At 60.7% G+C, this 115343-nt stretch carries 77 protein-coding genes and 3 pseudogenes (2 of these 80 cut by a window edge); 31 read left to right on the top strand and 49 right to left on the bottom strand.

Features of this window, described 5'->3' with window-relative positions; all coding sequences use genetic code 11:
* Together L8I05_RS29500 and L8I05_RS06680 are read right to left on the bottom strand one after the other, a co-directional pair.
* Positions 1-584 carry the 5' portion of a PAS domain-containing methyl-accepting chemotaxis protein gene (locus L8I05_RS29500; protein WP_277931673.1) on the bottom strand. It extends 730 nt beyond the left edge of the window, so 584 of the gene's 1314 nt are visible here — the first part of the coding sequence; its start codon is at positions 582-584; its stop codon lies beyond the left edge, outside the window.
* A 254-nt stretch (positions 585-838) separates the two neighbouring features.
* Entirely contained in the window at positions 839-2479 is a 1641-nt protein-coding gene (locus L8I05_RS06680; RefSeq protein ID WP_242167692.1) for a methyl-accepting chemotaxis protein, read from the bottom strand.
* Positions 2480-3800: 1321 nt separating this feature from the next.
* Here L8I05_RS06680 and L8I05_RS06685 point away from each other — a divergent pair.
* Positions 3801-4008: pseudogene (locus L8I05_RS06685) on the top strand (IS3 family transposase); the annotation flags it as partial.
* An 88-nt stretch (positions 4009-4096) separates the two neighbouring features.
* Here the strand turns inward: L8I05_RS06685 and L8I05_RS06690 are convergent.
* Together L8I05_RS06690 and L8I05_RS06695 are read right to left on the bottom strand one after the other, a co-directional pair.
* On the bottom strand, positions 4097-4555 hold the full coding sequence (locus L8I05_RS06690) for an Hsp20 family protein (RefSeq protein WP_242167694.1): 459 nt from the start codon (positions 4553-4555) through the stop codon (positions 4097-4099).
* A 214-nt stretch (positions 4556-4769) separates the two neighbouring features.
* The gene (locus L8I05_RS06695; protein WP_106580017.1) at positions 4770-5180 is read right to left on the bottom strand and encodes a phosphate-starvation-inducible PsiE family protein; all 411 of its coding nucleotides are present in this window, start codon (positions 5178-5180) and stop codon (positions 4770-4772) included.
* A gap of 170 nt (positions 5181-5350) precedes the next feature.
* Here L8I05_RS06695 and L8I05_RS06700 point away from each other — a divergent pair, with 170 nt between their 5' ends.
* Together L8I05_RS06700 and L8I05_RS06705 are read left to right on the top strand one after the other, a co-directional pair.
* Positions 5351-5491: a DUF2256 domain-containing protein gene (locus L8I05_RS06700; protein WP_159956543.1), complete on the top strand. Its 141-nt coding sequence runs from the start codon at positions 5351-5353 to the stop codon at positions 5489-5491.
* 145 nt (positions 5492-5636) lie between these two features.
* The gene (locus L8I05_RS06705; RefSeq protein WP_242167696.1) at positions 5637-5963 is read left to right on the top strand and encodes a hypothetical protein; all 327 of its coding nucleotides are present in this window, start codon (positions 5637-5639) and stop codon (positions 5961-5963) included.
* Between the two features lie 253 nt (positions 5964-6216).
* Here L8I05_RS06705 and L8I05_RS06710 read toward each other — a convergent pair whose 3' ends face one another.
* The 5 genes from L8I05_RS06710 to L8I05_RS06730 form a co-directional block, all read right to left on the bottom strand.
* Complete coding sequence (locus L8I05_RS06710; RefSeq protein WP_242167698.1) at positions 6217-7449, bottom strand: phosphopentomutase; 1233 nt, start codon at positions 7447-7449, stop codon at positions 6217-6219.
* Entirely contained in the window at positions 7446-8753 is a 1308-nt protein-coding gene (gene deoA, locus L8I05_RS06715) for a thymidine phosphorylase (protein WP_242167700.1), read from the bottom strand. Before deoA ends, L8I05_RS06710 begins: the two co-directional genes overlap by 4 nt.
* A 10-nt stretch (positions 8754-8763) precedes the next feature.
* On the bottom strand, positions 8764-10029 hold the full coding sequence (locus L8I05_RS06720) for a NupC/NupG family nucleoside CNT transporter (RefSeq protein ID WP_159956535.1): 1266 nt from the start codon (positions 10027-10029) through the stop codon (positions 8764-8766).
* A gap of 54 nt (positions 10030-10083) precedes the next feature.
* Positions 10084-10482 carry a cytidine deaminase gene (locus L8I05_RS06725; protein WP_159956534.1) on the bottom strand — a complete coding sequence of 133 codons (399 nt, stop codon included), beginning with the start codon at positions 10480-10482 and terminating at the stop codon, positions 10084-10086.
* A gap of 223 nt (positions 10483-10705) precedes the next feature.
* Positions 10706-11314 (bottom strand): dTMP kinase, encoded by a 609-nt coding sequence (locus tag L8I05_RS06730; RefSeq protein WP_242167702.1) that lies wholly within the window; start codon positions 11312-11314, stop codon positions 10706-10708.
* Between the two features lie 241 nt (positions 11315-11555).
* Between L8I05_RS06730 and L8I05_RS06735 the strand changes: the two genes are divergently transcribed.
* The gene (locus L8I05_RS06735; protein WP_242167704.1) at positions 11556-12758 is read left to right on the top strand and encodes a M48 family metalloprotease; all 1203 of its coding nucleotides are present in this window, start codon (positions 11556-11558) and stop codon (positions 12756-12758) included.
* Positions 12746-18202: a WGR domain-containing protein gene (locus L8I05_RS06740; protein WP_242167706.1), complete on the top strand. Its 5457-nt coding sequence runs from the start codon at positions 12746-12748 to the stop codon at positions 18200-18202. The genes L8I05_RS06735 and L8I05_RS06740 overlap by 13 nt, the downstream gene beginning before the upstream one ends.
* 220 nt (positions 18203-18422) lie before the next feature.
* Here L8I05_RS06740 and L8I05_RS06745 read toward each other — a convergent pair whose 3' ends face one another.
* Positions 18423-19244, bottom strand: coding sequence for a hypothetical protein (locus L8I05_RS06745; protein ID WP_242167708.1), 822 nt, complete (start codon positions 19242-19244; stop codon positions 18423-18425).
* 578 nt (positions 19245-19822) lie between these two features.
* Between L8I05_RS06745 and L8I05_RS06750 the strand changes: the two genes are divergently transcribed.
* Positions 19823-20665 carry a hypothetical protein gene (locus L8I05_RS06750; RefSeq protein WP_242167709.1) on the top strand — a complete coding sequence of 281 codons (843 nt, stop codon included), beginning with the start codon at positions 19823-19825 and terminating at the stop codon, positions 20663-20665.
* A gap of 116 nt (positions 20666-20781) precedes the next feature.
* Here L8I05_RS06750 and L8I05_RS06755 read toward each other — a convergent pair whose 3' ends face one another.
* Together L8I05_RS06755 and L8I05_RS06760 are read right to left on the bottom strand one after the other, a co-directional pair.
* Positions 20782-22107: an LLM class flavin-dependent oxidoreductase gene (locus L8I05_RS06755; protein WP_242167711.1), complete on the bottom strand. Its 1326-nt coding sequence runs from the start codon at positions 22105-22107 to the stop codon at positions 20782-20784.
* A 23-nt stretch (positions 22108-22130) separates the two neighbouring features.
* Complete coding sequence (locus L8I05_RS06760) at positions 22131-23087, bottom strand: ABC transporter substrate-binding protein (RefSeq protein WP_242167713.1); 957 nt, start codon at positions 23085-23087, stop codon at positions 22131-22133.
* 316 nt (positions 23088-23403) lie between these two features.
* On the opposite strand from L8I05_RS06760, the gene L8I05_RS06765 reads away from it, so the two are divergent.
* Genes L8I05_RS06765 through L8I05_RS06780 form a run of 4 tightly spaced genes read left to right on the top strand, consistent with a single transcriptional unit; the run spans position 23404 to position 30224 of the window.
* On the top strand, positions 23404-25011 hold the full coding sequence (locus tag L8I05_RS06765) for an efflux transporter outer membrane subunit (RefSeq protein ID WP_242167715.1): 1608 nt from the start codon (positions 23404-23406) through the stop codon (positions 25009-25011).
* A 16-nt stretch (positions 25012-25027) separates the two neighbouring features.
* Positions 25028-26215: an efflux RND transporter periplasmic adaptor subunit gene (locus L8I05_RS06770; RefSeq protein ID WP_242167717.1), complete on the top strand. Its 1188-nt coding sequence runs from the start codon at positions 25028-25030 to the stop codon at positions 26213-26215.
* A 9-nt stretch (positions 26216-26224) separates the two neighbouring features.
* Positions 26225-29290 carry an efflux RND transporter permease subunit gene (locus tag L8I05_RS06775; protein ID WP_242167719.1) on the top strand — a complete coding sequence of 1022 codons (3066 nt, stop codon included), beginning with the start codon at positions 26225-26227 and terminating at the stop codon, positions 29288-29290.
* A gap of 25 nt (positions 29291-29315) precedes the next feature.
* The gene (locus L8I05_RS06780) at positions 29316-30224 is read left to right on the top strand and encodes a LysR family transcriptional regulator (RefSeq protein ID WP_242167721.1); all 909 of its coding nucleotides are present in this window, start codon (positions 29316-29318) and stop codon (positions 30222-30224) included.
* Positions 30225-30233: 9 nt separating this feature from the next.
* Here L8I05_RS06780 and L8I05_RS06785 read toward each other — a convergent pair whose 3' ends face one another.
* From L8I05_RS06785 to L8I05_RS06805, 5 genes and pseudogenes are all read right to left on the bottom strand, one after another.
* On the bottom strand, positions 30234-31175 hold the full coding sequence (locus L8I05_RS06785; RefSeq protein ID WP_242167723.1) for a cupin: 942 nt from the start codon (positions 31173-31175) through the stop codon (positions 30234-30236).
* 382 nt (positions 31176-31557) lie between these two features.
* The gene (locus L8I05_RS06790; protein WP_242167725.1) at positions 31558-31782 is read right to left on the bottom strand and encodes a hypothetical protein; all 225 of its coding nucleotides are present in this window, start codon (positions 31780-31782) and stop codon (positions 31558-31560) included.
* 1398 nt (positions 31783-33180) lie between these two features.
* Positions 33181-33819: a T6SS immunity protein Tdi1 domain-containing protein gene (locus L8I05_RS06795; protein ID WP_242167727.1), complete on the bottom strand. Its 639-nt coding sequence runs from the start codon at positions 33817-33819 to the stop codon at positions 33181-33183.
* A 3-nt stretch (positions 33820-33822) separates the two neighbouring features.
* Positions 33823-46086 carry a filamentous hemagglutinin N-terminal domain-containing protein gene (locus L8I05_RS06800; protein WP_242167729.1) on the bottom strand — a complete coding sequence of 4088 codons (12264 nt, stop codon included), beginning with the start codon at positions 46084-46086 and terminating at the stop codon, positions 33823-33825.
* A 30-nt stretch (positions 46087-46116) separates the two neighbouring features.
* Positions 46117-47763 (bottom strand): annotated as a pseudogene (locus tag L8I05_RS06805) (ShlB/FhaC/HecB family hemolysin secretion/activation protein).
* A gap of 383 nt (positions 47764-48146) precedes the next feature.
* Here L8I05_RS06805 and L8I05_RS06810 point away from each other — a divergent pair.
* On the top strand, positions 48147-49016 hold the full coding sequence (locus tag L8I05_RS06810) for an oxaloacetate decarboxylase (RefSeq protein ID WP_197628188.1): 870 nt from the start codon (positions 48147-48149) through the stop codon (positions 49014-49016).
* A gap of 45 nt (positions 49017-49061) precedes the next feature.
* Here the strand turns inward: L8I05_RS06810 and L8I05_RS06815 are convergent, their stop codons facing one another.
* On the bottom strand, positions 49062-51671 hold the full coding sequence (locus L8I05_RS06815; protein WP_242167731.1) for a hypothetical protein: 2610 nt from the start codon (positions 51669-51671) through the stop codon (positions 49062-49064).
* A gap of 461 nt (positions 51672-52132) precedes the next feature.
* On the opposite strand from L8I05_RS06815, the gene L8I05_RS06820 reads away from it, so the two are divergent.
* On the top strand, positions 52133-53455 hold the full coding sequence (locus L8I05_RS06820; protein ID WP_242167733.1) for an OprD family porin: 1323 nt from the start codon (positions 52133-52135) through the stop codon (positions 53453-53455).
* On the opposite strand, the gene L8I05_RS06825 is transcribed toward L8I05_RS06820, so the two are convergent.
* The gene (locus tag L8I05_RS06825; protein ID WP_159956490.1) at positions 53456-53932 is read right to left on the bottom strand and encodes a helix-turn-helix domain-containing protein; all 477 of its coding nucleotides are present in this window, start codon (positions 53930-53932) and stop codon (positions 53456-53458) included.
* A 106-nt stretch (positions 53933-54038) separates the two neighbouring features.
* Between L8I05_RS06825 and fabF the strand changes: the two genes are divergently transcribed.
* The 3 genes from fabF to L8I05_RS06840 all read left to right on the top strand — a co-directional run bounded on the left by fabF (position 54039) and on the right by L8I05_RS06840 (position 57933).
* Positions 54039-55307, top strand: a complete 1269-nt coding sequence (gene fabF / locus L8I05_RS06830; RefSeq protein ID WP_242167735.1) for a beta-ketoacyl-ACP synthase II — start codon at positions 54039-54041, stop codon at positions 55305-55307.
* A gap of 71 nt (positions 55308-55378) precedes the next feature.
* Complete coding sequence (locus L8I05_RS06835) at positions 55379-55759, top strand: RidA family protein (protein ID WP_242167737.1); 381 nt, start codon at positions 55379-55381, stop codon at positions 55757-55759.
* A 194-nt stretch (positions 55760-55953) separates the two neighbouring features.
* Positions 55954-57933 (top strand): U32 family peptidase, encoded by a 1980-nt coding sequence (locus L8I05_RS06840; protein WP_242167739.1) that lies wholly within the window; start codon positions 55954-55956, stop codon positions 57931-57933.
* Here L8I05_RS06840 and L8I05_RS06845 read toward each other — a convergent pair.
* A complete protein-coding gene (locus L8I05_RS06845; RefSeq protein ID WP_242167741.1) occupies positions 57911-58816 on the bottom strand; it encodes a DMT family transporter in 906 nt (301 codons plus the stop codon). The genes L8I05_RS06840 and L8I05_RS06845 overlap by 23 nt on opposite strands.
* 109 nt (positions 58817-58925) lie before the next feature.
* Between L8I05_RS06845 and L8I05_RS06850 the strand changes: the two genes are divergently transcribed.
* The 3 genes from L8I05_RS06850 (at position 58926) to L8I05_RS06860 (ending at position 61135) form a co-directional block, all read left to right on the top strand.
* A complete protein-coding gene (locus L8I05_RS06850; RefSeq protein WP_242167743.1) occupies positions 58926-59369 on the top strand; it encodes an Lrp/AsnC family transcriptional regulator in 444 nt (147 codons plus the stop codon).
* A 98-nt stretch (positions 59370-59467) separates the two neighbouring features.
* Positions 59468-60316: an NmrA family NAD(P)-binding protein gene (locus L8I05_RS06855; protein ID WP_242167745.1), complete on the top strand. Its 849-nt coding sequence runs from the start codon at positions 59468-59470 to the stop codon at positions 60314-60316.
* A gap of 360 nt (positions 60317-60676) precedes the next feature.
* Positions 60677-61135: a transposase gene (locus tag L8I05_RS06860; RefSeq protein WP_242167747.1), complete on the top strand. Its 459-nt coding sequence runs from the start codon at positions 60677-60679 to the stop codon at positions 61133-61135.
* A gap of 272 nt (positions 61136-61407) precedes the next feature.
* Here L8I05_RS06860 and xylB read toward each other — a convergent pair whose 3' ends face one another.
* Genes xylB through L8I05_RS06885 form a run of 5 tightly spaced genes read right to left on the bottom strand, consistent with a single transcriptional unit; the run spans position 61408 to position 67392 of the window.
* Complete coding sequence (gene xylB / locus L8I05_RS06865; RefSeq protein ID WP_242167749.1) at positions 61408-62877, bottom strand: xylulokinase; 1470 nt, start codon at positions 62875-62877, stop codon at positions 61408-61410.
* Positions 62878-62893: 16 nt separating this feature from the next.
* Positions 62894-63886, bottom strand: coding sequence for a LacI family DNA-binding transcriptional regulator (locus L8I05_RS06870; RefSeq protein WP_242167751.1), 993 nt, complete (start codon positions 63884-63886; stop codon positions 62894-62896).
* A gap of 21 nt (positions 63887-63907) precedes the next feature.
* Positions 63908-64840 carry an ABC transporter substrate-binding protein gene (locus tag L8I05_RS06875; protein ID WP_159956472.1) on the bottom strand — a complete coding sequence of 311 codons (933 nt, stop codon included), beginning with the start codon at positions 64838-64840 and terminating at the stop codon, positions 63908-63910.
* Between the two features lie 34 nt (positions 64841-64874).
* Positions 64875-65867: a ribose ABC transporter permease gene (locus L8I05_RS06880; RefSeq protein ID WP_159956471.1), complete on the bottom strand. Its 993-nt coding sequence runs from the start codon at positions 65865-65867 to the stop codon at positions 64875-64877.
* Complete coding sequence (locus L8I05_RS06885) at positions 65860-67392, bottom strand: sugar ABC transporter ATP-binding protein (protein WP_242167753.1); 1533 nt, start codon at positions 67390-67392, stop codon at positions 65860-65862. The genes L8I05_RS06880 and L8I05_RS06885 overlap by 8 nt, the downstream gene beginning before the upstream one ends.
* A 409-nt stretch (positions 67393-67801) precedes the next feature.
* Here L8I05_RS06885 and L8I05_RS06890 point away from each other — a divergent pair, with 409 nt between their 5' ends.
* From L8I05_RS06890 to L8I05_RS06900, 3 genes are read left to right on the top strand one after another with little or no spacing between them, the layout of a single operon-like run.
* Positions 67802-69151, top strand: coding sequence for a PAS domain-containing sensor histidine kinase (locus L8I05_RS06890; protein ID WP_242167754.1), 1350 nt, complete (start codon positions 67802-67804; stop codon positions 69149-69151).
* Positions 69136-69519, top strand: a complete 384-nt coding sequence (locus tag L8I05_RS06895; RefSeq protein ID WP_242167756.1) for a response regulator — start codon at positions 69136-69138, stop codon at positions 69517-69519. Before L8I05_RS06890 ends, L8I05_RS06895 begins: the two co-directional genes overlap by 16 nt.
* 9 nt (positions 69520-69528) lie before the next feature.
* Positions 69529-70782: an EAL domain-containing response regulator gene (locus L8I05_RS06900; RefSeq protein WP_242167758.1), complete on the top strand. Its 1254-nt coding sequence runs from the start codon at positions 69529-69531 to the stop codon at positions 70780-70782.
* 442 nt (positions 70783-71224) lie between these two features.
* Here L8I05_RS06900 and L8I05_RS06905 read toward each other — a convergent pair whose 3' ends face one another.
* The gene (locus L8I05_RS06905) at positions 71225-72223 is read right to left on the bottom strand and encodes a succinylglutamate desuccinylase/aspartoacylase family protein (RefSeq protein WP_242167759.1); all 999 of its coding nucleotides are present in this window, start codon (positions 72221-72223) and stop codon (positions 71225-71227) included.
* Between the two features lie 90 nt (positions 72224-72313).
* Between L8I05_RS06905 and L8I05_RS06910 the strand changes: the two are divergent.
* Positions 72314-72853: pseudogene (locus L8I05_RS06910) on the top strand (TetR family transcriptional regulator C-terminal domain-containing protein); the annotation flags it as partial.
* On the opposite strand, the gene L8I05_RS06915 reads toward L8I05_RS06910, so the two are convergent.
* The 6 genes from L8I05_RS06915 to L8I05_RS06945 all read right to left on the bottom strand — a co-directional run bounded on the left by L8I05_RS06915 (position 72809) and on the right by L8I05_RS06945 (position 79600).
* Positions 72809-73807: a DMT family transporter gene (locus tag L8I05_RS06915; protein WP_242167761.1), complete on the bottom strand. Its 999-nt coding sequence runs from the start codon at positions 73805-73807 to the stop codon at positions 72809-72811. The pseudogene L8I05_RS06910 and the gene L8I05_RS06915 overlap by 45 nt on opposite strands.
* Positions 73804-74502: an ABC transporter permease subunit gene (locus tag L8I05_RS06920; protein ID WP_159956445.1), complete on the bottom strand. Its 699-nt coding sequence runs from the start codon at positions 74500-74502 to the stop codon at positions 73804-73806. Before L8I05_RS06920 ends, L8I05_RS06915 begins: the two co-directional genes overlap by 4 nt.
* Before the next feature lie 6 nt (positions 74503-74508).
* Positions 74509-75213, bottom strand: a complete 705-nt coding sequence (locus L8I05_RS06925; RefSeq protein ID WP_242167763.1) for an ABC transporter permease subunit — start codon at positions 75211-75213, stop codon at positions 74509-74511.
* 1 nt (position 75214) lies between these two features.
* Entirely contained in the window at positions 75215-76069 is an 855-nt protein-coding gene (locus tag L8I05_RS06930; protein WP_242167765.1) for a transporter substrate-binding domain-containing protein, read from the bottom strand.
* 24 nt (positions 76070-76093) lie between these two features.
* Positions 76094-78088 carry an aminotransferase class I/II-fold pyridoxal phosphate-dependent enzyme gene (locus L8I05_RS29505; RefSeq protein ID WP_277931675.1) on the bottom strand — a complete coding sequence of 665 codons (1995 nt, stop codon included), beginning with the start codon at positions 78086-78088 and terminating at the stop codon, positions 76094-76096.
* A 528-nt stretch (positions 78089-78616) separates the two neighbouring features.
* On the bottom strand, positions 78617-79600 hold the full coding sequence (locus tag L8I05_RS06945) for an aldo/keto reductase (protein WP_242167767.1): 984 nt from the start codon (positions 79598-79600) through the stop codon (positions 78617-78619).
* A 113-nt stretch (positions 79601-79713) separates the two neighbouring features.
* Here L8I05_RS06945 and L8I05_RS06950 point away from each other — a divergent pair, with 113 nt between their 5' ends.
* The 3 genes from L8I05_RS06950 to L8I05_RS06960 all read left to right on the top strand — a co-directional run bounded on the left by L8I05_RS06950 (position 79714) and on the right by L8I05_RS06960 (position 87220).
* Positions 79714-80640 carry a LysR family transcriptional regulator gene (locus L8I05_RS06950; protein WP_242167769.1) on the top strand — a complete coding sequence of 309 codons (927 nt, stop codon included), beginning with the start codon at positions 79714-79716 and terminating at the stop codon, positions 80638-80640.
* Between the two features lie 158 nt (positions 80641-80798).
* Entirely contained in the window at positions 80799-85796 is a 4998-nt protein-coding gene (locus L8I05_RS06955; RefSeq protein WP_242167771.1) for a glycosyltransferase, read from the top strand.
* A gap of 71 nt (positions 85797-85867) precedes the next feature.
* Positions 85868-87220 carry a sodium:proton antiporter gene (locus tag L8I05_RS06960; protein ID WP_242167772.1) on the top strand — a complete coding sequence of 451 codons (1353 nt, stop codon included), beginning with the start codon at positions 85868-85870 and terminating at the stop codon, positions 87218-87220.
* Here L8I05_RS06960 and L8I05_RS29510 read toward each other — a convergent pair.
* The 3 genes from L8I05_RS29510 to L8I05_RS06970 all read right to left on the bottom strand — a co-directional run bounded on the left by L8I05_RS29510 (position 87211) and on the right by L8I05_RS06970 (position 88195).
* Positions 87211-87345: a hypothetical protein gene (locus L8I05_RS29510; RefSeq protein WP_277931676.1), complete on the bottom strand. Its 135-nt coding sequence runs from the start codon at positions 87343-87345 to the stop codon at positions 87211-87213. The two genes, L8I05_RS06960 and L8I05_RS29510, sit on opposite strands and share 10 nt — an antisense overlap.
* An 11-nt stretch (positions 87346-87356) precedes the next feature.
* Complete coding sequence (locus L8I05_RS06965; protein WP_159956433.1) at positions 87357-87569, bottom strand: hypothetical protein; 213 nt, start codon at positions 87567-87569, stop codon at positions 87357-87359.
* A gap of 80 nt (positions 87570-87649) precedes the next feature.
* A complete protein-coding gene (locus tag L8I05_RS06970) occupies positions 87650-88195 on the bottom strand; it encodes a hypothetical protein (protein ID WP_242167774.1) in 546 nt (181 codons plus the stop codon).
* A gap of 441 nt (positions 88196-88636) precedes the next feature.
* Here L8I05_RS06970 and L8I05_RS06975 point away from each other — a divergent pair, with 441 nt between their 5' ends.
* Together L8I05_RS06975 and L8I05_RS06980 are read left to right on the top strand one after the other, a co-directional pair.
* Complete coding sequence (locus tag L8I05_RS06975) at positions 88637-90046, top strand: circularly permuted type 2 ATP-grasp protein (protein ID WP_159956431.1); 1410 nt, start codon at positions 88637-88639, stop codon at positions 90044-90046.
* A 2-nt stretch (positions 90047-90048) separates the two neighbouring features.
* On the top strand, positions 90049-90999 hold the full coding sequence (locus tag L8I05_RS06980) for an alpha-E domain-containing protein (protein WP_078742360.1): 951 nt from the start codon (positions 90049-90051) through the stop codon (positions 90997-90999).
* Positions 91000-91243: 244 nt separating this feature from the next.
* Here the strand turns inward: L8I05_RS06980 and msrA are convergent, their stop codons facing one another.
* From msrA to msrB, 3 genes are all read right to left on the bottom strand, one after another.
* Positions 91244-91939, bottom strand: coding sequence for a peptide-methionine (S)-S-oxide reductase MsrA (gene msrA, locus L8I05_RS06985; protein WP_242167776.1), 696 nt, complete (start codon positions 91937-91939; stop codon positions 91244-91246).
* 146 nt (positions 91940-92085) lie between these two features.
* A complete protein-coding gene (locus tag L8I05_RS06990; RefSeq protein ID WP_242167778.1) occupies positions 92086-93846 on the bottom strand; it encodes a cytochrome c biogenesis protein DipZ in 1761 nt (586 codons plus the stop codon).
* 35 nt (positions 93847-93881) lie between these two features.
* Positions 93882-94382 carry a peptide-methionine (R)-S-oxide reductase MsrB gene (msrB, locus tag L8I05_RS06995; RefSeq protein ID WP_242167780.1) on the bottom strand — a complete coding sequence of 167 codons (501 nt, stop codon included), beginning with the start codon at positions 94380-94382 and terminating at the stop codon, positions 93882-93884.
* Positions 94383-94665: 283 nt separating this feature from the next.
* Between msrB and L8I05_RS07000 the strand changes: the two genes are divergently transcribed.
* Together L8I05_RS07000 and L8I05_RS07005 are read left to right on the top strand one after the other, a co-directional pair.
* Positions 94666-95376, top strand: a complete 711-nt coding sequence (locus tag L8I05_RS07000) for a response regulator transcription factor (protein WP_242167782.1) — start codon at positions 94666-94668, stop codon at positions 95374-95376.
* Entirely contained in the window at positions 95373-96839 is a 1467-nt protein-coding gene (locus L8I05_RS07005) for a HAMP domain-containing sensor histidine kinase (RefSeq protein WP_242167785.1), read from the top strand. Before L8I05_RS07000 ends, L8I05_RS07005 begins: the two co-directional genes overlap by 4 nt.
* On the opposite strand, the gene L8I05_RS07010 is transcribed toward L8I05_RS07005, so the two are convergent.
* The 4 genes from L8I05_RS07010 to L8I05_RS07025 form a co-directional block, all read right to left on the bottom strand.
* Positions 96802-97743, bottom strand: coding sequence for an alpha/beta hydrolase (locus tag L8I05_RS07010; protein WP_242167786.1), 942 nt, complete (start codon positions 97741-97743; stop codon positions 96802-96804). The genes L8I05_RS07005 and L8I05_RS07010 overlap by 38 nt on opposite strands.
* Positions 97700-98674 carry an AraC family transcriptional regulator gene (locus L8I05_RS07015; RefSeq protein WP_242167788.1) on the bottom strand — a complete coding sequence of 325 codons (975 nt, stop codon included), beginning with the start codon at positions 98672-98674 and terminating at the stop codon, positions 97700-97702. The genes L8I05_RS07010 and L8I05_RS07015 overlap by 44 nt, the downstream gene beginning before the upstream one ends.
* 186 nt (positions 98675-98860) lie before the next feature.
* A complete protein-coding gene (locus tag L8I05_RS07020; RefSeq protein ID WP_242167789.1) occupies positions 98861-101119 on the bottom strand; it encodes an ATP-dependent DNA helicase in 2259 nt (752 codons plus the stop codon).
* Entirely contained in the window at positions 101116-102762 is a 1647-nt protein-coding gene (locus L8I05_RS07025) for a VRR-NUC domain-containing protein (RefSeq protein WP_242167792.1), read from the bottom strand. Before L8I05_RS07025 ends, L8I05_RS07020 begins: the two co-directional genes overlap by 4 nt.
* 187 nt (positions 102763-102949) lie before the next feature.
* Here L8I05_RS07025 and L8I05_RS07030 point away from each other — a divergent pair, with 187 nt between their 5' ends.
* The gene (locus L8I05_RS07030; RefSeq protein WP_159956412.1) at positions 102950-103174 is read left to right on the top strand and encodes a YgdI/YgdR family lipoprotein; all 225 of its coding nucleotides are present in this window, start codon (positions 102950-102952) and stop codon (positions 103172-103174) included.
* Positions 103175-103216: 42 nt separating this feature from the next.
* Here the strand turns inward: L8I05_RS07030 and L8I05_RS07035 are convergent, their stop codons facing one another.
* Positions 103217-103381, bottom strand: a complete 165-nt coding sequence (locus tag L8I05_RS07035; protein WP_164487936.1) for a hypothetical protein — start codon at positions 103379-103381, stop codon at positions 103217-103219.
* A gap of 198 nt (positions 103382-103579) precedes the next feature.
* Here L8I05_RS07035 and L8I05_RS07040 point away from each other — a divergent pair, with 198 nt between their 5' ends.
* Entirely contained in the window at positions 103580-103843 is a 264-nt protein-coding gene (locus tag L8I05_RS07040; protein ID WP_232109244.1) for a hypothetical protein, read from the top strand.
* Here L8I05_RS07040 and L8I05_RS07045 read toward each other — a convergent pair whose 3' ends face one another.
* The 6 genes from L8I05_RS07045 to L8I05_RS07070 form a co-directional block, all read right to left on the bottom strand.
* Complete coding sequence (locus L8I05_RS07045; protein WP_242167794.1) at positions 103844-105274, bottom strand: lipase; 1431 nt, start codon at positions 105272-105274, stop codon at positions 103844-103846.
* 240 nt (positions 105275-105514) lie between these two features.
* Complete coding sequence (locus L8I05_RS07050) at positions 105515-108625, bottom strand: autotransporter serine protease (protein WP_242167796.1); 3111 nt, start codon at positions 108623-108625, stop codon at positions 105515-105517.
* Between the two features lie 178 nt (positions 108626-108803).
* Positions 108804-111761, bottom strand: coding sequence for an autotransporter serine protease (locus L8I05_RS07055; RefSeq protein WP_242167798.1), 2958 nt, complete (start codon positions 111759-111761; stop codon positions 108804-108806).
* 30 nt (positions 111762-111791) lie between these two features.
* A complete protein-coding gene (locus L8I05_RS07060) occupies positions 111792-113126 on the bottom strand; it encodes a TolC family outer membrane protein (protein WP_159956407.1) in 1335 nt (444 codons plus the stop codon).
* Between the two features lie 2 nt (positions 113127-113128).
* The gene (locus L8I05_RS07065; RefSeq protein WP_242167800.1) at positions 113129-114442 is read right to left on the bottom strand and encodes an HlyD family type I secretion periplasmic adaptor subunit; all 1314 of its coding nucleotides are present in this window, start codon (positions 114440-114442) and stop codon (positions 113129-113131) included.
* Positions 114439-115343: the 3' portion of a type I secretion system permease/ATPase gene (locus L8I05_RS07070; RefSeq protein ID WP_242167802.1), read on the bottom strand. It continues 847 nt past the right edge of the window; the window shows 905 of its 1752 coding nt (coding positions 848-1752); the start codon falls outside the window, past its right edge; the stop codon is at positions 114439-114441. The genes L8I05_RS07065 and L8I05_RS07070 overlap by 4 nt, the downstream gene beginning before the upstream one ends.

The following is a 115343-nucleotide window of genomic DNA, read 5'->3' on the forward strand; positions in this document are numbered from 1 at the left end:
TCTTCTGGCTTGCAGAAAATACGGTGATGACTGCCTTTAACTTGGCCCAGGCTATAGCCCATTGCTTTTAAAAACTGATCATTCGCCGCAAGTACATGCCCGGAGAGATCGAACTCAATTACCGCCGTCGAACGAACTAATGCGTCAATGAACGAGGCGTTTTCAGATGCTTTTTCCACTCGAGAGGTAATGTTCGTCGCATAGCAGGTGATATGACTCAAACGGCCAGTCACATCCGTTATGGGCTGCCAGTGCGCATGAAGCCACACCAATGAACCGTCAGCATGCAGGTACCTGTATTCGTCGGAGATGGACTTACCTGCGGCTACTGCTGCTCGAAAGTTGTGAAAGCACGGTAGCTTGGATACGTACTGCGGAACGATATCGGCCATGGCACGACCTACAAGCTGATTCTGGGTGTAGCCCAAAGCCTGCGCAAAATTTTCGTTGCATGTGGTAATTTTAAATGCCGAATCGATACTCAGCGTCAACATTTCACAGTTTAGGCCATCGCGCATTTGGCGCAGCTCCAACAGCTCAGCTGTCTGAGATTGAAGCTGGTTCTTGATTTTGGTATTGAACATGGGAAACCGCCTGTAGGGTCATAATAAGTCTATCGGCACGGCCAGCAACGTGTTGAGGCCACCAGACGGGCGGAAAGCCACGTAGAAAAAATCTACCTACGTCGTCGCTGAGTTGCCATGTCACACCGTATTTACTCGCGTCAGGGTTAGACGTTCAGTATTTCGGCGGGCCGATCATTCGTAGCGGACGCGCCCCTCTTTATCAGCCGGTCTCCATGCGCAATAGACGCAATTCCGAGCCCGAACCGCATCTCCTAAGCCGCACTGAAGAAGGCCACTTTCGCGGTAAGGCGATCCGCCAACTGCGAGAGCTCCATGCTAGCCGTTGCCACTTGACGTGAGCCGGTGGCTGACTGCACCGTAGATCCGTGGATGCGGTTTATGTTTTGAGCGACATCATCGGCCACGCTACTCTGCTGCACGGACGCACTTGCGATCTGAGTGTTCATATGACTTATGGCGCCAACCTGCTCGCTGATCCTTGACAATGCAATCTGCGCACTGCGGGTTTGTGTGACCGTTTGGCTGACCAGCTCGCAACTATTGCGCATTGTTCGCGATGCGTTTTCAGTACCCACTTGCAGCGTGCTGATCATCTCCCGAATTTCCTCGGTCGACCGCTGTGTACGATTGGCCAGCGAGCGTACCTCGTCAGCTACCACGGCAAACCCTCGCCCATGCTCTCCTGCCCTAGCAGCCTCAATAGCAGCGTTTAGGGCCAACAAATTAGTTTGCGAGGCGATGGAGTTGATCACGTCGATCACTGACTCGATATTTTCACTGTGTTTGGATACCTGGTTCACGGTATCCGTAGTTTGCTCAAGAGTTAGCGCAAGCTGTTCGATGGCAAGAGTGGTGCTTGCAACTAATTGATTGCCACTTTCCACTTCTATATCGGCCAAACGGGACGCATCAGCCGCCTGCGCGGCATACCCGGACACTTCATTTACAGTCGCAGCCATTTGCGTGATGGCTGTGGCCACCTGCTCGGCTTCGCGGGTTTGCAGGCTGATATGCTCATTGTTAGCCGATGATGTGGCAGACAATTGGGTGGACGAGTGATCGACCTCTTGGGCCGCTCTCCGCACCTGCTGAATAGTCTCTGCCAAGTGGCCAAGCGCGTCTTTCAATACACCCATCACGCTGTCAGGGTAATCTGTGGAAATGGTCTGATTAAGATCACCTGCAGCCAGCCGCCGAATGGCTAATGCAACCTCGGTGGGCTCCGCGCCCAACGTTGATTTAACGAAACGAATAATCACAGCCGATAACATGATGCTTAGCAGCAGGGCAATAACAGTTGCGATCAGCATCAGCGTACTGAACTGGCTGGCTGTTGCCTGAACCGCGCCAAGCTTCGCCTTGATTGACGCCTCCTCGTAGTCGATCAGCGCATTCACGCGCTTCAACCACTCGCTGTAATCCATAGACGTCTGACGCATCAATAGTGCCTGCGCTCCTGGAATGTCACCAGCCCGGCGCAGTGCCAGTACCACCTGGGTAGATTGCAGGGTTTGTCGCTCGATTTCCTTAATAGCGCTGAGTAATCGAATCTCATCGGCAGTCACGCTTGCGCCCTTGAACAGTTGATCCATAGGGGCCGCCGAGTCGGAGTAGGCCTTTTCTAAGGTTATAACCTCCGACAAGTGTTTTTCCAGATCCAAATCGGTCGTCACCAGCACCGCATCTCGGATAGCAATGGCGCGGTTATGCACGCTCCCACGGAAATTGATGGCATAGCGCTGCACCTTCGCCGCGTTTTCGCTAACGTCGACCAGGGTGGAATCAATGAATGCAACGCGCTGAATGCCGATGGCAGTGATGAGTAACAGAAGCGCTAGGACTGCTGCGAAGCTGAGCCCTATACGTGTGGCCAGCGAAAGCGTTTTCTTCATGGTTAGCTCGAAAATATGCCCTGTCTAGGACTGGATTGATGCGGATGACGCGAGTGGTGCTATTAGCCAATCACGGTTGATGCGTTGACGATACGTCGATGCCGAATTGCCCATCCAGCTATTAATACGCATCGCCCTGATAGCCTATCGCAATCAAAAGAGCGGCGGATCGGCAATGGGCATAGCTAGCTGTCCATGGGATTTCAGGATGGCTCTGGCAGGCGGATCTGTTGAGGAATGTTGCCGAACGCCAAAGATTCTGACGGCGCCAAAGGGCATCAAAAAAACCAATTTCATCGCGTAATTGAGCCGCCACTGTCAGTTCGCTCGCCTGAGCATATATCGTAAAAATACTTATACAAGTGGTTTATCTATGTACAAGAAAAATAGTGGCCATTGACTATCTATTTTGATGGCTGCCACCCACCGTGCGCTTGAGGAATCAGACACTACGCGCACGGGTTGTACCGCATCGCATCCTGTTTATCGACACTCGCGATGATGCGTTTGACGCAGAATCTTTGGTATCCACTCATGAGCATAAGGGGTCGTCACTGCACCCCAGGGTGTGCGATGGAACATGAGGCACGGGTCTTGACGCTACTCTTACGACTTGCAAAGCGGCGCTCTTCGTGTTTGTGCAACACCTTTTCACGGCGATTTGTTAGCCCGCTATTTAACGTCAGATATCTTGTTATACGCCGTTCGTGCCCTTATTTGGCAGGGCTGCCTCATCCTGAGGGTAGCCGTCATTATCGCGACGACAACTGTGAAGCTTCAGAAACCAAAACCTGCAAACGCAGCAGGAGGAATCACGGGTTAGATAGAAGGCCTAGGATAAATGCTTGGTTCAGAGCTGGAGTGCAGCCAATTCGGTAGTCGCAGGGCGACGATGTAATTGTGTAAGGGGAACTGACCTCAAGCAGCAAAATCGCTTATGTGGTAGAGGCTTGCTGGCAGCACAAAACACTGACGTCGCCCATCAAACGGTCAAGAAATTATCTATACGCTCACATTCACCTGTATAAGATTTATTGCTCGTTGACGAATTCATTGGATTCTGTTTGATGAACACGACTCGCCACCTACTCATCGTCCTATATGACTAGATATCTCTCAGTCTCAGCTCTTTGTATAGGATGGAAACCAAAAGCGATACGCGACTCTTGGCCGAGGTAATGGAGGAAGTCAGTCAAGCGTGTCAACGACTCAGCTGAAAGCGTGAGCTACGAGCTGATATCACTGTGATTTTCGCCTGCTGAATCGCCCCGGATTCTATAGACACCTCCATGCCTCAAACTGAGACCAATCAGGAGGTGCCGTGAGCAAGCCACGTTATCCCGAAGAATTCAAAATCCAAGCGGTCAATCAAGTGACCGAAAAGAAGCCGAACGGCAGCAAGACGATGATCAGCACGCTGAACTGCGTGGTCTGCGAGCCGAACTCACGCGGGTCACCGAAGAGCGAAACATCTTAAAAAACGCCGCCGCGTACTTTGTCAAGGAGTGCGGTTGAAGTACGCCTTTATCGTGCTAAAGACGAGACGATCTGCGCGAGGTCGCTGAGGTTGATTAAAGCAGAAGAAAAAAGGCGCTCCGGAGAGCGCCTTGAACAAAGTTATTGCAGGCTTACCTGACGCTGGTCTGGCTTGGCGGCCGTACCGATCTGGATGCGTTTTGGCTTGGCTTCTTCGGGAATAACTCGAAGCAACTCGATTGCCAACAGGCCATGGGTGAGTGATGCACCTTGCACCTCGATGTGGTCAGCCAGCCGGAAAGACAAGCGGAAGGCTCGCTGAGCTATGCCTTGGTGAAGGTAAGTCACCTTCTCATCGTTTTCGCGTTTTCCACCAGAAACGTTCAGTACGCCATTCTCTACCTGAATGTCTATGTCCTCCTCTGTGAGACCCGCCACTGCAATCACGATGCGGTATTGATCATCACCATGTTTCTCGACGTTATGAGGTGGGTAGGTATTACCAGCCTCACTACGAAGCGCCGATTCAAACAAGTCGTTGAAGCGATCAAAACCCACGGACTGACGAAACAGAGGGGCCAAAGAAAGAGTAGTAGCCATAGCAAAATCTCCTGAGTTTTCTCCAAGTGATTTAAGACGCGACCCGTTTTCGGCATCGCGTAAAACCGAAAATAGGTACTCCCAAAACATTTTCAAGGGCACCTCGAAAAAAATTTTCCAACCCGATTTCTTGGCTTGAAGCTATGGGCACACCGTGCCGCACAGGCAACGCGCCTGCAGCGAACGAATTCGTCAGCTGCTGGAGGGTAGCTTGCTATTCAGACAGGTCGCGGTGCCGCAAGAGCCAGCAAAGCAGGCCGAGTACCAACGTCGCGAAACCTAGTGCCGCGATGGTCGAAGCCGGAGTGACGGCCGAATCCAGGATGACAAACTTTCGGCTCAGGGCCAGCAATGCAATCATCAGTACGGTTCTTACCTGCACGACGCTGTTGCGCCTGAGGGCGGGTCGCACTATCGAATGCTTGAATTCCAAGGCAATCAATACCGTGAAAATGGAGCCGAATAGCGCTTGGAATGCATTGTGATCAAGCGGATCAATGGCGCCTCCTATCAGAAGGGGCACTACATTCCTGCACAGTTGCAACACGGCGATAACGATCACCAGCGCTATGATCAGGCTCAGCGCCAGTACCACCAGTTGCTCGAAGCGCTCATAGGCGCTCATCAAAGCCCATTGGATTTTAAAATTTTTGAATGTCGAGTTACTCTCACGATTTTCTGGATGACGCTTAGACACGACCTCTCTCCTCTTATCCTGGAGGACTTATTTAAGATGCGCCCCGTTTCGCGGTTTGACCAAGTATGGGCATACGAACTTGATATCAAGGACGTCTATTGAAAAAGTCAGAGCTTCCAGTCAAAACCTGTGCAACCTGTGGGCTTCCTTTCACATGGCGAAAGAAATGGGCCCGTTGCTGGGACGAAGTACGCTATTGCTCGGAGCGCTGCAGACGCAGCAAGTCACTCAAAACCTGAATAAAAAAGCGCTGTTTAAGCCCTTTTGTGCTCGGGCGAAGATTACTTCGTCAGCCAGGACTCAACCGTGATTGAATTCCACACCGAGGGGCATGGTCATCTATAAGGAAAATAGAAGACGACAACGAGCCCTTTGGAGCCCTGGATGTATCCGACAACACCCGATGGCCGTTATTTTTTAGTTAACGGCAAACTCTGGCGCTGCAGTAACCCGTCACTACCCGCAGACGCTCGGCAGAAGTGGGTTAACGCACTTATGAACGCACGTCGTGAAGTAAAGAACGCTAAAGCGTCAGGTGATCAGACGCAGCTGAACGGTGCGAGGGCGCGGGTTCAGAAGGCCAAGGTCGAGCTGGGTGAGCGCGGGCCGGTATGGTGGGATGATGGTTCCCCTGACTTTAATCAGTGCCAGGTAAAAAACACGCCCTATTCGCAATGGCATAAATCTCTCGCGGCTACACAAGCGAAGTAAAGCTCGCACTTAAAGCCAGTTCGCAAGACACGCTCCACTGCCTCAGCGGCAGCTTCGTCACAGGCTCATTCCACGTGACGTACCTTCAATCTGCCCTGCATCGCGCCGTAAGCCCATGTCGCAGCGACTCGGCGGGCGCCAGGTTGGCGCCGAAGCAGGCAGATTAAAGGCCGTAATGAATCACCTGTAGGCGGCATCCGAGACTAAGATTTATTCCGGAGGGGAATGCTGCCTACACGGTAGATCTGTTTCTTTAGCGATGCTCCCTCAACAAAAACGACTCGCCCCACACCAACGGCCCCAACCCCAAATGCGCCGCCAACGTCTGGCCAATATCAGCAAAGCTGCCCCGCTCGCCCAGCCAGCCTGCTTTCACCCCCGCACCATAAGCCAACACAGGCACATGCTCACGGGTGTGATCACTGCCCGGCCGCGACGGGTCGCAACCGTGGTCGGCACTGATCATCAGCAACGTGTGCGGGTCCATCAACGCGAGTAATTCCGGCAGCCTGCGGTCGAAAGCCTCCAGCGCCGCGGCGTAGCCCGCCAGGTCGCGGCGGTGGCCGTAGAGCATGTCGAAGTCGACGAAGTTGGCGAACACCAGGCTGTTGTCTGGCGCTTCCTGGTAGGCCTTGAGCGTGGCATCGAACAGCGCGTCGTTGCCGTCGGCCTTATACAGCCGACTGATGCCTCGGTGAGCGAAGATATCGCCGATTTTGCCGACCGCATGCACGCTGCCGCCGGCTTCGCAGAGGCGATCAAGCAGCGTCGCCGACGGCGGTGGCACGGTGTAGTCGCGGCGATTGCCGGTGCGGCGGAACGCGCCCGCGTGCTCACCGGTAAACGGTCGGGCAATGACCCTGCCGACGGTGTATTCATCACATAACTCACGCGCGATTTCACACACTCGATACAGCGCATCGAGCCCGAAGTGGCTTTCATGGGCGGCGATCTGCATCACGCTGTCGGCTGAGGTGTAGCAAATCGGCTGTTTGCTGTGGATGTGCGCCTCACCCAAGTCGTCCAGTACCGTGGTGCCCGAGGCGTGGCAGTTGCCCAGGATGCCCGGCAACCCTGCCCGCTCAATCAGGTCGGCGAGCAACTGTGGCGGAAAGGAGTCGACCGGCTGCTCGAAATACCCCCAGTCGAACAACACCGGCACGCCCATCATTTCCCAATGCCCCGACGGCGTATCTTTGCCGGAGGATTGCTCCCGCGCGTGGCCGTAGGCACCGATCGGCGCAGCGTCGCCCCAGTGGCCCGGCAACGGGCCGTCACCACTGGCCGCCGCGGCAGCCCCCAAGCCCAATCGGCCCAGGTTCGGTAACGACAAAGCTCCCTTTCGAAACGGCCCATCGGCTTCGCCACGGGCGCACGCCTCGGCAATATGGCGCAAGGTGTCGGCGCCGGTATCGCCAAAAAGAGCAGCGTCGGCACTGGCGCCGATGCCCAACGAGTCGAGGACTAACACAATGGCCTTGCTCATAGCTTTTCCTGAATCAAATCACGTGCGGCCAGGCCTGTTCCGCCTAACCGATAGGCTGCGCGCAAAGCGGATGCGCCCTGCCCGGCCTGCTCCAGGTTGCGCGCGTGCACCCAACCCAGCGGCCGTTGCGCGTTGACCTGCTCACCGACGAAGGCCAAATCGCTGAAACCCACGGACAGGTCCAGCACGTCGTCCGGGTGACTGCGCCCGCCGCCCAAGGCCACCACCGCCAAGCCCACCGCGCGGGTGTCGATTTCGCTGACGCAGCCTTTTTCCTCGGCCCACACCGGCACCGACACGGCGGCCTTGGGTAAATGCGCTTCGGGGTCGCGGGTAAAACCCTGCGGGCCGCCCAGTGCATCGACCATTTGCTCGAAGCGCTGCAAAGCCGCCCCGCTCTGCCAGGCCTGCAGCAATTGATCGCGGGCCTGAGCGTCATCGTTTGCCAAACCGGCCATTGTCAGCACCTCGCTGGCCAGCGCCAACGTCACCGCCCACAGGCGTTCACTGCGCACCTCGCCCTTGAGCAGCGCGACGGCTTCGGCCACCTCCAGGGCATTGCCGGCACTGCGCGCCAGCGGCTGGTTCATGTCGGTGATCAGCGCGCGGGTGTTGACCCCGGCACCGTTGGCCACCGCGACGATGCTGGCGGCCAGCGCACGCGCCTGTTCCGGCTCGGCCATGAAGGCGCCGTTGCCAGTCTTCACGTCCATGATCAAGACGTCGAGGCCGGCGGCGAGTTTCTTGCCGAGGATCGACGCGGTGATCAGATCAATCGACTCCACCGACCCGGTCACATCGCGGATCACATACAAGCGCTTGTCCGCCGGTGCCAGGTTGGCGGTCTGGCCGATGATGGCGCAACCGACTTCGGCCACCACCGCGTGCAAACGTTGGGGGCTGGGTTGGCAGTCGTAGCCGGGGATGCTTTCGAGCTTATCCAGGGTGCCGCCGGTATGCCCGAGGCCGCGCCCGGAAATCATCGGCACGTAACAGCCACAGGCCGCCAGCAATGGCGCGAGCAGCAGGCTGATCATGTCGCCGACGCCACCGGTGGAATGCTTGTCGACGACCGGCCCAGGCAGGTCCCACTTCAGCACTTGGCCGGAGTCACGCATGGCCTCGGTCAAGGCCAGACGCTCACCCACGTCCATGCCCTTGATGAACACCGCCATGGCGAACGCGGCCACCTGCCCATCGCTGAGGCTGCCGTCGGCAATGCCGGCGACAAAGCGTTGAATGTCGATCGCGGCCAGGGCGTGCCCGTCGCGTTTACGCCGAATCACTTCTTGTGGCAACCACATACCGTACTCCTTACAGCGAAATGAAAAAGCCGACAATCGCCGCACTCATCAGGTTGGAAAGCGTGCCCCCGATCATGGCGCGCAAGCCCAGCCGCGCCAGCTCCTGGCGCCGTTGCGGGGCGATACCGGTGAGTCCGCCCAGCTGGATGGCAATCGAAGAAAGGTTGGCAAAGCCACACAGGGCAAAGGTCACGATCACCTGGGTGTGCACCGACAACAGCGGCACACCGGCTTCGGCGGCCTTGGCCGGGGTCAGGTAGTTAGCCAGATCGGCATAGGCGACAAACTCGTTGAGCACCAGTTTTTCACCGATAAAACCACCGGCCAGCACCGCCTCATGCCACGGCACCCCGAGCAGAAAAGCGATGGGCGCCAGCACGTGCCCGAGGACCAGTTGCAAGGTCAATTGCGGGTAGCCAAACCAATTGCCGGCCCAGCCCAATAGCCCGTTGAACAGCGCGATCAATGCGATAAACGCCAGCAACATGGCACCGACGGACAAGGCCAGGCGCAAGCCGACCTGGGCGCCCTCGGCGGCGGCGTCGATGATATTGGTCGGGCGATTCTCAGCCTGCCCCAGCTCCTCGATGACCTGTTCGGTGCGCGCTGGTTCGGTTTCCGGTTCCATCAGCTTGGCCATCAACAAGGCCCCCGGCGCCGACATGAAACACGCGGCGATCAGGTACTTGAGTTCCACCCCAAGCCCGGCATAGCCCAGCAGCACCGAGCCTGCCACCGCCGCGAAACCGCCGACCATCACCGCGAACAACTCAGAGCGTGTCAGCTTGGCAATGAACGGCCGCACCACCAGCGGCACCTCCGACTGGCCGATGAAAATCGCCGACGTCACCACCATCGATTCGATACGACTGGTGCCCAGCAACAGGCGCAAGGCGCCGCCCACCAGCCGGATGATCCAGCCCATCACGCCGATGTAATACAGCACCGAGATAAAGCTGCCGAAGAACACGATCATCGGCAACACTCGAATGGCGAATACAAACCCGCCACTGCCAAACACTTCAAACATGTGCGGCGAACTCAGGCCGCCGAACAGAAACTCGATGCCTTTGTTCGCGTACAACTGCAGCGAGGCCACCGCCCCCGACAGCGAAGCCAGCACCGTCTGGCCCCAAGGCACGTAAAGCGCAAAAGCACCGATCAACACCTGGATCACAAACGCCACCGAAACGGTGCGCCAATTGATCGAGCGACGCTGATGGGATAAAGCAATGGCAATGACAATAAGGGTCGCTATTCCGACAAGACTGATCATGCAGACGTCTCAACAATGGACCGAGCGGACGCAGACCCGAAGGCCTGCCCAGGATTAGAAAGCGTCGAAGGCGCCCGGCAGCAATTGCGCCAGGGTCCAGGTACGCGTGGCGGCCGGGTCACTGCCCTGGCAAATCACCACTGCATCCTTGGCCATCAACTCCAGCATCACCTGGCGGCAGGCACCGCAAGGGCTTATCAGTGAAACGTTGGGTGCATAAACCGCCATCGCCGTGAAGCTGCCGGGCGCATGGCCCTGGCTGATGGCGCTGAACAGGGCGCTGCGCTCGGCACAGTTGGTCAGCCCGTAAGAGATGTTCTCCACGTTGCAACCCTGTACCACTTCACCGTCGGCGGTCAGCAACGCCGCGCCAACCGGAAAGTGCGAGTAAGGCGAGTACGTGCTCTGGGCGGCACGCTTTGCCTGTTCCATCAAACGCTCTTCAATTGTCATTCACAGGGTCATCCCATTTTGTTGCGAGCACGTCCGGGGCGGGCGTGACGCTATTATCCTGTTATTTAAATAACATTTGATGTGATTTCTCAACCTTTTTCTGAGGACGAACACAGGAAATGAATGCAGGGGTGGTGAGAAGGGTTTGGGATTGGGCTTGGAGCGCCTTACCGGCACGGGTCACGGCAGCGGCGTTGCACCGCTCCGGCCTGGACCCGCAGCTTTAAAGCAGGCTATAAATCTCAGCAACCACCTGCAGTGTTGCGTCGTCGATCGCGCCTTCATTTCGGCATAAAACCCAGCCTTGCTCTGCAACCGCTCGCTCGAACGCCTGCGTACACGCGACCTGTTCCTCCAGCGTATGGATCACCGTACTGCTCAACCCACGCCGTCGTGCCGCTGCCCTTGCCCACGAAATATCCGGGGCGGTGACAACCCCGACATGCAAGTCAGGCACGCGCACGTTCCGATCAATGTTCAGCTGTAGAATTTCTGCAAACGGGACGATTCGGCGAAACGCGGCATCCGAGGGGTACCAGCGATCAATCAGCACGATGCTGCCCGGTGGCTGTTTATCGAGCACATGTTCGGACATCCAGGCACGGCTATCAGCAAAGCGCTCGCACACCTGGAGTTCCAGATCCCGGGTGGGCTTCCTGACGAATTGGTTAACGAGGGCCATTGTTTCACCCCGATAAGGATCGCTTTTTCTCTCGCAAAGCCGGATCACCTTGTTATTGCCTGCCCTCAGGGCTTTCGTAACGGCTTCCAACAGCGTGGTTTTGCCGGTGCCCTTGGGCCCATCCAGGGAAACAAACAGCGAACGATTCATTCTTCAACTAATGATTGATAGAGGCGTCGACAGACTCTATCTGAATTTATGCCAGAGGGTTCTCAAAACCCAGGGTTGCAGCTGTTTATAAACACCCGCCATTGTCCCTATTTAAATGACGTATCTGCCCGTCCTAGGTATGCTCCGCGTTTATTGCCGATCACTGACACCGGGATGCCAGCCCAAACCTCTGCTGCCCAGGCGCAGCTTATGGAGCCGTATCCTCAAGGACGTTTGAACGATGAGTACCCCCGCGCTGGACATCAGCAGCCTGACACCACTGCCCTACCACCAGCAGGTGGTCGACTACCTGAAAACCAGTGAACCCGCCGTGTGGAGCTGGGCCTCGTCCCTGGGCGTGCAGCAGGAACATGCCCAGGACGTGCGCGCACAATTGCTGCGCGACACCTATCGCCTGAGCCCCGAGACGCACCCGCAGGCCTATCAGGCCTGTGAGGCGGCGTTGCAGACCTTGCAGATCCAGGCGCCGGCAACGCTCTACCAGGCCGGCGACGGCGCGATGAATGCGAGCCTGTATTACCTGGCCGGTGAAGTGCATGTGGTGTTTTACGGACCGATTCTTGAACGGCTCGACGCCCAGGAGTTGCTGGCGTTGCTGGGGCATGAGCTGGCCCATTACCGTTTATGGTCGGAGCACGACGGCGACTACCTCACTGCCGAACGCATTCTCAACCACGCGATGGCCGACGTGTATACGCCGCCCAGCCTGGAACAGACCGCACGTTTATATAGCCTGCACACCGAAATCTACGCCGACCGTGGCGCAGCCATGGTGGCCGGCGGCCCCGAAGCGTCCATCACCTCGCTGGTGAAGATCCACACCGGCATTGTCAGCGTCGATGCCGCGAGCTATTTGCAGCAGGCCCGCGAGCTGGATGGCAAGGACGCGCAACTGTCCCAGGGCGTATCGCACCCGGAAACGTTCCTGCGCTCCCAAGCGGTCGACAACTGGTGGCAGCAGCTGCCGGAAACGGACGCCTGGCTGCACCGACGGCTGCGCGGGCCGCTGTCACTGGGTCGCCTGGATGTGACCGACCAGGTGGAGCTGACCGCCCTCACCCGCGGCTTTATCGCCAACTTTATCGGCGCAGCGGTGTTGCAGTCGGAGGCCGTGCTTAATCAGGTGCGCGGTTTCTTTCCCGATTGGAACACTACTGAAACGCCGCTGGACCTGGCCACGCTGAGTGCTGAACGCATCGACGCGAGCATCCACGAATACCTGCACTTCATCATGCTCGACCTGAGTTTGATCGACCGTGACCTGCGTGATGAGGCCTTGCTGCATGCCGCGCGCACGGCGAAGAAGCTTGGCAGTGCCGACGACTTTATCAGCGTGCTCAAGCGCGATATCAAACTACCCAAACGTGAGCTCGATCCGATCGTTCGCGCGCTCAAAGCGGAGGTCGACACATGGACCCAGTAACCCAACCCGTCACCTTCACGCAGTTGCTGCAGAGCCACGATGGCGCCGCCGTGCCCATCGACGATGTGTTGTTCCTGGCGTTGCCGTTGTTGCGCCAAGTGGCGCAGCTGCATGAACTCGGGCGTGTCGCCCAGCTCAGCTACCTTGACGTGCTGCAAGGCCCAGAGCGCACCTTGCAACTGCGCAACCCCGAGGGCGTAGCGCCGCGCCTGGCGCTGGACGCGATCAAGCAGGTACAACCGAACCCCGAGTCGGCGCTGAACATCGTCGGCAAGGTCCGCCTAACCCGTGATTCGGAAACGGGCGTGGCGTTTACCGACCTGCAAGTGCAGGAAGACCCGCACCAAGCTATCGATCACCCGGTGTTCCTGACGGACCTGCACAGTTGGGAACATCGCCTCGGGCATCACGACGAAATCACCGATATTTTCCAACTCGGGCAGTTGCTGGCGTGCCTGGCCTGCGGGTTGGATTTTGCCGATATCAACGACCTCAAGACCTTTGCCCGGCACCGGCGCAACTTGTTCCAGCTCAATGGCCGGCTCAACCCGGTGCTGGCCAACCTGATCGTCGAGATGACTGAGCTTAACCGCCATGAGCGCGCCACCGATGTCGGCTCGCTGGCGCGGCGCCTGGAATCCTGGCGCGAACAGCCGGCGAGTCTGGATGTGGAACGCGTGCTGGCCCAGGCTGAAGGCCCGGCGTCGCGGCGCACCGTGGTGTTGGAGCATCTGCGCAACCGGCTGTTCGACCTGTCGCGACGCAATCGCCTGCTGTACTTCCGGCCGACCCAGGCCAACGTCAACTTGACCGTGGCCAGCGTGCCGCTGGTGATGCAGATTGAAAGCATCCGGCCCGAGGCGTTGTGCACCTGGCAGCCGACCTTCGGTGGTTTTTCCGAGCAAGTATTGAGCGGCAAGCAGGTTGGCTTGCAGCAATGGCTGCGGTTTGAAGACCAGACCTGGTTGCAGGCCTCCCTGGAACGCCTGATCCAGGAAACCCGCCGTGACCGCGCCGAGTTCGGCTTCAGCAACCTGCGCCTTGTTGTCGCCTTTATGCGCTGGCACAACCTCAAGGACACGCCGCAAGAGCGCATCGTCACCCCGCTGCTGTGGCTGCCGGTGGAGCTGAGTCGCAAAAAAGGTGTGCGCGACCAGTTCATGTTGCAGTGCGATGAAACCGAGGCGCAATTCAACCCGGTTCTGCGCCATCAATTGCGCCAGCTCTACGACATCCAGCTGCCGGAAACCGTCGACCTGCAAAAGACCTCGCTGGAAGACATCCACGCCGATATTGCGCGGCAGATCAAACTGACCGAGCCCGGCGTAGAGCTGCGCCTGCAAAGCAAGCCGCAAATCGAACTGATCCACCAGAAGGCGGTGCAGCACCTGCACCACTTCCAGCGCCGCCGCGCGCGTCAGCGCTCGACCCTGCCGTTGGTGAAACCGGACTTCAGCTACGACCGCGAAGATTACCGCCCGCTGGGCCTGCAACTGTTCCAGCAAAAAGTGCTGCCGAGCCAGTTGCCGCTGCGCATGGCAGTAGGCGGCAAACCTTCGCTGCGCGACCAGCATCCGCAAATGGTCGCCCGCAGCACCGAAAACAGCACCTACTCGCTGCCCGAAAATCAGGGGCACCGCTACGCCTGGGACATCGACCTGACCCAAGTGACCCTGGCCAACTTCAATTATCGCAAGATGTCGCTGGTGCGCGACTACGCGCAGTTGATCGACGAACCGGCGCAAAACGAAGCGTTTGACCGCATGTTCTCCATCGAGCCGCGCGAGGTGGAAGTCCAGGCCCCGGACCCGATCCCGCTGCCGGAACAATGGAACGTGGTGGCCGGCGACGCGACGCAGAATGCCGCCGTCAGCCTGGCCCGCACCGGACGCAACTTCATCATTCAGGGGCCGCCGGGCACCGGCAAGTCGCAGACCATCACCAACCTGATCGCCGACTATGCCGGTCGCGGTCTGCGGGTGCTGTTCGTGTGCGAAAAACGCGCGGCCCTGGACGTGGTGTTCCATCGCCTGCAACAGAGTGAACTGGGCGAATTGTGCTGCCTGATTCACGACTCCCAGACCGACAAGAAAGCCTTCGTCGGCAACCTGCGCGAATGTTATGAACGCTGGATTGCCGGCGACGCCCAAGCACCGCAACTGCGAGCCCGACGCAGCGCCACGCTGGCGACCCTTGAGCAACAGCTGGGCCTGATCGAGCGCTTCGAGCAGGCCATGGCCGGAGTGCCGGAGACGTTGGCGTGCTCGGTGCGCGAGCTGGTACGACATCTGATCGAATTGCCTGCCGTGTCGGCAAAGCTGCCGCCTGAAGCCCTGGAACGCTTGCCCGAGTGGCGTCACTGGCACGCGCAACGTGAGCTTACCGGTCGCGTGTATCAGGCAATCAACGAGCGCTTCGGCCTCGACAGTTTTGCCCGTCACCCCTTCAGCCATTTGGCTTCGAGCCTCATCACCCACGAGCATGCCTATGGCCAGCTCAAGGCGTTCCTCGATGAAGCCAGCGGTTTGATGGACAGTGTCGAGCAACTTCTGGAGTCATCTTCGGGCCTGCTGTCGAGTGACACCCGCCTGGCGGATGCGCGCGTGCTGACCGAGGCCGCCGAGCAATTGACCAGCGCCAACCTGGCGGCGCACCTGGACCTGCTGGAACCGGGCTCAGCGGGCTCCCAGGCGCTGCAGGCCGAACAGACGGCGTTGCAAACGCTGACCGTGCAACACCACAACGCCAGCGAAACCACCCGCCACTGGCGCGACAAACTCGCGCCGCAAGACACCCAGGCCGCCCTGGATCTGGTGAAACGCCTGGAAGGATCGTTGCTGCGTTGGCTGCAACCGTCCTGGTGGCGGTTGCGGGGCGAGTTGCAAAGGCGCTACGACTTCAGCCAGCACGCCATCCGCCCAAGTTACCGCAGCGTGCTCGACAACCTGGCGAGCGAACAGCGCGCCACCGCCCAATTGCAGATCGAGCAGCAACGCTTGCAAGGTCAATATGGCGTGCAGGATATCAACCTGTTCGTGCACAACCTGCAGGCCCTGCTCCAGCAACTGAGTGCATCACCGTTATTGCGCCAGTGGGTCGAAGGCTTGCGCGACAACCCGGACGTCCTGCCCCGTGTACGCCAGGAGGCCAGCCTGCGCCAGCCGGTTGAACGCCTGAGCGAATTGGTGGCGCAACACTGTGTGTTCGAACCGGCGCCAAGCCTGGGCGCGCTGGCCGAATACCTGCGTGACCTGCGTGAAGAACTCGACGAGTTGCCCGATACCTTGCCGCTGCTCAATGAGCTGCACCAGGGCGATCCCGTTTGCCTGTTGGCCGTGCAACAGCATGCCCTGGCGCAGCCGGCGCTGGATGGGCTGATTGCCCAGGAAAACCTGACTCGCCTGTATCGCACCAACCCGCAATTGGCGCGCTTTGACGGCGCGGCCCTGAGCCTGGCGGCACGTCAAGTCAGTCAGGCGGAAAGCAGCCTGCTCAAGCACAACGCCCATGTGCTCAGCGCCACGCTGCACCAGCGCTTCCTGGAGCACGTGAAGCACTCGGCAATGTCGGTGACCCAACTGGACGCCCAGGCCCGCGAGTTCAAAAAAACCTATGCCAAGGGCCGCCGCGAACTGGAACATGAGCTGGGCAAGACCATGCGCTATCGCTCCATCCGCGAAATGGCGAGTGGCGACAGCGGCCGCGTGATCAACGACCTCAAGCCCATCTGGCTGATGAGCCCGCTGTCGGTGTCCGACACCCTGCCGTTGACCCCGGACCTGTTCGACGTGGTGATTTTCGACGAAGCCAGCCAGATCCCCAGCGAAGAAGCCGTGCCGGCCTTGAGCCGCGCGCAGCAGGTGATTGTGGTGGGTGACGAAATGCAGCTGCCGCCGACCAACTTCTTCTCCAGCGCCGGCGACCAGGACGATAACGAACTGGTCGCCATGGAAGACGGCGAACAGATCGCAATCAACCTCGATGCCGACAGCCTGCTCAGCCAGGCCGCGCGCAATTTGCCGGCGACCCTGCTGGCCTGGCACTACCGCAGCCGGCATGAAGCGTTGATCAGTTTCTCCAACGCGGCGTTCTACGAAGGCCGGTTGATCACAATTCCGGACCGACGCATCGAGCGCCCTGCCCCCGCCCATGCTGCGCTGGAGTCCACGGACGCCCAGGCAGTGGTCCAAGGTGCCGACACCCTGCTCGACAGCCCGATCAGCTTCTTGAAGATGAGCGATGGCGTCTACCTCAGCCGCAGTAACCTGGCAGAAGCACGGTACATCGCCAACCTGGTGCGTGAACTGCTGCAACGCGAGACCGGCCTGAGCCTGGGCATCGTGGCGTTCTCCGAAGCCCAGCAAGGCGCCATTGAACAGGCCCTGGAAGACTTGGCCGCCAGCGACTCGGCCTTTGCCACCCGCCTTCAGCGCGAGTACGTGCGTGAAGACGCCGGGCAGTTCAATGGCCTCTTCGTCAAGAACCTGGAAAACGTCCAGGGTGATGAACGCGACGTGATCATCCTGAGCATCTGCTACGCGCCGGGGCCGAACGGCAAGATGCTGATGAACTTCGGCCCGATCAACCAGCGTGGCGGGGAAAAACGCCTGAATGTGATTTTCAGCCGCGCGCGCAAGCGCATGGCCATCGTCTCCAGCATCGAAGCGGATGCCATCACCAATACCCACAACGACGGTGCTGCGGCACTGCGCGCCTTCCTGCAATTCGCCCAGGCCAGCGCCAGCGGGGATGCGCCGCGCTCCCAAGGCATCCTCGCCAACCTCAACCCAGGCGCCAAGCAATCTTTTGCCGTCAGCCTACCCAAAGACAGCCTGCGCAGCGCCCTCGCCGCCGCATTGCGCAAACGCGGGCATGCCGTGCAGGAATATGTCGGGCGTTCACAGTTCCGCTGCGACCTGGCAATCAGCGACGCCAGCGGCGAACACTTCAGTCTCGGCGTGCTGCTCGACAGCGATACCGCAGCTGCGGCCAACGTGCGCGAGCGTTACATCTTCCGCCCGACCGTGCTGCGCAGTTTCGGCTGGAAGATCATCGACGTGCTCAGCCATGACTGGCTGCACGCCCCGGAAGACGTGCTCAACCGTATCGAAGCACTGCTTCGCGGCGAAGAGGCAACTGCGCTGCCGGAGCCTGAACAGTCAGTGGCGGCGGAACCGGTCGAGGTCGAACCGACGCCAGCGCCTGAAGCAGCAACGCCGATGCGTGAGTTCACCTTTGGTGAAGGTAACTCCAACAAGTTCTGGCGCATTGGTGTGACGGAAGCGGACGTGGTGGTGAATTTTGGTCGTATCGGCACCAAGGGGCAGACGCTGATCAAGTCGCTTGAAAGCCCCGAGCGGGCGTTGCGTGAGGCGGAGAAACTGATCGCGGAGAAGCTGCGTAAGGGCTATCAAGAGCAGGTGGGTTTAATCACGCCGGGATAAGCTGGGCTGATCCAGCAGCGCGATCAATCTGAACGCGCTGCCGCGTCTGGCAAAAGGGGTGGATCAAGCTTACGCAATCATCAAGCTTTTAATTGCGCAGATTACCGCAGCGTTACAGATACAGCTATGTGATGATCCTTGAATGACATTAATGTTTTTCTCTCCTACTGAGCGCGTCTCCCTCCACCATGTTTTGGAACAAACAGAAAAGCCTGCAACTCTAAAGATTCATCTCTGCATCGATCGAATCAACCCTTACCTGGCCTCCTTCCACGTGAATGATGTCCAAGGGATGCACATGACGCCAAGGAAAACCATAGCAGCCTCGTATTTGGCAGGTTGGCGTAAAAAACGTGATATCTTCATCAATTTGATAAGTATATGATGTAAGGCCGAGGCCATACAAACCATCTTTACCCATGGGGTAAGCTTGATATTTAATAGTGTTGTATTCGGATTGTAAAATTTTTACAAATGCTTTCTCTGCGTCGGCCGCTAGGATTTTTTTATCTATAAAACCTGGTAGCTCGCTGTCGTTTTCAGTCAGTTCTTTGATGGCAAAATCGTCAACATCGAAAAGAAATATATAAATTTCATTCGTCAACCTAGCAGCTGGCGAGTATTGAGATTCATTTGAAAGTATTTTGGATCTGTTCTTGTGCCCATTACTGAATAGTCTCGAAAAGCTGTCGCCCTCCTTAGATATCCCCACATAATAAAGTTTAAACGCGGTGAATTGTAAAATGCTATCCAAACCATTCACATCAACTTTACATCGCCAAAAATCATAAAGCATTTTGTCGGCAGTTGCCCAGTAAAGCACCTCATCCGCATCACCAGCACTATTCTCGCTGGATATTTTTATCGCATGCTCCTCCCAGTCTATAATTACATCCTCTTGGTAATCGCCTATTAAACTGACAAGATGTACGCTCAGGTTTTTCTTTTCGATCTCGCCACATACCAAATCAAAACACAAACGACCTTGCTCACTCTCCGCCCTCCAATTTTTAAATCTCACCTCGTGGCGCTGTGCAAGCATGTACAACTTGCTCCTCTTAACAAACTCTCTAACCTCCTCGTCCTCCCACAGTCTTTGCGCAAATTGATTAGAGATGGGAGGATACACCAGCTTCAATAAATTATTTGATATGTACATAAACTTTCAGTCCTTTGATAGACGTAATTCGCTCTTCGCTTTCATCGACAGGGATGGTGACGCGATCATGTCACTCGAACGATAGGCTAGCCTAAATGATGCTGCAATTGCATTCATTCCTTGAAACCACGCGAAGAGGAGCGACGAAGTGCAAGGCCCATGGCTTCGCGCAGCGCTTGGTTCGATAGGCGTATTCATTGCTCTGCAGCCGCTTCAAAGATCTGTGTTAGCGTTTCTAGGCGCTGGAAGAACGCCCGCTAGAAAAATAATGCCATGGTAAAAATACAGTCGAACAGGCATAATAATGGCTAATAGCCGTCTATAGCACTGAGCCACGCAGCACCGAAAGGATTCCAATGTATTATTCCGCTACTTACACAAAGCCTATGCACGAATTATGCGCCCATCAACACGGCAAGCCCATTTTTTCATCCTGCTTACTGGCGTGGCAGTTATAAGATATGAAACCACTATTCTGGCTTGGATTCACCGTAGGTATCGTAGCCTCAATTTTTTCTTTCCTCGCTTTGCTTTCAGCATTCACAGAAACCTATTCTCCATTTCCTCCCAGCGTGTACAGTATATTTAAAGACATTCTTGGGCCCATCGCTGCTGGTTTTGGAGGTGCGTTGCTTGGTGCCTTTGCAACCTATGGTATTCAGTCAGCTGAAGAACGCCGAAAACAGAAAATAGCCACTATCAACTCATACAATAAAGGCATATCGATTCTCTCAATGAAGTATAACGATCTCTGGACACTGAAAAGACAAGTAGTCACACCTTTCCAAAATCTACCTCTAAGATTCATGTCAATCCCTAGGACCCAAGAGCTCACGCCCAATACAGAAAAGGCAGCGGACGCACTCAATCAAATCGTGATCAAAGAAGGGATGGGCGATCTCCTTACAAAGCTTTTGATTGCCGAAAAAAAATACACCGCTGTTCACGCAAGCCTTCGAGAGCGTAATGATATGGTTTTGCCGTTTTCAAAGGAACTCGACACTTATCTTGCGAAAACAAAAGGAAGACAAACACCGCCCCTTAAGACGCTTGTTCGAATTCACAGTCACACCAAGCTTTTAAGGCTTTATGAATACAGCGAGCAATTCATCATAGCCTTGGATGATGCACTTTTTTATTTGCATACGCTTATCACGCAACTAGAGGGGGCGCTTCTGTTAAAAATCCACTTCGAAAACAACCCGATCATTGAAATTAAAATCGAGCAACCAGAAAACACTTTAGCCCCTCACTATAGAAACTTAAACGAACTATCCGCAGCCATGGACAGCGCAGCTGCCTAAATAAGACAAGGGTCGGCGAAAGTGAAGTCTGCTCTTTTTCTGCTAAACATATAATGGGGGCACTCCCTCATTGGGCGTATGTACTGTATCGCTGACAACACCCATCGAGTGACCATTTACCCTTTCCCTCCAAACCTCGGAATCTCCAGCCCCAAGCTTTCACGCAAGGTCGTCCCTTCATACGCTTTGCGATACACGCCCCGCTCTTGCAGCAACGGTATGACTTCCTGCGTAAACCGCGCGAACTGCTGCGGATGCCCAATGTAGATATTGAACCCATCCACCGCCCGCGCTTCAAACCATTGCGCCATTTTGCGCGCAACGGTGTCCGCCGTGCCCACAAACGCCCCCGGTCGCAGTTGCCGTCCAAACTCCACCGCCTGGCGCAACGTAAAGCCTTTCTCCCGCGCCTGGTCAGCAATGCGTTTGGCGTTGGTGAAAAAGCTGCTGCGCGCGGCTTCCAGGCTCTCTTGAGGGAACGGCGCATCAAGGTCGTACTGACTGAAATCATGCCAGCCGAAATTACGGCCGAACTCCTTCAGCGCCAGATCAAAACTGTGATCGACCTGATGATAGTGCTGCTCGACTTCACGCGCCTGCGCATCAGTGTCGCCCACATAAATCTCGGCGCCGGGCATCACCAATAACTGCTCCGGGTCGCGACCGTGTTGCGCCGCCCTGCCCTTTATATCCCGATAAAACGCCTGGCCCTGTTCGATGCTGGCCGCGTGGGTGAAGATCACATCGGCGGTGGCCGCACCCAGGTCGCGGCCTTGCTCGGAGTCGCCGGCCTGGAAGATCACCGGCTGGCCTTGGGGTGAGCGCTGGATGTTCAGCGGGCCGACCACGGAAAAATGCTCGCCCTTGTGGTTCAGGCTGTGCAGCTTGCTCGGGTCGAGGAACTGGCCGGTCGCGCGGTCGCGCACAAACGCATCGTCCTCGTAGGAATTCCACAGGCCTTGCACCACCTGGACGTGCTCGGCGGCGCGGCTGTAGCGGGTGTCGTAGTCGTAATGTTCGTCGCGGCTGTAGTTGCCAGCAGTGCCGGCGTCGCCGCTGGTGACCACGTTCCAGCCGGCGCGGCCTTTGCTGATCAGGTCGAGCGAGGCCAGGCGCCGTGCCACGTTGTAGGGCGAGTTGTAAGAGGTGGTCAGCGTTCCGACCAAGCCCAGGTGTCGCGTGCTGACAGCCAGCGCCGATAACAATGTCAGCGGTTCCAGGCGGTTCAGGTAGTGGGATGGCGAACCCTCGGTGATGTACTGGCTGTCGACGATAAACATCAAGTCGAACAGCGCCGCTTCGGCCTGGCGCGCGATGTCGATGTACCAGTCGACGTTGACGCTGGCATCGGCCGGCAGTTGCGGGTCTAGCCACAGGTTATGGCGACCTGGCCCGCCGCACCCCATGGTCAAGGCACCCAGTTTGAGCTGTCTGTTGGTCATGTCAGATGAATTCCTTGAAGCGTTCAGGGCTGGGTGGTGGCGACGGCGGGTTGCAGGGCGGCCGAGAAGGAGTCGTCGAACAGGCTGGCCGCCGAGTACGACTTGACCAGGCCTTGGCTTGCGAAAAAGTCCACGGTCTTTTGCGCTTCGACCGGCGATTGCGCGGTCAGTGGCTCGACCGTGGTGCGGGCGCGGGCGAACCAGGCACGGGCGATTTCGGTGTCGGCGCGGGTGCGCTTGGCCCAGGCATCGGCGTAAGCGTCAGCATTGGCCGGGTTTTGGCGCGCCCAGTCCCGGGCTTTTTTCAGGCGTTGAAGAAAGTCGCTGATCTGTGCGCGCTTGGCATCCACGGCCTTGGCGTTGGCGGCGATGAAACTCTGGGCCGGAATCAAACCCTCAGCGGTGGCGAGTACGCGGGCACCTTGGCGTTCCTGTTGGGTGACGTAGGGCTCCCACGTGGCGATGACGTCAACCGAGCCGCCTTCCAGCGCATGGGAGGCATCGAGGGCGCTGAGATAGCGCAGCTCCAGCGAGTCGCGTGGGACGCCGGCTTTATCCAGCGCAGTCAGCAGCAATTGCTGGCTCCAGGAGCCTTTCCAGATTGCTGCACGCTTGCCGGCAAGGTCCGCCAGGCTGTGGATCGAGGAGTCCTTGCGGACCAGAATCGCCACGCCTTCGAGATTTTGCCGACTGACTGCGATCACCTTGATCGGCGCGCCCAATGCGCCCAGAAATAGAACTGGCGCGTCCCCCAGCAAACCGATATCCAGGCTGTTGGCATTCAGCGCTTCGGCAACCGGCGAGCCTGCGGTGAATTGCTTCCATTCCAGCGTGTAGGGCAGGTTTTCCAGCACACCCGCCGCTTCCATCACGGCTTGGGCGTTGTAGCTTTGGTCACCGACCACCAGCGTTTGCGCGTTCGCGGTCAGGCACAACAGAGTGGCAGCCAACCCGGCCGCCAGTTTTGAAAGGTAACGCACGTTCGTCTCCAGATGCCCTGTCAGGCATGCAAGTCGATCCGCGCGCGCGGTCTCGGAGTGTTCGTAGGGACTCATACGATGCGGTTATAACCACCGCATGTAAAATACCCATAACGCATAACGTAATGCATAAAAAATGCAGCAGCCGCATTTTCCGCTTGCCGACACCGCAGGGGTACATTGCGGACTGCCCGGCGGCGCCTACACTGATTGAAACCTTGGTATCCCACGCCTTTTTTCAGCGGCCGAGGCGGATGGACCTGCACGCATGACTCAACAATAAAAGCAGTTAACCACCTGATTACCTAGAGTAAATATGAAAGAGCAGCTTCGCCAGCGTGCATCAGGAGTAGCGCCAATCCGCGCCCCGTTTAAACCACCCCATCGGCTGGCGGCCCTAAGCCTGCTGTGCATCGCCCTCGCCGCCTGTACCGTTGGGCCTGATTTCACGCGCCCCGATGTGCCGGCGAATGCCGACTATTCAAGAGAAAAACTCACCGCCACCGCCGGGGCCGACATCGACACCGGTGGCGCGGCGCAGCGGCTGATCGCCGGCATGGATATCCCCGGGCAATGGTGGACGCTGTTCCGCTCGCCGTCGCTCAATGCCCTGGTCGAAGAGGCCCTGCGTGCCAACCCGGATGTCAGCGCCGCGCAGGCGGCATTACGCCAGGCCAACGAACTGGTGTATGCCGACCAGGCGTCACTGTTTCCCTCGGTGAGCGGCAATGTGCAGAAAGCCCGCGAGAAAGTCTCGGGCGTGACCTCGGGCATTCCGGAATCACCGATTCTCACGGTGAGTTCGGCATCGCTCAGCGTGTCCTATGCCCCGGACGTGTTCGGCGGCACGCGCCGGCAAATCGAATCGACCACGGCGCAGGCCGAGTACGAGCGCTTCCAGCTGGAGGCGACTTACCTGACCTTGACTTCGAATGTGGTCAACACGGCGGTCAGCCTGGCGTCGCTGCGCGATCAAGTCGCCGCCACCGAAGAAATCATCAAACTGCAGGGCGGCCAGCTCGACTTGCTGCAAGCCCAGCGACGACTGGGCGCCATTGGCGATAGCGACGTGCTCACGCAGCAAACCGCGCTGGCACAAACCCGTGCGACCTTGCCGCCGCTGCAAAAGCAATTGGCGCAGACCCGCAACCAGTTGATGGCGTACCTCGGGCGCTTTCCGAATCAGGATCAGGGCGAGCGTTTCAACCTGGCTTCCTTGCACCTGCCGGAAGAACTGCCGGTCAGCCTGCCCTCGGCCATTGTCGGCCAGCGGCCGGATGTGCGCTCGGCGCAGGCACAACTGCATCAAGCCAGCGCCAATATCGGCGTGGCCGTCGCCAATCAATTGCCGCAGTTCAGCATTACCGGGTCGCTGGGCTCCACAGTGGCCAGTGGCACCAAGCTGTTTTCGGCGGGCAGCGGCGTCTGGAGCCTGGCCGGTTCAATCACCCAGCCGATCTTTGATGCCGGCGCACTCGAACACCGCAAACGCGCGGCCGTGGCTGCCTATGACGAGTCGGCAGCGCGCTACCGCGGCACCGTGATTACCGCGTTCCAGGACGTGGCCAATGCGCTGCGGGCGCTGGAGGCGGATGCCGATGCGCTCAACCAGCAAGTCGTGGCCGAACGCGCGGCCCAAGCCAACCTCGACTTGGTACAGGCCCAGTTCCGCCTCGGCGCCGTGGCGTATATCAACTTGCTCAACGCCCAGCAAACCTACCAGAACACCGCGCTATCGCGCGTCAAGGCGCAGGCCGCCCGGTACAGCGACACCACCGCGTTGTTCCAGGCATTGGGCGGTGGCTGGTGGAACCGCACCGACGTCGACCCCGCCACCCAGGGCAAGCCGGATCGCTTCGGCCTGCCGTCGTGGCAAGAGATCATGCCAGCCAGCAATAAGGCTGCACCTGAATCGAATCATTGAAACAGTGAGAGACCCCATGGCTGACGTTCAGACTGCCTCTGCCCTGCCCCCCGAGCCCGGACAACCGCGCAAGCGTCGTCTGTGGCGGCCGATGCTCATCATGATCGTGGTGGTGCTGGTGATCGTCGCGATCATAGCCGGGGTGAAATTCGTGCAGATTTCGGCACTGATCGCCCAATCCAAGGCGCCGTTGCCGGCCGCCGTGGTGACCGCCATGCAGGTGCCATTTAGCGACTGGCAACCGAGCGTTTCCGCCGTGGGCTCGATGAAGGCGGTGCGCGGCGTGGATGTGACCACGGAAGTCGGCGGCATCGTGCGCAACCTGGGCTTTACGCCGGGGCAGGAAGTCGCGGCCCAGGCGCTGCTGGTGCAGTTGAATGCCGACGCGGATATCGCGCAACTGCATTCCCTGGAGGCCACCGCCGACCTCGCCGGCATTGTGCTCAAGCGCGACAAGGCGCAGCTGGCGGTCAACGCCATCTCCCAGGCCCAAGTCGACACTGACACCGCCGACCTCAAAGCCAAGCTCGCCGCCGCCGAACAACAGCGGGCGCTGGTGGCGAAAAAAACCATTCGCGCACCGTTTGCCGGGCGCATCGGCATTACCAGCGTCAACCCAGGGCAATACCTCAACCCCGGCGACAAAATCGCCACGCTGCAGACCTTTGACCCCATCTACATCGATTTCTCGGTGCCGCAGACCCAGCTGGAAGCCATCGCCATCGGCCAACGCGTGGCGGTGACGGCCGATGGCCTGTCGAATAAAACCTTCACCGGGAAGATCAGCACCATCGACACCCAGTTCGACGCCACCACACGCAACGTCACCGTCGAAGCCACCGTCGAAAACCCCAAGCAAAGCCTGGTGCCCGGCATGTTCGCGCGCGCCGTGGTCAACTCCGGCACCACCCAACGCTACCTCACCGTTCCGCAAACGTCGGTCACCTACAACCCATACGGCACCACGGTGTTTATCGCCACGTCGAGCAAAAACGACAAGGGCGAAGAGGTACTGACCGCGCAGCAAACCTTCATCAAGACCGGGCCGACCCGTGGCGATCAGGTTGCGGTGCTGTCGGGCGTAAAAGAAGGCGACCTGTTGATCACCAGCGGCCAGATGAAGCTCAAAAATGGCTCACCCGTGAAGGTCGATAACAGCGCCGCGCCGCTGAACGATCCGGCGCCGACTCCCCAAGAACAGTAAAGGTGTCCCATGAAGCTTACCGATACCTTTATCCAGCGGCCGGTGTGGGCCGTGGTGGTTTCGCTGTTCATCCTGATCCTGGGGCTGCGTTCGATCTTCGAATTGCCGGTGAACCAATGGCCGCGCACCGAAAATACCGTGGTCACCATCACCACCGCCTACTACGGCGCGGATGCGTCCACGGTCGCCGGGTTTATCACCCAGCCGCTGGAGTCGGCCATCGCCCAGGCCCAGGGCATCGACTATTTATCCTCGACCAGCATCACCGGTGTCTCGACGATTACCGCCACGCTGCGCTTGAACTACGACGCCAGCAAGGCGCTCACCGAGATCAATACCCAGGTCAACTCGGTCAAGAACCAACTGCCGGCCCAGTCCCAGGAACCGGTGCTCACGATTGCCGTCGGGCAGACCACCGACGCCATGTACCTGGGTTTCTACAGCGACACGCTGCCCACCAACAACATCACCGACTACCTGGTGCGGGTGGTCAAGCCCAAGCTCGATTCGATCCAGGGCGTGCAAACCGCGGAGATTCTCGGCGGGCGCCAGTTCGCCCTGCGCGCCTGGCTCGACCCGGACAAGTTGGCGGCGCACAACGTGACGGCGCAGGACGTGTCCACGGCCCTGGCCAATAACAACTACCTGTCGGCTGTGGGCTCGACCCGTGGGCAAACCGTCACCGTCGACCTTACGGCCGGCACCGACCTGCACACCGTGGATGAATTCAAGCGCCTGGTGATCAAGCAGAAAGGCGACGCGCTGGTTTATTTGGAAGACGTGGCCACCGTGACCCTCGGCGCCGAAAGCTACGACAGCAGCGTGGCGTTTTCCGGCAAACGTTCGGTGTTTATCGGCATCAAGGCGGCGCCCACCGCGAACATTCTGACCGTCGCCGACAGCGTGCGCGAAGCGTTCCCAGAGCTGCAATCGCAGCTGCCCTCCGGCGTGCGCGGCGAGATCGTGTATGACTCCACCGAGTTCATCAACACCTCGATTTACGAGGTGGTGAAGACGCTGGTCGAGGCGATGATCATTGTTTCGGTGGTGATCTACCTGTTTCTCGGCTCATTCCGCGCGGTGATTGTGCCGCTGGTGGCGATCCCGCTGTCGCTGGTCGGGACCTTCTTCATCATGTACCTGCTGGGTTACTCGATTAACCTGCTGACCCTGCTCGCGCTGGTATTGGCGATCGGCCTGGTGGTGGACGACGCGATTATCGTGGTGGAAAACGTCGACCGGCATATCAAGGAAGAAGGCAAAAGCGTGCTCGAGGCCTCGCTGATCGCGGCGCGGGAACTCGGCGGCCCGATCATCGCGATGACCGTGGTGCTGGTGGCCGCGTACGTGCCCATCGGCTTGCGCAGCGGCCTTACCGGCGCGTTGTTCAAGGAGTTCTGTTTCTCGTTGGCGGGCGCCGTGACCGTCTCGGCCGTGGTCGCGTTGACGCTGTCGCCGATGATGACCTCCAAGCTGTTCAAGTCCGGCCAGGAAGAAGGTCGCTTCGCGCGCAAGCTCGACCAGTACTTTGACTGGCTGCGCGGGCGTTACCACCGCGTGCTGTCCGGCGGGCTGAACATCTGGCCGGTGCTGGTGACCTTTGGGTTTGTGCTGTTCCTGCTGGTCGCCGCCAGTGGCATGACTGCCAAAAGCGAACTGTCGCCGACCGAAGACCAAGGCCTGGTGTTCATGCAGATCAAAGGCCCGCCGACGGCGTCGCCGCAACAGATGGAGCGCATTGCCGACCAGGCTTTTCAGATCGCCAGCAAAGAAACTGAATACGCGCAGATGTTCCAACTCACCGGCCTGCCGATTCTCAACCAGGGCCTGGGCGGCGTGCTGCTCAAAACCTGGGGCGACCGCACACGCTCCCAGGCCCAGCTGATTCTCGACCTGCAGCAAAAATGGAACCAGGTGCCCGGCGCGACCATCGCCGCCTTCCCACTGCCGTCGTTGCCCGGCGCCCAGGGCTTGCCGGTGCAGTTTGTGATCACCACCACCGACTCGGTGGAAAACCTCAATGAAGTGGCCCAGGCGGTCATGGCCGAGGCGCAGAAACAACAGCTGTTCTGGTTTGCCGACATGGATTTGAAACTGGACAAGCCGCAAGCCAAATTGGTGGTTGACCGGGAGAAGATCGCCGCACTCGGCATGACCCAGGCCGACGTCGGCGCCGCGCTGTCCGCGGCGTTGGGCGGTAACTACGTGAACTACTTCTCCACGGCTGGGCGCTCCTACAAGGTTATTCCCCAAGTGCTGCAGGTTAACCGCCTCAACCCGGAGCAGGTGCTGGATTACTACATTCGCACGCCTTCAGGCGCGATGATCCCGGCGCGCACCGTGGCGCATATCGAGACCTCGACCCAGCCGGAATCGATCAACCACTTCCAGCAACTCAACTCGGCGACCCTGTCCGGCGTCAGTGGCGTAGCCCAGGGCGAACTGCTGGCCAAGCTCAACACCATCCTCACCAACGTGGCGCCCTCGGGTTACACCTCGGACTTTGCCGGCGAATCGCGCCAGTTCATCCAGGAATCCGGTGGCTTCTTTGGCTTGCTGATGTTCTCGATTCTGATCGTCTACCTGGCGCTGGCTTTCCAGTTCGAGAGCTTCCGCGACCCGGTCGTCATCCTGTTCTCGGTGCCGCCGGCACTGTTCGGCGCCCTCGCCTTCATCACCATGGGTTACGCCTCGATCAACGTGTACACCCAGGTGGGCCTGGTAACGCTGCTGGGGTTGATCACCAAGCACGGCATCCTGATCGTGCAGTTCGCCAACGAACTGCAGCGCGCCGGGCACAGCAAGCGCGAAGCCATCGAAGAAGCCGCCGGCGTGCGCTTGCGCCCGATCCTGATGACCACCGCCGCCATGGTGCTCGGCGTGGTGCCGCTGGTGTGGGCATCCGGCGCAGGGGCTGCGGGGCGGCATGATATGGGGCTGGTGATCTTTGCCGGGTTGTCGATTGGCACGCTGCTGACGTTGTTTATGGTGCCGGCGATGTATATGTTTATTGGGGAAACGCATCATCAGGAAGCTGAGCAGTCGATGCCTGGATCAGACCTGAGGGCCACTTGACTGTCACCTATGAGCATCGCCGAATTTGGATTACTTCACTGCACTGACCGCCTTCGTCGAAGCCGCTGAAGGCAACAACTTCTCGCGCGCGGCCGAGCGGCTCGGGATCAAGGCGTCAACGGTTTCGCGCTACGTGAAGGACCTGGAACAGGACCTCGGTATTGCGCTGTTCAACCGCTCGACACGCACGCTGCACCTGACCGAAGGCGGCCAGACATTTCTGCTGCACGCGCGTCGGGTGTTGGATGAACTAGAACAAGCCAAAGCGGCGACGTCGGCGTTGAACCAGCAACCTCGCGGGGTGCTCAAGCTCAATGTGCCACCGGCTTTTGCTCGTCACCATATCCTTCCCGTCCTGAACACGTTTCTGGCGCGCTATCCGCAGATCAAGCTGGAGCTGGTGCTGGAAGAGGCACAAGTCAACCTGATTCACGCAGGTGTCGACCTGGCGATTCGGATTGGCGCACTTGCCGACTCCACTCTCAAGGCTCGCAAGATCTGCGCGGGCAAGTACCTGCTGGTGGCAAGCCCGGCGTTTGCGGCGCAACACCCTGCCCCGTCCACCCCGACAGAGCTGGCCAGCCTGCCGGCGATCCTGGGTAGGCTTGCCGCGGACCATTTTGCCTTCGCTTGCGCAGATGAGGTGCTGCCATTGGTGCATGGCGACAGCATTCGCATCAGCGACCTTGACGCACAGTTGATCGCTGCGCGCCAAGGCCTGGGTTTTGCGCTGCTGCCTGACTGGTTGGTGGCCAAGTCGATTGAAACCGGCGAACTGCGGGTTTGGCTGCCGCACTGGACCATCCGAGGCGCAGAGCAGGCGTTCGCCGTGTGGTTTGTTTACCCGCCCAAGCGCATCGTGTCGTCCAAGGTCAGGTGCTTCATCGACTTTATCGTCGAGCAACTGGGCGAGACACCTTATTGGAAACGCTGAAAGCACCCGTCAGCTGAAGCGGATATCCAGCGCGCGTAGATAGGTCTGCAGCCCGGCATCCTGGATCGGGATCAGGAAAGCCTCCGTATCCGACTCATTGAAGTGCGCATGCCAGTAGCCCGGTGGCGTCACGAACGCCAAGCCTGGCGACCAGTCCACCCGCACCGGGTTGCGGATCTGGCCGTCGGCGTCCAGCTCAGTACCGACCAGCGAGTAGCAGCCCGTGGGGCAGTCGATGATGAAGTCGAGGGCAATCGATTGATGCCGGTGCGGCTTTTGAATCGAACCGGGCGGCAGGATGCCGTACATGGCCCACAGCACATGCGTGACGGTGCGGGTCTGTGGGAAATTGCGATTCCCCAGCAAGATGCTTATACGGCTGCGGTCCTGGGCACGCGGGTCATCGGCCGCTTCACGCAGCTTCAGGTTGGCCAGTGCTGCGGGATACAACGTCGGCGCGAAACGGTCGGTGCTGCGCGTCACGCCCAGGTAGCGCAACAGCGGTTCGTCATGCACGTAGTACAGGCGCGCATCCTGTGTGGCGCTGAAGTGGGCCGACAGCATGCCAGGCAACGCGATAAAACAACCGGCTGACCATTCAATGGCATGCTCGCCCTGAACAACACTGCCCTCCCCGGCAATCACATAAAACACCTGTGAAGTCGCATTGGGGTGCAGGTCCAGGGCCTCGCCGGCGTTCAAGCGAATAAAGTTGGCACACAGCCCAGGCCCCGTCGCCGGCCCCTCGCAACCCAGCGCATCGCTGAGGTCAAGCGCGACGACACGCGAAGGGCCGCTGTCATACAGCGAGGCCGGGAAGCTGTGGTAGGGAATCCGGGTAATCAGATTGGCGCTGATGGGGTTCGCCGCTTTGCTGTACTCAAAGTACTCGGCGTCCAGTTGCTCGCTCGGCAATGTATCGGTCAGGTTGGGCTTGAATTCGCTGTTCATCATCCACCTCAGGCTTTGGCTGGTTTGGACCGACTATAGGCATTGCGACCACAGGGATTAAGCACTCGGTTGGCATAGCAGTTGTGCAGGATGGGGTGGTTGGGGTTTTTTTGTCGATTGCCCCTACGCGTGAGGGGCAAACTTTAACCCTGGTCTGCCCTGTTTTACTTATTTCCTGACGTTCCTGATTATATGATCAGCACAACTCGTCCCGGCAGAAAAGGAGTCGATCAACGTATCTCTGAATCGCAGGTAGCGACACAAAATTTTGTGCATTACTAATAGTCGAGTCGACGTGTAAAGCTTTTTGGATAATTTCAGGAGTTACATCCGCCCCCTTGGAAACCAGAGACGCTTGAACTGTCTCTTTTGCACCAACAAATCATCCCAGTGTCAGTTGAGCATCGCCTTGCCCAGCCAAGACTTTAGTCACGCAGCGCATCCAATCCTTCCAAACTGTCGGATCGGCAGTTTCACCATCGGCAAGGTAACTCATACTGCCCAATAGTGAACCCAACTCATCCGACATTGTTCGCTGATACAGATCTACAAGAAATTCATACATCGCAAGATACGCGAGTTCCGGTGTCAAATTTTCGGTGCTCATTGCTATTTTCCTTTCGAAAGTCCAGTAGCCGGATTGAATATTCCGCGGCTTTTGAGCCAGGCGCCAACACTCGTTGTTCAAAAGGAACACCTTAAGGTGATAAGAAGGATCCTTGAGGTCCACCATAACGGTCAAACTTAGTACCTGCTGGCAATGTATTCTCAATAGGATCGCCAAATAAACCCCAGTTTTCCGGCCAATCCCAACTACCATCAGCTTTCTTAGTTTGGAAATTTCTGGATTGGTTACTCCCTTGGGAATATCACTAACCGCCTCAGTCGCCTTTGCACCTTATTGCATTCGAAGTAACACCTTGAAATGCTGTTAAACCAGTCCAGCTCCTGCTGAGTAGGAGCTCGTTTGATGCCTTTATTATCTAGAGCGTTTTCATATCTAACCGGACGTGTTGCTCCAGGCACATAAGGATTGGCTTCTGCTTCTTTAACTTGAGTACTGGTCATATCGAATTCCGTACCATCTTTATAGGTTATTTTTACTCCCGGCTCACCAGCCTCACCACCCAGCCGAGTGGTGTTCTTTGTTGTTCTGGTAGTAACCGTTCCAATTTCTTTTGCACCAAATTATTTATCTTTATAGCGAACATCCTCTCGCATAAGCCGTAAAACCTCAGACCAATTCCACAGTATCCCTGGAATATGATTCTCAGGCACCAGCTTTCCGCGGTCACTTTCAGGAAAAATCTTCATTGCCGCTTCGCAATGGCTATAGAACAAACTGAAGCAATCGCCTGTAATATTATCTAGAACGATGAAGCTCTGCGCTTGCTCATCTAGAGAATCGTATATCTTTCTCATACAGCTATATTGATCATGAGTGAAGAGTGCTCTTGTGCCTTCGACAATACAATCAAACACCCCCCCCTGAAGTCCCCCAGCCTGAAGACTCATTTATTGATATATACATACCCATAGAGTTCACCGCAAAATTAATATCTTATTTTGTTGCTCTTGTGGCAGCAACTTAATCCAGCCGTTGACCATCCCTTGGTTACCGGGCGTAAGATTTCTATAATCGATAGGAACTATATCAGCTTTATTCAAGTGATCAATGAGCTGCCTTTGATTTTGCCCTACATTATTTGAAAAAAATTATTAATTTGCGAAGATCGACTTGAGGCAGTCCACATAAAGTCAACCGTTTTTCCAGAATATGGCCCATCCGTAAATACAAAGTCAGGATTTTTCTTTCCTAAGATAGGCTCTACCCGTTCCAACGCACTTCCAAAACTTTCGATGTACTTACAGCAAAGTCGTCAAATATAACCTCACCGGCATTCATCGTCACTTTCGGGGAGTATATGGTTCCGACCCCGTTAGCAGCATCAAATGAAACTTTCCCAAGGTCAGTTGCCACAGGCAAGGTTGCTTTTGCACCGAGTTATTCTGGTACGGCTCCATCAACAGAAGTGATTTTTCCAAGAAGTGCACCTAGAGGAAGCCCCCTAGCTTTCCTAATCAGTTGAGCTGTTAATGTCCAGTAGACATCAAGATTTGAAATTTCCAAGTTATCCACGATATCTTTACCGCCGAGAAATAATGGTGTTCTGTATCCGATACACTCTTCGTAGCTAGGTGCAGCGCCTCGAACTAACCACTGAAGTCGGAAGCTAACGGCTAAAGCCTCTTCGCTGTACTCAACCAATTCTTGATTATGGAAAGTCACGATATTGCAAGGAATTTCGAGCGCCTGACCGGTTCCTGGCTCAAACATAACGACTCCAGGATGCCCTTCCTCCAATCTGCCTGAGTCAAGTGCAAATATGCGCCCTAGCCAATCATAGCCAAAACATTGCACGCGCCCATAAAAATTGGGAAACGCATATTCGATAGTTTTGTTCCACTCATTAATCGAACTAGGCGTCATCACTCGATATAACGCTTTATCAAATGAACACCCTCCAAACTCCAACATCAGCTCAACCAATCCATAACCATCACCTTTAGCCTCAAAAACAGGCATGTTTTCACTGGCTACACGGTAATCGGTAGGGAAAGAGCTGCGAAAAATATCGTACATTTATCAATCTCCAATTTTCACATTGTTGATTTTCGTTCCAGGCTGCAGGCCCTTTGTTTGCTGATAAATTTGAGCGCCAAGGCTACGATTAACACTCATATCTAACGGACTCATGTTAGAAACAGTGTCAGTACCGCCGAGCTGTAAGTCAACCATGTGATCGACATCAGAGCCCGCTGGCACTGTATTGCCAGCCTGCCTATAGCGACTCGCAGCCGATGTTCCAGAGCGTACTGGCGTTGTTAGGACGGTATCTGCGTCGTTCAGAATATTAACTTTTGCATCTGCTGCTGCACGTTGCGCGTCCGTCCATCCTGATTTGTAGGTTAGAGAAAGATCGACGCCATCGCTTGCTGTGCTTTTTGCACCGACACCATCTAACTCAAGTGCTGCACCCGCCCCGCTCTCCCCCAAACCCAGCGTGGAAGGTAACGCACCACCAGCTTCGCTGCCAGCCGATACTGCCTTCCCGATAGTCACAGCCCCTATCGCAGCAATCCCGGCCAATCCCTCCTCAGGCAACATGGCAATCTGCCCGATTTGGACGTCTTGCTCCTGTGCCTTTGCTATCTGCTCGCTGTGCCCGATGCCGTTGTAAAGCGTTTCATCCTCGCTGCGTGAGCGAAAGGCTGTCTTCAAAAAGTCTAAAGCTGTTTGGGAATTGGCAGCCGTCCATTCAGCTTTCTGTTCCGGTGTCCCGGCAAATGGGAAGTCGTAAGTGGTAATGGCGCCGTTCTGCTTCAAACCGCTTAGCGCGGCGTCCGCCAGCCCCCCACCGACTTTGCTGACCATCTCGTCGTAGTACTGTTGATATGAATCAACCAGAAAGGACCGCTCTGCGTCGGTTAGCGAGTCTCCAGCCGCAACTTTCGAGCGCAGGTAATCGCTTTGCTGATCGCGTTGTTGCAATTCCTTGTATTCAGCTGCCTGCTGAACTGTCGCAGTACCGTGTTCCAGTGCCTGACGATCTGCCTCTCGACGGGCTATCGAATTCGGCCCCAGGAAATTGTTCTGCGTAGCATTTTCCGCCACGGAAGCGCCAATCGAGGCATTCCCGCCAGTCGCCGTGGCGGCAAGGATGCCAACCAGCCCTGACAGCGCAACCAGCCTCTGCTGCGCTTGCTGCAGGGTCACCGAATTGGCCGTCGCAGGATCAGGCATGACCAGGTCCGACAAGCTCTTGACGACAGCTTCGTCAGCCCCCGCTGCCAACGCGCCCGTCTTGAAATCCCCGCCTTGAGCGACGGATAGAACCCCGCCGAGCAAGGCGTGCATGCCGATCTTGGTCAACGAACCGTCGGGCAGGTAAGTCCCTCCGATATCGTTAGCTACCGTTGCACCACCGACGTTAATCGCGGCACCGGCCAGCGAGCTAACCAGATTGCCCTGCAGGCTCCCGCCCTCGACAGCCGTTTTAGCAACGGCATTGGCAACCGAAGTGACCGCCGCCTTTTCAAGGTTGTCCACGCTGAAAACGGCAGGGTTGTAAGGCAGCTCGTAGCCTATTCCCGCAGTGAGTCCCGCCAACACATCGTTTTTAAGGCTTGATGTCGAGAGTGCGTCCTTCAGGGTCGCGCCCAGATTCCCTTTGTTGTTGATCAAACTCACCGCACCACTGCTGGCCATTGAGGTCAACACGGCCGAGGCCATCATGTTCCCCAAGCCAGCGGTAGTCGCATCAACAGCGGCAGTCGTTGCGGTGGCTGCGACTTCAGCCGTAGCCGCAGCCATGGTCGACCCAGCGCCAGCCCCGGACATTGCAGCCACCGCGCCACTCGCCGCCCCCGCCGTCAGCACCGAGACAATGATGATGATCGCCAGCATCGCGCCTTCACCCAAGCTGGAATGGCTGTACTTGTAGGCGTCGTGCATTTCCTTGACTTGCTGCCAGTTCACATCGCCGCGGGCTTCGGCATCTTTCAACCACGCCAGGCTCGGGTCAGCCTTGACCATGACATCGATGGTTTGCGCAACCGTGTTTTGGTCGATCTGCTTGATACCGATATTCAAGCCGTTCACCGCATTGATGACGGTCTGCCCCTTGGCCGTCATCTCGGTCTGGCGAAGGGTTTCATCGGTACTGCCTTTCCCTGACATCGACGTCCACGCCAGGCTGGAATCGCTCTTGCTGTGGCTCTCCTGGTGCAGATCCTTCACTGCCTCAAACGAAATGCTCCCGCCACTGTTCAACGACAAGTTCGCACCGCTATCAAGCTTGGCGTTCTGGTACACCTGGTCGCCGCCGCTGATCAGCGATAGCGCCCCGCCTGTTTGGATCTGACTCCCCACATTGCGAACATCAGTCACTTCATCGTGCTGAGTCTTCAGCGCGCCAAAGCCACCTTTCTTCTTCATGTCGTACAGCGAGTAATCACTGTCTTGCGCAGCATTCAGATCAAGCGTGTTGCCGGCATACAAATACGCCTCATCCCCCGCCGTCACCCGGCTCGCCGTCAACGCCAGGTCTTGCCCGGCGCTCAGCGCCACGTCGCCACCGGCCTTGACCGTGGTCGACACCTGGCTCACATGGTCGTCTTCACTCTTGACCTTTTTCGAGGTAAACGAGGCATGGGATTCGTCCGCCGCCGACGACAGCGACAAATCGCCCACTGCCGACATCGTCACATCGCGCTTGGCATCGATTTCACTCGCCACCGCGCTGATGTCCCGCCCCGCCTGTACCTTCAAATCTCCGCCGGCATCCACGCGGCTGCCGTACTGGGTCACGCTGCTGTCCTTGAACAGCCCGCTGACCGTATTGCTGTTGGTGCCTTCGGCCGCGACGAGGTTGACGTCGCGCCCGGCCTTGATCGTGGTGTCGGCGCCGCTGCTGGTTACCCCGCCCACGCTGTCGACGTCGCGGCCGGCTTGCAGGCTCAGGTTGTTGGCGGCTTCGATGCGTGCGGCGCTGTCCACGGAGTCGGTGTGTTCGGTGCGGTAGCCGCTGCTGCTGTCGTGGCTGGTGACGCTGCGCTCGTTGAGGATGTCGCCATTGCTGGCGGTCAGGTTCACGTCGCGGCCGGCGATGATGCCGCCGGCGGTGTTGACGATGTTGTTGCCGGCCAGCAGGTCCAGGCGGTTGCCGGCCTGGATCAGGCCGCTGTTGCTGAGGTCGTTGCCGGCCTGGGCCGACAGGTTATTGCTGGCCCGCAAGGTGCCGACGTTGTCCAGGTTCTGGCCGGCGATCAGGTTGACATCGTTACCGGCGATCAACGCGCCGTCCGGGGCCAGGCGGTTGTTGGCCTGGGCCAGGTAAACCACCGGCACCAGCACGTTTTCGCCGTTCACTTGCTCGTTTTCGAGCCACACGATGTCGTGGGTCAGCGCCGCGACCTGGGCCGAAGTGAGGCTCACACCCACACTCAGGCCAAGTTGCTGTTTGCTGCTGATGGCGTTGTCCATCAGGTACTTGAGCATGCCCGAGTCGGAGTTCTGGCCGTCGATGAAGCGTTGGCCGGTGCGGGCCACCACGGCTTGTTCGACCAGGCGTTGCTCGTAGAGGCCGTCGCCGAGGCGCTTGGCGCTGTCGTCGGGGTTGTAACCGAGGCCGGAAAGCAGGTAGTCGGAGCTCATGAACTGCTTGAGGTCGGTGAGCACCGGGTTGGTTTCGATCAGGTATTTCTGTGGCTGCGACACCGGTTGGGTGTTTGGCAGGCCCTGTACACGGGCGATGTTTTGGCTGGCTGTCAGGGACGGGTTATCGGGCCCAGCGGGTTTCTGCGGTATGTTCGGAAGGGCCGCACCGATCGCCGGCGCTGCGCTGCTGCGGTCCGGGGTTTGGATGCTGGCGGCGCCGCCATCGCTGATCGCGCCGACGCCGCTGCCGCTGGCACCAATGCCGCTGGCTTGGCGGCTGGCCAGGTCCAGTTGCACGCTGTTGGCCGTGTCGGGGGCCGGCGCATTCACCTGTATCAACCGTCCTGCGGTCGAGGGCGCGGTGATTGGATGCGCGTCCAATTGAAGACTGGCGCCACTCACGGACCAGCCCGGTGCGTTGTTATTGGAAGCCGTGGCGCTGCTGCCCTGCCCGCTCAGGCGGAACAGGCCGTTTTGCCCGGTTGGCAGGCTGAACCCCGGCAAGGTCAGGGGGTTGATCTGCCGCTGGGCCAGGTCGGGCGGCAGTTGCCCGTTGACGGTGATGCGGGTGGAGAACGTACTCGCACCGCTGGCGCCAGCCGCGCCAGTGCCGGTTTTGGCACCCGCACCGACATAGGTAAAGCCTGGGCGTACCACGCTGTTGTCGAGATTGGCCTGCGCCTTGACGTTGACCGCGCCGCCCGCCTGAATCACCCCGGCGTAGCTTTGGTCGCCGCCGCCGATCTGGGTGACGGTGCGCAACACCGTACGCTCAGCCTCGGTGATACCGATGAACGAGGCCATGGCGCCCTGCAGGCCACTCAGGTCATTGGGGTTGTAGCTGGCGCCGCCGATGGAGTAACGGCTGTTGAACGCGGCGGCGGCGTCGTACCACATCTCCGGATGGCGAGTACGCTCGGACACGAACAGGCGCGAGGTATCGGTTTCGCCGGTTTCAACGCCACTGTTGGTCAGGTTGTTGACGGCAACGCTGAGGTTGCCGCTCGCGCCGATAGTGCTGCTGGCGTTGACGACGTCGCCGCCGGCAATGCTGAGGTTTTGCCCCGCGGTGATGCTGGAGGCGGCGCTGGAAGCCGTCACTTCGAGCTTTTCGCGCTGATCGATTTGCCACAGGTGGTTCTGTTTGCCGCTGCAATCACCGGCGTAGTTCGGGCCTTCGATGCAGGGGAATTCGGTGATCGAGGCGGTGTAGATGCCGCCCGCGCTGGTGGTGAGTACCGCGCGCACGTTCTGAAGGGTGCTGGCGGCCAGGCTCATATTGCCGTCACTTTGCAGGCTCGACGAACTGTTGACGATCGCTGTGGCAAGGCCGCCATGCCCGTCGCGGTCAATGCTCAGGTTGCCCAGGCTGTAGACGTCGGCGTAGCTGTTGGTCAGCGTGTCGACGCGCAGGCTCATGTCGCCACCGCTGAAGATCAGGCCATGGTCATTGAGCAACGCGCCGGTGGTGGCGGTGAGCTTCTGAGCGCTGCCGAGGGTTGCGGTGTTGTTTATCGCGCCGGCATTGATGACCAGGTCATTGGCCGAGGTCAGCCGCCCGGCGTTGTTCAGGGTGCCGGTGACAGTGGCGCTGGTGAGGCCGCCGCCGGCCACGCTGGCGGTGCTGCTCAGATTCAGTTGCGCGGCGCTCAGGCTCAGGTCGCCCTGGCTGGTGATGCGCCCTGCGCCGTTGAGCGTGCCGCCCACATGCAGGTCGAGGCTGCCGTCACTGGCGATCAGGCCGTTGGTGGACCAGTTGCCGCCCGTACCGCTGAACGCGCTGCTGGCCAGCAATTGGCCGTCGGTGGTTTGGTTGAGGGTGTTGACGTTGACCGTCAACCGCCCGGCCTGGATCACGCTGTTGTTGGTCCAGGTGTCCTGGGCGACGGTCAGGCCGCCGCGCGTCACCAGGCTGCCGCCGACGCTGTTGAGGTTGCTCGGCGCAATGGTGAAGTTGCCATTGCCGACGTGCAGCACGCTGCCGCCGACGTTCTGCAAGCTACCGGCACCGAGTACCAGGTTGCTGTTGGCGGTTTCAAGCACACCATTGGTGTTATCCAGCAGGCCGCCGATGGCGAACTCGGTGGTGCCCGCGCTGCCCAGGGCGCGCAAGCGGCCGTTGCCGTTGTCGAGGCTGGTGGCGCTGACCTTGAGGGTGGTTTGGCTTTCGACGATCCCCAGGCGGTTATTCAATGCGCCGCGCAGGCTCAGGTCGATCTGTTGGCCGGCGATCTGGCCGTCGTTATCGCCACTGTTGTCGACGTCGTTCGCGCTGACGCTCACCAGGCCGGTGGCATAGATGCCGCCGTTGCGGTTGTCGACATTGCCGGTGGTGATGAGCGCATCGCCGCCTTGGGCCGAGACGCGTCCGCCATAGTTATCAATCATCGCCGCCAGCAGGTTGAGGTGCTGGCCCTGCACCGTGCCGCCCTGGCGGTTGTTGTTCAGGTCATAGCCGTTGCGCAGCACGCCCACCAGTTGCGCCTGCACTGCGCCGTTGAGGCTGGCGAGTGTGCCGCCACGGTTGTCGAGGCTGTTGGCGTTGAGCGTCAGGTCGCCGGTTTGCGCAAACAGTTTGCCGCTCTGGTTATCCACGTCGCCGCTGGTGTTGAGGGTGAGGCCGTTCTGGCCCTGCACCACGCCGAGGCCGTTGGCAATTGCGGCAGCCTGCAACTGCACGCCGGCGCCCTGGCTGTAAATCAAACCGTCGGCGTTGTTTTGCAGCAGGCCACTGATGTTGATCGCGACGTTGCCGGTGCCCGCGAGGGTGCCGTGCTGGCTGTTGTCGATAGCACCGACAAACAGGCTAAGCAGGTTCTGGCTGACTATTTGCCCGCCCTGGTTGTTGACCTGGTTGGCACGCTGCAACAGCAACGGTCCGGCGCTGGCCAGTGTGCCGTGGGTGTTGATCAGGTTGCCGAGCAGGTTGAGGGTCACTGCGGCGTTGCCTGCCAGGGTGCCGGCGTTGTTGCTCAGGTCGGTGGCATTCACCGCCAGCGCCTGCTGCGCATTGATCTTGCCGGCGTCGTTGCCCAGCGTCGCTGCCTGCACGTCGAGGGTCGCGCCGCTGTCGATCAAACCGCCGCCACTGTTGTTCAGCAGCCCGCTGACGGTCAGGCCCTGCCCCGCGGCGCTGGACAGAATCCCGCCACTGCTGTTGTCGAGGCTGGTCGCATGGATGTCCAGCCGGCCCTGGCTGACCAGCGCACCGGCGCCACTGTTGAGCAGTGCGCCCGCGAGGTTGACTGCCATCGCGCCGCTGCGGCTGGAAAACGTGCCGTTGTTGCGGTTGTCGAGGCTGCCGCCGCTGAAGCCGAGGCTCTGCCAGCCCGACACCAGGCCATTGGCGTTGATCAGGTTGGCCGCGCCGAGGGTCAATACCTGGCTGCTGATCAGCTTGCCGGCGCTGTTGTCCAGCGTACGCGCGGCCAGCGTCAGGTTCTGCTGGCTGGAGATTTCACCGCCTTGATTGTTGAGGTCACGCAGGTGGTTGATCGTCAGCGGACCTTTGCCGAGGATCAGGCCGCCATGGTTATCCAGGTCGCCGTTATCCAGGTTGCCATAGCTCAGGTTGCCGTTGTTCAGGTCTACGGTCACGCGTTGCTCGCCTGTCACCCGGCCGTTTGCCGAGGTCAAGGTGCCGGTGCTCAGGTCGAGTGTGCCGACAGCCGACACTTCACCGCCGTTGCCGGTATTCAGGCTGGCTGCGGTGAGGTTCAGGTTGCCCTGGCTGTGAATCAAGCCAAGGCCGGTGTTGTTCAGCAGGCCATCGCTGGCCAGTTGCAGGTCGCCCCGGCTGTTCAGGGTGCCGTTGCTGTTGTCCACCGAAGCGGCGTGGGCGTCGAGGCCGGCAGCGCCGATCAAACCCTTGATGTTTGTCAGCGTCTGGTTGATGCGCAAGGTCAGCGCTTGGTTGCTCAGCAGCTTGCCGTTGCTGTTGTCGAGGGTGCGCGCGGCCAGCGTGAAGGCCTGGCCGCTGGAGATTTCACCGTTGCTGTTGGTGACGTCGGTGAGGTGGTTGAGTTGCAGCGTCCCGGTCGAATTGATCAAGCCGCCGCTGTTGTTCAACACGCCGTTGTTCACGTCGAGCGTCAGCGCGCCGTTGCTGAACAGCTTGCCGCCCTGCTGGTCCAGGCCGCTCACGCTGGCGGTCAGCGCGTTGCTGCTGCCAATGGTGCCGCCGTTGCTCAGGTGGCCGGCAGTGAGGTTCAGCGTGTCACCGCTGCTGATGCTGCCGTTCTGGTTGCTCAGGTCAGCGGTGACCAGCGTCATCGCGCCTTTAGCGCTGAGGCTGCCTTGGGCGTTACTCAGCCCGAGGCTGTTCAGGCTCAGGGCGCCGTCGGTCACCAGTTCGCCGCCGAGGTTGTTGACCTGGCCGCGCAGGCCCAGCGTGAGGTCTTGTGCGCTGGAAATGCTGCCTTGGGCATTGTTGAGATTGGCGGCGCTGAGGCTCAGTTGGCTTTCACTGCTCAACACGCCTTGAGTGTTGTCGACATCACCGGTGAGGGTCAGCATCAGCGGCTGCTGACTGAAAACCTTACCGCCGCTGTTGTCCAGCGTCGAGCCGCTGAGTGTCACGCGCTGGCCGTTGAGCTGGCCCAGCGTGCGGTTAAGCAATTGGTCGACGGTCAGGCTCAGGGCGTTCGCCGCGAGCAGTTTGCCGCCGTCGCTGTTGTCCAGGCGCTGGGCATTGACGCTGACATCGGCGCTGCCGCTCAACTCGCCCGCGCGGTTGTCGACGTTGGCAGCGTCGAGTGTCAATGCGTGGGTGGCGCCGACCAGGCCCGTGCGGTTATCCAGGCTGGCAGCGCGGATGTGCAAGGTATCGGTGCTGACCAACTGGCCGTGCTGGTTGTTGATGGCGCTGGCGTTGAGCGTGGTGTCGGCCTTGCCGGCCACTTGACCACTGCGGTTGTCGAGGCTGGCGGTGGTGAGCAGCAGCGCGCCATCGCCGATCAGGCTGCCGCGTAGGTTGGTCAGTTGATCGCGGGCAGTGATGTCGACGCCGCCATGGCTGCTGATGACGCCGTCGGTGTTATCCAGTTGCGCGCTGCTGGCGGTAAAACCCAGGGCGCTGATGTGGCCGTTGACGTTGCCCAGTTGCTGGTCTGCAGTGAGGCTCAGGGCCTGATTGCTGATGAGTTTGCCGTTGCTGTTGTCCAGGCTGTGCGCCGCCAGCGAGAACGCGGTCTGGCTGGAGATTTCACCGCCCTGGTTGCTCAGGTTGCCCAGGTTGCTCAGCAGCAGGACTGGCGCATTGATCAAGCCGCCGTTGCTCAGGTCGCCGCCGTTGAGGTTCAGGCTCAGTTGGGTGTTGCTGAACAGTTGGCCGTCCTGTTGGGTCAGGCCGCTGACGCTGGCGGTGAGTACATCGGCGCTGGCAATACGCCCGCCGTTGGTGACCTGGGCCGCGGTCAGGTCGAGCTTGCCGGTGCTGGTGAGGGCACCGCCGGTGGCGTTATTGAACTGGCCGGTGGTGACGCTGGCGGCGCCGTCACTTTTGATCAGGCCTTGCCCGCTGTTGTCGAGGCTGGCGCTGGTGAGTGCCAGGCCGTGTGCCGAATCGAAGGTGCCGCCCAGGTTCAACAGCTCGGCGCTGCTGGTCACGCTGAGCATGCCGGCGCTGGTCACCTTGCCACTGCTGTCGTCGAGGCGTTGGCCGAGCAGCGTCAGGTCGTCTTCGCTGCTGAGGGTGCCACCGGTGTTGATCAGGCTGGCATCCGGCAATGCGGCCGGCGCCAGTTGAATCGCCAGCGAGTGCTGGGCAGCCACGCTGCCTTGGGTGTTGTCCAGGCGCGTGCCGACAAGGTGCGCATCCTGTGCGAACACCAGCCCTTTGGCCTGGTTGATCACCTGGGCCACGGCCAGCTCCAGTGCCGTCGCGGCGAGCAGCTTGCCGCCGCTGTTGTCCAGCTGCTGGCCGGTCAGTGCGACGTCTTGCTGGCTGGAAATCTCCCCGGCGCGGTTGTCGGTGCTATCAACCTCCAGTTTCAGCGCTTTGGTCGCCGCTACCAGCCCGCCGTTGCTGTTGTCGAGGGTGTTGGCATTCAGCGTCAGCGTGCCCTGGGCCGTCAGTTCCCCGCCTTGTTGAGTCAGTGTCCCCAGGGTTGCGTCGAGGTCGCCTTGGCTGGCGATACGGCCCTTGGCGTTGCTGATGTTATCGAAGGCCAGGTGCAGAGGACCGGTGGCGCTGATCAAGCCATTACTGTTATTCAGCGACTGGCCAACAAAACCCAGCGCCTGCTGGCTGTTGATCACGCCTTGGCGGTTGTCCACCTGGCCGGTGTGCAGGTTCAGGTTCTGGTTGGCTCGAATCAAACCGGTGCGGTTGTCCAGGCTGGCGGACTGGATGCCCACCGCGCCCTTGGCCAACACGCTGCCGTGCGCATGGTTGTCGAGCAGGCCGTCTACGCTTGCGCTCAGGCTGCCATCGCTGACGAGGCTGCCGGACTGGCTGTTGTCCAGGCTGGCAGCGTTCACCTGCAAGCGCTGGCCGGCGCCGAGGGTGCCGCCCTGATTACCGAGTGCGCCGATGACGCTCAGGTCGAGGCTGTTATCGCCCAGCACGTGCCCGCCCTTGTTGCTCAGCGTCGCGGCATTGACCACGCTGGCACCGGCGCTCGACACCTCGCCGCCGTCGTTGACCAGGCTGCCGCCCACGCTCAGCGCCAAATCGGTCGAGCTGCTGAGCAAGCCGTGGGTGTTGTCCAGCGTGCCCACGTGCGCCGTGAGCCCGGCTGCCGAAATTTCACCGTTGAGGTTCGCCAGCAACTGGTCGACCTGCAGGTTCAGCGCCTGGTCGCTGATCACCTTGCCGCCGCTGTTGTCGAGGTTCTGCGCGGCAAGCGTAAAGGCCTGCGCGCTGGAAATTTCACCGCCACTATTGCCCACCGTGGCGAGATGGTTGAGCAGCAGCGCGCCCGGGGTGTTGATCAGGCCATCGGCGTTGTCCAATTGCGCGTGGTTCAGGTCCAGGGTCAGGCTGCGGGCGCTGTACAACTGGCCGCCCCGGTTGCTGATCGCGCCCTGGCTGGTGAGCGCCCATGGCCCGGCACTGCTGATGGCCCCGGCGTCGTTGATCAGGTTGCCTACCTGCGCGCCAAAACTGTTGTCGCTGTGCACCACACCCTGGGTGTTATTGAGCTGATTGCGCAGCACCAACGACAGGTCGTCTTTGGCATACACGCTGCCTTGGCCACTGTTGTCCAGGCTGCCGGCGTTGAGGCTGACAGTGTGTTGGCCGCTGAGGGTGCCCTTGAGGCTATTGTCGAGGCTGGCGGCGCTCAGTTGCAGGTCACCGGTGGCGGCGAACAGGCCGGTCTGGTTGAGCAGTTGCCCGGCGATTTGTGCGGTGAGCTGGCCGTTGCTGATAATCCGGCCCTGGCTCTGGTTGTCCAACTGATCGGCGTTGATCTGGCCCTGGCGCTGGGCGCTGAGGGTGCCGTGCCGGTTGACCAGCGCGGCGGCATTCACCGTCAGGTCACGGCTGGCGATCACGGTGTTGCCGGTGTTGTCCAGGGTTTGCCCAGTCAGGCGCACATCGCCATTGGTATTGCGGCTGTTGTCGGCATTTACGCCCGCTTCGATAATGCCGCTGTTGCTCAGGCGAGCGCCGCTGTCGAGGGTGATGCTGTTGCGGGCCGCGAGGTTGTTGGCGTTGCTGAGGTCGCCCTGGGCCTTGATCGCCAGGTCTGTACCGGCATACACCGCGCCTTGGGTTTCCACACTTTGGGCGGTCACATTCACGGCAGTGCCAGCCGAGGTTTGCCCGAGGTTCAGGTGGCCGTTGGCATCGATGCGGATATCGCCCCCGGCAACCATGTTGCCGGCAAGCCGTACCCCGACGCCCGCCTCGGTGCCCACCAGCCTGATCGTGCCGGCGTACATCCCGCCCAACGCCGATGAGTCGATCGCCAGCGTCGGGGCGGCGCTGCCGTCGGCGGCGCGTGCGGTGGCATTCAAGGTGCCGGCGTCGACGTCATTGCGCCCGGCGACGATGGCCAGCTTTTGCGCCTGAATCTGCGCGTTGATGTGCGCGGCGCGGGTGATGATTTCGAACTGGCCGACGTTGCTCGCGTTCAGGCCGTCGCCATCAACCGAGACACTGCCCTGGTCCACCTGGTAGCGGCTGACCTTGCCGCTTTCAATCACGGCCTGGCCGGTGGTCAGCGTCACCTGCGGCGTGTTGATAAAACCGCAGCCGTTGCAGCTCACGCCGTAGGGGTTGGCGACAATCACATGCGCTGACTGCCCCGCCACTTCGGTGTAGCCGCGCAACTGGCTCGGGCTGCCGCCGTTGACTTCGTTAAGGATGGTGCTGGCGGCCTGCCCGCTGAAATTGGGGTTGCCGACAATGATCCCGCCCAGCTGTGTGCTTTGGGTGCGGTCGGTGGCGTTATTGAGGATCAGGCCTTGCGTGCCGACGTTGTAGTCATGGAACTGGTTATGGGACAGGCCCGCCGCATTCGGCGCCGCGATGTTGACAATCGGCACGCCATTGCCGGCTTGCGCCAGGGTGGTGCCGGGCGCATTCACGACAATGCCGTCCGCCTGCGCCAGCAACGGCTGCCAGAACAGCGCGTTCGCCAGAATCAGCGCCAGCCCGCGTTTGGGCAGGCCCAGAAACGACGTGCGGTTTTTCAGCGCTGCAGAAGGCTGGCGCGCAAGAAAGGCGAACTGGCGGACGTCCATGTGAAGTCTCGATGCACGAAGGCAAAAAAGTTAGAGGAAGAAATCCAGGCGGAAATAGATCGGGGCTTCACGCTCGGTGATGGCGTCCGGTCGCTCCAGCGAATGCGCAAAGGTCACGGTGGCGGCGACGTTGGGGCCGCGGGCAAACAACTCCAGCGCGTCACTGGTCATGCGCCCGTGCTGGTCCGGGTTGTAGCGCCCGTGGCTGATCACGCCCTGGTCATAGCCGAGGCTGCTGCCATACTCGGCAAACACGGTGTGCATCTAGTTCCAGGTCACCGGGCGGGTCCAGCGCAGGTCATTGCGCCAGTAACCGCCGCTGTCACCCGTGAGGGACTGGTCCTGATACCCACGAATCGACGACTGCCCGCCCAAGCTGGTGCGCTGGGGGCTGAATAGCACGTCTTCACTGTGTTGCCCGGTCATCAGGCTGGTGAAACTGAATGACTCGTCCCACAGCTTGAACGGCTGCAAATAGCTGAGGGTGGCGGTGTATTTGCGGTAGCGCGCGTCGGGCTGTCCGGCTTTGACGTCGCGATTGCTTTGCGCATCAAAGGCGCCGATGCCGTCCTGCATGCCCAGGTCGATGTTGAGAAAAGCACCGCCAATGCGCCGGCCATGGTTGATGCCGAATTGGGCTTCGCTGATGCGGTTGCTGCTCAGGGCCAGCTTGCTGTCTTCGATGTAGTTGTGGGTGCTGAGGTAGGACACGCCGGTGCTCAGCGAGGTTTTGCTCAGCGCGTCGCGGTAGATCACCCGCTCAAGGCGCAATTGATGGTTCTGGCTGTCGCCGCTTTGCTTAAAGCTGAAACCGTTGGCCTGGGCCTGGGAGCGGTACTCGCTTTCGCTGTAGCTGTAGTTGAGGTTCCACCAGCCGAACGGCAGGTTGTAATTGAGCATCGCGTTGCGCGAATTCTTGCGGGTATCACTGACCACATCGTGCCCGGCGCGCAGCGAGAGTTGGTCGGACAGCCCCAGCGGGTTGTCCCAGTCGAAACTGGTGCCGGCCTGCTGGCGACCGGTGCTGCGCTGGCCGTCGTTGCCGTAGGACACACCGGCGCGCCAGGGCTTTTGCGCGCTGTTCTTGACCAGCACGTCGCTGCCGCCCACCGCCTTGCCCGGCGCCAGCTCCATTTGTGCCTGGTTCGACGGCAAGCGATTGAGCTGGTCAACCATCTGCTCGATTTCCCGCAGGTTGAGCACATCACCGGGCTTGCCGGGAAACACCTGGGCCAGCTGGCGCTCGGAAAAGCCACTGCCCTCGGCGCCTTTCAAGCCTTCGAGGCGGCCCTCCACCACCTGCACGTTCAGGTTGCCACTGGACAGATCCTGTTGCGGCAAGTAGGCGCGGCTGGTCACCAGGCCTTTGTCGATGTAGCGCTCGGTGATGGTTTTAAGCAGCGCATTGAGCTGCGCCACGCCCAGGCATTGCCCGGTATAAGGCGCCAGTATCTGCGTGCGTTCGTTGGCGCCAAGCGCGTCTGCACCAGTGAGTTGGACGGTCTTGATCGGGAAGCAGCGATTATCCGCAGCCGCGTTGGGCGCGGTTGCCGGTGTGGCGCTACCGGGCAGGTCCTTGAGGCCGTCCAGGCGGCGGCGTTGTTCTTCGAGCAGGCGGTCCTGGCGGTCGCGGATCAGGTCGGTATCACCCGGGTTGGGCGCCGCCTGCAGCGTCATGGCCACCGCGAGACCTGCTAGTGCCAGCGCATAGCAACTCACTGTGAGGATTGAAACACGCATCGCCATTCCCTTGACTAAATGGCTTAGTGCCATCACTGGGCGGCGATACTATGGAAGCATTTTTTTGGCGTCAATTTGTCAAACATGAAATCTTTACAGAATGTTTCATGTTTGTATTCTGGCTAAAACAACGGCATTGGTTTATGAGGCGCGAATGGTTTTTGGGTGGTCCGTCGCCTGACTGTGAACCGAGGATCCGTAAGCCTGGCATGGGCCAAATGCTCAAACGTCACAATCTTCGACTCGTGCGCATGGTAATCTCGCGCCACCACGAATAGACATTGATCGTCACAAGACGATGACCAGAGCCAGGAAAGAACATGCCGAAAATCTCTCACTCAGCGCTACGCCGCAACTTCCGTGAATTGCTTGCAAAGAACATCTGCGTAGAAACCGCCTCCGTCTTCGACCCCATGTCGGCGCGTATCGCCGCCGACCTGGGCTTCGAAGTCGGCATCCTGGGTGGCTCGGTCGCATCGTTGCAGGTCCTGGCGGCACCCGATTTTGCCTTGATCACGCTGAGTGAGTTCGTTGAACAGGCCACCCGTATTGGCCGGGTCGCCCAGCTGCCGTTCATTGCCGACGCCGACCACGGTTACGGCAATGCGCTGAACGTGATGCGCACCGTTGAAGAGCTCGAGCGCGCTGGCGTTGCGGCACTGACGATTGAAGACACGCTGCTGCCGGCCCAGTTTGGGCGTAAATCCACCGACCTGATTTCCGTCGAGGAAGGCATCGGCAAAGTGAAGGCCGCCCTCGAAGCGCGGGTCGACCCTGAGCTGTCGATCATCGCCCGCACCAACGCCGGTGTATTGCCGACCGCAGACGTGATCGCGCGCACCAAGGCCTATGAGAAAGCCGGCGCCGATGGCATCTGCATGGTCGGCGTCAAAGACTTCGACCACCTTGAACAGATCGCCGAAAACCTCACGGTGCCGCTGATGCTGGTGACCTACGGCAACCCGCAGCTCAATGACAGCGAACGCCTGGCCAGCCTCGGCGTGCGCATTGTGGTGGCCGGGCATGGCGCTTACTTTGCCTCGATCAAAGCGACTTACGACAGCCTGCGCGCCCAGCGCAAACTGACCAGCAGCACCACGAACCTCAGCGCGACTGAACTGACGCATACCTACACGCTGCCGGAAAGCTACGTGGCCTGGGCCGAAGAGTTCATGGACGTAAAAGAGTAAGCGTCGGCCATTCGGCGGCCAGTTCCGACTGGCCGCCGACCTCAGTCAGTAATTGGCGCTGGGATTACCCACGTCCACATAGCCATTTTTCGGCGCAATGATCACATCCAATGGCGGCGGCGTGACGCCGAAGCCGTTGAGTTGATCGGTGAGCCCTTTGTACCAATCCTCCTGCTGTTTCTTGCGCGCATTGTCGGCCTTGATGTCGGCAATGATCGCGTAGATCAAGCCGCCGACGGCTGCAATCCCGCCCACCGCACCGGCCAGGGCGCCCGCCGCGCCACCAATGACCCCCGCCGCCTCCGCAACGCCTGCGGCCACCGTAGTAATGCGCGGCACCACGTAGGTCGCGACTTCCACCATACCGGCCACGGCCGACAAGCCATTGAGCCCGGCAAACGTGCCCTGGAAACCGGCTCCGACCTTATCGCCACTTTGTGCCGAGTTTTTCGCCGAAATTGCCCCGGTGACCAGCCCCAGCACGTTGCCCGCTACGCCGCCCAGGCTCTTGCCGACGTTCTCCACGTCTTTCACATACTTGGGTGCATCAAACTTGTAGGTGCCTTGTTGGGTGCGGTCGAACTGGTCCTGGACAAACTTGGCGCCGCCTTCCATAAACAGCCCGGCCGCCTGGAACGACTGCCCCACCGTTTGCGCGGTGCTGCCGCCCTTGCCACCGGCAATGCGCGTGCCGATGGCGCCCGCCAGCAACACACCGGACACGCCATGCATCACCCCGGCTTTGTAGGTGGCGCTGACTCCAGCGGGTAGCTTGCCGCCCCAGCTGCTTTGGACTTTCTTGATCGCGTCATCGAACTTGGCGCCGCCGCGCATGGCGTCTTCCACCGCACGAATGCCGCTGATGATGTCGGCGGTTTTGGGCGGTGCTTCGCCAGGCGCGGTGAACGCGGCGATGTTGTCGTTGATCACTTGCTCAAGGCGCGGGTCACTGGCGCCGGTCACGCCGAGGCCACGGTAGAAGTCGTCGATGGACTGGCCTTTAAGCAGGTCCTCGCGCCCGAGCTTGGCGGCGACGTCGTTGAAGCTCGAGCTGCCCGCCTGCACGGTCTTGTCGTCGAGCACCGCGTCGAATATGGCTTTGTTTACGCCGGATTGAATCACCGCCTTGTCTGCCGGTACGCCGCTGGCGATGAGGTCGTTGATTTGCTTGCCGGAGGTGATGTCGGCGTACTCGGCCTTGACCTTGTCCTTGATCGCCTGCGGGGCGTTTTCCAGGGTTTTCTTGTAGTCGGGTTGCTTGCCGAGCGCCTGGGCGTAGAAGTCCGGGTACTTGATAAAGCTCGACAACGCATCGGTGGTGCTGGCGCCCTTGACCGCAAAGGCGCTTTCCAGCGCATCGGTGCTCGATGACGCCTGCAGGCGGCGCTCCATCTCGGCTTTCAGGGCCGGGTCGGCGGCGACGGTTTTCTGCAGCTGTTCGGTGCCCTGGGTGTTGAGGAACTGCTGCACATCCGGGTCTTTGCTGAGCGTGTCGATGCGGCTCTGCATGTCCTTGATGAAATCTTCACGCTGCTGGCCCGGCGACTTGCCGTCACCCGACCACTCATTGGCGGCATCCGGCCCCTGGTGCGCGAACGCATCCGCACCGGCCTTGTAGTTGGCCAGGCCCGTGGACAATTGGATAATCGCCGCGGTTTTGTCCGCGCCGCTGGCGCTGCTGTGGCCGCCGGCAAAATAGTCGGCACCGACCTTGGAAGCGTCACCGCCGGCCGCCTTGACCGCGTCCTCGGTGGCCTTGGCGTTCAAGTCCTTGATCTGGTCGTCGGCGCTGTTGCCGTCCAGGCCTTTGAGGTTGTCGTAGCCGTATTTGCCGAAGTCCTGCAGGCGCCCCGCTTCCGTGCCGTGGCGGGCTTCGCCGTCCTTGGTGAAACCGTCGATGCGGCCATTGCCGACGTTGCCACCGTCAATGTGCTCGCCGGTTTCGTCGTAGTTTTCGACATAGTTGAGCACCTGCGCCGCACGCCAGGCGGCATCGGGGTCGTGCTCGAAATCGCCGACGCGCTCGCGCAGCTTGTCCTTGACCCCGCTCTGGTTGCCGAGGTTTTTCAGCAAGGGGTTGTCGTCGATGATTTGTTGGGCGCTGCGGGTATCGCCCAACGGGCGCCCTTCGCCGGGCAGTGGCAAATGATTGGACGGTGCATCGCCCTTGGGCGCGGCCTTGGGTGAAGTGACGGGTAGATCGCCTTTGAGGGTGTCCCAGCCGTATTTGCCGAAATCCTGCAGGCGCCCGGCTTCCGTGCCGTGGCGCGCATCCCCGCCTTTGGTAAACCCGTCGACCTTGCCGTTGCCGGCGTCGTTCAGCTCTGCGCGTTTAACCGTGGGTTTGCCGTTTTCGTCGAGCTTTTCGATGTGCTCCAGCACCCTGCTGGCGCGGTAGGCCGCTTCGGGGTCATGCTCGAAATCGCCCACGCGCTCACGCAGTTTGTCTTTCACGCCACTCTGGTTGCCCAGGTTTTTCAGCAGGGGGTTGTCGTCGATGATTTGCTGCGCGCTGCGAAAGTCGCCTTGGGGCCGTTTTGTATCAGGCCCGAGGCGGTTGTCGCCAGGCTGATTGTCTACCGCCCTGGACACCGCTTTGTTCCAGTTGGCGTTTTCGCCCGCTTTGGGTGTGCTGTCGACCGGGTTGACCTGCATGACCTGTCTCCTTGATGTGGCATGGGAGACGGGATTATTGGCGAGCAAGTGCAACAGTCTTGTTACAAGCAAATAATTGGGACGAGCAAAATCATATCGCCACTACTTAGTGGCAATTTAAAGGCTTACCTATTTATATACGTTTATTTAACTAGATCTAAAAAATCCGCCGCAGAGCCTGCGGCGGCAAACCAAAGGTTCTTGTCGAAGCAGAGCGGCTAAGACCCTGCCCACGCTACACCTGCGAAAAATTAAAAGAGGTGAAGTTTAATTAATCGAGTTTAATCCGCAACTGCGCTGCAGCCCGCGAAAAATATGCTAAAAATCAGCCTCGACAAGCTCGTCGAGCACAATAAAAACGGCATTACGCTCACTGAAAACCCTGCCAACAAAACTGCTGCGCCATTTCAACAATTGCGGTGTTTCTGTGCACGCGTTAATTATTCCGGGGAAGTAACAACATGATCAAACAGTGGAGCCTGTTAACACTGGCGGTGTGCGCCAGCGTCAGCCAAATGGCGTTGGCCGAGTCCGTCACCGACCAGGCCGATTCCAAAGGCTTTATCGAGGGCAGCAGCGTGACCGGGCTGTTGCGCAACTATTACTTCGATCGCGACCGTCAAAGCGGCAAGGCTGACAACCGCGACTGGACCCAAGGGGCGATGCTCAACTACGCCTCGGGCTTTACCCAGGGCACCATCGGTTTTGGCGTGGACGCCTACGCCTATGGCGCGATGAAGCTGGACGCCACCCACGCTGATGCCGGCACCGGTGACCTGCCGACCGACCGCCATGGCGACCCGGAAAACGGCTACGGCTCAGTCGGCGCGGCGGTGAAAATCAAGGTCTCCAAGACCGAGCTGAAATTCGGGGACATGCAGCCCACCGCCCCGGTCTTCGCCACCGGCGGCACGCGTATTCTGCCGCAGACCGCCACCGGCTTTGACTTGACCAGCAGCGAAATCGCCGACCTGGACCTGGAAGCCGGGCACTTCACCAGCACCAACAGCGGCATGACCAGCAACCACGACCACGATATCTACGCCACTTACGCCAACGTCGCGGCCAACAGTGCGAGTTTCATCGGCGGCAAATACACCTTCACGCCGTCACTGAGCGCGACCCTGTACGCCGGTGAACTGGAAGATATCTGGCGCCAGTACTACACCAACCTCAACTACGTGTTGCCGCTGGGCCATGACCAGTCACTGGCGCTGGATGGCAACCTGTACCGCACCCTCGACACCGGCAGCGCCAAGGCCGGGGCGATCAACAACACCACGTATTCGGTGGCGGCGGCCTACTCGTTCCTGGCGGCGCACACCTTGACGCTGTCGTTCCAGAAAGTGCATGGCGATACGCCGTTCGATTACATCGGCACCGGCAACAACGGCGCGGGCGAAGGCGGCGACTCGGTGTTGCTGGCCAACTCGATTCAGTGGGGCGACTTCAACGGCCCGGGCGAACAGTCCTGGGGCATCCGCTATGACCTCAACATGGCCAGCTATGGGGTGCCGGGCTTGAGTTTCATGACCCGCTACGTCAACGGCTCGGACATCAACGGCACCCACACCCCGGCCAACAGCGCCTATGTTGGCGATTACGGTGCCGATGGCGACCACCACGAGACCGATGTGGAAGCCAAATACGTGTTGCAAAGCGGCCCGGCGAAAAACCTGTCGCTGCGCGTGCGTGATGCGATGGTGTCGTCGAACGCCGACCAGCGCGATGGCAAGTTGAACGAGCTGCGGCTGATCGTCGACTACCCGTTCACCCTGCTGTAATCACGCCGGGTTCAGCCGTTGGCGCATGCCTGCGCTGGCGGCTGGACCGGCCTGCACCACGCACTCGTCCAACGCCACCAAGGCGCCTGCGGCGGTGGCCATCATCGGCTGCACCGGCAGACCCGTCTCGCGCTCTACCACCTCGACACTGGTGCCCTCTTCGGCGTAATGCCGATTGCCCCACGCCACCAACGCCATCAGCACCATGCGAAAGTCCTCGCCCTTGGGCGTCGGCACGTATTCGTAGCGTGGCGGCCGCTCACTGTAGGCGCGGCGTTCGAGCATCCCGGCCTCGACCAGGCCATTCAAACGACGCGTCAACATGTTCGGCGCAATGCCCAGGCTGCGCGAGAACTCATCGAAGCGGCGCAGGCCATGCAAGGCGTCGCGCATGATCAACATGCTCCACCACTCGCCTACGCGCTCAAGGCTACGGGCGATGGGGCATTCGTCGCTGACAAGGGACTTACGTTGCATGGCGGTTCCTGTGTGGCAGTACAAAGTTATGTGACGCCATGTTACTTTCATCATGATAGTGACGTCCACAGCTGTGTATCCCTCAAGCAACCGGAGTCGATTGATCATGAGTAAACGTATCGTCGTGACAGGCATGGGCGCGTTGACGCCGCTGGGTGCCAGCGTGGAATCCACCTGGCAACGCCTGTTGAACGGGCAGTCGGGGATCCGCCGCCTGCCGGAAGAGTTGATCGGTGACCTGGCGGTAAGCATCGGCGGCCAGGTGCAAAGCCTGCTGCAAGACCCTGAAGCCGGTTTTGATCCTGATCGCCTGCTGGCCGCCAAGGAACAGCGCAAAATGGACCGCTTCATTCTGTTCGCCCTGGCGGCGGCGGATGAAGCCTTGAAGCAAGCCGGCTGGGCGCCGAAAACGCCGGAAGAACAGGAACGCACCGCGACCATCATTGCCTCCGGCGTCGGCGGTTTCCCGGCGATTGCCGATGCCGTGCGCACCACCGACAGCAAAGGCCCGCGCCGCCTGTCGCCGTTCACTATTCCTTCGTTCCTGAGCAACATGGCCGCCGGGCATGTGTCGATCAATTACGGCTTGAAAGGCCCGCTGGGCGCACCGGTAACGGCCTGCGCGGCGGGCGTGCAAGCGATTGGCGACGCGGCGCGGATGATCCGTGCCGGTGAAGTCGATGTGGCGGTGTGTGGCGGTGCGGAAGCGGCGATTCATCGGGTCAGCCTGGCGGGTTTTGCGGCGGCGCGCGCGTTGTCCAGTGACTTCAATGACACGCCTGAGCGTGCCTCGCGGCCTTTCGATCAGGCACGTGACGGCTTCGTGATGGGCGAAGGTGCCGGCATCCTGGTCATCGAAGAACTCGAACACGCGCTGGCACGCGGCGCTCAGCCGATCGCCGAACTGGTCGGTTATGGCACCAGTGCCGACGCCTACCACATGACCGCCGGGCCGGAAGACGGTGATGGCGCGCGTCGGGCCATGACCCAGGCGTTCCGCCAGGCGGGCATCGAGGCGTCCCAGGTGCAGTATTTGAATGCGCATGCGACGTCGACACCCGTGGGCGACAAAGGCGAACTGGCCGCCATCAAGACGGTATTCGGCGCCAGTGGCCACCCAGCCATCAGCTCGACCAAATCCGCCACCGGCCATTTGCTCGGCGCGGCAGGCGGCATCGAAGCGATTTTCACCGTGCTCGCCCTGCGCGATCAGGTCGCCCCGGTGACGCTGAACCTGGAAAACCCGGACGCCCTCGCCGACGGCCTGGACATGCTGCGCGGCGCGGCGCGGCATATGCCGATTGAATATGCGCTGTCCAACGGCTTCGGCTTTGGCGGCGTGAATGCCAGCGTGCTGTTCCGCCGCTGGGCATAACCCCCGGTTTGCCCCTGCCGTGATTTTCGGGGACCATGTGCGCCTTCTGTTTAAGCCAACAAGAGGCGCCCATGGCCAACCACGACCTGTCCTACACCCCCGACCCGGATGCCGATTCGATTTCCTCCGACGTGATCGGCTTCAACGGCATCCTGGTCTCCACGCAAATCCCAACGCGCGCCGACGGCAGCCTGGAACTGGGCGACATCACCCTGCAAAGCGAATGCACCCTGCAAGCGCTGAAAGTCGCGCTGGAAAAAGCCGGCAGCTCCATGGACCGGGTGATGCACCTGACCATCTACCTCACTGACATGGCTGATCGCGCGGCATTCAACGAAGTCTACAAGCGCTTTTTCGCCAAGCCATGGCCGGTTCGTGCTGCTGTAGGCGTGGCTGCATTGGCGGTAGAAGGCATGCGCGTGGAAGTCACCGCGATGGCCGCCCAGGCCTAAGTTATCACCCGCAATAGATATCCAATGTGGGAGCTGGCTTGCCTGCGATTGCATCACCTCGGTGTGCCAGATGTACCGAGTTGCCGGCATCGCAGGCAAGCCAGCTCCCACATGACGCCCTGTGGTAGATGCCGCTCGGGCATTTCACGGCTACAATGCGCGCCTCGACCGTGACAAGCCTGACTAAAAAAACTATGTCCTTGCCCAAGCATCACCTTGAATTGCTCAGCCCTGCCCGCGATGTCGCCATTGCGCGCGAGGCGATCTTGCATGGCGCCGACGCCATCTACATCGGTGGCCCGAGCTTCGGCGCCCGCCACAATGCGTGCAACGAGGTGAGCGATATCGCTCAACTGGTCGAATTCGCCCGCCGTTACCACGCCCGCGTGTTCACCACTATCAACACCATCCTGCACGACAACGAGCTGGAACCTGCGCGCAAGCTGATCCATCAGCTGTACGACGCCGGTGTCGACGCCTTGATCGTGCAAGACCTGGGCGTGATGGAGCTGGATATTCCGCCCATCGAGCTGCACGCCAGCACCCAGACCGACATTCGCACCCTGGGCCGTGCCAAGTTTCTCGACCAGGCCGGTTTCTCGCAGTTGGTCCTGGCTCGTGAGCTGAACCTGCAGGAAATCCGCGCCATCGCCGACGAAACCGATGCCGCCATCGAGTTCTTTATCCACGGCGCCCTGTGCGTGGCGTTCTCCGGGCAGTGCAATATTTCCCACGCGCAGAATGGCCGCAGTGCCAACCGTGGCGACTGCTCCCAGGCCTGCCGCCTGCCGTACACCTTGAAAGATGACCAGGGCCGCGTCGTGGCCTTTGAAAAGCACCTGCTGTCGATGAAAGACAACAACCAGAGCGCCAACATACGCGCCCTGGTCGAGGCCGGTGTGCGCTCGTTCAAGATCGAAGGCCGCTACAAGGACATGGGCTATGTGAAAAACATCACCGCCTATTACCGCCAACGCCTCGACGACGTCCTCGAAGACCGCCCCGATCTGGCTCGCGCGTCCAGCGGCCGTACCGCGCATTTCTTCCTGCCCGACCCGGAAAAAACCTTCCACCGTGGCAGCACTGACTACTTCGTCACCGACCGCAAGATCGACATCGGCGCGTTCGACACGCCCACCTTCACCGGCCTGCCGGTGGGCAGGGTGGAAAAAGCCGGCAAGCGCGACTTGCAGGTGGTCACTCACGAGCCGCTGTCCAACGGCGACGGCCTGAATGTGCTGGTCAAGCGCGAAGTCGTGGGTTTCCGCGCCAACATCGCCGAACCCAAAGGCGAGTTCGAAGAAGACGGAGAGAAGCGCTACCGCTACCGCGTCGAGCCGAATGAAATGCCGGCCGGTCTGCACCAGTTGCGCCCGAACCATCCGCTGAACCGCAACCTCGACCATAACTGGCAACAGGCGCTGCTCAAGACCTCGGCCGAGCGCCGTATTGGCTTGGCATGGGTCGCACGCTTGCGTGAAGACCAACTGGAAGTGACCGCGACCAGCGAAGAAGGCATCAGCGCCAGCATCACCCTGCCCGGCCCGTTTGGCGTGGCCAACAAGCCGGAACAGGCGCTGGACACCCTGCGCGACCTGCTCGGTCAACTCGGCACCACCGAGTACCACGCGACGAATATCGAGCTGGACGCGCCACAGGCGTTTTTCATCCCCAACTCGCAGCTCAAGGCCCTGCGCCGCGAAGTGATCGAGGCGCTGACCGCCGCACGCGTCGCGGCTCACCCGCGTGGCGGGCGCAAGGCCGAGACGTCGCCGCCACCGGTTTACCCGGAAGCGCATTTGTCGTTCCTGGCCAACGTCTACAACCAGAAAGCCCGTGATTTTTACTACCGTCACGGTGTGAAGTTGATCGACGCGGCCTTCGAAGCCCACGAAGAAACCGGCGAAGTGCCGGTGATGATCACCAAGCACTGCCTGCGGTTCTCGTTCAACCTGTGCCCTAAACAGGCCAAGGGTGTGACGGGCGTCAAGACCAAGGTAGCGCCGATGCAACTGATCCACGGCGATGAAGTGCTGACGCTGAAGTTCGACTGCAAGCCGTGCGAGATGCACGTGGTGGGCAAGATCAAGGGGCACATCCTGGGCTTGCCGCAACCAGGCAGCGGCGTGGGTCATTTCGACCCGGAAAGTATCATCTTTCAGGGCACGCACTAGCCCTTGGGAAGCGGGGCCACCACCAGCCCCGCTGCAACCCGGCAGCCGCCAACAAAATCGCCGCAACCCCCAGCCATTGCAGCCAGCCCAGGCGATGCCCGAAGGCAATCCAGTCGACAAAAATCGCCGCAATCGGGTAGATAAACGACAGCGCGCCGGTTATGGCAGTCGGCAGTTTCTGGATCGCCCCGTACAACAGCACATACATCAGGCCGGTGTGCACCACGCCTAACGTGACCAATGCCGCCCAGGCATTGGTTGCGTTGGGCAAGCTGTTCCAGGGCACTAACGGCGCCAGCAACAGTGCGCCGGTGGTCACCTGGATCAGCGCCATCAAGTGCGGCGGCACTTCCTTCAGACGCTTGATAATCAACGCCGCAATCGCATACAAAAACGCCGCGCCCAAGGCCAGCGCGATACCCGCCAGGTAATCACCCCCACCGCTTTGCTGTTCGCCATGGGCAGTCACAATCGCCAGCATGCCGAGAAACGCCACACTCAACCACGCGAGTTTCTGCACGGTGATCTTCTCACCGAGAAACAGCGCCGCCAGCAGCACCAACATAAACGGCTGCACGTTGTACACCGCCGTACTGATCGCGATGGACGCGCGTGAATAGGATTCGAACAACAGCAACCAGTTACCGACGATGGCCACGCCGCTGAGCATCGCCAGGCCGAGCTTGGCCCAGGTCAGCAGCTCCAGCCGCAGGTAACCCAGCAACGCGCACACCAGCAACAGCGTCAGCGCGCCGATCACGCAGCGCCAGAACACCACTTCGATCACCGACACGCCCGACACCAGCACAAACCAGCCGATGGTGCCCGAAATCAACATGGCGGCGACCATTTCCCACGACCCGCGACGGATAGATGTGTCCACGATGCAAGCTCCTCAAGTGAGGCTCAATTATGGCAATCTGCAGGTCAGCGGCTCCAGCGACTAAAATAGGCAAAAATCCTCATTCACCTTTTCTTATTAGGCGGGCAGCATGATTGACACTATCGACCAGCAACTGATCGCGGCCTTGATGGACGATTCGCGCCTGTCGCTCAAGGCCCTCGCGGGCATTACCGGGCTGTCGTCGCCCAGCGTCGGCGAACGCCTGCGTCGCCTGGAAGAGCGCGGCGTGCTGACCCACTACACCGTCGACATCGACCCCAAACACTTTGGCTACCTGCTGCAAGCCATCGTGCGCATCCGCCCGTTGCCGGGCAAGTTGCAGGAGGTGGAGCGCCTGATCCAGGCGATTCCCGAGTTCACCGAATGCGACAAGGTCACGGGCGAAGACTGCTTTATCGCGCGCCTGCATGTGCGCACCATGGACCACCTCGACGCCCTGCTCGACCGGATCACGGCCAGCGCCGAAACCAACACCGCCATCGTCAAGAAAACCCCGGTCAAACGGCGTTTGCCGCCGCTGGCTGATTCGTGATTTTGCGTCACTAACGCAGTGACGCAATCGCTATTCTGTCATCGCTGGGCGGTCTTTATGCTGGGCTCCACTCATTGGAACCCACAGGTGTAAAGCGCATGTACGTTATTACTGGCATCACAGGCAAAGTCGGCGGCGCCTTGGCGCGCAATCTCCTCAACGCAGGTCTTCCCGTTCGCGCCGTTATTCGCGACGCCGGCAAAGCGGCTTATTGGGCGGATCAGGGCTGCGAAATCGCGTTTGCCGCGATGGAAGATGCCCAAGCGCTGACGGAAGCATTCAAGGGCGCAACCGGCGTCTTCATCCTGCCGCCGCCGGGCTTCGATCCACTGCCTGGTTTTCCGGAAGCGCGCACCGTAATTGCAGCCGTTAGCCAGGCCCTCAAGGCTGCCGCGCCGGAAAAAGTCTTGTGCCTGTCGACCATCGGCGCGCAGGCCACAGAACTTAACCTGCTGACCCAGCGCACATTGATGGAACAGGCGTTGAGCGCCCTGGACATCCCCGTGACCTTCCTGCGCCCTGGCTGGTTTATGGAAAACGCTGCGTACGATGTCACCACCGCACGTGACACCGGCGTGATCCATAGCTTCCTGCAACCGCTCGACAAGCGCGTACCCATGGTTGCCACCGCCGACATCGGCACACTCGCCGCGCAGTTGCTGCAACAAGACTGGGCCGGCCACCGCGTGGTCGAGTTGGAAAGCCAGTGGGTCAGCCCGAATGACATCGCCCAAACCCTGACCCACCTGCTTGGCCGCGAGGTACACGCCGAAGTGGTTGAGCGCGATACCTGGGAAGCATTGCTGCGCGGCCAGGGCGCACAAAACCCATTGCCGCGCATGCGTATGGTCGATGGATTCAACGAAGGCTGGATCTGTTTCGAGCATGAACAGGTGCTGAAGGGAACCACCTCGCTGGAAAGCGTGCTGCGCACCCTGGTCGGGTAACTCGCGGGAGCAGGCCTGATGTGGTAAGCGGGCTTCCTGTGGCGAGCGGGGCTGTCGTGGCGAGCGGGCTTGTTGTGGCGAGCGGGCTTGCCCCGCGTTGGGGCGCGAAGCGGCCCCGAAACCTGGCGACTCAAATCATCCGGGAAAACGCGGTGGCTGGTTTGGGGCTGCTGCGCAGCCCAACGCGGGGCAAGCCCGCTCGCCACGACAGGCCCCATTCTCTACAACAGGCACCGCTCTCTACAACAGGGCTGCTCTAGACAACAGGCCCACTGGAAATATGGAGACACCGAACTCAACACGGCCAATCCACCGGCGCTGCTAGCGTCATAGCTTCTTATCCATGCAAGGAGCAACGGATTGTCTCGTCAGCCAAACTCTCACCGGTTACGCCGTGGTCGCTACTCAGAACCAGGGCGCGCTTATCTGGTTACCGCCGTGGTGCATCAGCGCCAACCCTTGTTCAACCGTTTTGAACTGGGGCGGTTATTGGTAGCCGAATTCAAACGAACCCACGACGCGGGTCAAGTCAATTCACTGGCGTGGGTCATCATGCCGGATCACTTCCATTGGCTGTTCGATCTGCATAACTCGACCCTGCCCGATGTAATGCGACAGACCAAGTCGCGCAGTACGCTAAGCATCAATCGAGCCCGAGGCAGCCGGGAGCGATTCTGGCAGCGCGGCTATCACGACCGTGCGGTGCGGGCCGATGAAGACTTGCGAAAAATGGCGCGCTACGTGATCGCCAACCCTCTGCGGGCGGGGCTGGTCGAGCAGATTGGGGATTATCCGTTGTGGGATGCTGCCTGGCTGTGAGTCCGGAGCTTACTGCGGTTGTGGCGAGCGGGCCTGTTGTGGCGAGCGGGGCTTGTCGTGGCGAGCGGGCTTGCCCCGCGTTGGGGCGCGAAGCGGCCCCGAAACCTGGCGACTCAAATCATCCGGAAAAGCGCGGTGGCTGGTTTGGGGCTGCTGCGCAGCCCAACGCGGGGCAAGCCCGCTCGCCACGACACGCCCGCTCACCACAGGAAACCCACTATCCACATTAAGCCCTGTGGCTACAAAACGCCCGCTGACCACAAGACGCCTGATCAGTCGTGCAACCCCTTCGCCGCCGCCAGCAACCCCCGGAACTTGCGATAGCGCGCCTCAAGCACCGGCTGTTGCTTCACATCAGGCCAATACCGCGTCTTGACCGGCATGCCCGCCTGCAACAAGTCCGTGCCCTGCCCGATCGACAATAACCCCAGTTTCGCCGCGCCAATGCAGGCGCTTAATTCGCTGCCCTGCAAGGTAAAAATCTGCCGTTGCAGGATATTCGCCAACAACTGCGCCCAGTATTCGCTGCGCGCGCCGCCGCCCACCAGGGCGCAGGCACCGACGCTGGCGCCGGCTGACTGCACGGCGTGCAAGGCGTCGAGCAAGCCAAACGCCACACCTTCCATCACCGCATAACCGAGCATCGCCGGGGTGCAATCGTGGCCCAGGTTCATAAAGCCGCCGCGCAGCAACGGGTCGTTATGCGGCGTGCGTTCGCCCGCCAGGTAGGGCAAAAACAGCGGCGTGTCCAGCGGCACGGGCTGTGTAATCGGCAACTGTGCCTGCACCTGATCCAGCAGGGTTTGTTCGTCCTGGCTGCCGGTCAGCCGCGTAACCCAACGCAGGCAACTGGCGCCGGCCAGCATGGCGCCCATGGTGTACCAGCGATTGGGCAGCGCGTGGCAGAAGCTGTGCACCGCGCTGGCCGGGTTGCCGGCGGCGTGATCGGTGATGGCGACGATGGCCGCGCTGGTGCCCAGGGTGATGAACCCATCCCCGGCATTGATTGCGCCGATGCCGACGGCCGCCACCGGGTTATCGCCGCCGCCCCCTGCAATCACCACCTCGGCAGACAAGCCCAGCCTTGCAGCAACACTCGGCGTCAAACACGCACTCGCCGCGCCGCCTTCGACCAATCTGGGCATCTGCGCAGGTGCAAGGCCGGTGGCGCGCACCATCGGCGCAAACCATTCGCGGTGCGCCACGTCGAGCCACAAGGTGCCGGCAGCATCGGACATCTCGCTGATGCGCTCACCACTCAGGCGCAAGCGCAGGTAATCCTTGGGCGACAGCACGCAGTCAATCGCCTTGAACACCTCGGGTTCATGCGCTTGCAACCACAGCAGTTTCGGTGCGGTCAGCCCGGCCATGGGCAAGCTGCCGGTGACTTCGGCAAAGCCAGGCCCAAGCTGCTCCGCTTCGGCGACAGCGCGCGAGTCGTCCCACAGGATTGCCGGGTACAACACGCGGTCGTCAGCACCGAGCAGCACCGCGCCGTGCATCTGCCCGGACAACCCGATACACGCCACCCGACTGAACGCCGCATGGGCGCGCAACTGCTCAAGCGCCTGCAAACACGCCTGCCACCAGTCGTCCGGCGCCTGTTCGGACCAGCCGCCATGGCGCCGCGACACACTCAGGCGCACACCTGCATGGGCGAGTACGGCGCCGTCGACGTCCATGAGGATCGCCTTGAGTTCGGAGGTGCCCAGATCAATACCGAGGGAAACAGGACTGCTCATACGGGGGTTATTCCAATCAAATACAGCCACATGAATTACGGTATTGCAGGCGCGGCGCCAGGCGCACGCTTTGCACTGGTGCGCCGGGCGAGGCCATGCGTTGCAGCAGCATCTGCACCGCGCGGGCGCCGAGTTCCTTGACGGGCTGGGCAATCAAGGTCAGGCGCGGCACGAAAAAATCCGCCCAGTCAAAATCATCAAAACCCACCAGGGCGATCTGCCCCGGCACCTCAATGTTCGCGTCACGCAGGGCGTGCATGGCGCCCAACGTCATCAGGTTATTGCCCGCCATGATCGCGGTCGGCGGCTGCGGCAATGCCAGTAACTGCGCCGTCGCTTGCCGGGCAGGCTCACTGTTGGAACCGCCGTTGACCAACAGTTGCGGATCAAACACCAGCCCCGCTGCCTGCAAGGCGGCGCGGTAACCGGCCGCGCGCTCATCGGTCGTACCCAGCCCCGCACGCCCGGCGATAAAGCCGATGCGGCGGTGCCCGTGTTCAATCAGATGGGCGACCAGGGCCTCGGTGGACTGGGTATTCTCCACCCCGATCTGGTCGAATTGCTCACTCATCATGCGGTCCACCAGCACCGTCGGCATCTCATTGGCCTGCAGGTATTCCAGGGCTTTTGAACCGGTGGACGGGGCCAGCAAAATCCCGTCGACGCGCCGATGATGCAGCGCGGTGACCACCCGCAGCTCCTGCTCCGGGTCGTCGTGGGGGTCGACAAACAGCATCATGTAGCCGTGTTTGGCGCACTCGGTTTCTATCGCGTGCACGGTTTCGCTGAAGTAGTGGTTGGACAGCGCCGAGATCGCCACGCCGATCGTGCTGGTGCTCGAACGGGCCAGCGAGCGCGCCAGGGTGTTGGGGATGTAACCCAACTCCTGAATCGCGCGCTGTACCGCCTGCAGCGTGGCCGCGCTGACCTTGCGTGTGCCGTTTAACACGTGAGACACGGTCGACGTCGACACACCCGCCCTGCTTGCCACGTCATCCATGGTGACCACGACGCGCTCCCCTTCAATGAATCAATGTTTGCTCGACCACCCGCTGTACGTCCCGACGTTGTCGCGGGTGATCAGTTTTGGCGTGAGCAGGGTAACCGCTTCGGCCGGGGCTTTGTCGTTGAGAATGTCATTGCCGACATTCACAGCAGTCTGCGCCATGGCCCATGGGTCCTGGCTGGCCGAGGCCTGGATTTGCGTGTCGGTCTTCAGCGCATTTTCGATGTCCGGTGCGCCGTCCACGGACGTGATGAGGATGCCGCTGCGTTTCAGTTGCTTGGCCGCCAAGTCACTGCCAATCGCTTGCGGGTCGTTGATCGCAAACAGGCCGTCGATTTTCGGGAAGCGCGTGAGATAGCCCTGCATTACGTTCAAGCCGCCTTCGCGCGAGCCTTTGCCGTCCTGGTCATCGGACAGCACCTTGATGTCCGGCGCGCCGGCCAGTGCGGCTTTGCAGCCTTTAACGCGGTCGGTCACGGCGGTGACTTGCGGGCCATTCTGGATAATCACATTGCCTTTGCCCGCGAGCTTGTCCACCAGGAACTGGCAGGCCAGCTTGCCGGCTTCGACGTTGTCGGTTTGCACGGTGGCGTTCACGCCCTTGGCGTCCACATCCACCGCCACCACGACGATCCCGGCATCGCGGGCCTTCTTGATTGCCGAGGCCATGGCCGAGGGGTCGACAGCATTGAGCAGGATCAGGTCGACCTTGGACGAGATGAAGTTATCGATCTGCGAAAACTGCTTGCTCAGGTCATAGTCAGCCGACACCGAGGTCACCTTGACGTTGGGGTTCAGTTCCTTGGCCCGCGCCGTGGCGCCGTCGGCCAGGGTCACGAAATACGGGTTGCCGAGCGAGCCCATGCTGATGCCGAGGGCCTTGAGCTCTCGGGCTTCGACGACGTTGGACATCACGGCAGCCAAGGCAATAACGGGAAACAGGCGTTTGAAGTTCATGCGGGTCTCTCTTGTGATTGTTAGGGGAGTGAAATCAGGTGCGTGCGCCGGATTGGCGATAACGATCCAGCGCCACCGCGCCGATGATCACAATGCCTTTGATGATGTACTGCCAGATATCCGAGACCCCCAGCAGCACCAGGCCGTTGGTGAGTACCGCGATAATCAGCGCGCCGATCAGCGTGCCGCCGATGGTGCCGACGCCGCCGGTAAAACTGGTGCCGCCGAGGATCACGGCGGCAATCGCATCCAGCTCATAGGATTGCCCGAGTTGCAGGCCGTTGGCGGCGAACAGGCGCGAGGCGCTCATCACCGCACCCAGCCCGGCCAATGCACCGGACATGGCGTAGACGAACAGCAGCACCTTCCACACCTTGATGCCCGACAGCCGCGCGGCTTCAGGGTTGCCGCCCACCGAGTAGATCTGCACGCCCATCACCGTGCGGCGCAGGATGAACCACGACAGCGCCACCACCGCCACCGCGATGATCACCAGCCACGGCACGCCCAGCACGGAGTCGTTACCGATAAACGCAAACGGCAGGTCGGGGTTGAACACGGTTTTGTCATCCGCCAGCAGCCGCGCCAGGCCACGCATGGCCGTCAGCGCGCCGAGGGTGACGATAAACGGCGGCAGGCGCATAAAGGCAATCAAGCCACCGTTGACCAAGCCCAGCAACAGGCCGAAACCGACACCGGCGGCGATCCCGAACATGCCGAACTGCGGCGACATCGACGCCTGCAACGCGACCACCGCGGACGCAGCCAGAATCGCCCCCACCGACAAGTCGATGCCCGCCGTGAGAATCACAAAGGTCATGCCCGCCGCCAGCACCACATTCACCGAAGCCTGCTGAGTGATGATCGACAGGTTCTGCACGGTGAGGAAGTTTTCGCTGGCCAGGGCAAAGCCCACCAGCAGCAATACCAGCACCGGCAGCATGCCGACGGTGCGCATCAGTTCACGAATGCGCTCCGCTTTGCCGACGGGTGCGAGGGTCAGTGCGTTGTTGTTTGAATCAGCCATGGGCAGCCACCTGATCGCCACCGGTGGCGAGGTCAATAATGCGTTCCTGGGAAATGGCGTGGCCCGAAGCCCCGCCGACTTCGGCCACCAATTGGCCTTCGCGCATGATCAGCACGCGGTCGCAGGTGCCGATGATTTCCGGCAGCTCGCTGGAAATCACCACGATGCCAACCCCCGCCAGCGCCAGTTGATTGATGATGCGGTAGATCTCGGACTTGGAGCCGATGTCCACGCCCCGCGTCGGTTCGTCGAGGATCAGCACGTGCGGCTTGACCTCCAGCAACCGCGCCAACAGGACTTTTTGTTGATTGCCGCCGCTCAACGCGCCGACATTGACCTTGCCCGACGCCACGCGAATCGACAGCGACTTGATCGCGTCATTCGAACGCTGCGCAGCATGGCCGCGATCCAGCACGCCACCGGCATGCGCGTCCGGCACACAAGCGCAGACGTTGATGTTGTCGGCCACGCTCATGTCCAGGAACAGGCCCTGGGCCTTGCGGTCTTCGGTGAGGTACACCACACCCGCACGAATCGCATCCGCCGGGTTGCGCAGCTGAGTGACGGTTTTGCCAACTACTTCCAGCGTGCCGGAGGTGCGCGGGTCGGCGGCGAAGATCAGCCGCGCCAGTTCGGTGCGCCCTGCCCCAACCAGCCCGGCGATGCCCAGCACTTCACCGGCGTGCAGGTCGAAACTGCACTGGCGCACGCGCTTGCCATCGGCCATGTCACGCACGCGCATCACCACGTTGCCGGGGTTATAGGAGGCGTGCTCCTTCTTGTAGAAGCCGGAGAGATCGCGGCCAACCATCATTTTCACCAACACGTCGGCCGATAACGCATCGCGGGTCAGCTCGCCGATGTACTGGCCGTCGCGCAGCACCGAGACCCGGTCCGACAACTCGTAGATTTCGGCCATGCGGTGGCTGATGTAGATGATCGCCAGGCCCTGGCTGCGCAGCTGTTTGATCAGGGCAAACAGGCGGTCGGTCTCCCGCGATGAGAGTGGCGTGGTCGGCTCGTCCATCACCAGAATCCTGGCATGGGCATGCAGGGCGCGGGCGATTTCCACCAACTGGCGCTCGGCAATCGACAGGCTGCTCACCGGCGTCGCGGGTTTGAACTCGGCGCCCAGGCGTTGCAGCACTTCGACGCAGCCTTCTTGCATGCCCTTGCGATCAATGGTCCAGCCGCGCCGCAGTTCGCGGCCCAGGTAGATGTTCTCGGCCACGCTCAGGTTCGGGCACAGGCTCAATTCCTGATAAATCACGGCGATGCCGAGGGTTTTGGCGGTGGCAGGGTCGAAGGTGGCGACGGGCTGGCCGTCGATGCGGATTTCACCGCCGGGGTCGGCCTGGTAAGCGCCGGAGAGGATTTTCATCAGGGTCGATTTGCCAGCGCCGTTCTCCCCCATCAGTGCGTGAATTTCACCGGGGTAGACCTTCAGGCCAACATTTTTGAGCACGCGCAAACCGTTGAAGGTTTTGCTGATGCCCTGCATCTCAAGCAAGGGTTCAAGGCTCATGGATGAGCTCCTGGCATTATTATTTTTGTAGGCGAGTGCCGCCGACTCTATGCCAGATACATTTGCTTACGCAAGCGCTTGCGTACGCCGTTTATCGTTTGGTTAAACGTTTCATCAACTGCTAAAGCGCGAAAACCGCATCGTGTGGGATGTCGATCAAAATTGAGCACAGCGGCCTGGAGGCTGAAGTCAATCAACTGTGGGAGCTGGCTTGCCTGCGATGGCATCAACGGGTTGTACCTGATGCACCGAAGTGCCTGCATCGCTGGCAAGCCAGCTCCCACCTATCTCTGCTATTGTTCAAAGACCTCATCTCCTCCTCATCGCCTTTGCGCGATCTTCTGTGAGCATGCTCTGCGCCATCGGCTGTCGATGATGGCGGGCCTGAAGTTCCCGGAACGCTACCGCGATGGATAAAAGCCCCACCGATCGACCACTCGAACCGCAATCGCGGGCCGAAAAAATCGTCGAATTCAAACGTCAGAAAACCCTGCTCAAGACCGGCGCCCTGCAAGACGCGATCTTCAACAGCGCGTATTTTTCCAGCATCGCCACCGACGAAAAAGGCGTGATCCAAATCTTCAATGTCGGCGCCGAACGCATGCTCGGTTACGCCGCCGACGACGTGCTGAACCGCATTACCCCCGCCGACATTTCCGACCCCACCGAGCTGATTACCCGCGCCGCAGCCCTCAGCCTGGAGCTGGACACGCCGATCAACCCAGGCTTCGAAGCCCTGGTGTTCAAGGCCTCGCGCGGCATCGAAGATATTTACGAGCTGACCTATATCCGCAAGGACGGCAGTCGCCTGTCAGCGATGGTCTCGGTCACGGCCTTGCGCAACCGCCACGACACGATCATCGGCTACCTGCTGATCGGCACCGACAACACTGCGCGCAAACAGGAAGAAGCCGAGCGCAAAGGCTTCGAACGCGCGCTGGAAGAAAAGAATCTGGAACTGGAACACGCCAACCACATGAAGTCCGAGTTCCTCGCCACCATGTCACACGAACTGCGCACGCCGCTGAACGCGGTGATTGGCTTTTCCGAGGCCTTGAAGGATGGCTTGGTCGGCGACATGAGCGAGGTGCAGCGCGAATACATCGGCGACATCTTCACCAGCGGCCAGCACCTGCTGTCACTGATCAACGACATTCTTGACCTCTCCAAGGTCGAGGCCGGGATGATGGACCTGGAGTTGGAGCCCGTGGAACTGGCGGGCTTGCTCGCCAACAGTTTATTGATCGTGCGCGAAAAAGCCGCGCTGCAACGCATCCAGTTGAAGCTGGAATGCGAGGCCGATTTCGGCACCCTGGAACTGGACCTGCGCAAGACCAAGCAGATCGTCTACAACCTGCTGGCCAATGCGGTGAAGTTCAGCGAACACGGCAGCAGCGTGACCCTGGCGGTGCGCGAAGTTAGCCGCGCGCAGGTCGGGCAGATCCCCGGCGATTGGCCGGCCCACGGCTTCGCCCTGCAACCCGGCACCCACGCGCAGTTCCTGGAATTGAGTGTCAGCGACACCGGCATTGGCATCGCCGAGGAGGACATGAGCAAGCTGTTCAAGGCCTTCAGCCAGATCGACAGCAGCCTGGCGCGTAAATTCGAAGGCACAGGCCTGGGCCTGGCGATGGTCAAGCAACTGACCGACCTGCATGGCGGCAGCGTCGCCGTGGCCAGCCGCGCAGGCCTGGGCACGCGTTTTGTGGTGTGGCTGCCCCTGCACCGTGCGCCGGAGGCTGTATGGCCGAAATCCTGATCGTCGAAGACAACGAGGCAAACATGCGCCTGGCGCGCTTGTTGCTGCTCAATGCCGGTCACACTGTTTTATGGGCGGCGGATGCGGAAACCGGCCTGACCCTGGCACGGGAAAAACAACCGGCACTGATCCTGATGGACATTCAGCTACCGGGCATGGACGGCCTCGCCGCCACGTCGCTGCTCAAGCAAGACCCAAATACCGCGCACATTCCGGTGATCGCCCTGACCGCCATGGCCATGAAGGAAGACCGCGAAAAGACCCGGCTGGCCGGTTGCGACGCCTATATCATCAAGCCGCTGCGTTACAAGGAGCTGTACCAGGTCATCGACACCTTGTTGCAACCACACATCAACCCTCTTCTATGAGTCCTCTCCATGGCCAGCCAACCCGCAACGCTATTGATCGTCGATGACGAACCCCAGGTTCGCAAGCTATTGGAAACCCTGCTGCAACACCAGGGCTACCAGACCCTGAGTGCGAGCAGCGGTGAACAGGCCCTGCAGCTCGTGGCGCAACAGCCACCCGACCTGATCCTGCTGGACATCATGATGCCGGGCATGGACGGCTATGAAGTCGCCAGCCAGCTGAAGGGCGACGAAACCACCGCCAGCATCCCGATCATCATGCTCTCGGCCCTCAGTGAGCCGAGCGCGCGGGTCAGCGGGCTGGAAACCGGCGCCGAGGAATTCATCAGCAAACCGGTGGAACGTGCCGAGTTGTGGTTGCGCGTGCGCAACCTGCTGCGTCTCAAGGCGCGTGGCGATCAGTTGAAAACCCACAACCTGGTGCTGGAGCAGCAACTGCGACGGCAAACGGGCGCGCCGGCAGGCATGAGCGTGCATGACCTGGCGCGCCAGGACCTGGAAAATGCCCTGCGCCAAGCAGTGGAACTCAATGAATTCACGGTGCATTACCAACCCAAGGTCGAACTTGCCGGCGGGCAGATATGCGCCCTTGAAGCCCTGCTGCGCTGGGAGCGCCCCGGCTACGGCGCGGTGTCGCCGGCGGTGTTCGTACCGGTGCTGGAAAGCCTGGGGTTGATCGTGCCGGTCGGGCGCTGGGTGATCGACACCGTTTGCCAGCAGATTGCCGAGTGGCAACGCGGCCTGATTGGCGCCGTCGAGGTGTCCGTCAACGTTTCCGGTCATCAATTGATCGAAGGCGACCTGATTGCCGACATCGAACGCATCCTGATAGAAACCGGCGTCGCACCGCATTGGCTGGAAGTCGAGCTGACCGAAGGCTCGCTGATGGAAAACACCCAGCACACCATTGCCAGCCTGCAACGCTTGCGCAACCTGGGCGTGAAGATCTCCATCGATGACTTCGGCACCGGCTATTCAAGCCTGGCGTACCTGCGCCGATTCCCCATCGATACGCTGAAGATCGACATCGCGTTTATCCGCGAAGTCACCACCAACCCGCAAGACGCGGCGATCACCCGCACCATCATTGAACTGGCCCATAGCCTGAGCCTGCAAGTGGTTGCCGAAGGCGTGGAAACCCAGGCGCAGCTGGCGTTTTTGAAGGACGCCGGCTGCGATCAGATTCAGGGGTATTTGTTCAGCCGGCCGCTGCCGGCAGCCACCCTTGAGCGCCTGTTACTGGAACGCCTGCCCAGGCTGTGAAACGGCCTCGCGCACACAATCGATCAGCCCGTGGTGGGTAGCACTCAAGCGCTCGGCGCCGCTGATCAGGGCGAGTTCCGACGGCGGCACTTTAGGGTGCTGGGTGCAGATTCGGTGGCTTGCCTGCGATAGCGGTGGGTCAGCTGACTCATGTATGGCCTGACACACCGCCTTCGCGGGCAAGTCGAATCGTCGCACCGCCGCTCCCACAGTTGACTGGGTTACAGCCTGGAAAAATGCGGTTGAGTGTGGGAGCTGGCTTGCCTGCGATAGCGGTGGGTCAGCTGACTCATGTATGGCCTGACACACCGCCTTCGCGGGCAAGTCGAATCGTCGCACCGCCGCTCCCACAGTTGACTGGGTTACAGCCTGGAAAAATGCGGTCGAAGGTGGGAGCTGGCTTGCCTGCTCCCACAGTTGGATGAGGGGTACATCCACAATCTTATGGGTCCAACACCCCGCCGCTGTAGCTGTCGGACAGGCGCGTGCCGGTAAATTTGGCCACCACCGAACCCTGGGACACCAAGCGTTCGCGGTGGCCGGTGAGCATGCGGCCGGTTTGCGCGGCGTGCAAGATCACTTCTGAAGACGGATCGCCAGGGCGGCCGATAATCCGGGCAAAACGCTGGCCCTCCTCGACCTGATCGCCCAGATGTTTTTCAAACACCAGCACACCCGCGCAGGGTGCGAGGATGGTTTCCATACAGCCCATCTCCACGACTTCACCTTGCCATTCGTTGATGGCCGCCACTTCATCAATCACGCCGTTGATGCACAGCCAGGCCCACAGCCCATCGGCGTCCTGCTGCGCCAGCGCGTCGCTGACATCCGCCTGGCCGCGCAATTCGATCGTCGCCGCCAGCTGTGGTGCGCCGTGGTTGATGATGGTCTCTTCAAAAGAACCGTCGCCGCCGTCATCCCAGACAATCACCACCTCCACCTGCAACGCCGCCGCCAGGGCCAGGCCTTGTTCCGGCCAGAAGCTGCGGTGGATATAGAGGTAAGGCAGGGCCTCGTCGTCGGTGTGCAGGTCGAGCACCAGGTCGGCGTCGGCCGCCAGTTGCACCAGGCTTTTTTGCCACTGCGCCAGGTTGCTTGCCGGGCGTTCCATGGCCAGGGAATGATCGAAGGCACGGTTGAAGTTCTGCCCGGTGGCTTCGTGGAAACGCCCCAACAACTTGCCCTGGCGAAATTGGCCGATACCGAAGGGATTCGCCTGGGGCACGACAGTCACGGTGCCCTTGAGAAGGCCCTGATCCCGGCAAGCCTGCAAGCGCGGCAGCAACTGGTGCAGCACCAGCATCCCGGCGATTTCATCGGCGTGCACACCCGCTTGCAGGTGCACCTTGGGCCCGCTGCCGTCGCCTTCGAAACGCCAGGCGCCGATGTGCAGCCGGTTGCCGGCGTCGCCTGCTACCTGCCACGAAAGGTCTTTTGCCATGCCTTGCCCTCCTCTGATCATTTAATTGCTAGAGATTGAACACACGTTCAACTAACCTTGGCGCTCTGGTCTTTCATCAAAGGCATTCCCATGAGCATCGACCCTCCCAAACTGCGCCGTGCCGACCCCGATGAACGCCGGGACCTGCTGGTTGCCGCCACCCTCGCCTGCCTTTCCCGCGATGGCCATGCGGGGATTTCCGTGCGCAAGATCGCGGCTGAAGCCGGTGTTTCCGTGGGCTTGCTCAACCACCACTTCGGCAGCATTGATGCACTGATCGCCGAGACCTACCACAAGCTCGCCAGTGAGCTGACCCGCGCGCTATGGGCACAAGTCGAATTGGCCGAAGGCGCCGCCGCACGCCTGGATGCGTTTCTCAGCGCCTCGTTTTCGCCGCGCGTCATGGACCCCGACCTGCTCGGCGTGTGGGTGGTGTTCTGGAGCCTGATCCGCCATTCGCCCCACGTAAACCAGTCCCACGAAAACAGCTACCGCGCCTACCTGGCGCTGATCCAGCAACTGCTCGACGACCTCGCACGCAGCGAAAACCTGGTGATCCATGACAGCCACCTGGCGGCCATCGGCCTATCGGCGATGCTTGACGGGCTCTGGCTCGAGGGGTGCCTCAACCCCGGCACCTTCAGCCCGGCCAACGGCTTGCACATCTGCCGCTGCTGGGTGCAAGGGTTGCGTCACGGCGCATTCGGCGCCGACCACGTCCTGTGATTCGGGATGGCGCGCGCTGAGCATCGCCAAGGTGCCGCTGACGGCGATCAGCACCGCGCCGATGATCAGCGACACGTCCATCGAGGTGCTCCAGATCAGGCTCGACAACAGAAACGCCCAGATCAAACCGGTGTATTCGAACGGCGCAAGCAAGGTCGCCGTGGCCCGACGGAAACTGGCAAACAACAGGAATTGCCCGATACCGCCCACCAACCCGGCGGCCAACATGCCCAGCCACGCGGGTGTCGGCGCCGGGGTGTGAGTCCAGGGCAACGTCACGGCCATGCAGATCACAAAGACAACATTGGTGATCAGCATCTGTTCCAGCACCGAGGTGGTCGGGTCGACCTGGCGCAACTGGATGTAGGTGAACGCCCAGCACAATGCGGCGGCCAAAGTCAGGGCGATGGGCAGCGGGTCGACCATATTGCTGGGGCGACAGGCGATCACCACGCCGACAAAGCCGATGATCAACGAAACCCATTGGCCCCGGCTGGCGCGCTCCTTGAGAATCAGCGCCGCCAGCAGCGTGACCATGATCGGCGCGGAGAAATACAGCGTGGTCATTTCCGCCAGGGTCAGGTCCTTGGCGGCGGTGTAATACAGCAACCACGCCAGCAACGACAGCAACCCGCGAATGATCAGCAGCTTGCGGCTCACCGAGGTCCAGGCCCGGCGCAGCAAGCCCATGCGCCCGGCGATCACACACGCACCGACCACCACCAGGCTGCGCCAGAACAGAATGCTGAACACCGAATAATCGGCCACCAGCCACTTGATCACAGCGTCTTGCAACGCCAGGAACGCATAGGCCAGCGAGCACAGGGCAATCCCTTGCAACGCGCGGTTCTGGTTCATCCCACTGACCTGCGCAGCGGCGTGCCACGCCGTTCGGCGATGGCGTAGACGCCTTCGATCAGGAAGGTCAGGCACAGGTAGACACCGGCCACCAGCAGCAAGGGTTGATAGATCTGCAAAGTCTGCGCGCGTACCACGTTGGCCGCGCCCAGCAGGTCGACCACGGCGATTGTCGAGGCCAGCGCGGTGGACTTGAGCAGCATCACCGTCTCCCCCGCCAACGTCGGCAACAGCAGGCGCATCGCCCTTGGCAAGCGTACGCGCAGCAACGCCTGGCGTGCGGTCATGCCGAACGCGGACGCGGCTTCCATTTCGCCCTTGGGCACCGCCAGCAGGCCGCCGCGAATCACTTCGCCCACATAGGCGCCCACCGACAGCACCAGGGCAAACACGATGTACCAGTAACCGTCGCGCAAAAACGGCCAGAGGAAGCTGCCGCGCAGCATCGGAAACTGGGCAAATAAACTGCCCAGCCCGTAGTAGAAAATATAGATCTGGATCAGCAGCGGCGTGCCGCGCAGCACGCTGGTGTAGGCCAGCGCACTGCGCGCCAGCCATTTGCGCCGCGACAACCGCGCCAAGGCCACCAGCACCGCCAACGCAAAGCCCAGCACCGCCGAGATCGCCAGCAGCGACAAGGTGGTTTGCAGGCCCTTGGCGATCAACCCTGCGTAATAGCTTATCCACTCAGGCATGGCGGCTCACTCGACAACCGGCATCCAGCGACGAATACGTCGCTCCAGGCGCCCGGACAGGTAGTTGGAAGCCAGCGTCACCAGGTAATACAAGGCAGCGGCCGTGAGGTAGAACAGCAGGTATTGGCGGGTGGAGCCCGCCGCCTGCTTGGCGGTGTACAGCAGTTCATTGGTGCCGACCACGCTGATCAAGGCGCTGTCCTTGATCAGGTTGATCCACAGGTTGGACATGCCGGCCAGGGCGTAGGGCGCCATGATCGGCAAGGTCACGCGACGAAACAGACCAAACCCGCTCAAGCCAAATGCGCGCGCCGCTTCGATCTGACCGTGGGGAATCGCCAGGATCGCCGCGCGGAAGATCTCCGACGCATAGGCGCCCTGCACCAGCCCCAATACCAGGATCGCCACCAGCGGGCCGCTGATGTTCACCTGCTCGAACCCCAGCCACATCATCAGCGCATTGAGGCCCATGGAGCCTGCGTAGTACAGCAGCAGGATCAGCAGCAGTTCCGGCACCGCGCGAAACACCGTGGTGTAGTCGCGCATCAGCAGTGCAATCGGGCGCGGCGCGCTGAGCTTGGCGCAGGCCACCACCAGGCCGATCAGCAAACCCACCGCGAACGAGCCCGCGGAAATTTGCAGGGTCATCCATAACCCTTTAAGCAGCGCGTTGCCCCATCCTTGGTCGCCGAAGCTGAGAAGGTCGAACATGTTATTCGGTCTTCTGCGCGATTGGCGGGTACGGGCTGTCGCAGATTTTGCTCACATACGCCGGGGTGTCAGCGCGTTTGCACGGGCTCACCGACAGGCCGAAGTAGTGCTGGGACAGGTCGTCAAAATCCTTGCTCACCAGCAGTTCGCCGATGGCCTTGTCGAGGCGCGCCTTGAGCGCGGTGTCTTCCTTGCGCAAACCGGCGCCGACACCACGGCCGATGATCGGGTCGTAGGGCACGCTGGCGATATGCGCCAGGCCGCTGGCTTCCGGGGTCTTGACCATCATGGCGATGGCGGTGTCGTCAGCCATCATGTAGTCGATACGCCCGGCAATCAGGTCGGCGTTGGCCGATTCCTGGGTGTCGTAGTACTTAAGGTCGGCGATGTTTTCGTAGTACTTCTTCAGGTAATTGGCGCTGACCGTGGAGATTTGCACGCCGATCAACTTGCCCTTGAGGCCTTCAGGCGTGATGTCCACCGTCGCGCCCTTGGGGCCTGCCACGCCCAGCAGCGAATCGTAGTAGGCACGGCTGAAGGCGATCTGTTTTTCACGTTCATCGGTGACTGACATCGAGGAGAAGATCACGTCGATCTTCTTCGCCAGCAGCGACGGGATGATGCCGTCCCACGCCACTTCCTTGATCTGGCATTCAGCTTTCATGCCTTCACACAGCTTGTGAATCAGGTCCACTTCAAAGCCGGACCACTGGCCGTTGCCGCCCTTCACGGTAAACGGTGGATAGGGTTCCGCTGCCACTGCAAACACGATGGGTTTTTCTGCCGCCAGAGTAAAACCTGCGGCCACCATCAACACTGCACTGCCCAACCACGTTGCCATGCGTCTGGATTTCATGATTTGCCCCGTCTTTTTTTGGTGTTAGCGCGTTTGATGGGCGTTGACGAATTGTCGGCAACGCTCACTGCGTGGGTCGATAAACACTGAGTCCGGCGTGCCGGTTTCCTCGATCATGCCTTGGTGCAGAAAAGCCACTTTGGACGATACATCCCGGGCGAAGGCCATTTCATGGGTGACCAGGATCATGGTGCGGCCTTCTTCGGCCAGCGAGCGGATAACGCGCAGCACCTCGCCGACCAGTTCCGGGTCGAGGGCTGAGGTGGGTTCGTCGAACAGCATGACTTTGGGGCGCATGGCCAAGGCGCGGGCGATCGCCACCCGTTGCTGCTGGCCACCGGAGAGAAACGCCGGGTATTCGTTGCGCTTGGCGGCAAGACCCACGCGGTCGAGCAAGGCTTCGGCGCGCTCGATGGCCTCGGCGCGGCTTTCGCCCAGCACCTGGGTGGGCGCTTCGATGAGGTTTTCCAGCACCGTGCGGTGCGGCCACAGGTTGAAGTTCTGGAACACCATGCCCAGGGTCGAGCGGATGCGCACCAGTTGCTTGGCGTCGGCCACCAGCGGCGCACCGGGGATGGCGTAGTTCAGTTTGATGCGTTCCCCATCGACATGGATGCTGCCCTGGTCGGGCACTTCGAGCATGTTGATGCAGCGCAGCAAGGTGCTTTTGCCTGAGCCGCTGGCGCCGATCAGCGAGATCACCTCGCCTTCGTGAGCGGTCAGCGAGATGCCCTTGAGCACCTCGATATTGCCGAAACGCTTATGCAGGTCGACGACTTCAATCATCTTCCTGGCTTCGACCGGCTGCGGCACCTCGACCTTTGCCTCCGCCGCCACGCGCGGTTCACCGGCCAGCTTGGCGACGAACCGGCCGATGCGTTGACAGGCTTCGGCCAGGCGGTCTTCGCCCAGGGTGAAGGACAAGCGCACAAAACCTTGCGCCGGTTCACCAAACGCGGCGGCGTCGAGCACCGACACGCCGGCCTCGCGGAACAGTCGCCAGGCGAAGTCCAACGAACCCAAACCGGTGCCGCGCACATCCACCAGCACAAACATGCCCGCTTGCGGCGCTTGCACCTTGATCCCCGGGCAGGCACTCAGGCCGGCCACCACCAGGTCGCGGCGGCGGCGATAGATGTCGCGCATGCCCACCGTCACTTCGTCATGGGCCAGCACTGCCGCCGTGGCGGCTTCCATGACAAAACCGGGCAAGCCATACAGCATGCTCAGCACCAGCGTTTCGGCGTGCGCGACCATCTGCGGCGCGGCAATGATCCAACCGATGCGCCAGCCGGTCATGGCATGGGATTTGGACAAGCTGCCGATCACGATGCAGCGCTCGGCCATGCCCGGCAGCGCGGCGAGGCTGTGGTACTGGCCGTCGAACACCAGGCTTTCGTACACCTCATCGACTACCACCCACAGGTCATGGGCGATGGCCAGGTCGGCAATGGCTTGCAGCTCTTGCGGGTTGAGGACGACGCCAGTGGGGTTGTTCGGGTTGGAGAAGAAAATCGCCCGGGTGCGTGGTGTGATGGCGGCAGCGAGCAATTGTGCATCCAGGCGAAAGCCCGACTGCGGCGAACACGGTACGCGTACCAGCGTCGCGCCACTGGCCTTGAGCGTGGCTTCATAAGTGACGTACATCGGGTCGAGCACCAGCACTTCATCACCGGCTTGCAGCAGGCACAGGGAACTGATGAACAAGGCGTTCTGCGCACCGGGCACGATGATCACGTTGTCGGCGTTCAACGGCCGCGACAAGGTCTTGCTGTAGCGCGCGGCGACGGCATCGCGCAATGTCGGGCGGCCGGGGATTTCGGTGTAATGGGTGTCGCCGTCGCGCAGTGCACTGACGGCGGCATCGGTGATAAAGGACGGCGTGGCGAAATCCGGGTCACCGACGCTGAGGATGATGATGTCTTCGCCCTGGCTTGCGGCCTGGAACGCCGCGTGGTGGATGTCCCAGGCGGCTACGCCCTGCCCTGCAATTCGTTCAACGAAGGGGGAAAACCGCATGCCAGAGCCTCTCGTTCAAGAAGAAAAAGCGCGAACCGATGTGCGTGCACATGGGTGGATGCGGTCAACATAGTTCAAACTGAACAGTCGTTCAATGGGTAGGTTTGGGTGGTGTCGTTTATCGTCAAAACAGGTCGTGAATAACCGTTGGCTGGGTCAACTCGATCTAACTGTGGGAGCTGGCTTGCCTGCGATAGCGGTGGCTCAGAAGCTGATGAGCGAGCTGGCAGACCGCTATCGCAGGCAAGCCAGCTCCCACAGAGGTCAGCGCCTGCGAGCAGGAACAGGGAAGCCTATACAGTCAAGCGCATGGAGAGAGGTCCGAAAAGGTTAGAGCGAGTTCATCAATTCACAGCGATAGTCTTACAGCTCACCGGCCGAGCCCAGGTTCAGCTCGGTGACGGCCAGGTGCGTGACCAGCAGCACCAGGCTGCCATCGGCGCGGGGCGTCATCAGCAAGCTGTAATGGCTCATGGCATTGCCTGGGGATGTCAGTTCTTGCTGTCGCTGACATCCCTGTCGCTAGGGCTAACGTTTGGGCGGTGCCATAAATTCCGGCCCAATCGGATCTTTTATCGTGCTGGCCAGAATACGGTCGATATGTGTCAGGTCATCGGCACTCAACTTCCAGCCGAACGCCTCTTCATAACCGCGCAATTGCTCCGGCCGACGGGCGCCCCACAGCGCAATCGTCGGGCCTTGATCGAGTACCCAGCGCAGCGCCAACGCCAGCACCGACTTGCCATGGCATTCGCGGGCATAGATATCCAGCGCCGCGACGGCGGCGAGGTATTGCTCAAAGCGCGGCGCTTTGAATTTCGGGTCAAGCCCGCGCACGTCATCACCGCCAAAGCGCGTAGCCGAATGCATGCTGCCGGTCAGCAATCCACGGCACAGCGGGCCGTAGGCCAATACCACCAGGGAATGCTGCTTGGCGTACGGCAGGATATTGCTGTCGATGGCGCGCTCAAACAGGTTGTACGGCGGCTGCACCGTGGCCAAGGCGGTGTGACGGCTGAAATCGTCCATTTGCGCGCAGGAATAATTGCTCACGCCCACGGCGAGGATTTTGCCCTCGCGGCGCAGGCGCTCAAGCGTGTCGGCGGTTTCCTCCTGAGCCACCAACGGGTCGGGCCAGTGCACTTGGTACAAGTCGATGTAGTCGGTTTCCAGACGCTGTAATGAATCTTCGACCTCTTTGCGAATACGCTGGGCCGTGGCATTGCGCCGTGGGGTGCCGTCGTCCCATTGCAGGCCGGCCTTGGTCGCGATCACCGCGCTATGGCGCACGCCGCGCAGCGCCTTGCCAATCAACGCTTCGGACAGGCCAAAGCCATACACCGGCGCGGCGTCGATCAGGTTGATACCGCTTAACAACGCTTGGCGGAGGGTGCGGGTCGATTGCTCGTTATCTGCGCCACCCCACAGGTGCCCGCCCATGGACCAAGTGCCGAGGGCAATCCGCGAGATCGGCTTATCAATCCCGGCTATGCGGAGGGTCTCGATACTCATGAAAAATTCCTTGTGCGCGCAACAATACGTAGAAAAGCAATTACTCTAGATCATCCGAGGTTGAATAGGGCTCAACGCCCCGTGCAACCGAACTCCTACAAAAGAGGCTTGATATGGCGGCTTTCAATCGTTCCGAATTGGCCGATCTCAATGTGTTCATGGCGATCATTCGCCGCCGCAGTTTTCGCCATGCTGCTCACGAATTGGGGGTGACCACCTCGGCGTTGAGCCACACCATGCGCAACCTGGAAACCCGTCTCGGGGTCAAGCTGCTGTACCGCACCAGCCGCGCCGTCGAGCCCACCGACGCCGGCACGCTGCTCGCAGAAAAACTCAGCCTGGGCTTTGCGACGATCCAGGACGGCCTCGACACGCTTGAGCTGTATCGCGAAGCCCCTATCGGCCGCTTGCGCCTGAACGTGCCACGGGATGCCGCCGTATTGCTGCTGGCACCGATCCTCGGCGAGTTTGCCAACGCTTACCCGCAATTGCGCCTGGACCTGATCGTCGAAGACGACTTGATCGACATCATCGCCGAGGGCTACGACGCCGGCATCCGCTATGGCGCCACCGTGCCCCAGGACATGGTTGCGGTGCCGCTGACTGGCGCGTTGCGCTGGATCATGGTCGCGTCCCCCGCCTACCTCGCCCGGCGCGGCACGCCGCAGGCACCCAAGGACCTGCTGCAACACGCGTGCATCCGCATGTACCTGGGCGACAAGACCACCTACAAATGGGAACTGGGCAACGGCCCGCGCCAGCAACGCATCGACGTGCCCGGCAACTTCAGCGCGGCCGACACCGAGACCATCGTCAATGCCGCGCTGCAAGGCGTGGGCATTGCTTACTGCCTGTCCAACCGCGTGCAGCAGGAACTGGCGGACGGCCGCCTGGTGGAAGTGCTGGCCGACTGGGCCTGCATCGGCGAGCCGCTGTGCATGTACTACCCGAGTCGGCGCCAGTCACAGCCGGGGCTGCGCCAGTTGATGGACATGATTCGGATGAAAACCATCGGTTCGCAGTTAATCGAAACACACTGAACCGCAGCCCCAAGGCTGTCCTGCACGGGGGTGAAACATGGACTAACGACTTAATCCGACGGTTGATGGAATTAATCCGACGCTGTTGCGAAGTAAGGAAAAAACGCTGCTCGCCGACCCGACGAGGCAGTATCCCCAAACGCCAAGGGACAGTCCTTATGAGCCGTGTTTCCACTCCGATTGCCGCGCGCCCTCAATTCGCTCCACCGCCACCTCCCCCTCCACTGCTGTCCAGGCAAAAGCGTGATGATGCCTCCGCCCCGCAGCCCGAGGTCACGACGCGTGCAGGCGGGGACAATGAACTGGCAATGCAATACGTGATTGCCCTGAACCTGGCCGGCAATCGCCTGAAAGTTGACGACTTCGAGCACATTCCGCCCCACTCCACATTCGGCCAATGGTGGAAGCAGTTGCATGATGCCTTCCAATCACCCGAGGTTCAGCAGTGGATCCGGGCCACGGGTATCGACACCTCTACGATAAAACTCGATCCGAAATCAGGTCAGCTCTCCTACTCCCTTGAGCGCACATTTGACCCCCAGCGCACGTTGCACACGGTTGGCCAAGACGACAGCCAGTGGGCCGCCATCAGCGGGCCGATCCTGCAGGCTGCGCGCGTCATCGGCACGGACTACCGGCTTACACCTCCGGTCAACAGCACAGACGTACCGGTGCCGTGGTGGATCGTTGGGCATTTTTATCAGGAGCCACAAAACCTGACGCTGGCCGGAATGCACCGGCGGGCCGACGAGATCAACTCGCAGCAAAACTTCAAACCCCTCGACCCAACCCGCTTTGCGGATTTGATCAAGTCGCGCAGTGAAGATGCACTCCAGGACCAGCAAGCCGTTCTGGGCGACATTCGCAACCGATATCAGGCAGGCGAAGCGCTGCAGCGCCTGGCGACAGCCTTGAGCAATGGCAGCAAGGACGTGGGCCAAATCCAGGCCGAACTGAAAAAAACCGTACCGCTGTCCGCCGACGGCACCTACTTCCCAACGGGCGCCGGCGAATCAAACGAAGTCAGCCTCACGCAATTATTGGAGGATCATGGCTGGGACATCCCCACCACCCACGAACAGGTGGTGAACCTGGCAAATGCCCTGACCACCGCGCCGCCCAAGGCTGCCACCCATGGCGACCTGGGCGGCGCGCTGAGCTGGCCCGTGCCGCTCGAGCAGAAAAGCCAGGAACAACTGAGAGAGGCTATCCGCGCGGGTGAACTCGGCGGCATCCCGTTGACGCCGTTTAACAACGTGCTGGACTACCTGCTCAATGGCAGGCCAATCACCACGCAGGAACACAGTAATCCACGCCTGTTGATCGACACCCTGCTCAGTTCGCCCCGGGGCATTGAACTGGGTAAGGCCCTTGAGGCCACCTTCGCGGCGCGCTCGGTCAAAGGCAGCGCCACCGACTGGCTGCTGGCGGCCTTGAACGTGGGCAGCACCGGCAGCACTGGCGAAGCAACGGCGATTGAGGGCTATCGGCTGGTTTCGGTTGCCAACCACAACAAGCACCCGTCGGCGGTCGTCGAGGAGCTGGCGGCTCATCTGGTGTCCAACGGCACAGCCCGCTCCATGGAAACCGCACGGGTAAACGCCCACCTCATGCTCGCCAGCCGCGCCCCGGAATTTCTGGTCAAGGGCATTCCCAAGGACGTGGGGGTGGGCACCCACAGCTGGGTCAGTTTCGCCACGGCGGTCGCTCGCATAGAGGCGAAAGCGCCGGGTGCGACCGCCACAATGAGCTACGCGCAAATCATGCTCGCCGCCAGTACTGCGCCGATCTCAGAGGACGAACGCCAGGTTGAGTATGCCGCCCAGAACCAGGCGATCAAGGAATGGGCGATCCCCCATGGCATGGACTACCCGACGACCGACACCGCCCTGGCAGCCGTGCGCAAGGAATTCGATGCGCAGCTGCGTGTGCTGAGCGCAGCCGCCGCGACGCCGGACATCAAGATGCCGATGACCGACGCCATCGCCACCGAATTCATGAAACAAGCCTTACCGGGCGTGGACCCCAAGCTGTTCGATAAAAAGTGCATCACGTCAAAGCCCTCCAACCGTCACTTTCCCGGACCTTATTCGCTAAAGGATCTGTATCTCGATGGCCGGGCACTGGTGGGCGCGCCACCCGACTCGAACACTGACTGGGGCATAGGCCGTGGTTTTTTCGAATTCTTTACGGGAGGCGGTATCAGCATTGCGGCTGACGGGACACCGGCGGTGTGGGTCTCATCATCGGCTGATGTCAAAGTCAACGAGATGCTGCCCAAACTCAAAGACCTGCCCAGACCGCAGGAGCAATTTGATGCGGACTTTGCAAAATACGAAGACGCCATCAAAAAGACCACGTCAGCGCTGTTCAAATACGGGATTTCCAAACTGCCGCTGGAAGACCAGCAGAATCTGCAGTACGGCAAAATAACCGTGCGCAGGGAAATCGACTACGACAGGCCTGACTTGCCTCAGCGTACTGAAAACGGCGTGCTGCTGTTCGAGACCAAACGCAACATCAACGGCAAGTTGAGCGTCATGACCTATGCCTACGACCGACTGAAGGGCACCTTCACACGGCGGCCGGACAAAACGTATGAGGAAAGAGTGCCAAGCGAGGGTTGGTACCCGGCCAAAGGTAAAAAATACGACCTGATAACTCCCGCAGACCAACACCCACCGGGGATCACCGATGAACGCCCAGGTGCTCAGGGTGTGCCCAATAGCTTCTCCAGTGACCGAACCCAATACCTTATTGATGCTGTCATTGAAGACATGGACCTGCCTGCGGTACGCCAATACGCCAAGGGTGCATCAACCTTCGAGACTGAAGTCCCGAATTACAAGATCGTAGGCGAAATTGCGTTGAACCTGATCCCACTCAGGTCAGCCATTATCAACTTCAAACAAGGCAAGATTACCGAAGGCATTGTCGACCTGGCCTTTGATGTCTTCGGCTTTGTGGTCGGTCTCGGCGCCGCCGCCAAGGCCGCAAAAGCCCTGTCTGCCGGAGCGTCCGCGCTCTCCAGGGCCGCCCAGGCGGTCAAGATTATCGGCCGGGCGGCGGTGGGCGCACTTAATCCCGTTGGCGGTATTGATGATTTGGCGCGGGGTGTTTTCCAGGCCGGGGGCTATGTGGTCAATAAAGCCTACAAGGGTGTCAAACAACTACGCGCCGCCTATTCGGGTGTCAATCTGCTTGAATTGGCAAAAAAAGGCGACGTGGCGCAGGGAACAATCAAAGCGGCCAATGGTGCGGGCAGCCGTAAAGTCCTGGCCCAACGCGACGAGGCGACCGGTCAGTGGTACGACTTTAATCCACGCACCAAAAGATCCACCGGCAACCCGATGACGAACTTCGTCCCCGATGCGCCCGTGACTACAAACGCTAACAGTTTGCACGCCATCGCCAGTGATGATGTCGTGAAAACTGCCAGCCAGCGGTACGGCCTGGCGGCAACGGGCAGGTTCAAGGTCGGGCAGGAAACTGTCGAGGGGCCTGCCGTGATGTATCAAGGTAATTGGCATCAATACGATCCCTTGAAGAACCGCGCCTTTGGCCCACCGCTGCTGGATTTCACTCCAACCCGCGTCGCGGTCAATGGCGAAGTCATTACCCTGGACCCCCATCTAAGTGGCTATGAAGCCAAATACATCGCCTCGGACGCGTTATCGACTCAGGGCACACAGGGCAACGTGTACGTGGGAGCGAGTAAAAAGGAATATGTAAAGGTCGATGGGCTGCTTTATGAATCCAGGTTGAAAGACGGTCAGCGCGTCATCCTCCACCCCAAAGGCGCGGGCCCCGATATACCTGTCAAGGATCTGGGCGTATCCGGGTGGGTGCCGGCCGCAAGAGCCGACCAGTTGCTGGGGGGCGCGGGCAGCGCGCCGGGACGCTGGGATTTGGGGCATGGCAGGTTTGCGGTGCCGATAGATGATATTCACGAAGCGAAAAATTCAGCGACGCCCTTCTCGCTTACGTATGAGGGCCTCAATCATAAAGTCACCTTTGACAGCACAGCCGGCGCGTGGACGGAAACCCAATTCGTCTACGGTACCGATAAGGTACAGACTCACTTTTATTACTGGAGAACGGGGAAAGGCCAGTGGCAGCGCGGATCGTTTGATGAGTTTTCAAACGCCAAGAAACTGGAATCGAAACTCTACAAGCTGGTTAATATTTCGACGCCACTGGTTTTAGGTATTCCGAAAGACTTAAAACCTGTGCCAACCAAACTGCACTATTTTTGGGCGGGCAAGGAAATCCCTCAGAACTTGATCGACACGATGGCCCACAACGCCCGCCAAACACCGGGGTACACCTCCATTCTGCATGTTGACGCCGACAACCCGATTATTTTTCAACAGATCAAGGCCAAACTGCAAAGCGAGGTGCCTGGCATCACCCTCGTGAATCTGCGCGAGGACAAGGCTTTCGAACCGGTGTTGAATAGCGAGCTGTACCAGTATTACCGCCAAGGGCAAGGGAAAAACCTGGCGGCGGCTTCGGACGTGGCACGTTATCCGATCATTTATAAAGATGGCGGCACTTATCTCGACACCGATGATGTCATTCAAAACACCATCACTTCCGATCCGATGTTGGCAGGTGCGGACGATATACTGCTCGGCGGGCCGACTACACATTGGGCCACCGACAATAATATCTTTTATAACACCAGCCATTTTGCAACACGACCGGGTAATCCACTGCTGCTCGACATCATCGAAGGGCAACATAAACGGTTCAAAGAAAATAAGACCTACTTCGCCGCCAATCGAGAGTACGGCACCGTAGGGGCTGATGGTGTAACTACCTACCCTCCAGCATTTCAGATTTATGAGAAAAAAATATTCGATACTGTAGGACCCAATTTGTTTAACGACATTCTCAAGTCGAAAAGACCCGATATGTACGAAGTGGGTTTTGATGGGGCTTACAAGAAGGTCAAGCGCGTAGGAAAAAAAGTCGAGGGAGTAGGTCCGGTTGCCGACATCGCACCAGAGATACTTGAGGGGTACAGAAGAAATGGCATTACGCCTCCTGATCGTCTGGCTAACCGAATACAGCAGATGAAGGAGCATTACTTGCCGCTCCAGTACCGGTTCAACATCAAGGTGGGCTCCGAGCATTCCTGGGCCATTACCTGATCGAAGTACATTGAACCACCACTCGGCCGTCGTCCTCCAACCTGGACAGACCACGGCCGAGTGCAAGTACGATGACATTTATTCTATGGTTGGCGGTCTTGGGCGCTGTACTGCTCACGCTCGCCCTCACCTCCTCCTACCTGCGCTGGATGCCGGTGACCACCTCGGCGGTGTGCCTGTTGCTGGGCGTGGCCATTGGCCCGTTGGGCGTGGACCTGTTGCACCTGGATATCAAAGGCTCCGCAGGCTGGATGGAGCACCTGACCGAAGTCGCGGTGCTGTTTTCGCTGTTCGTCAGCGGTTTGAAATTGCGCTTGCCGCTGCGTCATCGCACCTGGCGCATTGCTTATGGCATGGCGGGGCCGGTGATGCTGCTGACCATTCTCGGCGTCTGCCTGGCATTGCATTACCTGTTTGCGTTGTCGTGGGGTGTGTCGCTGTTGGTCGGCGCCATTCTTGCGCCGACCGACCCGGTGCTGGCCGGGCTGGTGCAGGTCAACAATGCACAAGACTATGACGCGCTGCGCTTTGGCTTGTCCGGCGAAGCCGGTTTGAACGATGGCACTGCGTTTCCCTTTGTGATCTTTGCCCTGCTGTTCATGCAACACGGCGGGTTCGACGGCGACTGGTTCGGTGGCTGGGTGTTGAAAAACCTGCTGTGGGCGGTGCCGGTCGGGCTGTTGACCGGCTATTGGATGGGCCGGGGCATTGGCCGTGTGACGCTGTGGCTGCGCATCACCAACGAAGACAGCACCTTGTCGCCCAATGACTACCTGACCCTGGCCTTGATTGCCCTGGCCTACGTGGTGGCGGAAGCGCTGGGCGGTTATGGCTTTCTGTCGGTATTTGCCGCCGGGCTGGGCCTACGCCAGGCCGAATTCAAATCCACCGGCAATTCGCAGACACCGTCGGAGCACTTGGCGCTGCCAGTGGTCGGCCATCTGGAGGTGGAGCCTGCGCGCGCCCTGCAAGGTGATGTCAGCGAGCTGGCCGATACGCAAATCGCCGCCGGGGTGATGATGGGCGACATGCTCTCATTCGGCAGTTTGGTGGAGCGTTCGATGGAGGTATTTCTGGTCACGGTGCTGGGCATTGTGCTGGCCAGCCATTGGGATTGGCGAGCCGTGCCCGCGGCGGCGCTGCTGTTTTGCGTGATTCGCCCCTTCAGCGTGCTGGCAATGCCGTGGGGCCGCCTGATCGATTACCGCCAGCGCGGCTTGATCGGCTGGTTCGGCATTCGCGGCATCGGCAGCATCTACTACCTGTTCTACGCGCTCAACCACGGGCTGATCGGCACCAGCAGCGCGGTGGCGGTCGACCTGACGGTGTCAGTGATCGCCTTGAGCATCGTCGTTCATGGCCTCAGTACCCAGCCGATGCTGGCGTGGTATGAACGAGGTGCCAAGGTGAACGCTCAGTCCTGATTTTCGGTATGGCCAACATCTGCCGCGTCATCCAAGTCGTTCAGCGGCACTTGTGCATCATCCATCAATGAGCCTGGGTCTTCGTTGCCCGGGTCATTGAGTTGTTCGTCGTCGTCTTCTGACATGACTGTCTCCTCTACCCGCCCTGGGTGTCGATATCGGCGTCAGTTTCAGGCTTGGCCTCAGGCGTTGGCTTGAAATCCGGGCTGTAGTCGTTGTCCTTGGCCTTGGGGTCTTTCGCAGGCGTTGGGTCTTTGGGCGCATCGGCGGCAGTACCGGGGGCCGGTTCGCCGCCATCGATGGCCGGGTCGTTGCGGTTGCTGACTTGCGGATCGTTACTTGTGGTCATGGTTCACCTCTTCGCAGTTTTGGAAAACACAGGCTGCGTAAAGGTAAGGTCCTGCGTGGGGTGATGAAGTTCCAACTGTCTTATGACACCGGGTTATCAACCTGAATGTAAAACGCATACGCGCCCAGCAATACCCAGAACACCATGAACAGCCACGGCGCACGCATCGAAAACAACAGCGACTTGCGGTAGCCCTTGTGGGACGACTCGGTCTCGCAGAACAGCGGCGAATCGTCGTAGGCCAGGCCCATCACCGGCTCGCTGCGCAGCAGTTCACTCTGTTTGTAGTGCCAGTGGTCGATGATTTCGTACGCGGCACGGATGCCCGGCCAGGCGTTAAGGGAGCTGAGCACGCCGAGGGAGGCCAGGAACACCGGTACGATGAGGGTGAAGAACTTGCCCCACTCCGGGTTCAGGTTGCCCATGCCGGAAACGAAGGCGATGACCAGGAATGACTGCGCGGTGAGGTAGGCATCGGTGCGGTTGGCGAGGATGGTGGTTTCGTACTGGATCTCACGGCGGTAGAAGTCGAGTCGGTCTTTGGGGGAACCGAAGATCTTGGCGTTGTGTTCACTGTGATCGGTCAAGGCCGCTTCGGGGGTTTCGGGGGAGATGATTCTGGGCACAGCGGTGCTCCACACGAGTTCGAATCTTGTTAGAAGAATCGGGGCTGCGTGAAGTTCAAGTTTGTTCATGCACCATTTTGGAACATGCCCTGCACCTTTGTGGCGAGCGGGCAGGCTTAAGCCCGAACCCCCTGTGGGAGCGGGCTTGCCCGCGAAGAGGTCGGCCCAGCAAACAATGATATTGACTGACCCACCGCCTTCGCGGGCAAGCCCGCTCCCACATTTTATCTTCGCTGCGTTGAGCAGTTCCGGCACAGGCATTGCTTTATCCATTCATCTGCCCGGATACAGGAGCATTCGTTACCCCCCGACCCAGAGCCGACCCCATAAGAAAGTAAGGACCAGGCCTGTTGGCACCCTGCGCCACGGGCTCATAAAAAAATGCGTTTTTTAAAGCGGCAGTGCCACTCAAGCTTCCTTAGGCACTGACAAGGTACTGGAATGGCTCGATCTTTCTTTGATGAAATGAATGACGCAGATGGCGTGTGCCGTGCGCATTATCAGGATTTCTCCCGCTGGCTGGCCAATACGCCGCCGGAACTGCTGGCCCAACGGCGCCGCGAAGCCGATTTGCTGTTCCACCGCGCCGGGATCACCTTCACCCTCTACGGCGACGAGCAGGACACCGAGCGCCTGATCCCCTTCGACATCATCCCGCGCAGCATCCCCGCCAGTGAATGGAGCGTGATCGAACGCGGCTGTATCCAGCGGGTCAACGCGCTGAACATGTTCCTCGCCGACATCTACCACGACCAGCGCATTATCAAGGCCGGGATCATTCCGGCGGACCAGGTGCTGGGCAACGAGGGTTACCAGAAGGCGATGGTCGGCCTGGACCTGCACCGCGACATCTACTCGCACATTTCGGGCGTGGACCTGGTGCGCGACGGCGACGGCACCTACTACGTGCTCGAAGACAACCTGCGCACCCCCAGCGGCGTGAGCTACATGCTCGAAGACCGCAAGATGATGATGCGCCTGTTCCCGGAAGTGTTCGCCAAGCAGCGCATCGCGCCGGTCGACCACTACCCCAACCTGCTGCTCAAGACCCTGAAAAGCTCCAGCCGCCTGGACAACCCCAATGTGGTGGTGCTGACGCCCGGGCGCTTCAACAGTGCATTTTTTGAACATGCGTTCCTCGCCCGTGAAATGGGCGTGGAGCTGGTCGAAGGCGCAGATTTGTTCGTGCACGACCTCAAGGTGTTCATGCGCACCACCGACGGCCCCAAGCCGGTGGACGTGATCTACCGACGCATCGACGACGCCTTCCTCGACCCCAAGGCCTTCAACCCCGACTCGATGCTAGGCGTACCCGGCCTGGTGGCCGCCTACTGCGCCGGCAACGTGGTGCTCGCCAACGCCATCGGCACCGGCGTGGCCGATGACAAATCCATCTACCCGTATGTGCCGGAGATGATCCGCTTCTACCTGGATGAAGAACCGATCCTGCAAAACGTGCCGACCTTCCAGTGCCGTAAACCGGATGAGCTGTCCCATGTCCTGGCGCACCTGCCGGAACTGGTGGTCAAGGAGACCCAGGGCTCCGGCGGCTACGGCATGCTGGTCGGCCCGGCCTCCACCGCTGCCGAGATCGAAGACTTCCGCCAACGCATCAAGGCGCGCCCCCACGCGTACATCGCCCAACCGACCCTGAGCCTGTCCACCTGCCCCACCTTCGTCGAAAACGGCATCGCGCCACGGCATATCGACCTGCGCCCCTTCGTGCTCTCGGGCAAGGAAACCCGGCTGGTGCCCGGTGGCCTGACCCGCGTGGCATTAAAGGAAGGCTCGTTGATCGTCAACTCGTCGCAAGGCGGCGGAACCAAGGACACCTGGGTGGTGGAGGGCTGAGTATGTTGAGTAGAACCGCCGCAGATCTGTACTGGATGTCGCGTTACCTGGAGCGTGCCGAGAACCTGGCGCGCATGCTCGAAGTCAGTTATTCGCTGTCGTTGATGCCCCAGGCCGGGCGCAGCGATGGCCTGGATGAACTGGCGATGTCGTTGCTCAGCAGCGGCACCCTTGAGAGTTACCTGGAACGCCACAAACAACTCGACGCCGAGCGCATGCTGCACTTCTTCGCCCTCGACGAAGAAAACCCGGCCAGCATCTACAACTGCCTGCGCGCCGCCCGTGGCAATGCCCACGCGGTACGCGGGCGGATCACCGCTGACATGTGGGAAAACCTCAACGCCACCTGGCTGGAAATGCGCAGCATCGCCGCCGGCGGCCTGGCGCGCCACGGCATCAGCCACTTCTGTGACTGGGTCAAGCAGCGTTCGCACCTGTTCCGTGGGGCGACCTCCGGCACCATCATGCGCAATGACGCCTACCGGTTTATCCGCCTGGGCACCTTTGTCGAGCGCGCGGACAACACCTTGCGCCTGCTGGATGCGCGCTACGAGATGTTTGGCGAGGAGTCGGAAGAAGTCAGCGACTTGTCGGCACGTGGTTATTACCAGTGGAGCGCCCTGCTCCGCGCGCTGTCCTCATTCGAGGCGTACACCGAGCTGTACCCGAATGCATTGAATGCGCGCTCGGTCTCGGAATTACTGCTGTTGCGCAGTGATGTGCCGCGTTCGCTGCATGCGTGCATTGAGGAGTTGAGCCACATCCTTGCGGACTTACCCGGCAGTTATGGGCGCACGGCGCAGCGCCTGGCAGCGGAATTCGAGGCGCGGCTGCGTTATACCGGGATCGATGAAATCCTCGAAGACGGCCTGCACAGCCGGCTCACGGACTTTATTGATACCGTGCGCGAACTGGCACGCGCGATTCATAGCTCGTACCTGGAAGTGGTGTGAGTTGCAGCCACTTAACTGTCAGTTCGAGCGGGCTGCAGGCATTGGGTAAGCAGACGGGGCAGTGAAGCCAAGGGATGATTGTGGGAATTCCTCCCTGGTGGGGGTGATTGTTCCCACGCTCTGCGTGGGAATACATCCTGTGACGCTCCGCGTCACGCCTTTAACAGCGGACGCGGAGCGTCCAGGGAGGAATTCCCACGCGGAGCGTGGGAACTATCGCCTCTATCGCCTATCGCGGGTTGGGTTATTGGTTTTTGACTAAAACCGGCTCGGCGCGGTATTGGTCCGGGAACAGTTTTTTCAGCTGCGCCACCTTTGGCAGGTCATTGATCACGATGTACGGGTACGACGGGTTCTCGGTGAGAAAGTCCTGGTGGTAGGACTCGGCCGGGTAAAACGTCTTGCCCATCTCTACTTTGGTCACGATGGGTTTATCGAAGGCTTTGGCCGCGTCCAACTGCGCGATGTAGGCCTGGGCGACTTTTTGTTGTTCGGCGGTCTGCGCGAAAATCTCCGAGCGATATTGGGTGCCGCTGTCCGGTCCTTGGCGGTTGAGTTCGGTGGGGTTGTGGGCCACTGAGAAGTAGATTTGCAACAGCTTGCCGTAGCTGACCCTGGTTGGGTCGTATGTGACCGATACGGACTCGGCATGGCCGGTATCGCCGTTGCTGACGGACTCGTACTGAGCGGTGTTGGCAGCGCCGCCGTCATAGCCGGACACGGCATTTTTCACGCCTTGTACATGCTGGAACACGCCCTGCACGCCCCAGAAGCAGCCACCGGCGAAGACGGCGGTTTGCAGGTTGCCGGATTCGGCGGGCAGGTCCAGCGCGGGTGGAGCGATCATGACGGCGTCGTCGGAGGCGCCGAAAGAGAATGCAGCGCTTTGGCCGACGAAGGTAGCGAACGCCAGGGCGGGTAATAATTTGAGCAGTTTCATAAAACTCACTCCAGTGCGCGGTCAAGTGTGGGAGCTGGCTTGCCTGCGATGGCGGTTTGACTGTGCCAGATGAGTTGGCCGACTTGCCGTCATCGCAGGCAAGCCAGCTGCCACAGTGATTGGGATTTCACTTCAAGATTGATGGGTTAACCGAAGGTGAAGGCATAAGCCGACACGTGCGGGTCGAGGAATTGGATGGTGAAGGTGCGGTCTTTCACGCCGCTGGGTTGGCGCACCAGCTGGTACAAGCGCTGCTCGGTGACGGTGCCGCGGCCGTCCGGTGCCACGTCGGTGCCGTGGGCATCGCCGGGGGCCTGGCCGTCAATCGTCACCTTGAAACGCACCGGCTTGCCATCCGCGCCAGGGCCCAGCACCAGGTGCAGGTCACGGGCGTGGAAGCGGTAGACAATGCGCCCGCCGGCCTGGTCGAGGCTGGCTTGCTGGCCGCCGACGTTCCACTGGCCTTCCAGGGTCCAGTTATTCAGCGCCAGGTTGCCGGCTGCCGGGTAATTCACCACTTTGTCCGTGCCCAGTGCGCCAGTGGTGACGAAGTTTTCCGCACGCTGGAAGCCCAGGTAGGTTTCCGGCGATTGCACTTCGTTCATGTCCGGCGCTTGCTCAACGCCCTTGGCGTCCGCCTCGATCAGGCCACCGGCGACATGGGTGGCGCCGGCTTCACGCAGCAGTTGCTGAATCACCCGCTCCGACTCGGCGTAATCGCCTTCGCCGAAGTGGTGATAGCGGATCTGGCCCTTGGCATCGGCAAAGTAATGCGCCGGCCAGTACTGGTTGTTGAACGCGCGCCAGATTTTGTAGTTGTTGTCGATGGCCACCGGGTAGTTAATGCCCAAGTCTTTCATCGCCTTGGTGACGTTGCCCACGTCGCGCTCAAACGCGAATTCCGGGGCGTGCACGCCAATCACCACCAGGCCCTGGTCGTGGTATTTCTCGGCCCAGGCTTTGACGTAAGGCAAGCTGCGCAGGCAGTTGATGCAGGAATAGGTCCAGAAATCCACCAGCACAACCTTGCCTTTCAAGCCTTCGGCCGTCAGCGGTGGGCTATTGAGCCACTGCACCGCACCCTCCAGCGGCGGCAGCGCGCCTTCGATCGGCAGTGCGTCGCTGTGGTTGGCAGCGGCCATCATTGCCCCGCCCGCCATCATCGCCCCGCCTTTTTGTTCAGGCTTGGCGCTCAGCGTGTCCACCAGGCTTTGTTCCAGGCCGCCGGTGGAGGCTGTCGACAACCGCGACAGCACGCCGGTGTCCAGCCCCAGGGCGATGGCGGCCACACCGGCCAGCATCAGTGCGCCCAGGCCACGGCGCAGCCATTCACCGGCACCGAGGGACTTTTTCATCAAGCCAAAGACTTTACCGCCGACCAGCAGCGCCAACGCCAGGGACGTCGCAGCACCCGCGGCGTAGGCCAGCAACAGCAAGGTCGTGCCGATGCTCGCGCCCTGCAGCGCCGCGCCGGTCAGCACCAGCCCCAGAATCGGCCCGGCGCACGGCGCCCAGAGCAAACCGGTGGCCACGCCGATCAGGAACGAAGCGCCCGGACGCGGTTTGGCATCGGCCCCAGCGGCTTCGGACAAACGACTGCCGGCGGCAACCAAGGGGCGCGTCAGGCGCTCCGAGAGTTGCGGCAACAACAGCGTGAGTCCGAACAGGGCAACGCACAGCAACGCGAGCCAACGCCCGTACTGATTGACTTGCACCACCCAGCCGCCGCCCACCGCAGCCAGCGAGGCCACCAGGGCGAATGTCACCGCCATCCCCGCTAACAGCGGCAAGCCACTGCGCATAAACGGCTGCCCGGTGCGAGCGAAGACAAAAGGCAGAACAGGCAGGATGCACGGGCTGACAATTGTCAGCACGCCGCCCAGATATGCGAGAACCAGAAGCCACATGGGATTGAGCCTTATTAGTGTGAAAAGACATCGGCTTAAGCCACCGTAAACGTCATGGCCGCACCATTCATGCAATAGCGCAGGCCGGTAGGTGCCGGGCCGTCGTCAAACACGTGCCCTTGGTGGCCGCCGCAACGGCGGCAGTGAATTTCCTTGCGCACCACGCCGTAGGAAGTGTCGACATGGCTGGCGACGGCGTTGTCCAGCGGCTGCCAGAAGCTTGGCCAACCGGTATGGCTGTCGAACTTGGTGGCCGAGGAGAACAGCGGCAGCGCACAACCGGCGCAGGCAAAGGTGCCGGTGCGGTGTTCATCGTTGAGCGGGCTGGTGTAGGGGCGTTCGGTGCCCTCCTCGCGCAGCACGTCGAACTGTTCGGCGCTGAGCAGGCTGCGCCATTGGGCCTCGGTGTGGTTGACCTCGAAGGTTTCGGCGGCCTCGGCTTCGGTGATCATGTTGAGCTGTTTGAGCAGGCCGCCGGCCAGGACGGCGACACCCAGGCCGCCAGTGGCTAGCAGTATTTGTCGGCGTGAGTACATGTGGTTTTCCTCAACGTGTGAGCATTTGTGGTTGACGTGGGGCCTGTGGGAGCGGTGGGTCAGTCAACATAGGTCAACATAGATATAGGCTGGGCCGGCGCCTTCGCGGGCAAGCCCGCTCCCACATTTGAACTTTGCTGCCTTGAGCATTGCGTTCGTCGGTGTTGGGGTGATCCTGAGGCTTTGGCGGTCGCGAAATCCTCACGCAGAGTTAAACAATTCGTGATAACTACAGGGTTGCAAAACCCGCACAATGCGCGAACTACAAGTGAAGGTTTATTGAATGGAACAGCCCAAACGTGTCCTGGTGGTCGAGGACGATGCGCACATTGCCGACTTGATCTGCCTGCACCTGCGCGATGAGCAGTTTGAAGTGGTGCACAGCGCCGATGGCAACGAAGGCCTGCGCCTGCTCGAACAAGGCGGCTGGGACGCGCTGATCCTCGACCTGATGCTGCCCGGCGTGGATGGTCTGGAAATCTGCCGCCGTGCCCGCGCCATGACGCGCTATACGCCGATCATCATCACCAGCGCGCGCTCCAGCGAGCTGCACCGCATCCTCGGCCTGGAACTGGGCGCCGATGACTACCTGGCCAAACCGTTCTCGATGCCGGAGCTGGTGGCGCGGGTCAAGGCGCTGCTGCGCCGGGTCGATGCCATGGCGCGCAACCTGAAGATGGACGCCGGCAGCCTCGACCTCGGCCAGCTGTTCATCAACCCGCTGACCCGCGACGCCACCCTGCAAGGCCAGCGCCTGGACCTCACGCCACGAGAATTCGACCTGCTGTATTTCTTCGCCCGCCAGCCCGGCAAAGTCTTCTCGCGCATGGACCTGCTCAACGCTGTGTGGGGCTACAGCCACGAGGGTTATGAACACACCGTCAACACGCATATCAACCGCCTGCGCGCCAAGGTCGAGGTTGACCCGGCCAACCCGGTGCTGATCCTTACGGTGTGGGGCCGGGGCTACAAGTTCGCCGAGACTTCGCCATGAAGCTGACCCTGACCCAGCGCCTGTCAGTGGTGTTCGCCGTGCTGCTGGTGATCTGCAGCGGCACGTCGGCCTGGCTGCAGGTGCGCTCCAACCGCATGCATGAGCTGGAAGTGGTGCAAGGCTTGTCCCGCGACCTGGCCGCGCATATCGCCCGCGATACCCAACTGATGGACGCCGATGGCCTCAAGCCCGAGGCCGTGCGCAACCTCTTCAACCAGTTGATGCTGGTCAACCCCAGCGTCGAAGTGTACTTGCTCGATATCGACGGCCGCGTGGTCGGGAATGCCGCCCCCAGCGGGCATTTGCTGCGCGATCACGTCGACCTCAAGCCCGTTCGGCGCTTCCTCAGCGGTGCGATGCTGCCGATCCTCGGCGACGACCCGCGCAGCGTCGATGGGCGCAAAGTATTCAGCGCGGCGCCGCTCAAAGCCAACGGCCAGCAAACCGGCTTCCTCTACGTGGTGCTGCTGGGCGAAGCCCACGATGTATACGACGCCAAAGACGCAACGGGCATGGCGCTCAAGATCGCCTTGTGGTCCATCGGCCTGGTCGCCCTGCTCTGCCTGATGGCCGGCTTGATCGCCTTCGCCTGGATCACCCGACCGCTGCGCCAGCTCACCGACAAGGTTGGCCAGTTCGATATCAACGGCGCGCCCAAACCGGCGAAAATCAATGCCGCCAAACTCGACAGCAGCGATGAAATCGCCGTGCTCGACCATGCTTTTGTGCAAATGGAAAACCGCCTCGGCGAGCAATGGCGCGCCCTCACCCACCAGGACCAGGAACGCCGGGAAATGGTCGCGAATATTTCCCATGACCTGCGCACGCCGCTGGCGTCGCTGCACGGTTACCTGGAAACGCTGTCACTCAAGGATGCCAGCCTCAGCCCCGAGGAGCGCCGCCGCTACCTGGGCATCGCCCTGGACCAAAGCCGCAAAGTCGGCGGGCTGGCCCAGTCGCTGCTGGAACTGGTGCGGCTGGAACATGGTTTTGTGCAACCGGTGATCGAAGGTTTCTCACTGCCGGACCTGGTGCAAGACATCTTCCAGAAGTTCGAACTCACCGCCGAAGCCCGCCACATCACCCTCACCGCCACGTTGCCGCCACAGGTGCCGACGGTGCTGGCCGACCTGGGCCTGATCGAGCGGGTGCTGACCAACCTGCTCGACAACGCCCTGCGTCACACGCCGGTAAACGGTGAAGTCGAAGTGATCCTGGCGCCAGAAACCAATGGCGTGGCCGTCACCGTCAGCGACAGCGGCCCGGGCATCGATGCCGAGCTGCGTGAAGGCCTGTTCCTGCGCGCCTTCACCATCGGCGGCGCACGCCGCGATGGCGGCCTGGGCCTGCGCATCGTGCACCGCATCCTGCAATTGCACGGGCGCAGCATTCAGTTGGTGGACCGCCCCGGGCATGGCGCGACCTTTAGGTTCTCGCTAGAAAAGCGAGCATCAGCGCGTTGACCCGCTGGGCTTGCTCGTTCTGGATCCAGTGACCGCAGTTGGCCAAAACCTGCTGTTCCAGGTCGGGCACTGAGTCCGGCATGCGCTTGAGGGTATGAGCTTCAAACACGCCGACCGGGTCGCGGTCGCCGATCAAGAACAGCGTGGGTTGCCTCACCTGCCGGCCCGCCAGGAATTCGGTGCGCTGCCAATTACGTTCGAAATTGCGATACCAGTTCAGCGGGCCACGAAAACCGTGCTCGCTGAATGTTTGCACGTAAACATCCAAGTCTGCCTGGGAACACCAGTGCGGCAATGCACCGGGCGCCGAGACACCCTCGAGCAAGGTCGCAGTGGCCGGTTTCTTCTGCAGGAACACATCCTGATCCTGCATGAACAGCCGCAGCGTGCGCTCAACATCGGCGTTCAACTCCTGCTCGGCGACGCCAGGTGCCTGGAAATACAGGATGTAGTTGAAACGCTCGGCGTACAGCTCGCGCATGATGTCGATCACTGGCCGCCGCGCACGTCCGGCGAACGGCACGGACATCGTGATCAAACGCGTAATACGTGCAGGCTCCAGCAATGCAAGGTGCCAAGCCACGACAGCGCCCCAGTCATGCCCGGCCATCGTCACCTGTTCGTGGCCGAAATGGTCCATGGCTTGCTGGATATCGGCGCACAAGGTCAGCAGGTCGTAATCGGCGATCTCGGCGGGCGCACTCGACGCTCCGTAGCCGCGCATTTCAGGCACAAACACCCGATACCCAGCGGCAGCCAAGGCCGGGATTTGCGCACGCCATGAATGCCAACATTCAGGAAAACCGTGCAGCAGCCAGATCGGCCGGCCCTGTTCGGAGCCGGCGATGTAAACGCTCAATTCAATGCCGTTGACCTGGATCCTGTTGTGCTGGATATCGCTCATCACTGGGTTCCTTGTGAGTGGTGGTGTGCAAGACGCGCTCGCGGTATTCACGTGGCGAGCAATTCATCTGACGTTTGAAGGTGCTGCCAAAGGCGCTGTCCGACTGATAGCCCAACGCCTGGCCGATACTCGACACACTGCTGTCAGAGGCCTTCAACGCCTTTATCGCCAGGTCCATGCGCCAACGGGTCAGATACTCCAGGGGCGCCATCCCAACGCGTTGTTTGAAGTGCAAGGCAAACGTGGAGCGCGACTGCCTGGCCAATTCGGCCATCTCGCTCAAGGCCCAAGGCCGCGCCGGTGCCGCGTGCACCTGCGCAAACACAGGTGCCAACCGCGCGTCCGTCAACGCGGCCAGCCAGCTTCGAGGGCTGGCGCCCAAGGAAGATTGATAGAGCCGCAGGATTTGCACCAGCATCATTTGCGCCAAATGTTCGGTCATCAATGCCGCACCGAGTTTGGGGCCGGCATATTCGAGGGCGAGACGCTCCAGGCACCAGCGCAATACACCGGCCTGCTCGGACCGGGTGCTGATGCGCACCACCGGCGGCAGCCCATCGAGCAATAAACGGGCGTCGTCACCGTAAGTAAACAGCCCGCCAATCAGAAACAGATCCACCGTGTCGCCCAAACTGGCGATTCCGCCTACGGCGTCTTGATAGACCTCGCAAGCGTCGGTGCCCCCAAGTGCCAGGTTGCTGGACAATCTCCACGGGCGATTGTGTGTCAGCAAGAAACAGTCGCCCTCGCTCAGGGCAATTGGCACCGGTTCGCCCTGCACTTCCAGCCAACCATTGCCTTCCACCACCGCACCGAACCTGATGCCCCCCGGCGCCGGAAAATTCACCGCCCAGTTGCCACCAGCTTTCAGTCCCGAAAATGACGCGCGCTGGCTGCTCAGACGAGCCACCACTTCGGACAGGGTATCCATAATAAAAATCACCGGACGATCGCGATAGAAACACCGACTTTAGTGCCCCTCGCGTCCGGCATCCGAAAAAGAATATAGCCAAAAGCAACACCACAAACCCCGTGGCGAGCGAGCTTGCTCGCGCTGGACTGCGCAGCAGTCCCAAAAAACTGAATGCCAGCCCCCCCCCCAAAAAAAACATGAAACTCAATTAACCGGCACCCACCATCGCGGCAGCAATTGCCGCACCCGCGCCTCGCCAAATCGGTCGTCAATCAGCATCACCACGCCTTCATCCTGCTGGCTGCGGATCACCCGGCCCGCCGCCTGCACCACTTTCTGAATACCCGGATACAAGTAGGTGTAGTCATACCCGGACCCAAAAATCGAGCCCATCCGCGCCTTCATCTGCTCATTGATCGGGTTCAGTTGCGGCAACCCGAGGGTGGCGATAAACGCCCCGATCAAGCGCGCCCCTGGCAAATCAATGCCTTCCCCAAACGCGCCGCCCAGCACGGCAAAACCGATGCCCTGGCTATGTTGGGTGAACTGGTCGAGAAAGCCTTGCCGCTCGGCCTCGGCCATGCCGCGCGACTGCAGCCACAGCGCAATCTGCGGGTGCCGCTCGGCCATCAACTGCGCCACTTGTTGCAGGTAATCAAAGCTCGAGAAAAACGCCAGGTAGTTGCCGGGTTTCTGCGCAAATTGTCGGGCGATCAAGTCGACTATCGGCGCCAGCGAAGCCTCGCGATGCACAAAGCGTGTGGAGATTTCATCGACGATGCGCACGTGCAGTTGCTCAGCCTTGAACGGCGACTCCACATCGATCCACGCGGTATCCGCCGGCAGGCCGAGCAAGTCGGCGTAATAGTGCCGTGGGCTCAATGTCGCGGAGAACAGCACGCTGCTGCGCGCGGCAGTCAGGCGGGGCCGGATAAATTCGGCGGGCACCACATTGCGCAGGCACAGGGTGGAAGCGCTGCGCTTGCCGCCGAACTGGCGCTTGCTGATATCAAAGATGAAGTGCTCGTTGAACAGCTCGGCGACCTTGGCAAACTGCAATGCCTCGAAATACAAGGCTTGCAGGTCGCCGCTCAGGGCTTCGGGGTGATCGTTGAAGTAATCGCCCATGGCACTGGTGCACAGGCTCAAGGCCTGCAGCAGTTTGTCGGGCTTGGTTGCATAGGCCTGGTACGGCGCGAGCTGGTCCTTGTGCAGGGCGTTCCATTCGCGATTGAGGCGTTGCAGAGGTTTTTTCAGCGGCTCGGGCGCAGTGTCGCGCACAGTCTTGAGGCTGTATTGGTCGAGGCTCGCGCTGTACATCGAACGGGCGCGTTCCACCAGGTTATGGGCTTCGTCCACCAGCACGGCGGCGCGCCACTGGTTTAATTGGGCCAGGCCGAACAGTATGGCGCCAAAGTCAAAATAGTAGTTGTAGTCAGCGACCACCAGGTCAGTCCAGCGCGCCATTTCCTGGCTCAGGTAATACGGGCAAACGTCGTGGGCCAAGGCCACGTCGCGCAGGTTGCGCTGGTCGAGCAGGCGCACCTTGGAAGCAGCCGTGCGTGCGGCCGGCAGGCGGTCGTAAAAGCCCTTGGCCAAAGGGCAGGAATCACCGTGGCAGGCTTTGTCCAAATGCTCGCAGGCCTTGTCGCGCGCGACCAGTTCGAGTACCCGCAGCGGCAAATCGGGGCGGCTGTCGTAGAGGACTTGGGCGGCATCCAGGGCCAACTTGCGGCCAGGGGTCTTGGCGGTGAGGAAAAGCACCTTGTCCAGTTGCTGCGGCGCCAGGGCCTTGAGCAGGGGGAAAATCGTGCCGATGGTCTTGCCAATGCCGGTGGGCGCCTGGGCCATCAGGCAACGGCCAGTGCTGACCGCTTTGTAGACCGATTCGGCCAGCGAGCGCTGGCCGGGGCGAAAGTCGGCATGAGGAAACGCCAGCGTCTGCGCGGCACTGTTGCGTGCGTTGCGATGCTGCATTTCCTCGCGGGCCCAGCCAAGGAACAGCGCGCATTGCTGGTTGAAGAACAGTTCCAGGTCGGGCGCTTGAAAGCGCTGGTTGAGCAGGGTTTCGCCTTCGCCGACGATGTCGAAGTACACCAGCGCCAGGTCGATCTCGCTGAGGCCGAGCTTCTGGCACATCAACCAGCCATAGACCTTGACCTGTGCCCAATGCAGTTGCCGGTGGTTGGCCGGTTGGGCGTCGAGGTCGCCACGATAGGTTTTCACTTCTTCCAGGCGGTTGCTGTCCGGGTCGTAGCCGTCTGCCCTGCCCCGCACCTTGAGCTGCTGGTATTCACCTTCCAGGGCGACTTCATTCTGGTAATGCGCGCTGCGCCGTGAAGCGACCGTGCGATGCCCGACGATGCCTTCCTGGGCGCTGGGCGACGGCGTGAATCGCAGGTCGAGGTCGCCGACCTTGGCGGTGAACTCGCACAGCGCCCGCACCGCGACGCTGTAGCTCAAGCGGTTTCTGCCCAGCGCACATAACAGACGGTGACCGGCATCTGGTATTCGCCACAGAACTCCAGCCAACGCAGCTGGTTGTCTTGCAGGCGATCGCCGGGGCCTTTGACCTCGATCATGCGGTAGGTTTTTTGCGCGGGCCAGAACTGGATCAGGTCGGGCATGCCCGTGCGGTTGGCGCGGATGTCCAGCAGCAGCCGTTCAAACCAGTAGCGCAGGTGTTCGGCGGGCAGGCAGGCCAGGGCTTGCTCAAGCAGCTCTTCGCTGAGCAGGTTCCAGAAAACGAACGGCGACTGAATGCCCCACTTCTCCACGTAGCGTTGGCGGATGGTGGCTTTGTAACGCTCATCTGCCAGCTGTTGGAAACAGGCCGCGAACAACGGCGCGCGGCGCTGCTGGAAATCCTCGCTGTGCAAATCCACCGGCCCGCGCTGGAACGGGTGGAAAAACGATCCGGGCAATGGCGCAAAAATCGCTTCCCAGCACAACAACCCGAACAGCGAATTGATCAGGCCATTCTCGACGTAATGCACCGGCGCATCGGGCTCGCTCAGGTGGGCCTGCACGCAATATTCCACCGACATCAACGGCTCAGGAATCGCCAGTGCCAAGTCCAGCCGCGTGACGGGACGCGGCTTGGTTTTAGGCAATGCCGGTTCGCCGAGCTTGCGCCGCAGGCGTGGCAGCACACGCAGCATATGCTGCTGTTCGGCGGCGCTTTCCGGGGCACGTTGCGCGGCGCACGCCAGGGCCATGGCTTGCGGGTAATCTTCCTGACGCTCCAACACGCGAATCAGCCGCGAGCGCGCGCCGGGATAGGCGCAGTCGCGGTAGATCTGCGCGGCCAACGCCAATTCGGCGCTGCGCTCGCAATATTGGCCGATCTGGAACAACAGCTTGGCCCGACGTTTTTCCAGCCAGGGGTTGTCGGTGGTCAGCGTCGCGACCTGTGCCAGCACTTCGTCCAGCGCCTCTGCGGCTTCAAAGGCTTGCTGGCACTGGTGCAGGAACACAAACCCGTGCACATCGTCCCGCGTGCGCAAGCCGCGGGACTCGGCGCAGAACGCGACTTTTTCATAGGTGTAGATGCCCAGGTCAGCCAGCACGAACTCCGACCAATCCTGGTGCAGATTGCCGAAGAACATCAGCCGCAGGCGGTCACACAGGTCCATCACGCTGAGGCTGTAGAGCGTATCGCCGAGGTCCGGGCACCATTGGGCAAAGCTGCGCGCCTGCGTGAACTGCGCCGCCAGCGGCTCAAGCCAGTCAGCCTTGTTGCCTTTGGGCTGGTCAATCCAGGGCTTGAAGGCGGAGAGGATTTCGCCTTTTTGCAGCAACGCAAACAGCGCCTCGAACTCCAACAGGCCTTGGTCATCGACCCAACCCTGCTCGACCAGTGCCAACGCCGCCGTTCGGGTGCAACCGATCTCGAGGTAATTGAGTTTGCTCGCACGAAAGTGCACGCCCTTGCGCATGACCATGCGCACCAAAAGTGCCTGGGATGCTTGCGGTAACCTGTCAAATTGCTGAATGAAATGCTGTTCGTCCGCATCGAGCAAATCGGCATAGCGCTGCCCCAGCCAGTGCAGCACTTGGCGGAAGTTATGCAGGTAATACAAGGGATCGTCGAGGGGGTTGGCCATGTCGCGCGCTGATCAAATACTGGTTATGCATACAGAGTGCCGCCGCAAAGCGCTTGTTGCAATCGGTAATAGATAAATGGCGCACGCAACTTTTCTTATAAAAGTGATCAGATAGCTCTGTGGGTGGCGTAACATTTATGGCCCGCAGCGCCTGGCGCGGGATTTTTCAGGGTTAAAAGTAAGGGTTATGAACATGAAGAATTTGGGTCTGCCGCTGGTTGCACTCACTTTTCTGCTATTGACCGGTTGCGCGACGCAAACCGTGGTGACACTGCAAAATGGCACACAGTATTTGACCAAGGACACCCCGAACACCAAAACAGCCGACGGTTTCTATGAGTTCACGGACATTGCCGGCAAGCACATTCGCGTGAAGGCCGCCGACGTCGCGACGGTACGCAACGAAAAGTGATAACAAAAAGCCCCGCAGATGCGGGGCTTTTTGTTGGGGGTTTCAGTACCGATAGTACGGGTGGTAATACGGGTGATAGTAGGGATGGTAATAGTACGAGTGGTAGTACGGACGGTAGCAGCATGGGCCCGGATAGGCCGGATACACCGCACACCCGCCCAACCCCAGCAGCACCAAGGCGCATAGCAGCAATCGAAGTCGGGACATGCTCAGCTCCTCACATGACGCGCGAAACATCTCGCAGGCAGTCATTAAACGTGTGAGGCCCAGGCAATCCGTCGCCGTATTGTGCCGCTGATCGATGAAGATTTATTTACCGAAGGTTTTCCAGCGCTGTGGCGTTTAACCGATAAGCCGCCTTCATCTTCGAAGGCGGTAGAACGGAGAAAGACGGCCATGGCACTCATGTCCCGGACAATTCGCGCGCTTGCACTCATCCCCCTGGCCCTGGCGGCATTGGCCAGTGCGCCGGCCTTTGCCGACACCATTATCATTCGCCAGCCGCCACGGGTGATCGTGGTGCAACAGCCGCCACCACCGGTGTATTACGGGCATTGGGGTTACGGCCCGCGCCCCTATTACTACCCGCACCACGTCTACGGCTACGGTTATGGCTACCCCCACCGGCCGTATTGGGGCGGTGGCTGGCGGGGGCAGCACTGGCATTGATCAGCCGATGCTGACGCCATCGGCCCACAGGCCGCCATGCCCGACGCCGACCAACGTTACCGAGTCGGCGCCAAAGGTGAGCACCGTATCGGCGCCGACCACCTTCGCGTGGTCACGCAGGTCGGTGCTCCCCGCCACGTCCTTGAACACCAGCTTGTCGGTGGGCTGGTAGCCAATCACGCGGTCATTGCCAAAGTGGCCGCTGAACAGAAAGGTGTTGTGCCCGCTGTTGTCGCGGATCGTGTCATTGCCCTTGCCGCCTTCGATAAAGTCGGCGCCCTTGCCGCCCTGGATCAAATCATTGCCGTCACTGCCGATAATGAACGTGTTGCCCTTGTGGGGTTCCGCATTGCGGTTGAGGTCCTGCACCCAGGTGTTGGCCCGCGCCGGGTCGGACAGGTTGGCGACGATCACCGTAGAGTCGCGGGTCATCTGGTCGTAGAAGCCGGACTCGAGGATACGCGTCATGCCATCGCCATACGCCGTGGGCAGGTGCGAGACCCAGGTCGGCAGGTTGACGATGGAAAACGGCAGCACATTCCACAACGTCGAGGCGTAGTGGTCGTTGAAGCTGACGATATTGTCGGTGGTCGATTCGTGGGGTTTGTCATGCACGCCCAACGACGACAGGTTGAAGGATGAACCGTCCAGCGCGCGGAACACCGGGTCGTTTTCATAACCGATATTGAGCACCTTGTCGCCGGCACTCTGGGTCGGCGAGGCGTAGGCCACGTAGTTGGAATCCTTATAGAACCCCGCCCACTTGTTAGTACTCAAGTCCGCCATGCTGTTGACCGCCAGGCCGCCCAGGCTGTGGCCGCTGACCACCACGTCCTTGCCGGTCAGGCCATGGGCGCCGGCAAAGTCAGCGACATTCTTGAGCAAGCCACCGAAGGCTTCGCCGGCGTAATTTTTTGCGTAATCCTTGGGGCCCAAAGCCGCGAGCAAGTCGCTGATCAGGTCGCCGATGGCGTCGCTGATCAAGGTTTCCCGTGGCCCCGAGGTGCCCCGAAAACCGATGCCGATTTCAAGCAATTTGCCCGCGTCATCGTACTTGCCCAGCACCTCGACCTGCGCCGTGGTGTAGCCGGCTTTTTCGCCGAAGAACGTGCCGCGTGCGTCAACCTTGCCGCCATAGCCAAGGGCGCTGGCGCTGATGGGCGTCCACCCGGCTTTTTGCACCGCTTCAAGGGCGGCTTTTTCCGAGTCGGGGTTCCACGGAATGCCCGGAATCACCCCTTGTGAATCCGTGCTGCCGAGCAACGCCCCCACCAACGTCGCCGGCAAACCCAAGCCCAGCCCATTGTGCTGATAACCCACGGCAAAGCCGTTATCCAGGTTGTGATAGGAATACAACGTGATCGCCATGGCATCGGCGAACAACGCTTTTGAGCCCTCGGAACCGAGGTTTTTATAGTCAAAGATACCCATGGTACTGCCTCTCTGTTGTTGAATTTGTCGAGAAAGCGAAAACACCTGTATCCACAGCCCCATGTGGGAGCTGATTTATGTGGGAGCTGGATTTATCTGAGAGCTGGCTTATGTGGGAGCTGGCTTGCCTGCGATGGCATCACCTCAGTCTCACTGACACACCAGGGTGCCTGCATCGCGGGCAAGCCCGGCTCCCACACACCCTGCTCTCAAATAAAGCCCTGCTCCCACATTTACCCCTTAGAACGCCCAGTCGAGGCTCAACCCCACCCCGTGCACTTTCTCCTTGCTGGCCAACAGGCCGTTGTAGTCAAAATTCACCCGCGCATCCTTGCTCAACGCCAAGCTGACCCGCGCCCCAACCAGCGCCGCATCGCGCACCATCGGCGCACTTTCCACCGCGAACGAAGGACCGCCCGAAGCAAACGCCAGGTGCTGCTCGGAATCCGTGCTGCTCAAATTGTGCTGCCAGCCCAAGGTGCCAGACACCTCCAACTGCTGGTGATCATTCACATTAAAGGTCTTCAACGCACGCATGCCCAAGGTGCTCAGCACCACATCGCGAGTGTCGTCATGACCTTTCAACGCAGCCGCATCACCCTTCTCGGTAAACCCATCGGTGTCCAGGTGCACGTACGCCAGGTTGGCGAACGGCTCCAGGGCCAGCGGCTGCAGATTGACGCGGTACGCCGCCTCACCGAACACCTGCGTGCTGTTGGCGTCCACTTTGACTTTCTGCTTGCCGGCCACATCGCCGTATTGCAGCTCGCGCTTCACATCTGCTCGGTGCCAGCTATAGGTCGCGCCGCCACTCAGGCGCCAGGCGCCGATCTCATGCCCGGCGTACGCGCCGAAATGGTAGCTGTCCACCGATGCACGGCTGTGGGTGCCATCGCCCATGTTCAACGAGGTGTCGCTGTAACCGGCGACCACACCGATGCGGGTGGCATCGTCCAGCGCGCCATCCACGCCGGCGAGCATGCCGCCGACGGAGGTGGTGTAGCCCGCCGTGTCGCTGCGGCTGTCGGTCTTGCCCCACGCGCCCAGCGCCTTGACCCACACGTTGCCACGGCTGTCGACGGTCTGGCTGCTCGCGCCCATCTCGCCATTGCGCAGGCGCTCGCCCACCGCTTCACGCACATAACGGCTGTCATTGACCAGCGCAGTCTCCAGCGCCGGGTAGATTTCGCCGCTCAGTTGCTGGAACGCGCCCTGGGCCGAGGCCGCGTTTGGCGCCAGCAGCACGCTTTCATACACCGCATTGCCCGCGCCCAATTGCTCGGTCGCCGCCGCCACTGCACGCTGGTTTGGCGTAGCCGCCGCACTGGCGAAGCTGTTGGCGCTGCGCACAACATCCAGCTGCACGCCGTTGGCCGCGTAGTTCAGCGTGCCACCGATGAACAGGTAATCCGGCAGCACCGAACCGAAGCTGCCGGTAATGCCACCGGCGGCTTGCAGGATGTTGTACTGGCGCCCGATCAAGCTCTGCGCTTGTGCGCTGGTCAGCAGGGTCGGGCTGTTTTCCAGCGCCAGGGTCACGGTGCCGCCATTCAGCGTGGCCGTGCCGCCCGCGACAATGCGGTCGCTGCTGGTCGGCGACAGCTCCACCGCGTAAGTAGAACCGGCGTCGAAGGTCACATTGCCGGCCACGTTCAAGGTGCCGATGGAGTTGCCCGGCGCCACGGTGCCGCCGCTTTTCGCGGTCAGCGAGCCGATCTGCCCCGAGCCCCCCACTTTGCCGCTCTGGCTGACGGTGACGTCGGAGGTCAGCGAGCCATTGATCGCCAACAAGCCTTGGTTGACCAAGGTCGGGCCGCTGTAGGTGTTGGTGCCGGTCAGCACCAGCGTACCAATGCCTTGCTTGGTCAGGCCGCCGTGGCCAGCGATGTCATTGCTCCACACGTCCCGCCCGCAGTGCACGTCGGTGCAAATCCGTTGGGTCGGTTTGCCGGCGTCCACCACGGCGCCGATGCCGGGCAGGTCCGCAACGAATTGGCCGCTGCCATACGCGCCGTCGATACGAAACTCAGCCGGAATATCCTCGGCGGTGATAAACATGCCCGGCCCGTTGACGGCCTTGCCCAGGTTGATCATGCCCCAGCCATACAACGAGTCGATGCCCGGCGCGCCGAGGTCGGTGGCGGTGGTTTTCAGCAGCGTCGAGACCTGCTCGCCGTTCATGTACGGGAAGCGCTCCATCAGCACCGCCGCACTGCCGGCCACGTGTGGCGCAGCCATCGAGGTGCCGTTGAAGTTGGCGTAGTCGGTGGTGAGGTTTTCCAGGCTGGTGCCGTTGATGATCGAGCTGTAGATCTTGGTGCCGGGGGCCGACACGCAAAAACTCGCCGCATAACCGCAGCGCGAAGAGAAGGTGCTGATCACATACGGATCGGGGCTCGCGGTGTTGGGGTTTTGCTGCAACGCCGCCACCGACAGCCAGTTCGGTGCAATCTCCGGCACAAAGTACGCCAGGCCCGAAATCGCATCCGGGTTGTTGCGGTTGTAGTCGTTACCCGCGGCAAAGATCGTCAGCACGCCACTGCGGGCCGCGTCGATTGCACCTTGATACGCGCCACCGGCAATCGTGCCGAGGATCGGCCGGATGTTATTGAACTGCGCCTGCGCTTCATTGACGGTGAAATTCGGGAACGCCGGATCGCGGCCGCCCTTGGCGTACTGGTCGCCGATGCCGATACCCCAACTGTTGTTGATGATCCGCGCACCGCTGGCGACCAGGGCATCCCAACCGGCCTTGTACACCGCGCCGTCGTTGCCAAGGATGATCCCGTCTTCCGGGCCTGGGTCACCGTTTTCGGCGCTGATGATCTGCGCGTTGAACGCCACGCCGTGCATCGGCCCGCCGTCGCGGTTGCCTGCGGCAATACCGCCGACGTGGGTGCCGTGGTTACCCAGCTTGCCGTTGGAGCCCAGGGACGGCGTACCGTCGTAGCGAAACGCATCGCCGGCCTTCACCGGAATATACGGGTCGGTGTACTGGCGAATGCCCTCGGTGACGATCGTCACCACCTTGCCGGGGCTGGCGAATTCCGGGTGCTGGGCGTACACCGGCTGGTCGAAAATGCCCAGCTTGACGCCCTTGCCGGTGTAGCCGGCGGCATAGGCCGCGTCGGCATGCACAGCGCCCAGCCCCCAATCGGCCTTGAACTCATCGCTGCGCCAACTGGCGGCGTCGCCCAACTTGCCGGTTTCCACATAGGGCGCGGCCTGGGCGGTCCCCAGGCTTGCCAGGCAGCACAGCAACGCGCCGTATGGCACGCAGCTCAAAGCCTTGAGCGGGTAGCCCGGGCCTGTGTGAGTGGCGGTAATTAACCCTGACTTGCGTTTGTTCACGGTGACCTTCCTTAGTTTTCTTATTGCACTTTTTTGGAAATCGATTTCTGCCAGACACCCGCTGATCGTTCCCACGCTCCGCGTGGGAACGCCTCTGGTGACGCTCTGCGTCACGGGTTGGACGCAGAGCGTCCGGGCCTGCATTCCCACGCAGAGCGTGGGAACGATCCTGTTCAACTCAGAACTGCCAGTTCAGGCTCAACCCCACGCCCTGGGTGTTCTCCCGCCCACCCAACTGCCCGGTGTAATCCAGGTTGACCCGCGTGCTCGGGCTCAACGCCAAACTCGCCTGCACACCCACCAACGCCGCATCGCGCAGCAACGGCGAACTGCGCACGGCAAATGACGGCCCGCCTGCTTCAAACGCCAAATGCTCTTCGGATTCAACCGCCGTCAGGCTGTGCTGCCAGCCCAACGAGCCGGACAGCTCCAACTGCTGATGGTCATTGAGCGGCAAGGTTTTCAAGGCCCGCACACCGAGCGTGCCGAGCACCGCATCACGTCGATCACTGCCACGTTCCAGCGCCGCCGCATCGCCTTTTTCGTGAAACGAATCACTGTCCAGATGCACATAAGCCAGGTTGGCGAACGGTTCCAGCGTCAGCGGCTGCAAGCGAATGCGGTAAGCCGCTTCTGTAAACAGCTGGGCCGTGCGCGCGTCGAGCTTGGCCTTTTGTTTGCCGCTGACCTCGCCGTATTGCAGGTCACGCTTCACATCACCGCGATGCCAGCTGTAGGCGCCGCCGACGCTGACGCGCCAGTCGCCCAGCTCACGCCCGGCATACGCACCAAAGTGATAGCTGTCGATGGACGCCGAGGAATGTGTGCCGCTGCCCATGTTCAACGCGCTGTCGCTGTAACCGGCCACCACACCCACGCGGGTCTGCTCGTCCAGCGCGCCGTCGACCCCGGCCAGCAGCCCGCCAATCGAAGTCGTCGAGCCCGCCGTTTCGCTGCGGCTGTCGGTCTTGCCCCAGGCACCCAGCGCCTTGAGCCACAGGTTGCTTTCGCCGTTGACCGGCACATGGCGCAGGCGCTCGCCCACCGCATCGCGCAGTTGCAGGCTGTCGTTGATCAACATCGCGCCAATCGCCGGGTAGATTTCGCCGGACAACTGCTGCAAGCCTTGCTGGGCAGCGGCGCGTGAATCCGACTGCAACAGGCTTTCGTACACCGGGTTACCCGCGCCCAGTTGCTCGGCGGCAGCGGCGACATTGCGCTGGTTACGCGTGGCAGCGACGCTGGCAAACGTGGCGTCGTTGCGCACCACGGCCAACTGCACGCCGTTGGCCGCATAGTCGAGGGTGCCGCCCACGAACAGGTAGTTCGGCAACACCTGACCAAACTGGCCCTGAATGCCACCGGCGGCCTGCAGGATGCTGTACTGGCGGCCAATCAGGCTTTGCGCCTGGCTTTGGCTGAGCAGCGTGGGGCTGTTTTCCAGCGCCAGGGTCACGGTGCCGCCGCCGAGCAGGGCCTTGCCACCGGCGACAATGCGGTCGCTGCTGGTGGGCGTGAGTTCTACCGCATAGGTGGAGCCGGCGCCGAGGTTCACATCGCCTGCCACGTTCAACGTGCCGACGGAATTGCCCGGCGCGACGCGGCCGCCGCTGTTCACCGACAACGCCGCGATCCGCCCGGAACCGCCGAGGGTGCCGCTGTCATTCACGGTCACTGCCGAGGTCAACGAACCGTTTACCGCCAACAGGCCGCCGTTGACAGTGGTCGGGCCGCGATAGGTGCTGTCGCCGCTGAGCAGCAAGCTGCCGGCGCCGGATTTGATCAGGCTGCCTTCATACACACGGTTCCCGGCAGCCAGGTCGCGCGCGGTGCCGACCGCGTAGTCGGTCTGGTCCTGCTGACTGGCGTTGGCGGCCACACCGTTTTGCCAGCCTTTGTCGATCAGCGTCTGTTGCCAGGCCGTGTGCTCGGCGCGGTCTTCGGCCTGGCGCTGCAGCAACGCCTGGTCGGAGATGCCATTGCTCCACACATCGCCCTGCCCGGCCGCCAGGTTTACGTCCATCGCCCCGAGCAATTGCCCCGGCCCGTGCATCGCCCGGCCGAGGTCCGGCACGCCCCAGCCGACGATGGCATTGGGTGCCTGGGTGATCGAGCCGTCGAGCTGCGTGGCGGTGGTCAACAGCACCTGCAGCGCTTGCGCGTTGTTCATGTACGGGTAGCGCTCCATCACCAGCGCCAACGCGCCCGTGGCATGCGGCGCTGACATCGAGGTGCCGGATTTCACCCCATAACCGCCGCCGGGCACGGTGCTGTTGATCAACGCGCCGGGGGTGGAAATACACCAGTACTTGGCGATGCCGCACTTGTTGTATTTCTGGTTATTCGCCTTGTCCAGGCCCGACACGGCCAGCCAATGGCCTTCCAGTTCCGGCTGGAAATACGGCAGCGCCGAACGCACGCTGGCATTCGCGTAGCCGCTGTTGCCGGCGCTGAACACATTGATCACACCGGCCTTGGCCACATCCGCTGCCGCATCCAGCCAGGTGCCTTGGTTGTAATGCTGGGCGTAGGCCGCGTGCAGGTCGCCGAGGGTCTGGTAGCTGACATTCGGCGGCTGGCTGCCCCAACTGTTGTTGATGGCGCGCACACCGGAATCTACCAACGCGCTGTACACCGCCTTGAAGTATTTGGGGTCCGGCGTCGGGCCGAACAGGAAGCTGTCGTTGGCGTTGGTATTGCCCACATAGACTTGCGCGTTGTAGGCCACGCCGTGCATGCCTACGCCGTCGCGGGCCGCGCCCATGGTGCCGGTGACGTGGGTGCCGTGGGAGTCGTTGTTGGGGTTGAGCGCACCGGTGGTGCTGAAGGGGCTGCCATCCACATAGGTGCCGGTGGCGGTCACCGGGTGAAAACGGTCTTTGGAGGCTTCCGGGTGATCGGCATCGAACCCGGAGTCCAACGCGCCGATCTTCACCCCGCTGCCGCTGATGCCGGCGGCATAGGCATCATTCGCTTTCATGCGATCCAGGCCCCAGTCGCTCTGGTACTCGGCGGAACGCCAGCTGGCGGGGTTACCCGGTTGGCCGGTCTCGGTGTATTGCGCCTGTGCCGCAACGGACAACAGGAGCAAGGAGCCCGCGGTAAACGGTTTGAAGCGCGGTGAATCGGTGATCATCTAAACCATCCTTATTGTTTTTATAAGTGCTCATTTCACCGGGCCGAAGGCCTCGTCGACTTTCGCCAGGTCGGTGTCGCGCAAGTTGCCCGCGTAGTAGTGCAATTTGGTCCAGGCCATCAAATAGTCGTAACGCGCCTGGGCCAGGTCGCGGCGGGTGGTGTACAGCTGCTGCTCGGCATTCAGCGCGTCGAGGTTGACCCGCTCGCCGCCGAGGATGCTTTGCTTGGTCGACACCACCAGCGCTTCGGCCGAGGTCAGGGCCTTTTGGTACGCGCGCAATTTGCTCACGCCCGACAGGCACGCACTGAACTGGCGACGCAGCTCGATCAGGGTTTCGCGGGTCTTGCCTTCCAGCTCGTACTCGGCCTGTTCCATGCCGCGGCTGGCCTGGCGGGTGGACGCCGAAACGCCGCCACCGGCATACAACGGCACGCTGATTTCAATGCCGATGGTGTTGGTGTCGTAGCGCTGGTTGTAGGTGTTGCCGCTGTCGGACTCCTGCTTGCGCGAGCTGGCAAACGCGGTGACCTTGGGTAAATGCCCGGCGCGGTTGCGTTCCACTTCATAACGCGCCACTTCCACGGCCTGGCGCTGAGACGCCAGCGTGGGGTTATTGCTGATCGCCAGTTCATGCCAGGTGTCGTAGTTGGCCGGGGTCAGGGTGAAGGCGGCAAAGCTTTGGTTCAGCGGCGCCAGGTCGTTGATGTTGACGCTCTGCACACCGATCAACGCGCCCAGTTCGCGCAACGACGCATCTTGCTCATCCAGCGCCTGGATCTCTTCGGCGGTGGCCAGCTCGTAACGCGATTCGGCTTCGAGAATGTCGGTGCGCGTGCCCTCGCCTTGCTGGAACAAGTGCTGGTTTTGCTGGAACTGCTGCTCGAAGGCCTTCTTCTTGGCGCGGGCGATGTCGATCTGGTCCTGGGCGAACAACGCCTGGGTGTAATAGCTCAGCACCCGCACCAGCAGGGCCTGGCTCTTGTCGCGAAAACTTTCATCGGCAAACAGCGACTGGGCCACGCCCTTGCGGTAGTTGGCATAGGCTTCGTAGTCGAACAACGGCTGTTGCAGGCTGAAGGTCGAGCCATAACTGTTGTAGTTGCGGTCGTCGCGATAGGTGCCGCCGCGCCCGTCCGGCAGGTGCGCTTCGGAGTTGTTGCGGCCCTTGTTGTAGTTGTACGACAGCTTCGGCAGCAGCCCGGCGCGGCCGATGGTGCGGTTTTCCAGGCCGGCATCGCGCTCCTTGATCGCGCCGAGAAACACCGGGTCGTTACGTAACGCTTGCTCGTAGACATCAAACGGGCCCATGGCCGCCTGGGCCGACCCGCACAGCAAACACAGAGAAAGGCACACCGACTTCATGCTCATTCCTCGGTCAACGCAGAGCCGGCGCGATCCAGCAGCGGCTTGAACAGGTAATTGAGCAGCGAGCGCTCGCCGGTGCGCACGAACATCTCAGCGGGCATGCCCGGCTTGATCACCAGGCCATGCAGTTTCTCCAGCGCGGCCTCGCTGACGGTGGTGCGCAGCACGTAGTACGGCTGGCCGGTCTTTTCATCGAGCATCTGGTCGGCGGAAATCAGGCTGACTTCGCCGGGCACACGCGGGGTGCGGCTCTGGTTGAAGGCGGTGAAGAGAATGTCCACCGGCAAGTGGGTGCCGACCTTATCCACCAGGTTCACCGGCAAACGTCCTTCCACTTCCAGGCGTGTGCCCTGGGGCACGATTTCCAGCAGGGTTTCACCGGCACGCACCACGGCGCCTTCGGTGTGCACGCTGAGGTTGACCGCAATACCATCGGCCGGCGCGTTGATTTCGCTGTGCTGCAGGTCGAACCCGGCCGAGGTGAGTTGCTGCTCAAGGGTCAAGCTGCGCAGTTGTGCGTCGGCCAATTGGCTGCGCACTTCCTTTTGATATTCCTCGCTGTGCTGCTGCAACTTCAGGCGTGACTCAAGGATGCCCTGCTCCACGCGGCCGCTTTCGCCGGTGTTCTGTGCCAGGTCCTGCTGCACCTGGGACAGTTGACGCTGGTAATCGAGCAGGCGGTTGCGCGGGATATAGCCGTTGTCGGCCAAAGGCTGCAGGTTGGCCAGTTGATCGCGCAGGGATTGGGCCTGGGCCGACAAGTCACTGCGCGCGCGGCGCATGCCATTCAGTTGCGAGGTGGCGCCGTCGATATTGGCGCGAATCCCCGCTTGTTCACGGGCAAACGCTTCGCGGCGGCTGCTGAACAATTGGCGCTGGCCTTCCAGCACCAGCGCCAGTGCCGGGTCGGGGTTAGCGCTCAGTTCGGCCGGAAAGACGATGCTGGAACGGTTGTCGCGCTCGCTCTGCCAACGCGCCGCACTGGCCCAGGCCATGCGGTACTGGGCTTGCAGCGATTGCACATCGGCCTGGTTCTGGGTCTGGTCGAGGCGAAACAGCGGCTGGCCCTGTTTGACCAGTTCGCCCTCCTTCACCAGGATCCGGCTGACCACGCCGGGGCTGAAGGTTTGCACGGCCTTGCGCTTGCCCGACACCACCACCGTGCCTTGCACCGGGATGCCTTGGTCGAGTGGGGCGAGGCTGGCCCAAAGGAAAAAGCCGCCGGCGCCGACGATGGTCAGCAGCCAACTCATTTTTACGAAAAACCCGGCATCGCGTTCTTTAAAGCGTGGCTCAACGGTAAGGCTGCTCATGCGCCTGGATTCCTTCCGGCTTGGTACTGACGACTGAAACTCACCCCAGGCTTTTCCTTGGGCGCTTCCTGCTGGCCTGACAACGCGCGCAGCACTTCCTGGCTCGGCCCGAACGCCTGCAAACGGCCGTCGTCGAGCACCAGCAACTTGTCGGCCTGGGCCAACGCCGAGGACCGGTGCGTCACCAGCACCACGCTGCTGCCCTGGGCCTTCATCTGCACGATGGCACTGGCCAGTGCCGCTTCGCCGACGGTGTCGAGGTTGGAGTTGGGCTCATCCAGCACAATCAAACGCGGCCCGCCGTATAGCGCGCGGGCCAGGGCCACGCGTTGTTTCTGGCCACCGGACAGGCCGCCGCCGTTGTCGCCCAGCACCGTGTCGTAACCCTGTGGCAGGCGCAGGATCAGCTCGTGCACACCGGCTTGCTGCGCGGCTTTCACCACGAGTTCCGGGTCGGCATCGCGAAAACGCGCGATGTTGTCGGCGATGCTGCCGCTGAACAGTTCGATGTCCTGGGGCAAGTAGCCGATATGCGGGCCGAGGTCGTCGCGGTCCCAGCGGTGAATGTCGGCGCCGTCCAGGCGCACGGTGCCGGCCAGGGTGGGCCACACACCGACCAGCACGCGGGCCAGGGTGGATTTACCCGAACCCGACGCACCCAGCACGCCAAGCACTTCGCCGGCGCCGAGGTTGAAGCTCACTTGCTGCAAGGTCGCCATGCGCCGCCCGGGCGGGCCTGCGCTGACCTGCTCGAAACTCACCTGGCCGTTGGGCGCCGGCAAGGCCATGGGTTCGACTTCCGGCGGGAATTCACGCAGCAAATCATCGAGCCGCTGATACGCCAACTTGGCCGAACTCCACTGCTTCCACACCGCAATCAACTGGTCGATGGGGCTGAGCA

This window comes from Pseudomonas sp. MONT-RG-20F-20-E-7-02 (genome assembly GCF_022662395.1).
GTDB lineage: Bacteria > Pseudomonadota > Gammaproteobacteria > Pseudomonadales > Pseudomonadaceae > Aquipseudomonas.

What these genes read in the sequence shown, in the direction of transcription:
- L8I05_RS06850 (WP_242167743.1), top strand. Translation starts at nt 58,926, where the DNA reads ATGATTGACACTATCGACCAGCAACTGATCGCGGCCTTGATGGACGAT.
- L8I05_RS06930 (WP_242167765.1), bottom strand. Translation starts at nt 76,069, where the DNA reads ATGAAATCCAGACGCATGGCAACGTGGTTGGGCAGTGCAGTGTTGATG.
- L8I05_RS06765 (WP_242167715.1), top strand. Translation starts at nt 23,404, where the DNA reads ATGAAAGAGCAGCTTCGCCAGCGTGCATCAGGAGTAGCGCCAATCCGC.
- L8I05_RS29510 (WP_277931676.1), bottom strand. Translation starts at nt 87,345, where the DNA reads ATGTCAGAAGACGACGACGAACAACTCAATGACCCGGGCAACGAAGAC.
- L8I05_RS06740 (WP_242167706.1), top strand. Translation starts at nt 12,746, where the DNA reads ATGGACCCAGTAACCCAACCCGTCACCTTCACGCAGTTGCTGCAGAGC.
- L8I05_RS06960 (WP_242167772.1), top strand. Translation starts at nt 85,868, where the DNA reads ATGACATTTATTCTATGGTTGGCGGTCTTGGGCGCTGTACTGCTCACG.
- L8I05_RS06750 (WP_242167709.1), top strand. Translation starts at nt 19,823, where the DNA reads ATGAAACCACTATTCTGGCTTGGATTCACCGTAGGTATCGTAGCCTCA.
- L8I05_RS06775 (WP_242167719.1), top strand. Translation starts at nt 26,225, where the DNA reads ATGAAGCTTACCGATACCTTTATCCAGCGGCCGGTGTGGGCCGTGGTG.
- L8I05_RS06795 (WP_242167727.1), bottom strand. Translation starts at nt 33,819, where the DNA reads ATGTACGATATTTTTCGCAGCTCTTTCCCTACCGATTACCGTGTAGCC.
- L8I05_RS06905 (WP_242167759.1), bottom strand. Translation starts at nt 72,223, where the DNA reads ATGGCAAAAGACCTTTCGTGGCAGGTAGCAGGCGACGCCGGCAACCGG.
- L8I05_RS07065 (WP_242167800.1), bottom strand. Translation starts at nt 114,442, where the DNA reads ATGAGCAGCCTTACCGTTGAGCCACGCTTTAAAGAACGCGATGCCGGG.
- L8I05_RS06990 (WP_242167778.1), bottom strand. Translation starts at nt 93,846, where the DNA reads ATGTGGCTTCTGGTTCTCGCATATCTGGGCGGCGTGCTGACAATTGTC.
- L8I05_RS06730 (WP_242167702.1), bottom strand. Translation starts at nt 11,314, where the DNA reads ATGAATCGTTCGCTGTTTGTTTCCCTGGATGGGCCCAAGGGCACCGGC.
- L8I05_RS06720 (WP_159956535.1), bottom strand. Translation starts at nt 10,029, where the DNA reads ATGATCAGTCTTGTCGGAATAGCGACCCTTATTGTCATTGCCATTGCT.
- L8I05_RS06920 (WP_159956445.1), bottom strand. Translation starts at nt 74,502, where the DNA reads ATGCCTGAGTGGATAAGCTATTACGCAGGGTTGATCGCCAAGGGCCTG.
- L8I05_RS06820 (WP_242167733.1), top strand. Translation starts at nt 52,133, where the DNA reads ATGATCAAACAGTGGAGCCTGTTAACACTGGCGGTGTGCGCCAGCGTC.
- L8I05_RS06835 (WP_242167737.1), top strand. Translation starts at nt 55,379, where the DNA reads ATGGCCAACCACGACCTGTCCTACACCCCCGACCCGGATGCCGATTCG.
- L8I05_RS06900 (WP_242167758.1), top strand. Translation starts at nt 69,529, where the DNA reads ATGGCCAGCCAACCCGCAACGCTATTGATCGTCGATGACGAACCCCAG.
- L8I05_RS06880 (WP_159956471.1), bottom strand. Translation starts at nt 65,867, where the DNA reads ATGGCTGATTCAAACAACAACGCACTGACCCTCGCACCCGTCGGCAAA.
- L8I05_RS06790 (WP_242167725.1), bottom strand. Translation starts at nt 31,782, where the DNA reads ATGAGCACCGAAAATTTGACACCGGAACTCGCGTATCTTGCGATGTAT.
- L8I05_RS06755 (WP_242167711.1), bottom strand. Translation starts at nt 22,107, where the DNA reads ATGACCAACAGACAGCTCAAACTGGGTGCCTTGACCATGGGGTGCGGC.
- L8I05_RS07010 (WP_242167786.1), bottom strand. Translation starts at nt 97,743, where the DNA reads ATGAGCGATATCCAGCACAACAGGATCCAGGTCAACGGCATTGAATTG.
- L8I05_RS06980 (WP_078742360.1), top strand. Translation starts at nt 90,049, where the DNA reads ATGTTGAGTAGAACCGCCGCAGATCTGTACTGGATGTCGCGTTACCTG.
- L8I05_RS06680 (WP_242167692.1), bottom strand. Translation starts at nt 2,479, where the DNA reads ATGAAGAAAACGCTTTCGCTGGCCACACGTATAGGGCTCAGCTTCGCA.
- L8I05_RS07035 (WP_164487936.1), bottom strand. Translation starts at nt 103,381, where the DNA reads ATGTCCCGACTTCGATTGCTGCTATGCGCCTTGGTGCTGCTGGGGTTG.
- L8I05_RS06945 (WP_242167767.1), bottom strand. Translation starts at nt 79,600, where the DNA reads ATGAGTATCGAGACCCTCCGCATAGCCGGGATTGATAAGCCGATCTCG.
- L8I05_RS07015 (WP_242167788.1), bottom strand. Translation starts at nt 98,674, where the DNA reads ATGGATACCCTGTCCGAAGTGGTGGCTCGTCTGAGCAGCCAGCGCGCG.
- deoA (WP_242167700.1), bottom strand. Translation starts at nt 8,753, where the DNA reads ATGTGGTTGCCACAAGAAGTGATTCGGCGTAAACGCGACGGGCACGCC.
- L8I05_RS06785 (WP_242167723.1), bottom strand. Translation starts at nt 31,175, where the DNA reads ATGAACAGCGAATTCAAGCCCAACCTGACCGATACATTGCCGAGCGAG.
- L8I05_RS06855 (WP_242167745.1), top strand. Translation starts at nt 59,468, where the DNA reads ATGTACGTTATTACTGGCATCACAGGCAAAGTCGGCGGCGCCTTGGCG.
- L8I05_RS06890 (WP_242167754.1), top strand. Translation starts at nt 67,802, where the DNA reads ATGGATAAAAGCCCCACCGATCGACCACTCGAACCGCAATCGCGGGCC.
- L8I05_RS07040 (WP_232109244.1), top strand. Translation starts at nt 103,580, where the DNA reads ATGTCCCGGACAATTCGCGCGCTTGCACTCATCCCCCTGGCCCTGGCG.
- L8I05_RS06975 (WP_159956431.1), top strand. Translation starts at nt 88,637, where the DNA reads ATGGCTCGATCTTTCTTTGATGAAATGAATGACGCAGATGGCGTGTGC.
- L8I05_RS07060 (WP_159956407.1), bottom strand. Translation starts at nt 113,126, where the DNA reads ATGAAGTCGGTGTGCCTTTCTCTGTGTTTGCTGTGCGGGTCGGCCCAG.
- L8I05_RS07000 (WP_242167782.1), top strand. Translation starts at nt 94,666, where the DNA reads ATGGAACAGCCCAAACGTGTCCTGGTGGTCGAGGACGATGCGCACATT.
- L8I05_RS06885 (WP_242167753.1), bottom strand. Translation starts at nt 67,392, where the DNA reads ATGAGCCTTGAACCCTTGCTTGAGATGCAGGGCATCAGCAAAACCTTC.
- L8I05_RS29505 (WP_277931675.1), bottom strand. Translation starts at nt 78,088, where the DNA reads ATGCGGTTTTCCCCCTTCGTTGAACGAATTGCAGGGCAGGGCGTAGCC.
- L8I05_RS06810 (WP_197628188.1), top strand. Translation starts at nt 48,147, where the DNA reads ATGCCGAAAATCTCTCACTCAGCGCTACGCCGCAACTTCCGTGAATTG.
- L8I05_RS06895 (WP_242167756.1), top strand. Translation starts at nt 69,136, where the DNA reads ATGGCCGAAATCCTGATCGTCGAAGACAACGAGGCAAACATGCGCCTG.
- L8I05_RS06840 (WP_242167739.1), top strand. Translation starts at nt 55,954, where the DNA reads ATGTCCTTGCCCAAGCATCACCTTGAATTGCTCAGCCCTGCCCGCGAT.
- L8I05_RS07030 (WP_159956412.1), top strand. Translation starts at nt 102,950, where the DNA reads ATGAACATGAAGAATTTGGGTCTGCCGCTGGTTGCACTCACTTTTCTG.
- L8I05_RS06875 (WP_159956472.1), bottom strand. Translation starts at nt 64,840, where the DNA reads ATGAACTTCAAACGCCTGTTTCCCGTTATTGCCTTGGCTGCCGTGATG.
- L8I05_RS06955 (WP_242167771.1), top strand. Translation starts at nt 80,799, where the DNA reads ATGAGCCGTGTTTCCACTCCGATTGCCGCGCGCCCTCAATTCGCTCCA.
- L8I05_RS06695 (WP_106580017.1), bottom strand. Translation starts at nt 5,180, where the DNA reads ATGAGCGCCTATGAGCGCTTCGAGCAACTGGTGGTACTGGCGCTGAGC.
- msrB (WP_242167780.1), bottom strand. Translation starts at nt 94,382, where the DNA reads ATGTACTCACGCCGACAAATACTGCTAGCCACTGGCGGCCTGGGTGTC.
- L8I05_RS07005 (WP_242167785.1), top strand. Translation starts at nt 95,373, where the DNA reads ATGAAGCTGACCCTGACCCAGCGCCTGTCAGTGGTGTTCGCCGTGCTG.
- L8I05_RS06915 (WP_242167761.1), bottom strand. Translation starts at nt 73,807, where the DNA reads ATGAACCAGAACCGCGCGTTGCAAGGGATTGCCCTGTGCTCGCTGGCC.
- L8I05_RS06710 (WP_242167698.1), bottom strand. Translation starts at nt 7,449, where the DNA reads ATGAGCAAGGCCATTGTGTTAGTCCTCGACTCGTTGGGCATCGGCGCC.
- L8I05_RS06925 (WP_242167763.1), bottom strand. Translation starts at nt 75,213, where the DNA reads ATGTTCGACCTTCTCAGCTTCGGCGACCAAGGATGGGGCAACGCGCTG.
- L8I05_RS07055 (WP_242167798.1), bottom strand. Translation starts at nt 111,761, where the DNA reads ATGATCACCGATTCACCGCGCTTCAAACCGTTTACCGCGGGCTCCTTG.
- L8I05_RS06950 (WP_242167769.1), top strand. Translation starts at nt 79,714, where the DNA reads ATGGCGGCTTTCAATCGTTCCGAATTGGCCGATCTCAATGTGTTCATG.
- msrA (WP_242167776.1), bottom strand. Translation starts at nt 91,939, where the DNA reads ATGAAACTGCTCAAATTATTACCCGCCCTGGCGTTCGCTACCTTCGTC.
- L8I05_RS06735 (WP_242167704.1), top strand. Translation starts at nt 11,556, where the DNA reads ATGAGTACCCCCGCGCTGGACATCAGCAGCCTGACACCACTGCCCTAC.
- L8I05_RS06745 (WP_242167708.1), bottom strand. Translation starts at nt 19,244, where the DNA reads ATGCTTGCACAGCGCCACGAGGTGAGATTTAAAAATTGGAGGGCGGAG.
- L8I05_RS06725 (WP_159956534.1), bottom strand. Translation starts at nt 10,482, where the DNA reads ATGACAATTGAAGAGCGTTTGATGGAACAGGCAAAGCGTGCCGCCCAG.
- L8I05_RS06825 (WP_159956490.1), bottom strand. Translation starts at nt 53,932, where the DNA reads ATGCAACGTAAGTCCCTTGTCAGCGACGAATGCCCCATCGCCCGTAGC.
- L8I05_RS06770 (WP_242167717.1), top strand. Translation starts at nt 25,028, where the DNA reads ATGGCTGACGTTCAGACTGCCTCTGCCCTGCCCCCCGAGCCCGGACAA.
- fabF (WP_242167735.1), top strand. Translation starts at nt 54,039, where the DNA reads ATGAGTAAACGTATCGTCGTGACAGGCATGGGCGCGTTGACGCCGCTG.
- L8I05_RS06800 (WP_242167729.1), bottom strand. Translation starts at nt 46,086, where the DNA reads ATGGACGTCCGCCAGTTCGCCTTTCTTGCGCGCCAGCCTTCTGCAGCG.
- L8I05_RS06705 (WP_242167696.1), top strand. Translation starts at nt 5,637, where the DNA reads ATGTATCCGACAACACCCGATGGCCGTTATTTTTTAGTTAACGGCAAA.
- L8I05_RS07025 (WP_242167792.1), bottom strand. Translation starts at nt 102,762, where the DNA reads ATGGCCAACCCCCTCGACGATCCCTTGTATTACCTGCATAACTTCCGC.
- L8I05_RS06965 (WP_159956433.1), bottom strand. Translation starts at nt 87,569, where the DNA reads ATGACCACAAGTAACGATCCGCAAGTCAGCAACCGCAACGACCCGGCC.
- xylB (WP_242167749.1), bottom strand. Translation starts at nt 62,877, where the DNA reads ATGAGCAGTCCTGTTTCCCTCGGTATTGATCTGGGCACCTCCGAACTC.
- L8I05_RS06690 (WP_242167694.1), bottom strand. Translation starts at nt 4,555, where the DNA reads ATGGCTACTACTCTTTCTTTGGCCCCTCTGTTTCGTCAGTCCGTGGGT.
- L8I05_RS07045 (WP_242167794.1), bottom strand. Translation starts at nt 105,274, where the DNA reads ATGGGTATCTTTGACTATAAAAACCTCGGTTCCGAGGGCTCAAAAGCG.
- L8I05_RS06815 (WP_242167731.1), bottom strand. Translation starts at nt 51,671, where the DNA reads ATGCAGGTCAACCCGGTCGACAGCACACCCAAAGCGGGCGAAAACGCC.